Here is a 112897-nt window from a genome sequence, read left to right as displayed (position 1 = left end):
TGACTTTTGCGAGAAATCGCCCATCAGCGGCCCGGCGGTCTCCATCCAGTCCGTCACGCGTTGCGTCGGCCCCCCGGCAATCGGCAGGAAAACCAACTGCAATTCGTCCGACGCCAGATAGGATTTCATCACGGGCGGTCGACCCGGCTCGAAGCTCGGAAGCCTGTGCAGGTCGAAAATGTCGATACGCGCCACGGTCGAGGCCAACAGCTCGAACTGCTTCACCTTGTCCGACAGGGGCTCGGGGTTTTGCTTCTTGAACGTGCTTGCGAAGCGTTCGATCCGGCTGTCTTCGCCCAGAAATCTGGCAAGACCATTGATCACATCAAGGTTCTGCGCGTCGCCATAGTCGACATAGAACGCCGTCTGCCCGGTGCGTTGCAGCCGATCTTTGATTTTCGCCTGAAAGCTCTTGGCCCGATAGAAATGCTTTTCAAATTCGTCCGGAATGAACCGCGCCTTTTCCTTGCGCGCGTCGCCCGTATCGCTGAGCTGCCACTGGTCGGTCGCCATCGCGATCCGGCGTGACACATATGCCTCGACCGGGTTGCGTGTCAGAACCACCTTGGCACAGCGCGGATCGTCGATCAAAGCGTTGAACACGCGCGGGTCGTGGTCATGAAAGAACCGAAATCCGGGCAGGCCATCGGTTTCGGCCTTCATCCGTTCCAGCAACAGCATGGGGTCCGCGTCCCGCATGGCAAGGGTCACACCAAACAGGACATCGGTCTGCGGTGTCACCATGAAATAGGGGTTGAACGCCTCGCCATAGCAATGAAGGCCGGGAAACTGATCCAGATTGCTTTCCAGGAAGTTCGACCCGGTGCGCATCTCGGCGAAGATTATGAAGCAGTCGAACGGACCAGGCATGGGCTTACTTCACCAGATAGGGTTTGCGCAGAATGCGGGTGGTGGGGACGAGGTCATGACCGGCGGGGAAATCACCCATCAGATAGGGATGCATCCCCTGATTTTTCAGATCCTGCAAGAACTGGCCAAACCCGTTCAGGGATTTCATTTTTGGCAAGCTTGGCAAGGGGCCGACACCGCGTGGGCCGATATCGTCAACCACAGTTTGCAGCGGCTCGGTCGGGTTCAGCACAAAATCGGCCAGCGACCAGATTTGCGAGCGTGCCCGGGCATAGCCAGAGCGAAGGGCGGTCAGGTGTTCGCTTTCGATCTTCTGCAACCGTGCGGCCTCGGCCCTGATGTCCGAGAAATTGCGGTTTGAATGAAACAGCGGCAACGCCCAGGCACCTGACACCACATAAACCCGCGCGTTCGGATCCTTCGCCATGTCCCACGACACGTCCTGATTGTCGCGCGGGCCATAGTGGAAGCATTGACGCTCGCCCCGCGTGTTCCAGATCAGGTTGGTCAGAAACGCCTTGGGGTTATAGTCCCGCAGGCTGACATCATCACTGAGCGCGCCAAAGAAATCCGGCGCGCCGCCTGCAAAATGAACCTTGTCCCGGGCAAACAGATTGCCGTGCACGCGGGCCGAGACGGTATCGGCCAGCCATTCATCGAACCCTTCGAACAGATCGGAGAACCCTTCCAGAACGGTGTATCGCGCGGCTGTCACGTTGCCCTCGAACCCCTCTCGTGGAAAGCGGCTGGCCATGTAGAGGCCGGGGCGACCCCGGGTGCGTCGTTCAATCGCCTTGGTAAAAATCCGGTCAATCTTGCCCGGGTTTGGTTCGGCGCCGGTCAGAACGACCGGTTGATCGGACAGGAAGCTGTCATACAGTTTGTTGGCATGAGGCCACGCCTTGCGCGCCACAAAGCAGTCGGACCGACGCAGCAGTTGCAGGTGATCGTCATAGAACACATGCGGCTTACCCTGAAAATCGAACTTCGACAGGGTCAGCGACCGGCATTCGATCCGGGTCGCGTGACGACGGGCCAGCGTCTGGTAATAGCTTTCGTCGGGGATCCAGACCCGTTTGAAATACCGGTCATATGTGGGACGGTTCGGATCCTTCAGAATGGCGGTCAGGGTCTCACGTGTCAGGCACCACCACTGGCTGCCCAGATGCGGCACAATCCCGTCCGGTATGGTGCGCTTGATGCCAAGGCTGCGCTGAATTTTGACATAACGGTCAAACAGGCGCCTTTGCCGTTTCCACGAAAACGGAAAGCGCAGTGTAAACCGTTCGATGTCCAGCCCGCCAATGGTCCAGGGCACGTCCTCGGTCGTGACGCTTTCGATAAAGTCTGTCTGCGGTCGCTTTCCCAGATAGGATCGCATCTCGGAAATCGGGCGTAACGGCAGACAACTGCCCGAGGCCAACATGATGTGTTTCACGTCGGCAAACGTCTCTAACATGGCTTCAGAGGCTGCCTGACTGGCTGCAACCAGTGACCATGTGCCCCATTCGCAGTGCCGTCGCTTGCAGAACCGCACATTGTCCAGATCGCTTAGCGCGGAGGTGAAATCCACATAGTCATCGCGCGTCACGTTGGCATCGACGTGAACGACGACCGGGCAGTCATGGGTCGCCCAATGGCGCACCAGTTGCCCGGCACGATCCAGCGCGTCGTGCACCAACATGACGATGCCAAGGCTCATGCCCAGTTTCCTTTCGACATCAGCCCCAGCATCTCTAACTGACGCCAGTTCAGGTATTTTTCGCTCCAGTCACACCACAGGTCCGTGGCTTCGTTGGTGCCGTCGTGATAGGCGCGGTATTCGTGACTGTCGGCATAGTGCTGTCCGCGCGTAAGCTCCTCGACCGATTTTTCCTTGAACGTGTCCAGAAACTTGGCGTGCAACAGACAGCCCGACGCCTTTTCACCGCCCCATTGGTCATAGACTAGGTTCAACCCGCGCGGCAAAAGCGCGTGGGTCGAACTGACATAGCTGTATTTCCGGTGCCATTTCACCAGCGGGATCTTGTTCAGAGCAGGGGCGTTCTCGGGGTTGTCCGCGAAAAAGGCGCGTGCGCGCGGACCGCCCTGTATCCACAGGTTCCCGTATTTCGGGTTCTTGGTGATCGAGTAGTTGCCGCTGTCAAACCAATCGGCCAGCTCGAACGGGTTTTGCCCGGCCGCATAGCTCAGGTTATGCATCGGCCCTTTCGGATACATATCCAGAAGCAGCACCCCGAACGACCTGACACCCGACGTATCCAACCAGTCGGTCAGCGCCCTGAGCGGCCGCGTATCGCAGAACGGATAGACCAGAAATTCGTCAGGGTCGACGACCAGCGACCAATGCCCATGAGCGTATTTCCGTTGCAGCCACCCAGTCCAGTTCACGCCGAAATTCGCGCGTTTGTAGCTGGCATCGGTGGACCACAGCGACACATCCGGCTGATCGGCCAGGTACTCGGCTCCGCCATCATCCGACCCGTTGTCGACGAAAAAGAAATGGTTCACGCCAAGATCGCGATAATAGGACAGGAAATAGGGCAGACGGACAGCTTCGTTGCGGATGGTCGAAAAGCACAGGATATCGTCCGGCGCGATGGCAGATGTCCGGTTGATCACCGTGGTCAACTCGCGCCGCTTGCGGAACGCCCGAATGTGGCATTGCTTGCGTTTCAGCCGCAGTCGGTATGATGTCCAGACGCTCACGCCGTTCCTCGTTCCTGATCGGTGCTAGGCTAACACCTGTTTAGAATGTTTCGTGATAAACCTGAATCACAGATTTACGCAGAACGCTTATTCCCAACCGCCCGCCGAGATAAGCCCAAGGTCCACCAACTGACGCCAGCCTTGATAGGCCACCGCGCCCTCGTGCCACAGGTCAGGCGCGGATGAGAGCCAGTCATAGTAGTCATCAAAATCTTCGGGCCGCCCGAAATGCTCGCGCCGCGCCTTTTCTTCCCGCGATCGGGCCACGATGTCAGGCAGGAACTTGGTATGGAGCAGTGCGCCGGACAGGCGGGTGTCGTCTGACACGCAGGCAGGCCCGTCCCAGGCCAGGTTCAGGTGGGGAGGAAGCGCCGAATGGGTCGAATTCAGATAGGCATATCGCCGGCTCCAACGCACCAGCGGAAGCTTGTTCAGGGTGGGTGCCCGCGCAGGCCGGTCGGCAAAATGGACGCGATCGCGTGGGCCCCCCTGCACCCACAGGTTCTGCGCGGGCAATTGCCGCTCTGCCCGATAGGGACCGGCATCGAAATGCGTCAGCACCTCGGTCGGGTCTTGTCCGGGCGCATAGGTCGGTTGATCCAGCGGGCCTTGGGGGAAAAGATCCAGCATCAGCGCGCCCATCGCGGCGGCATCGGATTGCTCCAGAAACGCGGTCAGGTCGGGAAGGCTTCGCGTGTCGCAATGGGGATAGATCAGCACCTCGTCAACATCGACCGTCAGGCACCAGTGGCGATGGCCATAGCGAAACAGAAGCCAGGTGATCCAGTCGACCCCGAAACGTGACGCCTTGTAGCCCGCCTTGGTCTGCCACAGCGACACGTCGGGCTGCTCGGCCAGAAAGGCCTCGGTCGCATCATCGCTGTTGTTCAGGACGAACAGAAAATGCCCCACGCCCAGCGCGCGATAATGCGACAGGAAATGCGGCAGGCGCAGCTGTTCGTTGCGTGCCGTGGTGAAGACCAGCACATCGCCGGGGCGAATCCGATCCGTGCGGTCCACAACCGGCACAAGGTCGCGGCGCGAACGGAACGAACGCCACAAAAGGCGGCGGCGTTTCCACCGCATCCGATAGGCTGACCACCACTGCCCGCGTTCGTCAGGCACGAGGGGTTACTCGGCCGCCTTCTGCTGTGCCACGATGTCGTGCAAATAGGACGAAAACTCATCCCGAAGCTCTTCCCGGGCCATGCCAAAGGCGACCGTGGCCTGCAAAAATCCCGCCTTGGACCCGCAATCAAAGCGTTGCCCGCGGAACCGATAGCCGAACACATCGCGCCCTTTTTCGATTTCCAGAGCAATGGCATCGGTCAGTTGAATTTCGCCACCCGCACCGCTTTTCATCTTGTTCAGGCTGCGCAGCACATTGGGCGTCAGGATGTATCGACCGATCACCGCCAGATTGGACGGCGCGTCTTCGATAGCAGGTTTTTCAACCATGCCCTTGACCGAAACCATCGCGCCCATGTCCTGCTTGACGTCAAGAACACCATAGGCGCTGGCCTTTTCGGCAGGGACTTCCATCGCGGCGACCATGCACCCGCCGGTTTCGTCATAGGCTTCGACCATCTGTTGCAGACAGGGTTTTTCGGCAGCGATCACGTCATCGGGCAGGATGACGGCAAAGGGTTCATTGGCGATCAGGCGGCGCGCGCACCAGACCGCATGGCCCAGCCCCAGCGCCTTGTGCTGGCGCATATAGGCGATCGCGCCGCTTTCCATGTTTGTGTCCTTGAGGATCTCAAGCAGGGCATCCTTGCCCTTCCGGCGCAGCTCCTGCTCAAGTATGGGAGAATTGTCGAAATAATCCTCAAGCGCGCCTTTGCCGCGCGAGGTGACAAAGATGAATTCCTTGATCCCGGCCGCCCGCGCTTCGTCGATCGCGTATTGAATCAATGGGCGATCCACCAGCGTCATAATCTCTTTCGGAATCGATTTGGTCGCGGGCAAAAAGCGCGTTCCCAGCCCGGCGACCGGAAAAATGGCTTTGGTGACCTTTTTGTGCGTCATAAAAACACCTCTGTTGTGACTCGTCCGCCCGAAAACGCATTCGACAAGCCAGCCATGAAACTACTTGAGCAGGCTTAAATCATATACGGAATACCAATGGGCGGAAAATCTGACAACTTCATGGCAATTGTTTACGATACTGGGTCAATCGCTGGCATTTCTCAAGGCAATTCCATTTTTCCGCGAGAAGGTGCGACAGATTGCCCGCTGGGTGTGTGAGCGTCGCGGTGATTTCGCGGGGTCAATCCATTCCACATTCGCGAAGGATGCGCTCGATTCTCGGCACGTCTTCGGGGTTGTTCAGTTCCCAGAACTGTCGGCCACGCGCGTCGACCTCGACGCATTGCACCGGATGATCCCGCTCAAGAAAGCGAAGCTGCTCCAGCCCCTCCAACTGCTCCAATGGCCCCGGCGTCCAGCGTGCATAAGCCGCCAGGGCAGAAGGGCGATAGGCATAGACCCCGACATGATGAAACACCGGGGTCGCCTGCGTGTCGTCCCACAGGCTGTTTGAAATATGGGGGATCACCTCTTTCGAGAAATAAAGCGCCTTGCCCTCGGCCCCGAATACGGCGGTGGTGCCACCCACCCGCTCCGCGCGTCGGTCGTCCAGAAAACCGCCGAGCGCCCGACCGTCACATCGCAGCACCGGCGTTGCCATTTCGGCAACCGGGTGGGCGTTCAAGGCGTCGATCAGGGCTTCGACAAACCAGGGCGGCGTCAGCGGGGCGTCGCCTTGCAGGTTCAGCACGATGTCATAGCCGCCACCCAACGCCTCCAGCGCCTCGGCGCAACGTTCGGTGCCGTTGCGGCAGGTCGATGAGGTCATGACGACGTCGGCGCCAAACCCTTCGGCTGCGCTGCGGATACGGTCGTCATCCGTCGCCACGACAACGCGGTCGATGCCGGATACGGCCTGCGCGGCCTCCCAACTGCGGTGGATCAGTGACTTTTTCTGCCCTGTTGCCCCCGTCAGCGGCACAAGCGCCTTACCTGGATAGCGAACCGAGGCAAAGCGCGCGGGAATGACGATCAGCACGCCCATTCGTCACGCTTTCTGCAACGCCACCCCGGGCGCATAGGCGATGAAGAACGGGTTGGCATAGTCGTCTTTGCCATAGGCCAGTGGCGTATGGTCATCAAACCGCACAACGTCGCCACCTGCCCCTTTCAGCACCGCGTGACCGGCGGCGGTGTCCCATTCCATGGTGCGCCCCACGCGGGGGTAAAGATCGGCCTCGCCGGTGGCGACCAGACAAAATTTCAGCGAACTGCCCGCCGACCGCATGTCTTTCACCGCGTATTTGCCGATATAATCATCCGTGGCCTGATCGCGGTGCGATTTCGACGCGACGACCATCAATGCGCTGTTGTCCGGGGTGGAGACCGAGATGGGTGTCAGCGATCCGACTCTGTCTTTGTCGAACGGGCCTTGTTCCTCGACGCTGCTGCCGTTGGCGCGGGTGAAGAACATGCGCCCCTTGGCCGGCGCATAGACCACGCCGCGAACGGGCGTGCCGTCGACCACATAGGCTATGTTGACGGTGAAATCACCGCGCCGGTGAATGAATTCCTTGGTGCCGTCCAACGGGTCGACAATCAGGAAGGCATCGGCCTGCTGCCCATGGCTGTCGGCCTGTTCTTCCGTCACCAGAAGCACATCCGGAAACGCCGCGCGCAACCCGGCCGAAATCACCGCATCCGCGGCCTCGTCCGCCGCCGTTACAGGGCTGTCATCGGATTTCGAGCGCACCTCGAAATCCTCGGAATCGTATATCTCCATGATCACATCACCGGCCTCAAGTGCCAGTTTACGCATGACGCTTTCCAAACGGTCGAAATCCAAAAGATCGCTCCTTGCCCGCACTGCTGTGCGGTCCAGTTGATTACATAATTTCGCCCACTTATGATGTTTGGGTAAGCGAACGGCAAGATTTCCCTGCAAGAATCCCCCTGATGCGGGCAAAAAAGGCAGCGCCATGTTTGAAGTGAAGGTGAACAGAACCCGGGCTGAGGCTGCGGCCTCGATGCTGGCTGTGATCTATCACGCGACCGTCTTCGACCTGCGCAAATCGCACCCGAACGCAGTGATCGGCCTGTTGATCAACATCATCCAGTCGCTTCTGATGGTCGCCATCTTCTTCGTGATGATGAGCGTGCTTGGCCTGCGCACCGCCGCCATCCGCGGGGATTTCCTTTTATACATCATGTCCGGTGTGTTCATTTTCATGACGAACGTGAAGACGATGAAATCCGTCGCCATGGCAACGGGTCCGACCGCGACGATGATGCTGCACGGCCCGATGAACACGCTAGTGTCGATCGTCGCGGCTTCCTTAAGCGCCCTGTATCTTCAGATCGTGTCGATCATCGTTGTGCTGACGGCCTATAGCCTGGCCTTCAACCCGGTGGATATCTATGACCCGGTGGGCACCTTCATGATGCTGCTTCTGGGGTGGTTCAACGGGGTCTCGGTCGGGATTGTCCTGATGGCGCTGAAGCCCTGGTTTCCACGGTTCACGCAGATGACGATGACGGTCTATATGCGGGTCAATATGTTTGCATCGGGCAAGATGTTCGTGGCCAACACGCTGCCCTTCTTCATGCTGGCGATGTTCTCGTGGAACCCGCTATTTCATATCATCGACCAGGCGCGGGGCTATGCGTTCATTAACTATTTTCCACATTATTCTAACTGGCCTTACCCGCTGATCGTCTCGATCGTGCTGGCCTTCCTTGGGCTGATGGGCGACAGCTATAGCCGCAGAAATGCCTCGGCCAGTTGGGACGCGCGCCGTTAATCCGGCTTGTCTGCGACGACCCGAAGCGTCAGGTTGATCCGACCATGATCGCGCAACAGGTCGGATGATCCAAACCGCAGACGGTCGATGCCGTGGAAGGCCAGACGGGCAGGGCCATCCAGCACCAGCACATCGCCTGAGCTCAGCCACGCGGATTGCGTAGGGCCCTGACGTTCGGTGCCGCCGATCCGAAACAGCGCATCATCGCCCAGGCTGATCGACACGACGGGATAGGAGAAGTCACCTTCGTCGCGATCCTGATGCAGCCCCATCCGTGCGCCTTCGCCGTAATAGTTGATCAGGCAGCAATCCGGCAGGCGTTCCGTGCCGGCCACCGAACGCCACACATTCAACACCTCGTCGGGTATCTCTGGCCATTCTGCGCCGCCCGGATGACGCGGTTCGTACCGGTATCCGCGCCGGTCCGATACCCAGCCCACACGCCCCGCCGAGGTCATGCGTACGGACATCTTCTTGCCCCAGCGGGTTTCGGGGTGAAAAAACGGCGCCGCCAACACCAGTGGACGCAGCGCCGCAACCAGCGCCTCCTGCGCGGTCCGGTCCAGCATCCCCTTGAAAAGTCTTGCCCCCGCCAGATCAATCGAAGGGCCGTCATACCGCAACATCGTCAAAACCCTGAAAATGACTCGTTTTTTAGCCGCTCACGGCCCCCTGGACGCTTGCAGGCCCCATTTCCCCTACTTATATACGCCGAGACGCCGGATTGGGACACGCCCAACCGGTCAGAAATCTGGGATCAGGGGCCGATGCTTTGCAAGGTCGGCTCCCACAACATCGCCTAAGAGAGGATTTTGAGCATGGCTAAAGTCATCGGTATCGACCTCGGCACCACCAACTCTTGTGTTGCCATCATGGACGGCTCGCAACCGCGGGTCATCGAAAACGCGGAAGGCGCACGCACGACGCCTTCGATCGTCGCCTTCAAGGACGGCGAACGCCTTGTCGGCCAACCCGCCAAACGGCAGGCCGTCACCAACCCCGACAACACCGTCTTTGCGGTGAAGCGCCTGATCGGCCGCAACATGCAGGACCCGGCCGTTGAAAAAGACAAGAAACTTGTTCCCTATGCCATCGTCGACGGTGGCAACGGCGACGCATGGGTTGAAGCGGCCGGCGAGAAGTATTCGCCCTCGCAAATCTCGGCTTTCATCCTTGGTAAGATGAAAGAAACCGCTGAATCGTATCTCGGCGAAGAGGTGACCCAGGCCGTCATCACCGTTCCTGCCTATTTCAACGACGCCCAGCGTCAGGCCACCAAAGACGCCGGCAAGATCGCTGGCCTTGAGGTGCTGCGGATCATCAACGAACCGACCGCCGCCGCGCTGGCCTATGGTCTGGACAAGGCCGAAACCCAAACCATCGCAGTCTATGACCTTGGCGGTGGTACGTTCGACGTGACCATCCTGGAAATCGACGACGGTCTGTTTGAAGTGAAATCGACCAACGGTGACACCTTCCTTGGTGGTGAAGACTTCGACATGCGCATCGTTCAGTATCTGGTCGATGAGTTCAAAAAGGAAAACCAGGTCGACCTGTCGAAAGACAAGATGGCCCTGCAACGCCTGAAAGAAGCCGCCGAGAAAGCCAAGATCGAGCTGTCCAGCTCGTCGCAAACCGAAATCAACCAACCCTTCATCTCGATGGGGTCGGATGGTTCGCCCTTGCACATGGTGATGAAGCTGACCCGCGCCAAGCTGGAAAGCCTTGTGTCGGATCTGATCAAGCGCTCGATGAAGCCTTGCCAAGCGGCGTTGAAAGACGCTGGCCTGTCCAAGGACGACATTGACGAGGTGGTTCTGGTTGGCGGTATGACCCGCATGCCCAAGGTCATCGAAGAGGTGTCCAAGTTCTTCGGGAAAGAGCCGCATAAAGGCGTGAACCCTGACGAAGTGGTTGCCATGGGTGCCGCCATTCAAGCCGGCGTTCTGCAAGGCGACGTGAAGGACGTTGTTCTGCTGGACGTGACCCCGCTGTCGCTGGGCATCGAAACGCTGGGTGGCGTGTTTACCCGCCTGATCGACCGCAACACGACGATCCCGACCAAGAAGTCGCAGATCTTCTCGACCGCAGAAGACAACCAGAACGCCGTGACCCTGCGTGTGTTCCAGGGTGAGCGTGAGATGGCCGCAGACAACAAGCTGCTGGGCCAGTTCAATCTGGAAGACATCCCGCCGGCTCCGCGCGGCATGCCGCAGATCGAAGTGACCTTCGACATCGACGCCAACGGCATCGTTGAAGTGGGCGCCAAGGACAAGGGCACCGGCAAAGAGCAGAAAATCACCATCCAGGCTTCGGGTGGCCTCTCGGACGAGGATATCGAAGCGATGGTGAAAGACGCTGAAGCCAATGCCGAGGCCGACAAAGAGCGCAAGGAGCTTGTCGAAGCCAAGAACCAGGCCGAAAGCCTGATCCATTCGACCGAAAAGGCGATGGAAGAGCATAACGACAAGGTCGACCCGACCACGATCGAAGCGATCGAGCTGGCCATTGCCGCGCTGAAAGACGTGATGGAAGAAGACAATGCCGACAAGATCAAGTCGGGCATCCAGAACGTCACCGAAGCCGCGATGAAGCTGGGTGAAGCGATCTACAAGGCGCAGCAGGAAGAAGCGGCTGGGGAAGAGCCTGAAGAGGCTGATGGCCCCTCGGCGGTGGATGACGACATCGTCGACGCCGACTTCGAAGACCTTGACGACGACAACAAGCGTTAAGTCTGAATAGGTAACGGGCGGGGCTGCCTGTGCAGCCCTGCCTCACTCCCAAAGGGAGATTTCCATGGCAAAGCGTGACTATTACGAGGTTCTCGGGGCGTCCAAGGGCGCATCGGCGGAAGAGCTGAAAAAGGCCTATCGCAAGAAGGCGAAAGAGCTTCACCCGGACCGCAACAAGGACAACCCCAAGGCCGAAGCCCAGTTCAAGGAAGTGAACGAGGCTTACGAGGTGCTGAAGGATGCCGACAAGAAAGCGGCCTATGACCGGTTCGGCCATGCGGCCTTCGAAGGTGGCATGGGCGGTCGTCCCGGCGGCGGGCACCCCGGCGGCAATGGCGATTTCGCCAGCGCCTTCTCGGACGTGTTCGACGACCTGTTCGGCGACTTCATGGGCGGTGGCCGTGGGGGTGGTGCGCGGGCGCAGCGCGGGTCCGACCTGCGCTATAACCTGCGCGTGACGCTGGAAGAGGCGTTCGCCGGCCTGCAAAAGACCATCAACGTGCCCACGTCCGTGACGTGCGAGGAATGCAGCGGCACAGGCGCCGAAGCGGGTGCTGAACCTACGGTCTGCCCGACCTGTTCGGGCATGGGCAAGGTGCGTGCACAGCAAGGCTTCTTTACGGTCGAGCGCACCTGCCCGAACTGTCAGGGCACCGGCCAGAAGATACAGAACCCCTGCAAAAGCTGCGGAGGCGCGGGTCGCAAGCACAAGGAACGGTCGCTGTCGGTCAACATTCCGGCGGGTGTCGAAACCGGCACGCGCATTCGTCTGTCCGGCGAAGGAGAAGCCGGTCTGCGTGGCGGGCCGACGGGCGATCTTTACATCTTCATCGACGTGGCCGAGCATCCGATTTTCGACCGCGAAGGCCCGCATCTGCATTGCCGCGTGCCTGTTTCCATGACCTCTGCGGCGCTGGGCGGGGATATTGAGGTGCCAACCATCGACGGTGGCCGGTCCCGCGTGAAGATTCCGGCGGGCAGCCAATCCGGGCGGCAAATGCGCCTGCGTTCCAAGGGGATGCCGGGTCTGCGTGGCGGACCGCGGGGCGACATGTATATCGAACTTGCGGTGGAAACACCGGTAAACCTGACAGCAAAGCAGAAAGAGCTTTTGCAAGAGTTCGAGAAACTGTCGGAAGAGAACAACCCTGAAAGCTCGTCCTTCTTCACCAAGGTAAAGAGTTTCTGGGATGGAATGAAAGGCTGACAACCTTGAGTTGTTAACCTTTCATTCACCATTTTTGGTGCAGTCTGCTCTTATGACCGAGAGCAGACAATTCCAATTCGATGAAATGCCACAGGCGCTGTTTGACAGCGACGAAGCGCCGGTTCTTCCCGTTCAGGTGAAGGACGGCAAGCTGCCGTCTTACATCAAGGATCACCGCAAACGTCTGCGTGATCGGTTCATGACCGGTGGGGCACAGGCCATGCCGGATTACGAGATGTTGGAGCTCGTGCTGTTTCGGGCCATTCCGCGCCGCGACGTGAAACCGTTGGCGCGAACGCTTTTGGATATGTTCGGCGATTTCAACCGCGTGGTGACAGCGCCCGTGCAGCGTCTGCGCGATGTGCCGGGGATCGGGAACGCGGTGATCACCGAGTTGAAAATCGTCGAGGCCGCCGCGCAACGCATGGCGCGCAGCCGGGTCATTCAGCGGCACGTGATCTCGTCTTGGGACGCGGTGCTGGATTACTGCCACACCACGATGGCCCATCGTGACACCGAACAATTCCGAGTGCTGTTTCTGGACCGCAAGAACGTGCTGATCGCGGACGAGGCGCAGGGGCAGGGCACCGTCGATCACGTCCCGGTTTACCCGCGCGAGGTGGTCAAGCGCGCGCTGGAGCTGAACGCCTCTGCGCTGATCCTGGTGCACAACCATCCCTCGGGCGACCCCACACCCTCGGACAGCGATATTCAGATGACACAGCAGGTGAGCGACGCGGCAACAGCACTGGGCCTGACCTTGCACGATCATCTGATCATCGGCAAATCCACGGAACTCAGCTTTCGCGGGACGGGGTACCTTTAGGGTCAGTCAACCCAGATTTCGACCCGACGGTTGACGCTGCGCCCCCAGGCACTGTCATCGCAAGCCATGGGCATCGCTTCGCCGAACGCATCGACCCGAAGGTCGACGCGGGTGTCATCGAAGGCCTCGAGCTGCGCCAGAACCTGCGCCCGCACCGATGTGGCGCGTTTTCGGGCCAGGTCCAGGTTCTGTTCTGCCGCGCCCTGACCGTCGGAAAACCCGACAAACACCATCTGGTGCCCGTCAAATCGTCCGCTTTCCAGTGCCTTTGCCAGCAGGGCGACATTGGACCGCGACGGTGCATCCAGCCGCGTCGAGCCGCCTTCGAACCGAAAACTGATCGACAGCCGGTCCTTGCCGTCAAAGGTATCGATCATCCGTTTCAACTCGCCCAGCGCAATTTCTTCCCCTGCCGCGGCGATGGCATTGGCCATGCGGTCGCCCTGATCCTGAATCGGGATGCGGGTCAGTGCCTGATCGACGAACCCGGCCCGGCGGGTCACGAACTGCGCACTGTCGGTGCGAAGATAGGACAGAAACTCGCGCCCCAAGAGCGGCAAGCGCCGTTCCGGCAGATACAGGTACATCGGCATGGTCAGGGGGTAATCCTCTGACTTGATCGACCGCGATGTGGCCCGTACGCGAAAGCCGCAACTGCCCGACAGCTGCACCACCTCGCCATTTCCGGGCCGCATGAAGGACGTGATTGCGATGCCGAACGGATCGCTGGCAATGGCATCATTCAACGCCGTGACCGAGGGGTGAAACCGCACCCGATCAGACAGGGTGACACCGCTGGCGGCAATGACCTGCTGCATGAAGGCCGGGCCGAAGCCTTCTTCGATATCCATCAGATAGGGCGTGATGGGGGCGTCTTCGCCACCCAGCTCGCGCCAGTTCGTGATCTTCCCCGCATAGATCGCCGCCAGTTGCGCGATGGACAGTTTTGTCACCGGGTTGCCCGGCGCCACGATCGGCACCAGCGCGTCCAGCGCGATGACCCGGCTTTGCCGCGCGATGCGCAGATCGCCGAGCCCTGCCTCGCGGGCCATGCTGCGTTCGCGGGTGGACGCCTGCCGCATCGACAAAACCATATCGGCTTGCTGGCCCAGAAGATCGGCAAACCCTTCGGCGCTTGTGGTCAATTTGATCGTGATGCGAGCCTGTTCCTGCCCAGAAGCGCCATCATACAGCGTGTAAAGCGTGCCGATGCCCAGCACCTCTTCGCGCTTCAACGCATAACCTTCGCGCAGGGCGAAGCCTTCGACCAGTGCCGGGAACAGAACTTCGCCCATCGTATGGGCGCCCGAAATGACCAGCTCGGCCACGAACGGACCAAGGCTGGGGCAGCCCGGCCCTTCGCAAGTGACACCCGAACTGTCAACGGTCAGAATGCCGAACTCGGTATCGACACGATAAAATTCGCCGTCGAAGGTCAGAAGCGTGCCGGTCAGCTGGATCGAGCCATCGCGCGAGGTCAGCGACACATCATCGGCACGGGCAGCGACACCAGAGGCCAGCACCAGAAAAAACACCGCGGCCAATGCGCGCAAACTGTTCATGGCTTTCCCCAACCCGTGCAATCCCTGTGCGCAATCATCCGGATTGACGCGCCGGATTTCAACCACAGATGTTCCGGGCACACCGGATCAGGCCAGCCGCCCGTGGCAATGCTTGAACTTCTTGCCCGATCCGCAGGGGCAGGGATCGTTGCGCGACGGGTTGCCCCAGCTGGCCGGGTTGGTTTCATCAAACCCGTCCTTGGCGTCCTGTGCATTATCTGCCGCCTGCGCCAACGCCTGCTGCTGCTGGATCATCTGCTGCATCATTGCCTGCTGTTCCTCGTCCGACATCGGGCGGATCTGGGCCAGTTTCTTGGTCACGTCCGAACGCAGACTGTCCAACATGCTTTCAAACAGCTGGAAGGCCTCGTTCTTGTATTCATTCAGCGGGTCACGCTGGGCATAGCCCCGGAACCCGACAACCGACCGCAGGTGGTCCAGCGTCAGAAGGTGTTCGCGCCACTTACTGTCGATGGTTTGCAGCACAAGTTGCTTTTCGATCGAGCGCATGGTCTCGGGCCCGAACTCTGCTGCCTTCTTCGCCATGAAAGCGTCCGAGGCATCGTAAAGCCGCTCACGAATGCTGTCGTCATCCACGCCTTCTTCGGCGGCCCAGTCGATCACCGGCGCCTCAAAGCCCAGTGTTTCGATAATGGCAGCCTGCAAGCCGCGCGTATCCCATTGATCTGCATAGGATTTCGGAGGCATATGTTCGTCAACCAGATCGTCGATCACCTGATGGCGCATATCACCGACAATTTCCGACAGATCGTCGGCTTCCATGATTTCCAGACGCTGACCAAAGATCGCTTTCCGCTGGTCATTCATCACGTCGTCGAATTTCAGAAGCTGCTTGCGGATGTCGAAGTTGCGACCTTCGACCTTGGCCTGCGCGCGCTCCAGCGATTTGTTTACCCATGGGTGGATGATCGCCTCGCCTTCCTTCATGCCAAGCGTGGACAGCACTTTTTCCAACCGTTCAGAGCCGAAAATCCGCATCAGGTCATCTTCCAGCGACAGGAAGAAGGCCGACCGGCCGGGGTCACCCTGACGACCCGAACGGCCGCGCAACTGGTTGTCGATCCGGCGGCTTTCATGTCGCTCGGTGGCCAGAACGAACAGCCCGCCCGCATCCTTGACCGCCTGTTCGTCCGCCTCGTGGGCGGCTTCGATCTTGGCGCGGATTTCGTCGGGGTTGCCGTCAGGGTCGGCGGCAATCGCCTCCATCACCTGAAATTCGACATTGCCGCCCAGCTTGATGTCCGTGCCGCGCCCGGCCATGTTGGTGGCGATGGTCACGGCGCCCAGCTTGCCCGCATCGGCGACGATCTGTGCTTCGCGTTCGTGCTGGCGCGCGTTCAGAACATCATGCTTGATGCCGGCCTGCGTCAGCATCTTCGACAGCTCTTCCGATTTCTCGATCGAGGTGGTGCCGACAAGGATCGGCTGACCTTTCTTGTTGGCCTCGCGAATTTCCTCGACCACGGCATTATATTTCTCGGCGGTGGTGCGATAGACGGCGTCGTGCTCATCAATCCGCGCGATGGGCCGGTTGGTGGGAATTTCGACCACGCCCAGCTTGTAGATCTCGTCAAATTCGTCGGCTTCTGTCAGGGCCGTGCCAGTCATGCCAGAGAGCTTGTTGTACAGACGGAAGTAGTTCTGGAAAGTGACCGACGCCAGCGTGACGTTTTCAGGCTGTGTCTTGCAGCCCTCTTTGGCCTCGATCGCCTGGTGCAGACCTTCGGACAGACGTCGCCCGGCCATCATGCGCCCGGTAAACTCGTCAATCAGCACAACTTCGCCGTCACGGACGATATAATCTTTATCGCGGGTGAACAGTTTGTGCGCCCGCAGGCCCTGGTTCACGTGGTGCACGATCGTGGTGCTTTCGGGGTCATAAAGCGACTGCCCTTCCGGCAGCAGGCCATGGGCGTGCAGCAGCTCTTCAAGAAACTCGTTGCCCTCTTCGGTGAAGGTGGCGCCACGGTTTTTCTCGTCGATCTCGTAATGCTCTTCCGTCAGCTCGGGGATTAGCTTGTCGATGGTCACATAAAGCTCGGACCGGTCCTCGGACGGGCCGGAAATGATCAGGGGTGTCCGCGCTTCGTCGATCAGGATCGAATCGACCTCGTCCACAATCGCGAAATTGTGCCCGCGCTGATACATATCCTTCAGCTCGGATTTCATGTTGTCGCGCAGATAATCGAAGCCAAGTTCATTGTTCGTCGCATAGGTCACGTCACAGGCATAAGCTGCGCGTTTCTCGTCATCCGGCTGATGGGGATAAACGACGCCCGTGGTCAGCCCCAGCGCGCCATAGACCTTGCCCATCCATTCCGCATCACGTTTGGCGAGATAGTCGTTCACGGTCACGATATGCACACCGTCGCCCGACAGCGCATTCAGATAGGCGGGAAAGGTCGCAACCAGTGTCTTGCCTTCACCGGTCTTCATCTCGGCAATGTTGCCACGGTGCAGGAAGATGCCACCGATCAACTGCGTGTCGAAGGCACGCAGCCCCAGCGCGCGCTTGGCGGCTTCGCGGCAGTTGGCGAAGGCTTCGGGCAGGATCGCATCCAGCTTTTCCCCGCCCGCGATGCGTTTTTTGAATTCTTCCGTCTTGGCGATGATGCCGTCATCCGTCAGGGCGGCATACTCATCCTCAAGCGCGTTGATTTGTTCGACGATCGGGCGGGTCGCTTTGATCATTCGGTCGTTGGGGGTGCCAAAGACCTTACGCGCGATTTTTCCAAGCATGTTTTCTTGCCTCAATGCGGTTCTGACGCTGGTGTGACCAGAGGGAACTTGCCCGTCCCTGTCCGGCCCCCTATCTAGGGGCCCAAGAACCAGCGCTCTCAAGCCTTCAAGCGATGTAAGCGTCGGGTGGAAAACTGTCAATGTTGCCGGGGAATCCGGCCTGTTTTGAGGACAAAATCATGTTGAAACGCAACGTTCTTCTTCTGACCACGGCGCTGTCGCTGGGCCTGACCGCACCGCTGGCCGCGCAGGACACCGAAACGGCCGATGCGCAAACGGAAGACCAGAAGGTCGAAATGATTGACGTAACCGGCGACACGGTCGTGGCGACGGTCAACGGCGAAGACATCACAATGGCGCATTTGGTGGCTGCACGGGTCAGCCTGCCTGAACAATTCCAGCAACTGCCAGACGACGTTCTGCTGCCTGGTATCGTCGAGCAGCTGATCCAGCAGGCCGTTCTGGGTCAGGCCATGGGCGAACTGAGCCACCGCGCGGAAATCCGCCTGGAAAACCAGCGGCGCGAACTGGCCGCCAATGACAAGGTGGAAGAGGTGATCGCAGGCGCCGTCACCGATGAGGCACTGCAGGCAGCCTATGATGCCGAATATGCCGATGCCGAACCGACGCAGGAGTTCAGCGCCGCGCATATTCTGGTGGAAACCGAAGACAAGGCGAAAGAGCTGATCGAAGAACTGGATGGTGGCGCAGATTTCGCTGAACTGGCAAAAGAGCATTCAACCGGCCCCTCGGGCCCCGGTGGCGGCGAATTGGGCTGGTTTAGTGCCGGTATGATGGTGAAACCGTTCGAAGATGCGGTGATGGGGATGGAGCCGGGTTCTGTCTCGGCTCCGGTACAGACGCAATTCGGCTGGCACGTGATCAAGCTGAACGAAACGCGGATGAAAGGTGCCCCGACGCTGGACGAGGTGCGCAGCGAGCTGACAATCAAGGTCGAAAACGACGCGGTCGAAGCCGCCCTGAAGGCGCTGCTGGATGCCGCAAAAATCGACCGTATCGAACTGGAAAGCATCGACCCGGCTGCATTGCGTGATATGACGTTGCTGGATCAATAAGCCAGAAAGGTGACGGCATGGGAAAAACGGCCAAGATCAAGAAGCTGAAGAAAAAGATCAAGAAGCTGCAAGCCCGCCTGACGGCGGCGCAGACACACACCCATGCCGTAGCGCCTCTGGCGCCGAAGTCCTTTCCCGACCTGCCGGTGATCGCCGGGGCGCGGTTTTCAGCGGTCAAGGCCGGGGTGAAATACGCAGATCGGCTGGATGTCATGCTGGCCGAGCTGCAACCGGGCACGACGATCGCAGGTGTGTTTACCCGCTCTGCAACGCGGTCGGCCCCGGTGCTGGATTGTCAGGCCAAGCTCGGGTCAGACCCAGCCGAAGGGGCGGCGATTCTGGTGAATGCCGGAAACTCGAACGCGTTTACGGGGGCCGCCGGTGACAGATCGGTCGAGGCCATTACCACCGAGGTTGCCAAGGCACTGTCTGTGCCCAAGAACAGGGTCTACACCGCCTCAACAGGAGTGATCGGCGTGCCATTGCCGCATGACCGCATCTTGTCCAGGATCGATGCGTTGAAGGGCACACTGACTCCCGAAGGGTTGGAGCAGGCCGCCCAGGCCATTCGCACCACGGACACCTTCGCCAAGGGCGCCAAAGCCGAAGTCAAAATCGGGGATCGCACCGTGCAGATCGCTGGGATCGCCAAAGGGTCGGGCATGATCGCGCCCGACATGGCGACGATGCTGGTCTTCATCTTCACCGACGCCAAGATCGCCCAGGATGATCTGCAATCCATGTTGTCGGACCTGACCGAAAGCAGTTTCAACAGCATCACCGTGGACAGCGACACCTCGACCTCAGACACGTTGCTGCTGGCGGCAACCGGCGCATCGGGCGTCGAGGTCAAACCAGACCACCAAGCCTTCCGCGACGCCCTGCATGGCGTGATGCTGGACCTGGCGCATCAAGTGGTGCGCGACGGCGAAGGCGCCACCAAGTTTGTCGAGGTTCGTGTGACCGGTGCAAAATCCGATGCTGACGCCCGCACTCATGCACTGGCCATCGCCAATTCACCACTGGTGAAAACCGCGATTGCGGGCGAAGACCCGAACTGGGGCCGTGTTGTCATGGCCATCGGAAAATCCGGCGCCTATGCCGAACGGGACAAGCTGTCGATCCGCTTTGGCGAGGTTCTGGTGGCCGAAAAGGGCTGGGTGTCGCCGGAGTATCGCGAACAAGACGGCGCACGCTACATGAAGCAGGACGAGTTAATCATTTCCGTCGATCTGGATGTGGGCAGTGGCGCTTCGACGGTCTGGACCTGCGATCTGACGCATGGCTACGTCCAGATCAACGCCGATTATCGATCATAATCGCGGCAGAGGGCATCACATGAAAGTTGTTCTTGTCTCGGCGGTGGCGCTGATCGACCGCGACGGCCGCGTGTTGCTGGCTCAGCGACCCGAGGGCAAGTCGATGGCCGGCTTGTGGGAATTTCCCGGCGGCAAGGTCGAACCCGGCGAAACCCCGGAACACGCCCTGATCCGCGAGTTGAAGGAAGAGCTGGGCATAGACACCTGGGCGTCCTGTCTGGCGCCGTTAACCTTTGCCAGCCACAGTTACGAGGACTTTCACCTTCTGATGCCGGTCTTTGCCTGTCGCAAATGGGAAGGCCAGCCAAAACCGCAAGAAGGTCAAACGCTTAGCTGGGCGCGGGTGGACAAGTTGCGTGACTATCCAATGCCACCGGCCGATCTGCCACTGATCCCAATTCTGCGGGATTGGCTGTAATCCGCGCAGTTTGCGGCAAAAATATGTCGAAACTCGAAATACCTGTTATGGTTGCGCCGATTCGATGCTGTGAATTGGGAGAATTCAGATGCTGCGGACGATTGTTCTTGGAAGTTGTGTGATGGTTCAAGGCCAGTTTGTGCGGGATCTTCCGGATGGACGCATCGTGGTTCGTGTGGATGATCGCCTGTTTGCAGGCCGTCCGGTCGACAATTGCAAGGCGGCCTAAGCCGAAACACATTGCGTATTCAGTAAGAAAAAGGGGACGGTCGCACCGTCCCCTTTTCATTTGCAACGCTCGTTCCCGGATCAGTCTAGGGTGCGTTCGACCTCTTCACGTTCGAAGATCTCGATCACATCGCCGGGGCGGATGTCTTCGTAATTCTCGAACGCCATGCCGCATTCCTGACCGGACTGCACCTCTTTCACTTCGTCCTTGAAGCGTTTCAGTGTCTTCAGCGTGCCTTCATGAATCACCACGTTGTCACGCAGCAGGCGCACACCAGCCGACCGGCGGGCGACACCTTCGGTGACCAGACAGCCGGCGACCTTGCCAACACCCGACACCTTGAAGACTTCGCGGATCTCGGCGTAGCCGATGAAATTCTCGCGCACTTCAGCAGACAGAAGACCCGAGGCCGCGGCTTTCACATCGTCCACAAGGTCGTAGATGATCGAGTAGTACCGGATCTCGACCCCTTTTTGGCTGGCGCTGCTGCGCGCCTGCGCATTGGCGCGGACGTTGAAACCGATCACCGGCGCATTCGATGCTTCGGCCAGACCGATATCGGATTCGGTGATCGCACCCACACCATAGTGCAGCACGCGCACGCGGACCTCTTCGTTGCCGATCTTCTCCATCGCCTGCACGATCGCTTCGGCAGAGCCTTGCACATCGGCTTTGACCAGGATGGGCAGCTCGGCGACATCTTCGTCGGCCTTGGCCTTTGCCATCATCTGTTCAAGCGTCGTGGCGGCCCCTGCGGCAGCGCGCTTGTCTTTCGCGGCCTGCTCGCGATACGCGGCGATTTCGCGCGCCTGGGCTTCGGTCTCGACCACGTTCAGGACGTCGCCAGCCTCGGGTGTGCCGTTCAGGCCCAGCACCTCGACCGGAACGGAGGGACCGGCTTCCTTCACGCGGTCGCCCTTGTCGTTTACCAAAGCGCGGACCTTGCCGTATTGTTCGCCCACCACGAAGATGTCGCCTTGTTTCAGGGTGCCGTTCTGAACCAGAACGGTTGCAACGGGGCCACGGCCCACGTCAAGCTGCGCTTCGATCACCGCACCGGATGCGGCGCGGTTCGGGTTGGCCTTGAGTTCCAGAATCTCGGCCTGAAGCGCGATGGCTTCCAGCAGTTCATCAAGACCCTGACCGGTGACGGCCGAAACCTCGACATCCTGCACGTCGCCCGACATCTTCTCGACGATCACTTCGTGTTGAAGAAGTTCGGTCCGCACCTGATCGGGGTTCGCAGCAGGCTTGTCGCACTTGTTGATCGCGACGATCATCGGCACTTCGGCAGCCTTGGCGTGATTGATGGCTTCGATCGTCTGCGGCATGACAGCATCATCCGCCGCCACAACCAGCACCACGATATCCGTCACCTGCGCGCCACGGGCCCGCATCGACGTGAATGCCGCGTGGCCGGGTGTATCCAGGAAGGACAACACCGCACCACTATCGGTTTTCACCTGATAGGCGCCGATATGCTGGGTGATGCCGCCAGCTTCGCCAGCGGTCACTTTCGCGTTGCGGATCGCATCCAGAAGCGAGGTTTTGCCGTGGTCAACGTGGCCCATGATGGTGATCACGGGCGGGCGGGCGACAAGATCTTCTTCCTTGTCCTCGACCTGGTCGATCACGTCTTCAACGTCTGCATCGGATACGCGCACGACCTTGTGGCCAAACTCTTCGATGATCAGCTCGGCGGTGTCGGCGTCGATGGTCTGGTTCTGGGTCACCATCATGCCCATGTTCATCAGCGCCTTGACCACGTCTGCAACACGCTCAGCCATGCGGACGGCCAGTTCGGACACCACGATGGCTTCGGGCAACTGAACGTCGCGAATGATCTTTTCACGCTCGACATTCTCGCCCATCGCCTTTTGACGCGCGCGTTCCTGCTTGCGTCGCATCGAGGCGACCGAGCGTTGGCGGTCTCCGCCACCACGCAGCGCCTGGTTCAGCGTCAGCTTGCCCGAGCGGCGGCCATCGTCACGGCCCGCACCTTTGGTGTTGCGGTTCTGACGGTCAGCCGCCCCGCCACGGTCGTCTTTCTTGCGGGGGCCCGAGGCGGTTTTGCCGGCACCACGCTGTTCGGCAGCCTGAGCGGCAGCCGGATCGGCGGCCGGGGCGGGTTCCTTGGCGCGCTTGCGGGAATCCTCGGCTTCGCGCTTCTTACGCTCTTCTTCCTCGGCCTTGGCTTTCAGGGCCTCCTCGCGTTCACGCTCTTCGCGCTCTTTCGCTTCGGCTTCCTCGCGGCGGCGCTGGCGTTCTTCCTCGCGCGCCTTTTCTTCGGCGGCGCGGGCTTCGGCTTCTTCGGTCTCGCGGGCTTTGGCGGCCTGCAAGGCTTTCATGCGGCGCTCCAGCTCGGCATCAGAAATACCGGCAGGGCGTTTCTTGGGGTCACCCGCCGCAGGCGAGGCCGCACCAGCACCCGCTGCCGCACCCGGCTTGGGCACGACAACGCGCTTGCGTTTCGTTTCGACCACGACGTTTTTCGTCCGCCCGTGGCTAAAGCTTTGCTTTACCTGACCGGGGCGGGCACCGCCGCGCAGGCCAAGGGTCTTTTTGCCGTCATTATCGCTCATCTGGTCTTCGTACCTTTCCGGTGACCGTTGCCACCGTCTTTCTCTTGCTCGCGCAGCGCCTCTAGCTTCTTGGCTTCCTCTACAACACGGGACGCCAAACCACCAGACGCAAGCGCGCCATGTATCACATTTTCACGCCCGAAGGCCATTCCCAGCTCATCTGCCGTCAGGCAGGTGAAGAACCGGTCGCGACCGGGCGGGGGGCGCAGCTTCGATTTGCCCCGCTCGGACCCGTCCGACGCCTGGATCAAGACGGCGGCCTGTTCCTTAACAAGCCAGTCTTTCACCTTTTCAAACCCGGCGACCGCACCGCCCGCCTTGCGCGCAAGGCTGATCAGGTGAACCACCCTGTCGGCCAGCGCTGCTTCAAGCATGGGCAGCAGGTCAGCCGGGACAGTCACCTGCTGTTTCGCCGCCCGCGAGAACAGCCCCTTCTTGGCGGCTTTCTCTAATGCAGCCCGGTCGGCGGACACCCAGATCCCGCGGCCGGGCAATTTGCCCAGCAGATCCGGCACCACCGATCCGTCCGGTCCCACGACAAAACGGATCAGCCCGGCCTTGGGCTGGGTTTCTCCGGTCGCGATACAGCGCCGTTCCGGCTCCTCCGGCCGCTTTTTCTGCCCACCGCGCGTCATGCGCCGACCCGAGGCCTGAGATCAGGCCTCGGCCTCCTCGACAGTACCGTCTTCTTCGGCGTCCTCTGCCACCAGATCAGCCGGATCGACCCACCCCAGAAGGATGCGGGCGGTCATCACAAGGTCTTGCGCCTGCTCCAGCGTCACGCCGAATTTCTCAAGCGAGCCATCATCCTTGATCCGCTCACCATCCACCGTGGTCCAGCCGCCTGCCAGCTCCCAGTCGGCGCAGGTTGCGAAATCTTCCAGCGATTTCACACCATCCTCGGCCAGGGCTTCGACCATCTGCGGGGTCAGACCTTCGAAGGCGATCAGGCTGTCTTCGACGCCCAGCGCGCGGGCATTTTCCAGCGCCTTGGCGTTCTGCGCCTCGATATAGTCGCGGGCGCGGGCCTGAAGCTCTTCTGCGGTTGCGGCATCGACACCGTCGATCACCAACAGCTCATCAAGCTCCACATAAGCAACCTCTTCCAGGTTTGCAAATCCCTCGGACACGAGCAGCTGGGCAAAGAACTCGTCCAGATCCAGCGTTTCCATGAACAGCTTGGTGCGTTCGGCAAACTCGGCCTGACGACGTTCGCTTTCTTCGGCTTCGGTCATGATGTCGATATCCAGACCTGTCAGTTGCGAGGCCAGACGCACGTTCTGACCGCGACGACCAATGGCGAGCGACAGTTGCTCGTCCGGCACGACCACTTCGATCTTGCCCGCTTCTTCGTCCAGCACCACCTTGGACACTTCGGCAGGTTGAAGCGCGTTCACAAGGAAGGTCGGCTGATCTTCGTTCCACGGAATGATGTCGATCTTTTCACCTTGAAGTTCGTTCACCACGGCCTGCACGCGGCTGCCGCGCATACCCACACAGGCGCCCACCGGGTCAATCGAGCCGTCATAGGAGATCACGGCGATCTTCGCGCGCGAACCGGGGTCACGGGCCACCGCCTTGATTTCGATGATGCCGTCATAGATTTCCGGCACTTCCATCTTGAACAGCTCGGCCATGAACTCGGGTGCCGTACGGCTCAGGAAAATCTGCGGGCCGCGGGCTTCGCGGCGCACGTCCTTGATATAGCAGCGGATACGGTCATTCGGGCGATAGGCTTCGCGGCCGATCTTTTCGTTGCGACGCAGAATGGCCTCGCCGGTGCCCACGTCAACGATGACGTTGCCATATTCTTCGCGCTTGACCTGACCATTGATGATCGTGCCCGCGCGGTCCTTGAACTCTTCGTACTGGCGATCCCGTTCGGCTTCGCGGACCTTTTGCAGGATCACCTGCTTGGCGGATTGCGCGGCGATACGGCCCATTTCGACCGGCGGCACTTCTTCAACGAACGTGTCACCGACCTTGGGGTCATCCATGTATTGCTTGGCCTGATCGACGGTGAACTCGGCCTGATAATTCTCAAGCTCGTCATCTTCGACCACGGTGCGCACGCGGGTGAATGTGGCGCGACCGGTTTTACGGTCAATCGACACGCGAATGTCCATCTCGGCGCCGTAACGCGACTTGGCGGCGCGCGCCAGGCTTTCTTCCATCGCTTCAATCACCAGCGCGGGGTCGATCATCTTCTCGCGCGCGACGGCTTCGGCGGTCTGGAGCAGCTCCAACTGGTTTGCAGAAGTAATTGCCATTGTCTCAGTCCTCCTCAGAACCGGTGATTTTTTGAACTTCATCAAATTGGGCTTCGTCAATCTGCCCGTCATCCTTCCGCTGACGCAGCACGTCGCGAATAAGGTCGTCTGTCAGAACCAGCTTCGCTTCCGACAGCCAGTCGAAATCGAGGCCAATGGTGACTGTTTCACCCTGATTCTCGATCTCGATCAGAATTTCATTGCCTTCGACACCCGCCAATTCGCCCTTGAAGCGTTTGCGCCCGTCGATCAGTTCAGAGGTTTCGATCTTGGCGACATACCCGTTCCAGTCCTGAAAATCCTTCAGGCGGGTCAGGGGGCGGTCGATGCCGGGTGAACCGACTTCCAGCGTATAATTGTCCTCGATCGGGTCTTCGACATCCAGCACCGCGCTGACAGCGGTGGAAATGTCGGCGCATTCGTCAACTTCGATCCCGCCATCGGGGCGTTCGGCCATGATCTGCAAGGTGGGTGTCTTGCCGCCCATCAGGCGCAGACGCACAAGTTCAAACCCCATCCCTTCGATCACGGGCTGGACGATCTCGGCAAGACGCCGGTCAATGGCCGCTTTGGCAACAAGGTTGCTCACACGTATCTCCAAAACAAAAAAACGGGCCAGCGGGCCCGTCGGAATTTCCGGTGGAGCTTCGGGGGTGGAGGCCGAAGCGCCGCTGTTGAAAGGGGATATAGGTCAGTTCATGCCGGGATGCAAGCTGAGTCTACTTCGCCCCCAATGTATCCCTTTGCCGTGCCAGCTTCTCCATCGTGCGGACCAGTTCATCCGCGATGCCGCGTTCGGACAGCGCGTGGCCTGCCATATGGATCATCCGCAGGTCGGATGACGGCCAGCGTTGGTGTAGATGATAAGCAGTTGTCGGCGGGCAGATCATATCGTGCCGACCCTGCACGATGGTGCCGGGAATATGGGCGATCTTTGGCATATCGCGCAGAATCTGGCCATCCACCTCAAGAAACGCGCCGTGGGTGAAATAGTGGTTTTCCAGCCGGGCAAAAGCGCGGGCGTAATCCGCCGGGCTGTCGATCACCGTGCCGGTGTTGTTGATCGATGCCAGCGCATTTTCCCACCCGGTCCATGCCTTTGCATAGCGTGCCTCTTCACCCGGTTCTCCCGAAAACAAACGCCGGTTATAGGCGGCGATCATGTCGTCGTGCTCGTCTTCGGGAATCAGGCTTTCGAACCGCTCCCACAATTCAGGCCAGAACCGCCCGGCGCCGCCGCCATAGAACCAGTTCAGCTCGGCCTGCGTCGCAAGGAAAACGCCACGCAGCACCAGCCAGGCCACGCGGGACGGATGCGATTGCGCATAGATCAACGCCAGCGTTGCGCCCCAGGAGCCGCCGAATACAACCCAGCGATCAATGCCAAGCGTCAGCCGGATATGCTCGATATCCTGAACCAGATGCCAAGTGGTGTTCGCGTCGATGCTGGCATGGGGGCGCGACCGGCCACAGCCACGCTGATCAAACAGGATGATACGATAATCTTCCGGGTCAAAAAACCGACGCATCGCGGGCGACGATCCGCCCCCCGGCCCGCCATGAAACACAACAACGGGGATGCCGTGCGGATTGCCGCTTTGTTCGACATAGATCCGATGCCCGTCGCCCACATCCAGCATCCGCCGGTCAAACGGGTCGATCGGCGGGTGAAGCCGTGAAGTGGCGTTGTTTTTTCCTGCGGCCTTGTCCATATGTCATCTATATATTGACCCGGCCACGCCCGCCATCAGAAAGAAAGTCGCCTTTGATGAGTGCTGACACCCAAACCACCGTTGACCCCGCCGAGGTCGCCAAGTTCGAAGCCATGGCCGCCGAATGGTGGGATCCGACCGGCAAGTTCAAGCCGCTTCACATGATGAACCCTGTGCGGCTTGATTACATCACAAGCCAGATTGCCGCTGAATTCGGGCGCGATCTGGTCGAAAACACCCCGTTCAAGGGCTTGCGTCTGCTGGATATCGGCTGCGGTGGCGGGTTGCTGTCTGAGCCCATGGCCCGCTTGGGGGCCGAAGTTGTCGGCGCAGATGCGGCCGCGCGCAACATCCCTGTTGCGCAGCTTCACGCCGAACAGATGGGCCTGGACATCGACTATCGCCACACCACCGCCGAGGCGCTGGCCGATGCGGGAGAGCAGTTTGACGTGGTTCTGAACATGGAAGTGGTCGAGCATGTGGCCGACCCGCTTGCCTATCTGACCGCTTGTCAGCGACTGTTGAAGCCGGGTGGTTTGATGGTCGCCTCAACCATCAACCGCAATCCGAAAAGTTTCATGGTTGCCATCGTCGGGGCCGAGCATGTCATGCGCTGGCTGCCCAAAGGCACGCATGAATGGTCGAAATTCATCACGCCGGACGAGCTGGCAGACCTGATCACTAAAGCCGGTCTGAACGAGGTTGACCGCAAGGGCATGGTGTTCAATCCGCTGGGGTGGAGCTGGTCCATCTCGGACCGCGACCTGTCGGTGAATTATGCCATGGCATGTGTGAAGCCGAACGCCTAACGCGACGGGCGATAGGCGCTGATCGTGGTTTCTGCCAGTTCGAACCCAGCCCGCCGATACAACCGCCCGGCGTCGCTGTCCGCCTGTGCAACAATGACAGGCAGCGCCTTCGGTGCACGTGATCTGGCCCAATCCAGACAAGCACATAGAAGTGCCGCACAGATGCCGCGGCGCCGGAACGCTTCGTGCGTCTGGACAGATTGGTAACGGATCAGCCTGTCATCGTGGAAGATGCCCATATCCCCCGCCAATCGGTTGCCATAGAACAGACCATACCACTGCCCCAATCCGTTAGCGATCTGCGCTTGCCGGGAAATCGACTTGTTGTGCAGATAAGTCTCTAACTCGGCTTCGGGCAGCCCGTCCTTCATATGGTGAACCTTGGCGATCGCCGCGCTTTGCCGCCAGTCGGACGGGCTTGAAAACGACCGAATCCAAGCGCCTTCCGGAACAGGTGCGCGTCGCAGGGCACCACGCAAGGCCAGCGTATCTCCTTGTTCGACGCGCAGACCCGTGCCTTCGAAAACTCTGGTTACCTCTTCCAGCGGCAGGTCAGGAATATCCCAGCCGATGCAGACATGCCGGGCCGCTGGCAGATCGCGGTGAAATTGCGCGATCAGCAGGGCTGCATCCGTTGGTGGATCGGAAAAAATCACTCGATTTCCGAACCAGAAATTCGGCTCATCCGGGGTGGTCTGCACGATGCGATCATCATAATGCGTGATGTCGGTTTGACCCGCCTGCACCAGAAGGTCGGTCGCAAACTCCAGCGATTTCATTCGATATCACTGAGCAATTGTCGCATCTCGCGCAGGACCGGCAGCGCATTGCGCACCCGGTCTGTGCCAATCTTCGTGACCATGTTGCCGATGATTGGTGTGATCGCCTGAAGCGCCGCATCCCGCGCCGCCCGGCCCGAAGGTGAGATCGTGACGAACTTGCGCCGTGCATCGTCCCAGTCGGGGCGGATATGCACATGCCCCGCCCATTCCAGCTTGTTCAGCGTATTGGTCATGGCACCACGGGTCACGTGAAAGGCCTTGGCCAGTTGCGCAGGGCTTTTTTCTTCGTTCAACCGCGCCAGATGGTTCAGCACGGAAAAGTGGCTCAGCTCCATCCCCTTGGGCAGCGCCTTTGACAGGCGGGTGCGCGCCAGCTGGTCGGCCATGAACATTTCACTGAACAGGGCAACAGACAGGGTATCAACCGAGCTTTCCGACATCAGGGACCTTCAAATTCGCGATCATGGTCAAGCGACGGCACGCGTCGGCGCGACCTTCCCACGTCCGCAAGGTCAAGATCAACCATTGTGATGCCGGGCGCATCACCGCCATCGGCCAGAACCTCGCCCCAGGGCGAGACGACCAGCGAATGCCCGTGGGTCGCACGCGTCGGCCCGTTTTGTCCGCATTGCGCGGGGGCCAGAATGAATACTCCGTTTTCGATCGCGCGGGCCCGCAGCAGGCTTTGCCAATGCGCCTTGCCCGTTACAGGGGAAAAGGCGGCAGGCGCTGTGATGATCGTGGCGCCCGCCTTGGCCAGCTTGCGAAACAGGTGTGGAAAGCGCATGTCATAACAGATGGTCAGGCCGATTTTCCCAAACTGTGTGTCGGCGACCACTGCCTGCGTTCCGGGGCGATAGGCTGCGCTTTCACGATAGGTTTCGGTCTCGTCGATCTCGACGTCGAACATATGGATCTTGTCATAGTGCGCCATGATCTCACCCTCGGGCGAGATCAGGAAGGATCGGTTGGCGAACCGCCCGTCCGAGTCACCGGTCTTGAGCGCCAAGGATCCGATCAGAAGCCAGAGGCCCAGCGCGGCGGCGTCTTCGCGCATCGCGGCAAGAAACGGGTCGTCCGCTTCGTGGTACAAAACCGCTTGCTGATGTCGGCGGCTGCTGGACAGGATATTGCTGACCTCGGGGGTCAGAACAAACGCCGCGCCGGACCTGGCAGCGTCGCGCACCATTTGCCGCACGGTTTCCAGGTTGGCGGCAGGATCCTCGCCCGCCGTGAACTGGATCAGCGCCGTTTTCATACTCTAACCCGCCAACAAAGGGTCAAGTTTGCCATTTCGATCCAGCGCGGCAATATCATCAAACCCACCAACATGAACGTCCCCGATGAAAATCTGAGGCACCGTGTGCCGCCCGTTTGCGCGGCGCATCATTTCCTGCCGCATTTCTGGGTTCATCATCACGTCGATTTCGTCAAACACCACATCCTTGCTGTTCAGCAAACGCTTTGCGGCATGGCAATAGCCACAAAGTGGCGAGGTGTAGATGGTGACAGGTTGCATGGGCGGCTCCGTTTCGTGGCTGGCCGGGTTGGCCGGAACTTCCGAAACCTAGGCATCCCGCGTCACGCGGGCAAGGGCCAGCACATTGACGTGATCTGCCCCCGCCGCAAGGCAAGCCCGCGTGGCCGCATCGAAACTGGCGCCCGAGGTCATCACGTCATCCAGAAGCAGCACGCTGCGCCCCGCAAGCGCCGCCCCCCTTTTCGGATGCGGCCGTATCGCGCCCTGCATGTTGGCAAACCGCGTTTCGACATCCATCCCGTCATGCGCCCGCGTGCGTTTCGGGCGCACCAGCGCATCGGGCGTGTGGTCCAGATGCAAAAACCTCGCCAAGGCCCGCCCAAGTTCGACAGACTGGTTATAACGACGACGAAACAGCCGCGACCAATGGATCGGCATCGGCACGATCACCGTATCAGCCGCGATCAGAGGGGTCGCAGCACGCGCCAGCCAGGGCGCCGCGGCACGCGCGAGTTCCGGCCGGTCGCCATGTTTCAGCGCCAAAATTAACCGCCGCGCATTTGCCGAATACCGCAGCGCCGCGCGACCGTGACGCCATGGTCGCGGTGTGGCAAGGCAGGCGTCACAATGGGCCGGGGTGCCATCGTCTTCACCGGGCAGGGGATCACCGCACAGATCGCAAACCAACCCTTCGATAAACGGGGTGTCACGCCAACAGGCACCGCAAAGGGCGAAGTCGGACTCGGTGGGCGCCGCACAGCTGACGCATTGCGGGGGATAAAGAACGCCAAGCGCCGATTGCATTTTCCGACCTTCCATCTATGGTCCGCGCCCATGACGCAGACCGACGCCAAATCTCCGCCCCGCCTGACCGATCGTGAGCAGCTTGCCCGCAATCGCCGGCGCGCCGCGCCCGAGGGGCTGTTCCTGCAACGTCTTGCAGCGGATGAGGTGAAGGATCGCCTGACAGAGGTTAACAGAACGTTTACCAAACCCGCTGTCGTCACAGGTTTTCCCGAAATCTGGCGTGAGTCGTTCCCGGATGCGAAGATTGTGGCGGATGATGACACGCTGGACCTTGAGGTCGGGATGCATGATCTGGTCGTCCATGGGCTGTCCTTGCACTGGGCCAACGACCCGGTCGGACAATTGATACAGGCTAAACGCGCGCTGAAACCGGATGGTTTGTTCATGGGCGTGATGTTTGGCGGCCAGACCTTGGCCGAGCTTCGCGCGGTGCTGGCCGAGGTCGAGATCGAGACCACCGGCGGCCTGTCGCCCCGCATCCTGCCGATGGGCGAAATTCGCGACCTTGGCGCTCTGCTTCAACGGGCAGGCTTTGCCTTGCCAGTCGCTGACAGTGATCTGCGCAAGGTGACATATCCCGACGCCACCGCCCTGATCCGAGATCTGCGGCTGATGGGAGAGCGAAATGCGCTGGAACAGAGACTGAATCAGCCACTTTCACGCCGCTTCCTGAATGCCGTCAACACCCGCTATGCCCGGCATTTCCCCGCGGGGGATGGTCGTATCACGGCCAGCTTTGATCTTGTCTTTCTGACCGGTTGGGCACCCGATGACAGCCAGCCCAAGCCATTGCGCCCCGGAAGCGCCGCCGCCCGTCTGGCCGATGCGCTGGGCACGGATGAAACCAAATTGCCCGATTGACACCAGACCCCTGGCCCGCAATTGATCCAACACGCGAAACGGAACGTAGAGATGATCATGGAAAAACCCGCTGACCACCCCATCCTGCCCGCCCGCAAGGTCGGCGTTCTGTTCGCCAATCTGGGCACGCCCGATGGCTATGATTACTGGTCGATGCGCCGGTATCTGAACGAATTTCTGTCCGACAAGCGCGTCATCGACTATCCCGCCTGGAAATGGCAGCCAATCCTGCAAGGGATCATCCTGACCAAACGCCCGTTTTCGTCGGGCGAAGCATACAAGTCGATCTGGAACGAAGACTTGGGCGAAAGCCCCCTGATGACCATCACCAAGCAGCAAATCACCAAACTGCAAGCCGCGTTGGAAAAGCGATATGGCACCGAGGTGATGACCGATTTCTGTATGCGCTATGGCAACCCGTCGACCAAATCGAAGGTGCGCGAAATGGTCGCGGCTGGCTGTGATCGCATCCTGTTCTTCCCGCTTTACCCGCAATATGCGGGGGCCACGATGGGCACCGCGAATGACCAGTTTTTCCGCGCCCTGATGGACGAGGCGTGGCAACCGGCCAGCCGCACCATCCCGCCCTATTTCGATGATCCCGCCTATGTCGATGCGCTGGCCCAGTCGGTCGAACGTGGATACGCGGCGATGGAGCAGAAGCCTGACCTTCTGGTCGTGTCCTATCACGGGATGCCGGAACGGTATTTGCAGCAGGGCGACCCGTATCACTGCCAATGTCAGAAAAGCACCCGCCTGTTGAAAGAGCGGCTGGGCTGGGGCGATGACGACATCACCACCACCTTCCAATCGGTCTTTGGGCCGGAAGAATGGCTGAAGCCCTATACGGTGAAAGAGGTTGCGCGGCTGGCCAAGGCCGGCAAGAAAAACATCGCGGTGATTGCCCCCGCATTTTCCGCTGATTGCATCGAAACGCTTGAGGAAATTCAGGAAGAGATTCAGGAAGCCTTTGTCGAAGCGGGGGGCGAAAGCTTCACCTATATTCCGTGCCTGAACGACGATGACGCCCATATCGCCGCACTGATGGGCGTGGCCGAGCGCAACTTGGCGGGGTGGCTGGAATAGGCTCTAATCCACCTGCCAACCACGTTTTCGCAAGGTGCGCAGGATCTGATCCTCGCAATCCTCGGCATCCGCCTGTATGGCGTTCAGCATCGTGAACCAATACAGATACCGGTCGAACTCCGGGGACATGTTCTGCACCGCATCAAACGCCTCTTGCACGCCCAATTCATGCACGTTGGCGGCGATGTGGTGGAAGTCGATCCGGCCATACAGTACGGCGGGCTTGCCGAAGAAAAAACCAAACAGCGCGGCAGAAGAGTTCTGCGTCACGACGAACCGGCAGGCGGCGAGGGCCGCGTTCATCTGCCCTGTGGCAAGCGTGACATTGGGATGACGGGACACAAGAGTATTCAACGCCGCGTGTTCGGCTTGGGTATACACCTCGCCCGGATGCAACGTGGCAAGGATCGGCGTGTTGGGGAAATGGGTCGCAACCTGTTCAAGCATTTCAACCGGGCTGGCGGCCTGGAAGCTGCGGTGATGCAACAGCCGCCCTTGCAGCGGCACATAGATCGGCCCGTCGCGTGTGATCTGTGACGCGGCCCCTTTGAACAACCATTTGCGCCAGTTGTCGGCCCAATCGCGGGCAACGCGCGGATCAACCTCACCGGGGTCAAACGCTTTCTGCGCGACTTCGAACTCCCACCGCTTGGCCGATGCCTCGATCCGCCAGAACGGATAGAAATAACTGCGCCGCATGGTCAGCGCCCGGTCATGCAGGGGTTCATCCATCAGAAACAGCGCATAGCCCTTGCGCGCGACCGACCGCAGCCGCTGAACGTCACTATTCTTGCGGTATTCGATGCGGAAGCCGCGCGCCTCCAACGTCTGCGCAATCTTGTTCACGAAGTTGAACTTGCCCTGCCGCGCGCGCTGCAACGGCTCGGGGTCAAGATAGACGCGCAGGATTTTGGTGACCGGCATGACGCCACGCTAGCCCCCGATCTGGCGAAGAACAAGCCGGGGTGCTTGTCTGACCCGCCCCCCGCGTCCATATAGGGTGGAACGAAACGGAGGCGACATGGCAGAGACGGATTTTCCCGGCTGGCACGGCACAACGATTATTGGCGTGCGCAAGGGTGGCAAGGTGGTGATCGCAGGCGACGGACAGGTCAGCCTTGGTCAAACCGTAATCAAGGGCACGGCACGCAAGGTGCGCAGGCTCTCGCCGGGCGGGTTCGACGTGGTGGCGGGGTTCGCCGGGTCCACGGCGGATGCGTTCACCTTGCTGGAGCGGCTGGAAAAGAAGCTGGAGGCGACACCAGGCCAACTCGCCCGCGCCTCGGTCGAGCTGGCGAAGGACTGGCGGACAGACAAATACCTGCAAAAGCTGGAAGCGATGCTGATTGTGACAGACGGGAAGGAGCTTCTGGTCATCACCGGCGCGGGTGACGTGCTGGAACCCGAACACAACATTGCCGCGATCGGATCAGGCGGCAATTTCGCCCTGGCCGCCGCACGTGGGCTGATCGACAGCGATCTGGACGCCGAAGGCGTGGCCCGCAAGGCGATGGCGATTGCCGCCGATATCTGCGTTTACACCAACGGCAACCTGACAGTTGAGGAGATCGGCGCATGACCGACCTGACCCCCCGCGAAATCGTCAGCGAGCTGGATCGCTATATCATCGGGCAGAAAGACGCCAAACGCGCCGTCGCTGTGGCGCTGCGCAACCGTTGGCGGCGCAAGCAATTGTCCGACGATCTGCGCGACGAGGTGTATCCCAAGAACATTCTGATGATCGGCCCCACCGGCGTCGGCAAGACTGAAATCAGCCGCCGGTTGGCGAAGCTGGCTCGTGCGCCATTTATCAAAGTCGAGGCCACGAAGTTCACCGAAGTCGGCTATGTCGGCCGCGACGTGGAGCAGATCGTGCGTGATCTGGTGGATGCGTCGATCATGCAGACCCGCGAATACATGCGGGAAGACGTGAAGGCGCGCGCCGAAGCCGCCGCCGAAGACCGGGTGATCGAGGCCATCGCCGGCACGGATGCCCGAGACAACACCCGTGAAATGTTCCGCAAGAAACTGCGCTCGGGCGAACTGGACGACCACGAGGTTGAATTGGAAATCGCCGACACTTCGAACCCGATGCAGATGTTCGATGTGCCCGGCCAGCCGGGGCAGGGCATGGGAATGCTGAACCTTGGCGACATGTTCGGCAAGGCATTCGGTGGGCGCACCGTGAAAAAGAAAATGACCGTGCGCGACAGCTATGATGTCCTGATCTCGGACGAGGCGGACAAGCTTCTGGACGACGAAACCGTAACCCGCGCCGCATTGGAAGCGGTTGAACAGAACGGCATCGTGTTTCTGGACGAGATCGACAAGGTCTGCGCCCGGGCTGACGCGCGCGGCGCCGATGTCAGTCGGGAAGGGGTGCAGCGTGATCTGCTGCCGCTGATCGAAGGCACGACTGTTTCCACCAAGCATGGGCCGGTGAAAACGGATCACATCCTGTTCATCGCCTCGGGCGCGTTTCACGTGGCGAAGCCCTCGGACCTGTTGCCCGAATTGCAGGGCCGTTTGCCGATCCGGGTCGAGCTGCGCGCCCTGACGGAAGAAGATTTCGTGCGCATCCTGACCGAAACCGACAACGCCTTGACGCTGCAATATTCGGCGCTGATGAACACCGAAGAGGTGACGGTTGAGTTTACCGAAAACGGCATCGCCGCGCTGGCCGCCATTGCCGCCGAGGTCAATCAAAGCGTCGAGAATATCGGCGCGCGGCGGCTCTACACAGTGCTGGAGCGGGTCTTTGAAGAGCTGAGCTTTACCGCCCCCGACCGGGCAGGCGACAAGGTCGTGGTCGACAAGGCCTTCGTGGATCAAAACCTCGGAGAGCTGATGGCCACAACGGATGTCAGCCGCTACATGCTTTGATATCTATGCAGAGGCGATTTCCTCGGGTATCCAGTAGTGAAATCCGGGGGGTCGCGCTTGCGTATTGTTCATCAGATAATCCTTGTTCTGCTTCTTGCCGCCTGCGCACCGCGCGGGACGCTGAACCTGTATGAAGGAGCGTCCGAAACGGGCGAGGTTCAGCGCATCTATGTTGGCACCACGCGCGAGGTCGATACGCAGGGGTTCCCCATCGGCAATCGCAGCCGAAACCTGATTTATGGCCGGTTCGATGTGTCGGTGCCCCCGGACCGTGAACCCGGCAGCATCGAATGGCCGCACAGCCAAACGCCGGACCCAAGCCGGCATTTCCTGCTGGACAAGCACTTTCCGATCAAATCGCACGGCGAATTTCAGTCTCTTCTGCGGAACGAGCTGCGGACACGCAGGCAGGAAGAGCGCACAGCGATCATTTTCGTCCACGGGTTCAACAACAATTTTGCGGAAGGTCTGTATCGCTTCGCCCAACTGACCGAAGATCTGGATCTGCCCTTCCTGCCGATCCATTATTCCTGGCCCAGCGCAGGGCAGGCGTTGGGATATGGATATGACCGCGATTCGATGCTGATTGCCCGGGATGGGCTGGAGGCAGTGATCCGCAATGTCTCGGACACCGGCGTCGGCGAGGTCTTGCTGGTGGGTCATTCCATGGGCGCGCTGTTGGCGATGGAAACCCTGCGTCAGATGGCCATTTCGGATGGGCGCGCGGGGCTTGGCAAGATCGGCGGTGTGATCCTGATTTCGCCCGATATCGACATTGACGTGTTCCGGGCGCAGGCCGAGCGGATCGGAAAACTGCCGCAGCCCTTCTATATCTTCACCTCGACCCGTGACATTGCCCTGCGCCTGTCGGCGGGGCTGACCGGCCAAACCGCCCGGCTTGGCAACACCACGGATGTCGACAAGCTGGCCGAGCTTGACGTGACCATGGTGGATATCTCGGCGTTCAGCGATGGCAAGATTGACCACGCCACGGCACTTGCGTCGCCATCGTTCCTGCGATTGTTGCGAAGCGTGCCGGATGTGGGTGCTGCTTATGGTGGTGACCCGTCAACGCGGGTGGGTCTGATCCCCGGTACGGTTCTGGTGGTGCAGAACGCGACCCGTCTGATCGTGACACCGATCACGCAATAGCGTTCAGCGGCGCCTGCGCAGATAGACGTAATATGCCCCCTGACCGCCATGCTTCAGGTGTGCCTCGGAAATCTGAAGCACGTGCTGTTTCAGCGGCATGGAGTTCAGCCAGTGCGGCACCTGGTGGCGCAACACGCCATGGCGCACCGGGATCGGGCCGCCATCGTCACGATGCTTTCCCTTGCCGGTGATCACCAAAACCAGCCGCCGATCGGCGGCAGCCGCATCAAGGATGAACCGGATCAGCACCGGATGCGCCTGCGCGATGGTCATTCCATGCAGGTCAATCCGCGATTCAGGCGACAAGCGCCCCTTTTTCATCTTGCCGAAGGTCTTGCGGTCCATCGACACGGGCTGGCTGGCAACGCTGTTGGACAAGGACGGCGAAAGGTCATGGGGCAGGGCGTTGGTTTTGGCGTTCTGCCCAAGCTGAAACGCCGGGTGGCGCGCTTTCGGTTGCCGTTCTTTCGGCGGGGTCGGGTTCTTCGCAGGCAAATCGGCTAACGGGCGGGCAGGATGCAGCCGGTTGGTGCTGTCTGCCACCTTTTTCCAAAGCGCCTTGTCCTCGGCGCTCAGATGTCGGGGTCGGCGGGCCATGCCTACTCCTCGGGCAGCATGGCAAAGGCACGCTGGATCGGCAGCAGCACGACCATCCGGCCATCATCGCGGATCTGCCCGGCAAGGCGCCCGGCGCGCGCGCCTGTGCCCCAGAAGATATCGGCTCGTTGCGCGCCCTTGACCCGCGAGCCGGTATCCTGCGCGACCATCAGGCGGTTGAACGGCTCCTTGCCCTTTTTCTCAAGCCAGACCGGTGCGCCCAGCTTGGTATATTTCGGATCGACCGCCAGCGACCGATGCGCGGTGATTGACCGGTTCATCGCCCCCAATGGCCCTTTCTGCGGCGCGACCTTACCGATCACCCGAAAGAACACATAGGAGGGGTTGGACAACAGCAGCTCGCGCCCGGCTTCGGGGTTGCGTTTCACCCAGTTCTGAATGACCTGCTGCGAGACCTGATGTTCATTATAGACCCCCTGACGCACCAGTTCATTGCCCAGCGACAGGAAGCTGTGCCCGTTCGAGCCACCATAGCCCAGTCGGATCGTGCCGCCTTCGGCCAGGCGGATACGCCCGGACCCCTGAATTTGCAGGAACTGAAGCTCCACCGGGTCTTCGACCCAGGCGATTTCAAGCCCGCGACCCTCAAGCGCGCCGCCCTCTTCGATCTCGCGGCGCGACAGCCAGACGTCGCCCTGCTGCACCTCTGGCGGCTTTCGATAGACGGGATACCGATATCTGAGCGTCTGCGTGCGCGAACCACGGATTTCCGGTTCGTAATAGGCGGTGAACAGTGGCGCATTGCCGTCCTGGATCAGGACAGGGCGAAAGAACAGCTCAAAGAAGGTTTTGCCGTCCTCTTGCTGCGCGGCCAAGGCGCAGATGGGTCGCCATTGCGGATCGTCCAGATCGCGGCATGTGTCCAGAAACACCGCCAACGCCTCTTGATGGTTGTCGCGGTCCCATCCTTCAAGATCGTCGAAGGACAGAATCGTAACCTCGGCTTTGTCCAGCCCGGCCATCGCGGGCGTGCCCAAAAGGGCCAGCGCAAATGCCAGCCCCCGAAACATCATCCACCCGTGGCGACAAGCTGCCAGTTCGGGTTGTCCGACCCCATGATGCGGGCAAAGGTCCAGACGTCTTTCTGGCGCTTCACTTCATTGGGGTTGCCTTCGATGATGTCGCCCCCCTTGTCGCGCACGACCGAGGTCAGTTCACCGATGAATCGCACCGTCACCTCACCTTCACGGGTGTCGGGATTGTATTCCGCATCGACCAGTTTCAGCTCGCGCAGGCCAACAAACTTGGCATCGACGGTCAGGCCCTTCTTCTCGCGCTCTTCGATCACCGCGGCGAAGGTCTCATACACATCGTCAGCCAGAAACGGCTTGATCTGGGCCAGATCGCCGGCTTCGAACCCCATCAGAATCATTTCATAGGCACCACGCGCGCCGCCCAGAAACTCGCTGACATTGAAGGTGGGTTCGGCGCCCTTCATCGCGGCCAGCGCACGGGCGGCCGGGCTGCCTTCGGGTACGTGGTCGGTAATGTCGCTGTCCGGCCCGCCCTCGATCACCTCAAGCTGGTCGCGGTCAAGGCGGCGATCGTCTTTTCGCGTCACAACCGGCTTTTCAAACCCCTCACGCGTTCCAAGCACGTCGCGCAGGCGCAAGATCAGAAACAGGGCGATGCCGGCAAGCACCAGAAGCTGGATCAGGGAAGAGCTCATTTATACCTCTTTTCAAGCGCGATATGGAAACGCGTCAACCGGAGACATATGTAGGTGCTGTGCGGGGCCAAGTCCACCGTTCGAAACGAAAAGGAGACATGACCCATGTGGCTTTTTGCGCTGTTCATCGCGGTTCCGATGATCGAGATTGCCCTGTTCATTCAGGTCGGGGGTGCAATTGGCTTGTGGCCAACGCTCGCCATCGTCGTTTTGACCGCAATTGTGGGCACACAGTTGATGCGCGCGCAGGGGGCTTTGGCGCTGTCACAACTACGTGAAAGCTTCGGCCAACTGAACGATCCGACCGAGCCGCTAGCCCATGGTGCGATGATCCTGTTTTCCGGCGCGCTGCTGCTGACGCCCGGGTTCTTCACCGATTTCGTGGGGTTTGCACTGCTGATCCCCGCCGTGCGACGCGCGGTTTACAACTGGGCGCGATCACGCATACAGGTGCAGACCTTCACGATGGGGCCGCAAAGGCCGCAGCACCCGCATCACCCCGAAGATGATGTGATTGACGGCGATTTCACCGATGTGACTCCGGAAAAACGCCCGACCCATCCGGGTGTGGAGGGCCCGTCAGGCTGGACCAAACACTGAGTTTGCGTGGTGCGACATGTAGATCTTCAGCCATGGCGTGAACATATCGGGATTTTCGTCGATTTTCGCTTCCAGCGCCGCCCGGTCAAGCCATTGGATCGCCTGCACCTCTGACGGGTTAAGATTTATCTCTGGCGTTTCATCGGCGTGAATGACGAACATATCGACCACCTCGTGTTCGATCAGCCCACCACCCACGTCTGCGCGATATTCCAGCTGCTCGACCCATTTCGGGTCCACGTCAGTGATCCCCAATTCTTCTTCCAGACGCCGTATCGCACAATCGCGAGGGTCTTCGTTCCAGTGCGGATGGGTGCAACAGGTGTTCGCCCATTTGTTCGGCGTATGATACTTGCCCGCCGCACGCTGCTGGATCAGGACCTTGCCCGCGTGAAACAGAAACACTGACACGGCCTTGTGCTTCATGCCCTCGACATGTGCCTGAAGTTTCTCAACCGGGGTCAGGGTGCCATCCAGCCAGGCGGGGATCATATCCTTCATACGGCCCAGATACCGCCAAAACACGCCCGCGAAAACCCCTTGTTGAGGGTGCGGGGCCAAGGTGGTAAGCACATGCCAACAGTTTTCCCGAAGGAGAAGTTCATGGCCGAGGAAGCCAAAACACAAACCGCCCCCGTTCAACCCAAGATGCAGGTTCTTGGCCAATTCATCCGCGATATGTCGTTTGAAAACATCCTGGCGCAGAAGGGTGTGCAAGGCGAGGTTCAGCCCGACATCAATGTCGAAGTTGCCCTGGACGCCAAGAAACGCCCGGCGGACAATCAGTTCGAAGTGATCTCGAAATACACGATCGGGTCGAAAAACAAGAACGGTGGTGAGCAATTGTTCCTGATGGAACTGGAATATGCCGGTATCTTTCAGGTCGAGAACGTGCCGGATGACCAGATGCACCCGTTTCTGATGATCGAATGCCCGCGCATGCTGTTTCCCTTCGTGCGCCGCATCGTGGCCGATGTGACCCGTGATGGTGGCTTCCCGTCGCTCAACCTGGACACCGTCGATTTCCTTGCGCTGTATCGCCAAGAGATCGAGCGCCGTGTGGCCGCCGAACAGGGCGGTGCCAAGGTCAACTGACCGGATCGCCTAAAGCGTTTCGCCTTAAACTTGAGACATCACTTAAGGCGAAACGCGCGCAACATATGAGCGGTACACTGCGTTTCGCGACAAGCTGTGATTCAGGTTTGTCGCGAGGCGCTTTAGCGACAGGTTTTCCAGATCGCGCCGTCGCCCAGCTTTTCCACGAAAGCATCATGGGCGGCGGCTTCTTCTTTGCTGATCCGGCTGGGCAATGGTGCCGGGCGCGGCTGAGGCCGCCATGCGCCACCCGCGCCACCATCTGACGACGCCCCCTGTTCCGGCGCCAGAACAAGATCCGGCTGCCGTCCACCAATCAGCTCCAGATACACTTCGGCCAGAATCTCGCTGTCCAGAAGCGCGCCGTGCAAGGTGCGCGACGAATTGTCGATGCCGAACCGGCGACACAACGCATCCAGCGAGGCAGGCGCGCCCGGAAATTTCTTGCGCGCAATCGCCAGCGTGTCGGTCGCCTGTTCCCAGGGAATTTGCGGAAGCCCCATCCATTTCAGTTCCGCATTCAGGAATTTCATATCGAAACTGGCGTTGTGAATGACCAGTCGCGCGTCGCCGATGAAGTCCAGAAACGCCTGGCCCACCAGTTTGAACACCGGCTTGTCTTTCAACGTCACCTCGCCCGCCTGCGCCGCGCGCGGGGTCAAAAGCAGGTCGGGGCCGATGCCATGCACGCCGAACGCTTCATCCGGCATATCCCGTTCGGGGTTGATGTATTCGTGAAACGTCTTGCCGGTGGGCATGTGGTTGTAAAGCTCAAGACAGCCGATTTCGACGATCCGGTCGCCAGCCTCGGGGTCGAACCCGGTCGTCTCGGTATCCAGCACGATCTCACGCATGGGACAAACGCTCCTTTACCTCGGCGACCAGTGCTTCCACGGCCTTGCGCGCGCCGTCCATCGTTTCTGTCGGGATCACCACATCGGCGCGCTTTCGTTTTTCCGCATCCGGCATCTGTTTTGCAAGGATTGTGTTGAACTGCTCTTCGCTCATCGAACCGCGCGCCAGCACCCTGTCACGTTGCAATTCAGCCGGGGCCGAGGCGACGACGATCAAGTCCACCTGATCTTCAGCACCGGTTTCAAACAGAAGCGGGATGTCCAGCAAAATGATCGGCGCCTTGGTAGAAACGATGAAGTCACTGCGATCCCGCGCGACCAGCGGATGCACGACGGCTTCAATCTGCGCCAGAGCCGTCGGGTCGCGGTTGATCCAGTCTTTCAACGCGCCACGATCCACCGCCCCGTCCACGATTGCCGCGGGACAGATCGCACGGATCGGCTCGACCGCCGTACCGCCTTTGGCATAGAGGCGATGAACCGCCGCATCGGCATCCCATACCGGCACGCCCTGCGCCGCGAACATCGCGGCAGTTGTGGATTTTCCCATGCCAATCGACCCGGTCAGGCCAATGATGAAAGGGTGTTTACTCATATGCCGATCACGGCCTGTCGCAGCGCATCGTCGACCTCTGGCCGCATCCCAAACCAGCGTTCAAACCCGGGCACGGCTTGATGCAACAGCATTCCCAACCCGTCCACCGTCACACAACCCGCCTTTTCGGCCTCGGCCAGGAAATGCGTGCGCAAAGGCGTATAGACCAGATCGGTGACAACCGCCGCCGGGTTGAAGCCATCCAGCGGCACCCGAAAATCCGGCTTGCCCACCATACCAAGCGACGTGGTGTTCACCACCGTGGCGGCCTCGTCCAGCATGTTGCCGGCCTGGATCCAGTCAAAGACCTTGATCCGGTTGCCGAACTCTGCGCGCAGCGCGTCGGACCGGGCGCGGGTGCGGTTGGCCAGACGGATTTCGGGCGCACCGACCTCGATCAGCGACGCAATCACTGCGCGCGCGGCACCTCCTGCTCCGAACACTGCTGCGGGGCCGGATTCCGGTGCCCAGTCGGGCGCGCCTTGGCGCAGGTTTTCGGTGAAACCGTACCCATCCGTATTGTCTGCATAAATCTTGCCATCCGGGCGAAAGATCAGCGTGTTGGCCGCCCCGATCAATGCCGCGCGATCGGTCACGGTATCGGCCATGTTCAGCGCCGTTTCCTTGTGCGGAATGGTCACGTTCACGCCGACAAACCCGGCTTTGGGCAAGGTGCGGATGACATCTGCAAAATCCTCGTTCGTGACATGCATCGGGATGTAGTACCCGGCAATGGCGTTCGTGCGAAGCCAATGCCCATGCAGGCGAGGCGACAGGGAATGGTCGATCGGGTCGCCAATCACGCCGGCCAGGGGGATACGTCGTTCACTCATATATCAAGATCTCCTCGCAAGATCAGGTATGACAGCAGCTCGGTCAGCGGCAAACCCAAAACGTTGAAATAGTCGCCGTCCACCTTGGCAAACAGGCGCACACCTTCTTCTTCCAGCTTATAGGCCCCGACCGCGTGGCGAATGCTGTCCCAGTTGCGCGTGACATAGCTGTCGATATAGTCCGGCGACAGATCGCGCATCCGCATCCGCACCACACCGACATGGCGCCACACAGCTTTGCCGTCATGGTACAGAACGGCTGCTGACAACAGGCGATGGGTCTGACCGGACATCTGCGCCAGTTGCGCCTTCGCCTCATCCCTGTCGCGCGGCTTGGCCAGGGCAACGCCACCCAGCTCTGCCACCTGATCACAGCCAAGAACCGTGCACGCCGGGTTCTTTTCGGCAATCTTGCGCGCCTTGAACTCGGACAGCGCATCGGCAAGGTCACGCGGGGTTGCCCCTTCAGCCTCAAGCGAAGCGCGGATCGTATCTTCGTCGATCCGGGCGGGCTGAACGTCGATATCAACACCGGCGTTTTGCAGAAGCTGCGCCCGGATTTCAGAAGCCGATGCCAGGATCAAAGGGATGGCCATGTGATAACCCTGTGGAAAAACTCTGTTTGTTCCCGTGCCCGGAACAAGGGAAAACCCGGTTCCGACATCACAACTGGAAAACTCACCCCTTTCCTAAGACAGTTTTCGGGTTTCCTCCACTGTGGAAAGCGGTTTTTGATGGGGTGAGGTTTTTTGCCCACCCTTATTTATCGTCCCGACGGTTATCCACAGGAAACGCCAAGAAGTTCATATATTTTACAATATGTTGAATAACTTCTCCCGCCCTTCATGGTCGCTTTTTCCACCTGTTCATAACCACAGGGAAAACCCAATAATCCCCATTATTCACAGCCCCTACAGAAACATCATCTTTCTTTCTTCTTCTTTATTATTTTAAGAAGGGCGAACCGGACCCGTGTGAACAGGAGTGCAGAGAATGGGCGCGTTTCTAGCCGATATTTATCCCTGGACGAAATCGCTTCACATTGTGTCTGTGATTGCATGGATGGCCGGGCTTTTCTATTTGCCCCGCCTTTATGTCTATCATGTCGAGGTTGTCGGTTCAGGGAACGCGACGGATGATCTGTTTCAGACCATGGAACGCCGTCTGCTGAAGGCGATCATGAATCCATCCATGATCAGCACCTGGCTGTTTGGCCTTCTGCTGGTGATGACTCCGGGTCTGGTGGACTGGACGATGATCTGGCCCTGGACCAAGGGGCTGTCCGTGATCCTGATGACATGGTTTCACATGTGGCTTGCGGTCCGCCGGAAAGAGTTCATCGCCGGCACCAACACCCTGACCGGGCGGCGTTATCGGATGATGAATGAATTTCCAACGATCCTGATGCTGATCATCGTCTTCTCGGTGGTCATGAAATTCTAGCATCGTTGACTCATGGGCCGATCCGGCCTATGTGACGAACAACGCGGGCCGTCCGGTCACGCATGTTTCCCATATCCAGACCGACCGCAGAACCGCCAAACCCGCCGTTCTGCCGCAATCGCAGAGTATTCCTATGTCCGACAATCGACTGAACCTGTCCGAGCTGAAAGCCAAAAGCCCGAAAGAGCTTGTGAACATGGCAGAAGAGCTGGAAATCGAAAACGCCTCGACCATGCGCAAGGGCGAGATGATGTTCTCGATCCTGAAAGAACTGGCGGAAGATGAGTGGATCATCGGCGGGGACGGCGTGCTTGAGGTCGTGCAGGACGGGTTCGGCTTCCTGCGCTCGCCCGAGGCGAACTATCTGCCCGGTCCCGACGACATCTATGTGTCACCCGACGTGATCCGCCAATACTCGATGCGCACGGGGGATACGATCGAAGGGATCATCCAGGCGCCGGGCGAGAATGAAAACTATTTCGCTATCACCAAAGTCGAAAAGATCAATTTCGGTGATCCGGAACTTGCCAAGCACAAGGTTGCCTTTGACAACCTGACACCGCTTTATCCCGACGAACGTCTGAAGATGGAGATCGAGGATCCCACCATCAAGGATCGTTCAGCCCGTATCATTGACCTGGTGTCGCCCATCGGGAAAGGGCAGCGGGCGCTGATCGTGGCCCCGCCGCGGACGGGTAAAACGGTGTTGCTGCAAAACATCGCGCATTCCATCGAAACCAATCACCCGGAATGCTATCTGATCGTGCTTCTGATCGACGAACGCCCGGAAGAGGTGACGGACATGCAACGCTCTGTGAAAGGCGAGGTTGTGTCCTCGACCTTCGATGAGCCGGCATCGCGTCACGTGGCGGTGGCCGAGATGGTGATCGAGAAAGCCAAGCGGTTGGTGGAACACAAGCGCGACGTCGTGATCCTCCTCGATTCGATCACCCGCTTGGGCCGCGCCTTCAATACGACCGTGCCGTCGTCCGGGAAGGTTTTGACCGGCGGTGTGGATGCCAATGCCCTGCAACGCCCCAAGCGGTTCTTTGGTGCTGCGCGGAACATCGAAGAGGGTGGCTCTCTGACCATCATTTCGACCGCGCTGATCGATACCGGATCGCGGATGGACGAAGTGATCTTTGAAGAGTTCAAAGGCACGGGCAACAGCGAGATCGTGCTGGACCGCAAGGTCGCCGATAAACGCGTGTTCCCGGCCATCGACATTCTGAAATCCGGCACCCGGAAAGAGGAGTTGCTGGTGGATGCGAAGGACCTGCAGAAAACCTATGTCCTGCGGCGAATCCTGAACCCGATGGGCACCACGGATGCGATCGAGTTCTTGATCTCGAAACTGAAGCAAACCAAGACGAACGGTGAATTCTTCGATTCGATGAACACGTAACTTATTGTTATAAAACAATGGGTTAGTCTTATGGATACGATATTCTCACTTGCCAGTGCCCGTGGAAAATCGGGTGTTGCCGTGGTCCGGATTTCCGGGCCACAGGCGTTTTTGGCCGGCCGGACATTGGCGGGGGGCCTGCCACCCATTCGCAAGGCTGGGCTGCGCCAACTCGTGGCTGCGGACGGGCGTGTGTTGGATGAAGCCCTTGTGTTGTGTTTCGACGCAGGGGCCAGCTTCACCGGGGAAGAGGTTGTCGAGTTCCAGCTCCACGGCTCCACCGCCGTTGTGCGTGCCGTGTTGGATGAACTATCCACGTTGCCTGACCTGCGACTGGCAGAACCGGGCGAATTCACGCGCCGAGCGCTGGAAAACGAACGCCTGGATCTGGCGCAGGTTGAAGGGCTGGCCGATCTTCTGGACGCCGAAACCGAAGCCCAGCGTCGCCAGGCATTCAACATCCTGTCAGGCGCGTTGGGAGAGCTTGCCGAAAGGTGGCGCCGCGATCTGATCCGGGCTGCTGCCCTCTTGGAAGCCACGATTGACTTCGCGGATGAGGAAGTGCCGGTTGACGTTTCGCCCGAGGTCACGACACTGTTGGGCGACGTGCTGAACACGCTTCGTCGGGAAACCGCAGCGACACGCATCGCTGAGCGCATTCGCGACGGGTTCGAGGTTGCAATTGTTGGCGCGCCCAATGCCGGCAAATCCACGCTTCTGAATGCCCTTGCCGGGCGGGATGCGGCGATCACGTCGGAGATTGCAGGGACCACGCGCGATGTGATCGAAGTGCAGATGGAACTGTCCGGTTTGCCCGTGACCGTGCTGGACACCGCCGGCCTGCGAACGGCGCAGGACAGCGTCGAGGCGATCGGGGTTGAACGCGCCTTGACCCGCGCAAAAGCGGCAGATCTGCGCGTGTTCCTGATTTCCGATCAGGCGGAGGCGTTGCCGATCTCCCCAACCGGGGACGATATCGTTGTGTCCGGCAAGGCCGATTTGCGCAAGGTCGATGGTCTTGCGGTGTCCGGCCGGACCGGGCAGGGCGTTGATACACTGGTTTCGCAAATCGCTCGGGTGTTGGAAGACCGGGTGAAAGGGGCGGGCATTGCCACGCGGGCGCGGCACCGGAAAGCGATGCAGCTTGCATTGGAGGCTTTGGAAGACGCCCGAATCGAGGTAGAACGCGGACCCGACCGGGCTGAGTTTGCGGCGGAAGAAATTCGCACCGCCATCCGCGCCCTTGATAGTTTGGTCGGGCGTGTCGATGTAGAGCATCTGTTGGATGAAATTTTCGCAAGCTTCTGTCTTGGGAAGTAGCGGGAAGAACTTGGGTATGGAGTGTTTCACGTGAAACATCTGGATTTTGATGTGATCGTTGTTGGCGGCGGCCACGCCGGTGCCGACGCTGCGCATGCGTCAGCACGGCTTGGTGCACGTACCGCTTTGATCACATTGCGGAAAAGCGATCTGGGCGTCATGTCCTGCAACCCCGCCATCGGGGGTTTGGGCAAGGGGCACCTGGTGCGCGAGATCGACGCGCTGGATGGCCTGATGGGCCGGGTTGCCGACCGGGCGGGCATTCAGTTCCGCCTGCTCAATCGGCGCAAAGGGCCAGCCGTGCAGGGGCCGCGTGCTCAGGCAGATCGCAAACTGTACCGCGCGGCGATGCAAGCCGAGATCTTCAAGACCCCGAATCTGACGGTGATCGAAGCCGAAACCACCGACCTTCTGATGGATGGTGCACGCGTCGCTGGCGTTGTTTTGCAGGATGGCAGCACCGTGTCATCTGGCGCGGTGATCCTGACCACCGGAACCTTTCTGCGTGGCGTCATCCACGTCGGCGATCAGCAAAGCGAAGGTGGACGTATGGGGGATCGTCCCTCGGTGAAACTGGCAGAGCGGATCGACAGTTTCGGACTGCCCCTTGGGCGGCTCAAGACAGGGACCCCGCCGCGCCTGGATGGTCGCACCATCAATTGGGATATTCTTGACCGCCAACCCGGCGACGATGATCCGGTGGTGTTCTCGTTCCTGAACACCAAACCCGAGGCGCGCCAGATCTCGTGCGGCATCACGCATACCAACGCACAAACCCATGAAATTATTCGGGAAAATCTTGATCGTTCGGCGATGTATGGTGGCCATATCGACGGCGTCGGGCCGCGGTACTGCCCGTCGATCGAGGACAAGATTGTCCGGTTTGCCGACAAGGACTCGCACCAGATTTTCCTTGAGCCAGAGGGGCTGGACGATCACACGGTTTATCCGAACGGGATCAGCACATCGCTGCCGATTGATGTCCAAACAGCCTATGTCCGATCAATCGAGGGGCTTGAGAAGGCTGAGATTCTTCAGCCCGGCTATGCCATTGAATATGATTACGTGGACCCCCGATCCCTGACCGAAACGCTTCAGCTGAGGGACGTGCCGGGCCTTTACCTTGCCGGGCAGATCAACGGCACCACAGGGTATGAAGAAGCTGCAGCGCAAGGTTTGATTGCCGGATTGAACGCGGCGCTTGCTGTTCAAAATCGCGATCCTGTCATCTTTTCGCGCGCGAACTCCTATATGGGTGTGATGGTGGATGACCTGATCACGCGCGGCGTGACGGAACCTTATCGGATGTTCACGTCGCGGGCGGAATATCGTCTGTCTCTGCGCGCCGACAATGCGGACCAGCGCCTGACACCACTGGGAATCGACCTGGGTTGCGTCGGCGATGTGCGTCGACATGCCTTTGAAACCAAGGCCAATGCGCTTCAAACTGCAAAGACGGCGTTGACCGGACGGACCTTCTCCCCTCAGGACCTTGAGAAACTGGGCTTGACGGCGCGAAAAGACGGCACCAAGCGCACGGCATTTGAGCTTCTGGCGTTTCCAACTGTCGATTTTTCAATGATTGCGCAGCTTGACCCCTCGCTGACTGACATGGCGGAGGAGATTCAAACCCAGATCGCACGCGATGCCATGTATGCCAATTATATCGAGCGTCAGGCGCGTGACGTCGCAGCCCTGCAACGCGACGAGGCCCACCGCATTCCTGAAGATTTCCAATATGACGATCTGGAGGGGCTGTCGAACGAACTGGCAAGCAAGCTTACAATTGCGCGGCCCAGAACGCTGGCGCAGGCAGGGCGGGTCGAGGGGATGACACCAGCCGCCCTGACTCTGATCCTGGCGCGACTGCGCCGCACTGATCGGAAACGTTCGGCATGAAGGATGAAGAGGTTCTGGCGGATCTTGATGTTTCACGTGAAACAACGGCGCGCCTCAAGACCTATGCGGCCCTTTTGAAGAAATGGAATCCCGCGATCAATCTGGTCGCCCCGTCAACACTGTCGCACCTGTGGGCGCGGCATTTTCAGGATTCGGCGCAGATCTTTCATCTTGCGCCCCTCAATCTGCTTCGGTGGTGCGATATGGGGACGGGTGGCGGGTTTCCGGGCCTCGTCATCGCAATCTTGGCACAAGAATCCGACCCGCTGCGCGAAATCATCTGTATCGAAAGCGATCTGCGCAAAGCGACTTTCCTGCGCACCGTGGTGCGCGAAACGGGTGTGAATGCAACGATAATCTCCGAACGAATTGAAGAGGTTAAACCAATCGGGGCCGAGGTCGTGTCTGCCCGTGCGCTGGCCCCTTTAAGTAACTTGTTGGGTTACGCAGATCGGCATTTGAAGCCCGGCGGAACCTGCCTTTTTCTGAAAGGCGAGAATTACCGCGCCGAGGTCGAAGAAGCCCTTGAAAAATGGCGGTTTGAACTGGATACATATCCCAGTAAGACCAACCCCAACGCCGTTGTTCTGAAGATCGGAGATCTAAGACGTGCCTGATATCATCAATGGCCATGGCCCCAAGATCATCGCGATTACCAATCAAAAAGGTGGCGTGGGCAAGACGACCACCACAATCAACCTGGGGGCCGCGCTGGCCGAGACAGGCAGCAGGGTGCTTCTGATCGACCTTGATCCGCAGGGAAACGCCTCGACAGGACTAGGTATAGAGGTCGCGGATCGGAAACTCACTACATATGACCTGTTGCTGGAAGAGGCGCCTTTGACCGACGTCTTGCAGGAAACAGATATCGAGAACCTGCTTATCGCGCCGGCGACCACTGATTTGTCCTCGGCAGATATTGAGCTGGTGTCGAATGAAAAGCGCAGCCATTTGCTGCATGATGCCCTGCGGGCAACGGGTCTGGCGCAGCTTGGACTGGATTATATCCTGATCGACTGCCCGCCGTCGCTGAACCTGCTGACGGTGAACGCGCTGGTCGCAGCCGACAGTGTTCTTATTCCGCTGCAAAGCGAGTTTTTCGCGCTTGAAGGCCTGTCGCAGTTGATGCTGACCATCCGAGAAGTGCGCCAGACGGCGAATGCGGATTTGCGGATTGAAGGGATCGTGCTGACCATGTTCGATACCCGCAACAACCTGTCGCGCCAGGTCGAAGCTGACGCCCGCGACAATCTGGGTGAATTGGTGTTCAACACGATGATCCCCCGCAATGTCAGGGTCAGCGAGGCGCCGTCTTACGCGCTGCCGGTCTTGATGTATGATCCCACATCAAAGGGCAGCCAGGCGTATCGCGCGCTGGCGTCCGAATTGTCGATCCGCAACGGAAGGGGCTGAGATGAGCAAGAATCAAAAACAACGCGGTCTCGGCCGGGGCCTGTCGGCCTTGATGGCGGATGTCGGCCCCGAGGAGACGTCCAGCCCTCAAAGCCCGCGCCGCGCCGATCTTGTTGTTCCGGTTGAGAAAATTTCGCCCAACCCGGAACAGCCCCGCCGCCGCTTTACAGAAGAGCAGCTGGATGATCTGGCTGCGTCGATCCGCGAAAAGGGTGTCATTCAGCCGCTGATCGTGCGTCCGAAATCGGGTGCCGACGGGGAGTACGAGATCGTGGCGGGCGAACGCCGCTGGCGAGCATCGCAGATGGCGCAGCTGCATGAATTGCCGGTGATTGTGCGTGACTACAGTGATACCGAGGCGCTGGAAGTTGCGATCATCGAAAACATCCAGCGCGCCGACCTGAACGCGATTGAAGAAGCCGCGGGTTATCGCGACCTGATGAACCGATTTGGCCACACGCAGGAAAAAGTGTCGGAAGCCCTGGGTAAAAGTCGCAGTCATATCGCGAACCTTTTGCGGCTGTTGAACTTGCCGGACGAGGTTCAGGATTTTGTGCGCGACGGAAAGCTAAGCGCCGGTCACGCCCGGACGCTGGTGACGGTAGAAAACCCGGTCGAGCTGGCGCGGCAGATCATCGCCAAAGGCCTGTCTGTCCGCGCGGCCGAGGCGTTGGCGAAGGGGCCTAAACCAACCGCCAAGAAACCTGCGCGGCAGAAGGCCGAGAAAGACGCCGACACCCGCGCGCTTGAGGGCGATCTGTCCGCCGCGTTGGGGATGAAGGTACAGATCGACCACGGCGCGGATGGGGAAAGCGGCATGGTCACGGTGCGGTACAAATCTCTGGATGAGCTTGATACGCTGTGTGGTAAACTGTCGTCCTAATCGGGCGCCAGTTCACGCAAGATGCCGTTCAATACGGGGCGCCCTTTGTCTGTTGCGGCAAGACGATTGTCGGAGATTTGAATCAACCCGTATCCCAATAAACCATTGATTTTATTATGATTTAACCGTGTGTGATATTGGGTGTGAAGGCGCTCCAGGTCAATACCTTCGGTGGTGCGAAGCCCCATCAGCAAAAGCTCGGTCACTTGTTCTTCCTGCGGAATGAGCGCCCGCGCGCTTTCGCCGTTCGACTGGTTTGCGGCGCGCAGCCACGCGGCGGGGGCCAGCGGCGTTTCGGTTGCCACCCGCACATTGTCCAGCGTCAGCCGCCCATGCGCGCCGGGGCCGATGCCGACCCAATCGCCGGACCGCCAATAGACCAGATTGTGCTGGCTTTCCTGACCGGGCCGCGCGTGGTTCGATACCTCGTAAGCGGGCAGGCCAGCGGCGTCGCAGATCGACTGGGTCAGGAAATACATGTCAGTCGCCAGATCCTCGTCCGGCAATCCGCGCAACTTACCCGCATCAAAACGCGCGCCGAACGCGGTGCCGGGTTCGATGGTGAGTTGATAAAGCGACAGATGATCGGGGCCGTAGCTTAACGCCTCGGTCAATTCGGCGCGCCACGCATCCAGCGATTGATCTTGTCGCGCATAGATCAGATCGAAGCTGACCCGATCAAACAGCGACCGCGCGACGGCCAAGGCACGCTGCGCTTCGTCCACGGAATGAAGCCGCCCGAGCCGCCCCAAATCGGTATCGTTCAACGCCTGAACGCCGATGGAAATACGATTGACGCCCGCTGCCTTATAACCCGCGAAGTTTTGCGCTTCGATCGAGCCGGGATTAGCCTCCAGCGTAATCTCGATATCGTTGGCGACGGTCCAATGTTGCGCGGCGCGGTCTATGATCGCGGCGATGGTGGCGGGCTCCATCAGGCTGGGCGTGCCGCCACCGAAATAGATCGAACTGAGCACACGATCCGGTGTTTCAGCCGCGTGTCTGTCGATTTCCGCAACATAGGCATCCCGCCATGCGTCGTGATCAATCGACGCAACGACATGGCTGTTGAAGTCGCAATAGGGGCACTTGGATTGGCAGAAGGGCCAGTGGACATACAGCCCAAAGCCGCCGATTTGCCAGTTCTCAAGCAAAGACGCCCCGCACGAGCTTGGCGAACGCATCCGCGCGATGGCTCATTTCGTGTTTTTTCGCCGGGTCCATTTCGCCGAAGGTGACGTCATACCCGTCGGGCACGAAAATCGGGTCATACCCGAACCCCTGATCGCCACGCATGGGCCAGGTCAGACTGCCGTTGACCCGACCTTCGAAAATCTCGTCATGCCCGTCGGGCCAAGCCAGACACAACGTGCAACAGAACCTTGCGGTGCGGGGGTGAGGCGCGTTCTTTTCCTCAAGCAGGTTCCACGTTTTCTCCATCGCCATCGGAAAATTGCGCCCATTGGGGGTTTCGGCCCAATCGGCGGTGTAAACGCCCGGTGCGCCGTCCAGTGCGTCAACCATGATGCCGCTGTCATCGGACAGGGCGGGCAGGCCGGATGCTTTGGCGGCGAAATGCGCCTTGATCCGGGCATTGCCGACGAAGGTATCCTCGGTCTCGTCCGGCTCGTCCAGCCCAAGGGCGCCAGCAGAGGTCACAGTGACGCCAAAAGGCTCTAACAATGCCGAAATCTCGCGCAGTTTGCCTTCGTTGTGGGTGGCAATGACCAGTTGATCGCCTTCGAACCGGCGCATCAGGCGGTTGCCTTTAGCTGGGCGGCGACGAGTTCGGACACACCTTTATCGGCCAGATCCATCAGCTCGTTCATTTGATCACGCGTGAAGGTCGAGCCTTCGGCGGACATCTGCACCTCGATCAGTTTCGGACCGCAAAGAACGAAATTGCCGTCCACGCCAGCCTCGGAATCCTCGGGGTAATCCAGATCAAGCACCGGTTGGCCTGCATAAATTCCACAGGACACGGCGGCAACCGGGTCCAGCAGCGGGTCGGTCGTCACATCGCCTGCCTTCAACAGCTTGTTTACCGCAAGACGCAGCGCGACCCAACCGCCGGTGATCGCGGCGCACCGCGTACCGCCATCCGCCTGAATCACATCGCAATCAACGGTGATCTGGCGCTCGCCCAGACCCACCAGATCAATGCCTGCACGCAGGGATCGCCCAATCAGGCGCTGAATCTCGACGGTGCGTCCACCCTGTTTGCCCGCCGACGCCTCGCGCCGCATGCGCGACCCGGTAGACCGCGGCAGCATCCCGTATTCTGCCGTCACCCAGCCCTTTCCGGAGTTGCGCAAAAAGGGCGGCACACGCTCTTCCAGCGATGCAGTGCACAGCACATGGGTGTCGCCCACTTTGATCATGCACGATCCCTCGGCGTGTTTTGTGACCCCGGTCTCAATTGAAATCGGGCGCATTTGATCTAGATTCCGACCTGACGGGCGCATGGGCTTCCCCCTTTGTTTCATGTTCAAAGGCGTGATACCCATGGCGCCGGCGAAAAGGCAAGGCGATTGCGTATGGAAGACCGTCACGATCTGATGAATGACATGAACGCCCGCTCGCGCGAGGTGTTTCGCAGTGTGGTTGAAAGCTATCTTACGACGGGCGCACCCGTGGGGTCGCGCACGCTGACACGTTCGCTGACCGAAAAGGTCAGCGCGGCGACCATTCGAAACGTGATGCAGGATCTCGAGTTCATGGGTCTGCTGGACAGCCCGCATGTGTCGGCTGGACGTATTCCGACCGAGCTTGGCTTGCGGATGTTCGTGGATGGGCTGTTGGAGGTGTCAGACCTGGACCAGGGCGACCGTCAGAAGATTGATGAAACCGTTGGCAAATCAGACAACAATATCAACACGATGATGGACCGCGTCGGGTCGGCATTGTCAGGCATCACTGCGGGTGCCAGCCTTGTCCTGACCCCGAAGCACGAAGCCCCGATCAAGCATATCGAATTCGTGTCGCTGGGTGCAGATCGTGCCCTGGTCGTCTTGGTCTTTGCCGATGGGCATGTCGAAAATCGCGTGTTCACGCCGCCGATTGGGCAAACGCCATCTTCGATGCGCGAAGCGGCGAATTTCCTGAATGCGCTGGCCGAAGGGCGCACCTTGTCTGAACTTCAGACGCTGGTTGCGCGTGAAATCAAGGCACGGCGGCAGGAGTTGGATGTTCTGGCGCAGGATCTGGTCGAAAGCGGTGCAGCGCTTTGGGAAAACGAAGGGCAACCTTACGAGCGTCTGATCGTGCGTGGCCGGTCGAATCTGTTGGCCGAGGACGCCGAAGCGGCGGACCTTGAGAAGATCAAAACCCTGTTTGACGACCTTGAGCGCAAGCGCGATATTGCCGAATTCCTTGAATTGGCCGATCAGGGCGAAGGCGTGCGCATTTTTATTGGGTCCGAGAACAAACTTTTCTCACTTTCGGGTAGCTCTTTGGTGGTTTCCCCATATATGAACGCTGAGCGAAAGATCATTGGCGCGGTCGGGGTCATCGGGCCCACGCGATTGAACTATGGGCGGATCGTGCCCATCGTCGATTACACCGCACAATTGATCGGCAAGATGATCTCGGATCGAAGGTAAAGGCGAAGAGATGGCTGACGCAAAGAACGAAGCAGTAGAGAACCTGGAATCGGCAATCGAAGAGCTGATGACCGAGGAAGTTGAAATTGATCTGACCGAGGAAGAACCGGTTGACGAGCTGGCCGCCCTGCGCGCCGAGCGGGACGAGTTCAAGGATCGCTTCATGCGGGCGCTGGCGGATGCCGAAAACACCCGCAAGCGGGGCGAGCGCGATCGCCGTGAAGCGGAACAATATGGCGGGTCCAAACTGGCGCGTGACATGCTGCCTGTTTACGACAACATGAAGCGCGCGCTGGAGGCAGCAGGCGAAGCCGGCGACGGCGCAAAGGCGCTGGTCGAGGGGGTCGAGCTGACGATGCGGTCGCTTCTGAACATTTTTGAGAAGCACGGCATTCGGCTTCTGTCGCCCGAGATTGGTGACAAGTTCGACCCGGAAGTGCACGAGGCCATGTTCGAAGCACCTGTGCCCGGCACCAAAGCGGGCGACATCATTCAGGTGATGGGCGAAGGTTTCATGTTGCATGACCGTTTGCTGCGGCCCGCGCAGGTTGGTGTTTCGTCAACGCCGAAGTAAGCGATCTGACTAAAGCTAGCGCCCCCGGAAACGGGGGCGTTTCTATTTGTCGCCCAGCCGTTCCTTGAGATCATAGAGCAGGTTCAACGCCTCGATCGGGCTAAGGCTGTCCGGTTGAATATCGGCCAAGGCTTGTTCGACGTCTGACGGGCCGGCGGTCGGCGGCTGCATCGGGGCGGGCGTGGCGGCAAACAAAGGCAAATCGTCAATCACAGCATTCTGACCCGTACCTTCGCGCTCGCCTTTTTCCAAGGCTTCCAGAACCGTATTGGCGCGGGCAATCACGCTGTCGGGCAGACCGGCCAGCTTCGCGACCTGCACGCCATAGGACCGATCGGCAGCCCCTTTGCGCACCTCGTGCAGAAAGACGACTTCGCCCTCCCACTCCTTCACGGCGATGGTGGCGTTTTCCACCCCGTCCAGCTTGGCGGCGAGCTGCGTCATTTCGTGGTAGTGCGTGGCGAACAGGGCGCGGCAGCGGTTTACGTCGTGCAGGTGTTCCAGCGTGGCCCAGGCAATCGACAACCCGTCATAAGTCGCGGTGCCGCGCCCGATCTCGTCCAGAATGACCAGCGCGCGGTCGTTGGCCTGATTCAGGATCGCGGCGGTTTCCACCATTTCAACCATGAAGGTCGACCGCCCCCGCGCCAGATCGTCGGATGCGCCAACACGGCTGAACAGTTGTGACACGATGCCGATATGGGCCGACCAGGCTGGCACATAACTGCCGCTTTGCGCCAACAACGCAATCAATGCATTCTGCCGCAGGAAGGTCGATTTACCCGCCATGTTCGGACCGGTCAGCAGCCAGATGTCGGCGTCACGTGCGCCGTCAGACAGGCGACAGTCATTGGCTACAAACGGATCGCCTGCGCGCTTCAGGGCAGCCTCCACGACTGGGTGACGCCCGGCCTGCACATCGAAAACGCGGCTGTCGTCCACCCTTGGTGCCGTCCAGTTTTCTGATCGGGCAAGCGTGGCAAATCCGGCTGCCACGTCCAGTTCAGCCAAGCTGCGGGCGGTGCTGGCAATCTCGCCTGCGCGATCCAATGCTTTCGCAACCAAGGCGGAATAGAGACGTTTTTCGATCTCCAACGCCCGATTGCCAGCGTTCAGGATCTTGGTTTCCATATCGCTCAGCGCGACGGTGGTGAAGCGCACCGCGTTCGCAGTCGTTTGCCGGTGGATATAGTGCTCTGACAGCGGAGCACTCAGCATTTTTTGCGCATGGGTCGCGGTGGTTTCGATGAAATAGCCCAGCACGTTGTTGTGCTTGATCTTCAGGCTGCCAATCCCTGTGTGTTCGGCATATTGCGCCTGCATCCCGGCGATCACACCACGCCCTTCGTCACGCAATTGGCGCGCTTCGTCCAGGTCGTCGTCATAGCCGGGCGCAATGAACCCACCGTCGCGCGCCAGAAGGGGCGGCTCTGCGACCAGGGCGTCTTCGAGAAGGGCGGACAGGTCATCATGCCCGGTCAGTGCTGATGACGCCTCGGCGATCCTTGGTGGCAGGTCGTGACCGTCCAGAAGTTGCGCAATATCCGCCGCCGCTGCAATTCCGCCACGAATGGCGGCCAGATCGCGTGGCCCGCCCCGATCCAGCCCAAGCCGGGACAGGGCCCTGTCAATGTCAGGCACCTTGCGCAGCAGGGCGCGCAGATCCTCGGTCAACCGCGCGCTCTCATGGAAAAAACGAACGCTGTCCAGCCGTGCGTGTATTTCGCTCAGATCGCAGGACGGGCTGGACAGGCGGCGTTCCAACAATCGACCCCCGCCCGCGGTGGCCGTCCGGTCGATCACCGACAAAAGCGACCCATCCCGCCCACCGGTCAGACTGTGTGTCAGTTCCAGATTGCGGCGGGTGGCGGCGTCGATCTGCATCGTGCCATGTGCCATCTCCCGAACCGGAGGGCGCAACAGCGGCAGTTTGCCTTTCTGCGTGATGTCCAGATACTCGACAATTGCGCCCATCGCACCCAACTCGGCCCGCGAAAAGGAGCCAAAGGCGTCCAGCGATCCGACCTTGAACAGCTCAAGCAGGCGCTTTTCTGCGCCGGTGCTGTCAAACGCAGCGCGGCCAAGATCCGTGGCGGACGCCCCGGATTCAGTGACGATTTCGCCCAGATCTTTGGAAAGTTCGTCACATATGACAAGTTCGCGCGGCGCCAGGCGGGCCAGTTCAGGGGACAGGCGCGTGCGATTGCAGGGCATCACCCGAAACGCACCGGTCGAGATATCGACCCACGCAAGCGCCGCATCGTCGCGCACCTCGTTATAGGCCGCCAGAAAGTTATGGCGGCGCGCGTCCAGCAGGCTTTCTTCGGTCAATGTGCCGGGTGTGACCAGCCGGACCACATCGCGCTTGACCACCGCTTTCGACCCGCGTTTCTTCGCCTCGGCGGGGTCTTCCATCTGTTCGCAGACGGCAACCCGAAATCCCTTGCGGATCAGGGTCAGCAGATACCCTTCGGCAGAATGGACCGGGACGCCGCACATCGGAATGTCCTTATCCAGATGCTTTCCGCGCTTGGTCAGGGCGATGTCCAGCGCGGCGGCGGCGGCGACTGCGTCGTCAAAGAACAGCTCGTAAAAGTCGCCCATGCGATAGAACAAGAGCGCGTCGGGATAGCCTTCCTTGATCTCAAGAAACTGCGCCATCATCGGCGTGACTTTGGCCGTCTTATCGCTCACCTTCGGTCCCCCATGATCCGGTTTGCGCCAGACTATGGTCTTCGCAGGCAGGGTAAAAGGGGGATCAGGTGTTTTTGCGGCGAGACACCCAGTTCCAGCTTGACGCGCACATCTCATCCAGACCCAATTCCGCCTTGAAACCCAGAATCTCATGCGCCAACTGCGTGTCGCCATAGACGCAAGCCACATCGCCTGCACGGCGTGGCGCGATGCGATACGGCAGCGTTTTCCCGCAGGCGCGCTCATAGGCGGTCAGCATTTCCAGCACCGAATACCCGGTGCCCGTGCCCAGGTTCACCACATGCCCCGTACCTTCGGACAACAGCGCATCGAGGGACTGCACATGCCCGCGGGCCAGATCCATCACGTGGATATAATCCCGCACACCAGTCCCGTCGGGCGTGTCGTAATCTTCGCCAAAGACCGACAGGCTTTCCAGTTCGCCGGTCGCAACCTTGGCAATATAGGGCATCAGGTTGTTGGGAATGTCGTTCGGGTCTTCGCCAATCAACCCAGTGTCATGGGCGCCGACCGGGTTGAAATAGCGCAGCACGCCAAAGGTCCAACGCGCGTCTGAGGCGGCGATTTGTTCCAGCGACTGTTCGCACATCAACTTGGTGAACCCATAGGGGTTGGTGAAACCGCGCGGTGCATCTTCGGTCACGGGCAAGTTTTCAGGCTGGCCATAGACAGTGGCCGACGATGAGAAAACCAGAGTATATACGTCGGCGCGCTGCATGGCGCCCAGCAGCGTATACAGCCCCGCGATGTTCGTGGTCAGGTAGTCCAGCGGCTTTTCGACGCTTTCCCCCACCGCTTTCAGCGCGGCAAAATGGATCACGGCGTCGATCCTGTGGTCGGAAAATATGCGGTCCAGCAGCGCGCCGTCCAGCACATCCCCGGTGATGCACGTCACGGGCGCGCCGGTGATGACCTCTAGCCGGTCGATGACATCGCGGCGCGCGTTCGAGAAATTGTCGAGGATGATGACCTCGTACCCTGCCTCTGCCAGCGCAACATAGGTGTGCGACCCGATGAACCCGGCGCCGCCTGTCAGTAAGATTTTTTGAGCCACGTGATACCCCTTGTCTGGTGGGGCAGGTATAGGGCGATCGTTCTGAAAACGCACGCAGGAACCGAAGGGATGGCGCGTGTTGGGGCAAGATGGCGCTAACATACCGGTTATTGCAGAAAGCCAGCCGTTGCTTTCTGATTATTGCGAAATGCATCGCCCAAGCGATAGAAAATTTCCAGAATAGCGGTTGAGGCCATCGCGAACCCCTTGTATGGGTTGGTCGATACAAGACCAATAACAAAGGCCGTTTTCATGCCCAAAGCCAAGATCACGTCGGAAGAGGCGCTTGCCTTCCATCTGGACCCGATGCCGGGAAAATTCGAGGTCACCCCGTCTGTCCCGATGACGACCCAACGCGATCTGTCCCTGGCTTACAGCCCCGGTGTGGCGGTGCCGTGTGAAGCCATCGCGGCGGACCCTCAGACGGCCTATGATTACACCAACAAGGGCAATCTTGTGGCGGTGATTTCAAACGGGACGGCGGTTCTGGGGTTGGGAAATCTGGGGGCGCTGGCGTCGAAACCCGTGATGGAGGGCAAGGCGGTTCTGTTCAAGCGGTTTGCCGACGTGAACTCGATCGACATCGAGCTGGATACCGAAGACCCCGAGGCGTTCATAAACGCGGTGAAGCTGATGGGTCCGACCTTTGGCGGGATCAACCTTGAGGACATCAAGGCGCCGGAATGTTTCATCATCGAACAGCGCCTGAAGGAAGAGATGGACATCCCCGTCTTTCACGACGACCAGCACGGCACAGCGGTGATCTGTGCGGCGGGGCTGATGAACGCGCTGCATCTGTCGGGCAAAAAGATCGAGGATTGCCGGATCGTTCTGAACGGCGCGGGCGCAGCGGGCATTGCCTGTATCGAGCTGATCAAGGCGATGGGCGCCAAGCATGACAATTGCATTGTGTGTGACACCAAGGGCGTCATCTATCAGGGCCGCAAGGACGGGATGAACCAATGGAAATCCGCCCACGCCGCCAATACAGACCTGCGCACACTGGAGGAAGCGATGGAAGGCGCCGATGTGTTCCTTGGCGTGTCGGTCAAGGGGGCGGTGACGCAGGACATGGTCGCCTCGATGGCGGACAACCCGGTGATTTTCGCGATGGCCAACCCCGATCCCGAGATCACACCGGAAGAGGCGCACGAGGTGCGCAATGACGCAATCGTCGCGACGGGTCGGTCAGATTATCCCAACCAGGTGAACAACGTTCTGGGCTTTCCCTACCTGTTTCGCGGTGCGTTAGACATCAATGCACGGGCCATCAATGACGAAATGAAGATCGCCTGCGCCCGTGCCCTGGCCGAACTGGCGCGCGAGGATGTGCCGGATGAGGTCGCGATGGCCTATGGCAAGAAGCTGACATTTGGCCGCGATTACATCATTCCCACTCCGTTTGATCCGCGGCTGATCTATGTTGTTCCGCCTGCTGTCGCGCGTGCCGGGATGGATACTGGCGTCGCCCGTCGCCCGATCATCGACATGGATGGGTACGAGCTGAGCCTGAAGGCGCGGATGGACCCGACCGCTTCGATCCTGCGTGGGATCACCGCGCGGGCGCGCAAGAACCAGGCGACCATGATCTTTGCCGAAGGCGATACGCCACAGGTGCTGCGCGCAGCCGTTCAGTATCAGCGCAACGGCTACGGCCGCGCGCTTGTGGTCGGGCGCGAGGATGATGTGAAGGCCAAGCTGCAGGCCGAAGGGCTTGGGGACGCGGTGCGCGAGTTGAGGGTGGTCAACGCCGCCAATACGGAACAGATGCCCCTTTACAAGGATTTCCTGTATGAACGCCTGCAGCGCAACGGGTTTGATCGTCACGATATTCACCGTCTGGCGGCGCGGGATCGTCACGTGTTCGCGTCGCTAATGCTGGCGCACGGACACGGGGATGGGCTGATCACCGGGGCGACGCGCAAGTCGGCTTATATTCTTGACCGGATCAACCACGTGTTTGACGCGCGCGCGACGGACGGGGCGGTGGGCGTGACCGCCGTTCTGCACAAGGGGCGGATCGTGCTGATCGCTGACACGCTGGTCCATGAATGGCCCGAGACCGAAGATCTGGCCAACATCGCCGAACGGGCTGCCGGGGTGGCGCGTGGTCTGGGGCTTGAGCCGCGGGTCGCTTTTGTCAGCTTCTCGACCTTCGGGTATCCGGTGTCGGAACGGGCCGAAAAGATGCACGAAGCCCCCGCGATCCTCGAAAAGCGCGGTGTGGATTTCGAGTTTGACGGCGAGATGACCGTCGACGTGGCGCTGAACGCCGAGGTGATGGCGCATTACCCGTTCTGCCGGCTGTCAGGCCCGGCGAATGTGCTGGTTGTGCCGGCGCGGCATTCGGCGTCGATCTCGGTCAAGATGATGCAGGAACTGGCTGGGGCGACGGTGATCGGGCCGATTCTGTCGGGCATTGATCAACCGATCCAGATCTGTTCGACCAGCTCGACATCAAACGACATTCTGAACATGGCTGTTCTCGCCGCCGCGCGTCTGGGTGAACGATAAGCTGCCCGGTTTGACCGGCGAGACCCCAAGCCCCTATCGTTGGGCATGGGATATCTGGCGACACATTGGCGCGGGCAGCAGCCCCTGACCCGAGCGTTCTGGGTGAACGGCTTGGCGGTGCGATTGGTGGTCTATGCTGCGCTGGCGCTGCTGACCAGCGCGCAGCCTTTGCCGAAGGCGTTTATGTTTGTTGCCATCGCGGTGGATCTGATCGTGATGGTCTGGCAGTCCGTCGGTTATTTTCGCACCGCGGAACACGGGTTGTCCGGCTCAAGCTCAATGCTGCCGCTTTGGGGCGGGATCGTTGCCCTTATCGTCGCAGTGGCGGTGATGCTGTCGCAATGGTGGGGCTTGGTGTTGGCCGCAAATGCTCCGCCGCCGGACGAGCTGTATTCCGCGAAGATGGATCGTATCCGGGCAGCACAATACGAGCTTTCGGTGGATGACGCCCAACAGGCGGTGAGGTTCAAAGGAGAGCTGACCCATGGTGTCACCAAACGCATGAGCGCGCTGCTCACCAAATATCCTGATCTGTCAGCGGTCCATCTGGACAGCCCTGGTGGCAACATATTCGAAGCGCGTGGGGTGGCGAAACTGATCGTTTCCGCAGGATTAGACACGCATGTGGTCCAGACATGCAGTTCGGCCTGCACGATCATCTTCATGGCTGGGTCCAAACGCACCGCACATCCCGATGCGCGTCTGGGATTTCATGGCTATGCCCTGATGGATGCCGCCAGATTGCCGCAATTTGATGTGAAGGCCGAACAGGACCGCGATCGTCGCTTCTTTGTGGCGCAAGGGGTCAGTGACGTGTTCGCGGCGCGCATCTATGATCGCCCGAACCGGGACATCTGGTTTCCCAGTCGTGCCGAACTCTTAGATGGCAATGTGCTTACCCAGGGACCCTAGGGCGCATATGGAAACACCCCGCCACAAGGTGACGGGGTGTTCAGGGGCAGCCTGTGATTGGCAGCTTAGCCGATGATGGCGTTCAGCGTCGCGCTGGGCCGCATCACTTTCGCCTTTTTCTCAACGCTCGGGTGATAGTAGCCGCCAATGTCGGCGGGCGGACCTTGCACGGCCGCCAGTTCTGCCAGAATTGCGTCTTCGCCATCGGCCAGCGCCTTGGCAATCGGGGCGAATTCCGCTGCGATTTCGGCGTCATCGGTCTGGTCGGCCAGCGCCTCGGCCCAGTAGCGGGCGAACCAATAGTGGCTATCGCGGTTGTCCGGCTCACCCACCTTGCGCGAGGGCGAGCGGTTGTTGTCGAGGATACCTTGCGTGGCCTCCTCAGCTGCAGCGCCCAGAACACCGGCTTTGGCATTGCCTTTTGCGTCGGCCAGGAAGTTCAGGCTTTCACCCAGCGCGCAGAACTCGCCCATCGAATCCCAGCGCAGGTGGTTTTCTTCAACGAGTTGCTGAACGTGCTTGGGGGCGGACCCACCGGCGCCGGTTTCAAACAATCCACCACCGTTCATCAGCTTCACGATCGATAGCATCTTGGCCGAGGTGCCAAGCTCCAAAATCGGGAACAGGTCGGTCAGATAATCGCGCAGCACGTTGCCGGTGATCGCAATTGAATCCTTGCCCGTCGTGATTGTTTCCAGCGTTTGCCGGGTGGCTTCGCGCGGCGCCATGATCTGGAACTTGTCCGCCACACCGGCTTTTTCCAGCGCGGGTTTCACATATTTGATCAGCTCGGCGTCATGGGCGCGGTTTGCGTCCAGCCAGAAGATGGCTTCCGACCCCGTCAGGCGCTGACGGTCCATCGCCAGCTCGATCCAGTTTTCAATCGGGGCCTTCTTCACGGTGCAAGCGCGCCAGATGTCACCGGCCTCGACCTGATGCTCATGCAGTGTATCGCCATTGGCCAGCACGATGCGAATGGTGCCGTCGGCAGGCGCTTCGAAGGTGGTGGGGTGCGAGCCATATTCCTCGGCTTTCTGCGCCATCAGACCCACATTTGCCACAGCGCCGGCGGTGGTCACGTCCAGCTTGCCGTTTTCTTTGAAGAAGTTGATCGTCTCGTCATAGACGGTGGCATAGCAACGGTCAGGGATCACACAGTTGGTGTCGCCCTTCTTGCCGTCTGCATCCCAACCCTTGCCGCCCGCGCGGATCACAGCAGGCATCGAGGCGTCGATGATCACATCCGACGGCACATGCAGGTTGGTGATACCCTTGTCCGAGTCGACCATATACATGGCAGGACGCTCGGCGGTCAGGGCTTCGATGGCGGCCATGATCTCGGCGTCGCCTTCGACCCGCTCCAGCAGATCGCCCATGCCGGAGTTCGGGTTGACGCCCAGCGCCTCAAGCTTGTCGCCGTATTTTTCGAACACCGGGGCCAGCCAGGCTTTGACCGCGTGACCAAAGATGATCGGGTCCGAGACCTTCATCATTGTCGCTTTCATGTGAAGCGAGAACATGGTGCCGTCTTTCTTGGTGTCCTCGATGGCGTCTGCCAGGAACGCACCCAACTCGCGGGCCGACATGAAGGTGGCGTCTGCGATGGTGCCTTCCTCCAGCGTCCAGCCGTCTTTCAGAACGGTGACGTTGCCGTCCTTGCCGACGAACTCGATCCTTGCGTCGCCAGCCTGATCGGCGGAGATGGTGGCCGATTTCTCGTTGGCATAGAAATCATTGTCAGGCATGGACGACACTTTGGTCTTGCTGTCTGCCGACCAGTCGCCCATCGAATGCGGGTTTTTCTGTGCGAAGTTTTTTACGGCCTTTGCGGCGCGACGGTCCGAGTTGCCTTCGCGCAGGACCGGGTTCACGGCCGAGCCCTTGATCGCGTCATAACGCGCGCGGATCGCCTTTTCGTCGTCGGTCTTGGGCTCTTCGGGGTAATCGGGCAAGGCATAGCCTTGGGCCTGAAGCTCCTCGACAGCAGCGACAAGCTGCGGGACCGAGGCCGAGATGTTGGGCAGCTTGATGACATTCGCATCAGGTGTTTTCACCAGCTTGCCAAGTTCGGCCAGATCGTCGGGCTGGCGTTGATCTTCGCTCAGGTATTCCGGGAAGGCCGAGATGATGCGCGCGGCAAGCGAGATGTCCTTGGTGCCGACGCTCACACCGGCCGCCGACGCAAACCGCTTGATGATCGGCAGGAACGACGCGCTGGCCAGTTCGGGCGCTTCGTCTACGATGGTATACAGAATATCTGGTTGCGATGTATCGGTCATGTCAGGACACCTCTTTTTTCGCGGAAGGCTGCACCGAAGGGGCGGCGCCCCGATGCGGTGATTGGTGAAATTTCCCCACCCACATACACAAACATCGTGCGAAAAAAAAGGGGCAGGGCGCTAACGGGCAGAAAGAAAAGGGCCGCGATCAGTCCGCGACCCCTGTGGCAGGGCGTGTACGTCTACAGCCGATCCATGATCGCTTCGGCAATCGACATGGTGTTGCCGGTGCCGCCCAGATCCGGGGTCACGCGATCTTTGGCCTGAACAGTGCCTATCACTGCCTTTCTCAGGCGTTCGGCATCATCGGTCTTGCCCACATGCTCCAGCATCAGGCCGGCGGCCATCAGGAAGGCGCAGGGGTTGGCCTTTTGCTGGCCCGCAATGTCGGGTGCCGAGCCGTGAACGGCCTCGAAAATCGCGGCATCCTTGCCAATATTGGCGCCGGGGGCCAGACCCAGACCGCCGACCAGACCGGCGGCAAGGTCGGACAGGATGTCGCCAAACAGGTTGGTGGTGACGATCACGTCGAAATCGTCGGGATACATGACCATCTGCATGGCGCAGGCATCGACGATACGCTCGTCCCACGCTACCTTGCCTTCGTATTCCTTCGCGATCTCGCGGGCCTCTTCCAGAAACATGCCGGACAGCAGTTTCAGGATGTTGGCCTTGTGCACGATCGAGACCTTCTTGCGCCCGTTGGCCACCGCATAGTCAAAGGCCGCGCGGGTGATGCGCCGCGCTTCTTCCTTGGTGTTGTATCCAGTGGAATAGACCTTACCTTCGGGGTCGCCATTATGTTCGATGTAACCCTCATCGGCGATGTAATACCCTTCCAGATTCTCGCGGAAAATCACCATATCGACATTGTCATACCGCCCATCGGTCTTGATCGTCTTGGTCGGGCGCACATTGGCAAAGAGCTCGAATTCCTGCCGCAGTTGTAGGTTGATCGACGTAAAGCCACCGCCCACGGGCGTGGTCAGCGGACCTTTCAGCGCCAGGTTCGTGCGCCGGATGCTGTCGATGGTGTTTTGCGGAAGCGGTACGCCTTCTGCGTCAATGCCTGCCATACCGGCCTGTTGCACGTCCCATTCGAACGGTTGGCCCATATGGTCAAGAACGGCGGTTACGGCTTTCGTGATTTCGGGGCCGATTCCATCGCCGGGAATCAGGGTTGCTTGGATCTTGCTGGTCACGGGTACCTCCATGCTTCGGATGCGTGTCAGTGTTCATCTAAACGGTATACAATGGAATACAAGCAGAAAGTCAAATGCAGTAATCGGAATGAAAACAGGCACCGGTGGTCCAACCTAGCTTTCCCTTGTGATAATAGTCCAGCGCAATAGGCTGTAGCAAAACAACTGGCTCGAATGGGGGATGGCGTGGCGATCTATAATCTTGGCTCCATCAACATTGATCATTTATATCAGGTTGACCACCTGCCCAAACCGGGTGAAACGCTTGCATCGCAAGGCTATCATGTCGGACTGGGTGGAAAGGGCGCAAACCAGTCCATCGCCGCTGCGCTGGCGGGCGCGCAAGTGCATCACATCGGCGCAGTGGGGGCGGACGGGGGCTGGTGCAAATCCCGGCTGTCGGACGCCGGGGTCAACACCGACCATATCGCGACCGTCGCAACCGCGACGGGTCATGCGAATATATGCGTGGACCCTGAGGGTGAAAACCTGATCATTCTCTATTCCGGCGCAAATGCCGATATTTCCGATGCACAGGTCAAAGACGCGCTGCGCGGATCTGGGTCCGGGGACCACCTTCTTTTGCAGAACGAAACCACCCTAACCTATGAGGCCGCGCAGATGGCGCGCGCCGCGGGTGTGTTCGTGATCTATTCTGCCGCGCCTTTCGACGCGTCCCGAGCGATCGCGATGCTGCCGGTCATTGATCTGCTTGCGGTGAACGAGGTCGAGGCCGAACAACTGTCAGCGGCCCTGGGCACCGCAGTGGAAACCATCGAGGTGCCGCATCTGGTGATCACGCGCGGGGCAAAAGGGGCCATCTGGCGGGACCGTCAGACGGGGGCTGAACATCAGGCGCCAGCGTTCCGGGTGGACCCCGTGGATACGACCGGCGCCGGGGATTGCTTCATAGGCAACGTGGTCGCCGCGCTGGATCAGGGGCAGGATATTGACACGGCACTCCGCCGGGCGTCGGCGGCGGCGGCCATTCAGGTCACGCGCGAAGGAACATCTTCGGCAATGCCCCGATCCGATGACGTGGACGATTTTCTGGCGACGCGGCCTTAGCCCAGCAACCGTGCAAGTTTCAGCGCGGTTGGCATGTCGCCTGTGATCCTGATCTTGCCCAACATCACGGCTGTCATCGGATTGAGCTTGCCTGCCAGCAGTTTCTGCAGGTTCTCGGTCGACAGGTGCAGCGCACAGTCGGTGTCGCGATCCACCGTGCTGACATCACCCGAGGCCAGGATGATGACCCCATCCGCGCCGCAATCAAATTTCAACGATCCGTCAAAGCTGCGCCCCGCAATGCCCGTGCGAATCCCGTCGGCAATTTTTGTCAGTGGCATGAACACCCCCCCTTTTCGACTGCGATAGGGCAAAGGTGGGATTGTAGGCAAGATTGACCTTGCGGCCGGTGACGTCAGGTTCGGGTCAGCGCGGCGGTTGTGCGGCGGCAGGGCGCGCCGTCATAGAAGGCATCAAGCACCCGCTGAAACACGGGTGGGGCCTGCGGGACAGCAGCAAACAGTGTCATGCAGGATTGCAGCTTCTTCGCATCGACCTTGCCAAGGATTTGCCTTGCATCCGTTCCCGCATGTTCCAGCAGCAGCGAGGACACGTCGATCAGGCGCCGCTTCAATTCGTCATGGCGCAAATAGGCTTCGGCCTCGGTCAGGTCTTCCAGCCCGTAAAGCTGTGACATATCCGACTGTCCAAGCTCGGCCAGTTGCGGAAAGACGAACCACATCCAGTGGCTGGTCTTTTGGCCCACCTGAAGTTCGCTCAGGACATCGTTCCAGACAGTGTCCTGAGCTTCGATGAACATCTCAAGCTCATCGTTGTCTTCGTCTTCGAAGCTCACTTGCCGACACGCTTGTTGCGCATGGCGATCAGCTTCAGACGCAGCGCGTTCAGCTGGATGAACCCTGCCGCGTCTTTCTGGTCATAGGCGCCCTGATCTTCCTCGAACGTCACATGCTCTTCGGAATAAAGCGAGTGATCGGACCAGCGGCCCACCACGCGGGCCAGACCCTTGTAGAGCTTCATACGCACGGTGCCGGTGACGTGTTCCTGGCTCAGGTCAATCGCGGCCTGCAGCATTTCACGCTCGGGCGAATACCAGTAGCCGTTATAGATCAGCTCGGCATATTTCGGCATCAATTCGTCTTTCAGATGCATCGCGCCGCGGTCCATGGTGATCGATTCAATGCCACGATGGGCGTCCAGCAGGATGGTGCCGCCCGGGGTCTCGTAAATCCCGCGCGATTTCATGCCCACATAACGGCCTTCGACCAGATCCAAGCGGCCAATGCCGTGTTTGCGGCCATATTCGTTCAACTCGGTCAGGATCGTAGCGGGCGACATCGCCACCCCGTTGATCGACACCGGGTCGCCCTTTTCAAACCCGATTTCGATAAACTCGGGCGTGTCGGGCGCATCTTCTGGATGCACGGTGCGTTGATAGACGTAGTCCGGCGCATCCTCAGCGGGATCTTCCAGCACTTTGCCCTCGGACGAGGTGTGCAGAAGGTTGGCATCGACCGAGAACGGCGCTTCGCCACGTTTGTCCTTGGCAATCGGAATCTGGTTCTGTTCGGCAAAATCCAACAGCTTGGTGCGCGAGCTCAGATCCCATTCGCGCCAGGGGGCGATCACCTTGATTTCCGGGTTCAGCGCATAGGCCGCCAGTTCGAACCGTACCTGGTCATTGCCCTTTCCGGTGGCACCATGGCTGACCGCATCTGCGCCATGTTCCGCAGCAATCTCGACCAGTCGCTTGGAAATCAACGGCCGCGCGATCGAGGTGCCCAGCAGATACAACCCCTCATACTGTGCGTTTGCACGGAACATCGGAAACACGAAATCGCGCACGAATTCTTCACGCAGGTCTTCGATGTGGATGTTTTCCGGCTTGATGCCCAGCAATTCGGCCTTTTTGCGGGCGGGCTCAAGCTCTTCCCCCTGACCCAGATCAGCGGTGAAGGTGATGACCTCGCACCCATACTCGGTTTGCAGCCATTTCAGGATGATCGAGGTATCAAGTCCGCCGGAATAGGCCAGGACAACTTTCTTGGGCGCAGACATCGTTTTCTCCTACGTGTGGTCAGCGCGCAGTTACCTGTTTTTGTTGGCAAGAGCAAGGCACGTGCCCTGTGCGGTTTGCGGACCTAAGGCACCCGGTAAGGCTTGAATGGAACCGCTTTTCGGGCGAAGGCTGGTTCATGACCAGATTTACCGACAAAGCACACAGCGCCGAGCATCTGATGCGCACGCTGTTCCCTGCAACACCCCTGCAGCGCAACGACCACCTGTCCGATCTGTATGAAGCCGATATCTGGCTGAAGCGCGAAGATCTGAGCCCGGTGCGCAGCTACAAGATTCGCGGCGCGTTGAATGCGATGGCCAAGGCCCGATCGCGCGACCGGGCACAGCGAGTTTTTGTTTGCGCCTCGGCAGGGAATCATGCGCAAGGGGTGGCTTACGTGTGCCGCCACTTTGATGTGACCGGCGTGATCTTCATGCCGGTGACAACACCCCAGCAAAAGATCGACAAAACGCGAATGTTTGGCGGGCAGAACGTCGAAATCCGCCTTGTTGGAGACTATTTTGACGACACGCTGGCCGAAGCGATGCGGTTCTGTTCCGACGCGGGCGGGCATTTCCTGTCACCTTTCGACGACCTCGATGTGATCGAGGGTCAGGCCAGTGTGGCTGCCGAAATTGTCGAGCAATTGCACAGTTTGCCCGATATGGTCGTCCTGCCGGTCGGTGGCGGGGGGTTGTCCGCCGGCGTCACCAGATATCTGCGTGATGTGGCACCAAAGACCGAAGTGCGGTTTGTTGAGCCTGCGGGCGCGGCCAGCCTTGCCGCCGCCCTGGCGGCCGGGGCACCGGTGAAGCTCGGCCAGGTCAACAATTTCGTGGATGGCGCGGCGGTGGCCCAGATCGGGCAGCTGACATTTGATGTTCTGAAAGCCACGCCAGCCGATCGGGTTCTGGCCGCGCCGGAAGATCGCATATGTTCCACCATTCTTGAGATGCTGAATGTCGAAGGCGTGGTGCTTGAACCTGCGGGCGCCTTGTCGATTGATGCGCTGAAAGACCTGCGCGATGTGGTGAAGGGAAAAACCGTGGTTTGTGTGACCTCGGGCGGCAATTTTGATTTCGAACGTCTGCCGGAGGTGAAAGAGCGCAGTCAGCGATATGTGGGTCTGAAAAAATACTTCCTGCTGCGGCTTCCGCAGCGGCCCGGCGCGCTCAGGGATTTCCTGCAAACCCTTGGGCCGGACGATGACATCGCCCGGTTTGAATATCTGAAGAAAAGCGCCCGCAATTTCGGGTCGGTTCTGATCGGGATCGAAACCAAGAAACCTGAGAACTTCGACACGCTTTTTGCACGACTGGATGCTGGCGGTTTCGTGTATTCAGACATTACCAACGATGAAACCATCGCAGAGTTCGTGCTTTAGCCACCGTTCAGAAACGCCTGTTTCGAGGCATCATAGGCTTGAAACACCGGGGTCAGCGGAACGGCGTCGAAGTTGCCGGCGGCGGCTTCCCGTTCGCCTTCGCCACACAGTTTGGACAGCCGGTCAAACCCCAGATTCAATGACGAGCTTTTCAGAAAATGCATGTCTTGTTCGAATAAATCGGGCTTCGGCGCGGATTTCAGACGGCCAAGAACCTCTTCTACCTCTTCCAGAAACAGCTCGGCCACCTCGGCGAAATCCTCCTCGCCGATCTCGGCCTTCAACTCGTTCACGCGCGTCCAGTTGATCATCACGACCTCCTCATACTTCGGGTCAGTTTATGCGCAGACAGTTAACAAGCGGTAAGCTGCGAAGATCACTTAAAATTTTCGCGTTAAAGCGCTGTTAAATGACGGGGCTTAACGATGTCTGTCGAAGCGATTCCTAGGTCGGGACACAGGTGTGAGCGCCGCTAATGCATATATAAACAGTGACGAACCGTCGTTGAACGACCCACCTGAGGCAGTGGTGATCAATCCGGTGCGACGCATCTTGGTGGTTGACGACAGTCGGGCACAACGGCGTATTCTGACGTCTTCGCTGACGCGCCAGGGGTATGACGTGACCGAGGCGGGCACCGGTGACGAGGCGTTGGAGATTCTGACGCGGAATCACTTCGATCTGATCCTCAGTGATTGGATGATGCCGGGGATGGACGGGTTGGAGCTGTGCGCCGCGTTTCGCGACCTGCCACGTACGGGCTATGTGTATTTCATTCTGTTGACGTCCAAGACCGACAAGGGCGCGGTCGCGCAGGGTCTGGATGTCGGCGCCGATGACTTCCTTGCCAAGCCGGTCAACCCGGACGAACTGCGCGCACGTATCAATGCCGGTGGCCGCATACTGTCGATGGAGCGGGAGTTGCAGGACAAGAACCGGCTTGTCACCACCACCCTTGCCGAAATCCAGGCGCTGTATAATTCGCTGGACCGCGATCTGGTCGAAGCGCGCAAGATGCAGCAGTCCCTAGTGCGTGAGAAATATCGTGATTTCGGGACGGCCGAGGTGTCATTGATGCTGAAGCCATGCGGCCATGTCGGGGGTGATCTTGTCGGTTTTTTTGAGGCTGGACCTGACGTGCTGGCCTTCTATTCCATTGACGTATCGGGTCACGGGATCGCGTCGGCCCTGCTGACTGCGCGTCTGGCGTCGTATTTCTCGGACGGCTCGCCGACCCATAACATCGCGTTGGAGCAAGGCCCGAACGGCGATTATCGCCCCCGTCCACCCGAAATGGTTGCCGACGAATTGAACAAGCTGCTGCTGAACGATCTGCGGTCCGAGCACTATTTTACCATGTTGTTCGGGTATCTGGATCTGACCAGCGGCGGGGTCGACCTGACGCAATGTGGGCACCCGAACGCGGTACGGCTGACACCGCAAAACGATGCCGACTTCTTCGGTGCAGGCGGCATGCCCATCGGCCTGATCGAGGACGCCCGGTTCGAAAGGCAGCAAATGACCTTGTCACCGGGCGAGCGGCTGATCTTCTATTCCGACGGCTTTACGGAATGCGTTGGCCCCGGTGGCGCCATGCTGGATGAAGCCGGGTTCGCCGACTTTCTGCGTAAGAACAGCGCGCTGACGAACGAGGCCCTGTTTGATGCGCTGGTCTGGGATCTGGATGCGTATTCGGGCGGTCAGGATCTGGGTGACGATCTGTCCTGTGTCATGGTGACCTTTCAGCAAGACCGCAGATAGCGGCGAAGGAAGTGACGATCGCCTGCATTGCACAGAAGGCGCTGGGCGGTTGCGGCGTCTGTCCAGATGGCGTCGTGATCCGGCTCCAGCGGGGTGCTGATCCTGCGGGCGGGTCGGGCAGTGAAAATGTGGCAGATCTTCTCGGCCCACAGATCGTATTCCGGCATATAGCTGAACCGCCGATACGCGCCAAGGCGCCGTGGTTGGGCGATCTTCCAGCCTGTTTCCTCAAGCACCTCACGGTGCAGCGCGACAATCGCCGATTCCCCGGGGTCGATCCCCCCGCCAGGCAGTTGAAATTCGTTGAACGGCGCGGCCTGATGGGTGATCAGAAAATCCCGCCCCCGCATCAGAATGGCATAGGCGCCCGGTCGCAGCACATATCTGCGCCCGGCCTCTCGCTGATTGCCAAATCTGCGCATCTGACCTTTTCCCTTCGGTTGCCGACACCATATAGACGCGGTATGCCAAGCTGAACGCCGATAGGAAACCCCATGACCCTTGGAACCCAAATCGCCTGGGATGACACCATCCTGCCCTTTCAACTGGACCGCAGCGACATTCGCGGGCGGGTGTTGCGGCTGGATGGAACGTTGGACACGATCCTGTCTCAACACAACTATCCCCCGGCGATCGAGGCGTTGGTGGCCGAAGCGGCCATGCTGACTGCGCTGATCGGGCAGACGATCAAGATGCAGTGGAAGCTGTCGTTACAGGTCCGTGGCGATGGACCGGCGCGGCTGATTGCCACCGACTATTATGCGCCCAAGACGGAAGGCGAGCCCGCCACGATCCGCGCCTATGCCAGCTTTGATGAAGACCGGCTGCAGCCGGATGCGCCGGGGTTTGAACAGATCGGCAAAGGGTATTTCGCCATCCTGATCCATCAGGGCAGCGAACAGAAGCCCTATACCGGGATGACGCCGATTGCCGGGCAATCGCTGTCGGATTGCGCGCAAGCGTATTTCGCTCAGTCCGAGCAGCTGCCGACCCGGTTTCACCTGACGTTCGGAAAATCGACCTGGACGGGTGGCAGCGAAAGCTGGCGGGCAGGCGGGATCATGTTGCAACATATGCCGAAAGCCGCGCCGCAGGTGACTGGCGAAGGCGGGTCCGGCGAGGGCGGGCTTTTGTCGGCGCAGGATCTGATGTCGGATGATGATGCCGAAAACTGGAACCGCGCGAATATCCTGCTCAGTTCAGTGGAAGAGCTGGAACTGGTCGGCCCCTCGGTTCAACCCACCGACCTGCTGGTGCGCCTGTTTCACGAAGAGGCTCCGCGCGTGTTCGATCCGCAAGCCATCAGCTTCGGCTGCCCATGCTCGGAACAGCGCGTGCGCGATAGCCTGTCGATCTATTCTGCCCGCGACATCGGACACATGACGACTGACGACGGGCGTGTGACCGCCGATTGCCAGTTCTGCGGCGCGCATTACGATCTGGACCCGGCCACGCTGGGCAAAGATGCGGTCGATCCGGGTGACTGACAGGCTCGACATGATCCGAAAGGCCGTGACCCAGCCAGGGCGCGGCAGTTCGGATTTCGATCTGAACCCCGATGTGAAGCCTCCAATGGGCCGCAAGCTGCGCCCGGCTGGCGTACTGATTCCGTTGATCGAAGAAGCCGGCCAGCTTCAACTGATCCTGACCAAGCGGTCATCGGCGCTGAAGCATCACCCGGGCCAGATCGCGTTTCCGGGCGGCAAGGTCGACCCGGGCGACGCAGATGCGATCGCCGCTGCCCTGCGTGAAGCACAAGAGGAGGTCGGATTGCCACCGACCCATGTGGATTTGATCGGTCAATTGCCCCCGCACGAGACCGTGACAGGGTTTTCCGTGACCCCGGTGATCGGGTTCATTGCGAAACCCTTCGACATCATTGCCGAGGTCGGTGAGGTGGAAGAGGTGTTCAAAGTGCCGTTCAAACATGTCTCTAACCTTGCCAAATACGCCCGTCAGGGCCGGATGTGGCAGGGGCGGATGCGGCTGTATGAAACCGTGCCCTATGGGCCATATTATATTTGGGGCGCCACCGCACGGATGCTACGCGCGCTGGCCGAAAGGCTGCCGCAATGACACGTGTTACCGGCGAATGGATCAGGACCGCTGCGGCGCAGGCCGTCTGCACCGCGATTGCACAGGCGGGACATCAGGTGTTCTTTGTCGGCGGGTGTGTGCGCAACGATCTGCTGGGCGCGCCGATTTCGGATCTGGACCTGTCGACAGACGCACGGCCTGACCGCATCATGCAGGTTGCCACGGACGCAGGGTTGCGGGCCGTGCCCACGGGCATCGACCATGGCACTGTCACCGTCATCGCCGACGGAGTTGGGTTGGAGGTCACGACCTTTCGCAAGGATGTCGAGACCGACGGTCGGCGCGCGGTTGTCGCGTTTTCGGATCGGCTGGAAGATGACGCGCATCGGCGCGATTTCACCATGAACGCGCTTTACGCCATGCCGGATGGCGTGGTCGTCGACCCGCTGGGCGGGCTGGCTGATCTGGCGGCGCGCCGGGTGCGGTTCATTGATGATCCCGTCGATCGTATCCGCGAGGATTATCTGCGCATTCTGCGCTTCTTCCGCTTTCATGCCTGGTATGGGGATCCATCACGGGGGATGGATCAGGATGCGCTTGCGGGAATTGCCGCAAATTTGGGCGGGTTAGAGACGCTTTCGCGTGAACGTGTCGGGGTCGAGATGTTGAAGCTGCTGGCTGCGCCCGACCCCGCGCCAGCCATTGCCACCATGGCGCAGATCGGGGTTCTGGGGTCCGTTTTGCCGGGTGCCGAGGCGCGGGTGTTGCCTGCGCTCATCCATCTTGAGAGCCATGCTGAGGGCCATCGCGCTGCCGATCCCGTGCGCCGTCTCGCGGCACTGGGGGGCGAGGGCGTTGCCGCCCGGTTGCGCCTGTCCAGGCGGGATCGCAAGCGATATGAACGCCTGCGCGATGCGATGGGAAACACAGTTGGTGCGGGTGAACTGGCGTATCACGATGGTGCTGAATTCGCACGGGATGTCGTGCTGCTGCGTGCTGCGCAAATGGGGCAACCGATCGACACGACCACAGCGGACGAGATCAAGGCGGGCGCACAGGCCACGTTTCCCGTGCAACCCGCCGATCTGATGCCGACGTTGACCGGCCCTGCCCTTGGCGCCGAGTTGCGGCGGCTGGAACAGCTTTGGATCGCATCCGGTTTTACCCTGACACGGAAGGATCTGTTGCCGTGAGCGAAACCCATGTCATCGACAGATTGGGGCATCTGGGCGACGGGATCGCGCCCGGTCCGGTCTTTGCACCACGCTGCCTGCCCGGAGAGGTGGTCACGGGCGAGGTCGAGGAGGGTCGCATAACCGCACCCCGGATCGTGACCCCTTCGGCTGATCGGGTCAAAGCGCCATGCCCGCATTACAACGCCTGCGGGGGCTGTGCGCTTTTACATGCCTCGGATCCATTCGTGGCGGATTGGAAGGTGGACGTGGTCCGCACGGCGCTTGCCGCGCATAGCCTGTCGCCGGAGTTCAGATCCATTGCGACATCGCCTCCCCGATCGCGCCGCCGCGCGGTTCTGTCTGCGCGACGGGGCAAGAAAGGGGCGATCGTCGGGTTTCACGGTCGCCGCTCCGACACAATCACCGAGATCAGCCAGTGCCACCTGCTGCACCCGGATATACTGGCGGCGCTTCCAAACTTGGGCGCGTTGGCCACGTTGGGGGCATCGCGCAAGGGCGAGCTGTCGATCAACGTCGTCCATTCGGTCGCGGGGCTCGACGTATCGGTGACGGAGGGAAAGCCGCTTGACCGTAGATTAGAGACTGATTTGGCCCAAGCTCTGAATAAGTTTGGTTTTGCACGACTGACTTGGAACGGTGAAATAATCGCCACGGAAACGCCACCTGAACAGATGTTCGGGGTCGCTGCGGTCGTGCCGCCACCGGGTGCATTTCTGCAAGCCACGCGAGAGGGCGAAGCGGCCTTGCTGGACGCTGTGCGCGAGATCGTTGGCAAAGCCGGTTCGGTGATCGACCTGTTCGCAGGCTGTGGCACCTTTGCGCTGCCACTGGCGCAATCGGCCGAGGTTCACGCGGTCGAAGGCCTTGCCGCGATGACAGATGCGCTGTCTCTGGGTTGGCGAAAGGCGCAGGGGCTGCATCGGGTCACGACCGAAACGCGCGATCTGTTTCGCAACCCATTGATGGCCGATGACCTCGCGCGATTTGACGCCGCGGTCATCGACCCGCCCCGCGCGGGGGCCGAGGCGCAGGTTGCCGCACTTGCGGCATCTGGAATCAAGCGCATTGCCATGGTTTCGTGCAATGCGCAGACCTTTGCACGCGACGCAAAAACTCTGGTGGATGCGGGATATGAACTGAATTGGGTCCAGGTGGTCGACCAGTTCCGCTGGTCCACCCATACCGAACAGGTGGCCAGCTTTTCCCGCGGCTGAGCGTTTCGTGGAATCGCCGATCCGACCGCGCGTATGCAAATTTTCTTGTGTTGCGACCAATCTGATTTACGATTGTCGCAAAAAACAACGAGCAGTTTGGGACATGAAATGAGAGCCGTTCTAACAATCCTTGCCGTCTTGTCCGTGGTCTTTGTGGCATCCTGCGGCCCGAAAAGATACAAGTATGACGGGCCGGAGGTGACGCAGATCATCGTCAACAAGGGCGACCGCAAGATGTATCTGATGCACGGGACAGAGATCCTGAAAGCCTATCGGATCAAACTTGGATTCGCCCCTGAGGGCCGCAAGAAATACGAAGGTGACGGAAAGACGCCGGAAGGGCGATATGTCATCGACCGCCGCAATCCGAAAAGCGCCTTTTATCTGTCAATCGGGGTGTCTTACCCGAACCGGCAGGACGCCGAGCACGCGCGGTCGGTTGGGCGCAAACCGGGGGGCGAGATTTTCATCCACGGCGACAGGCGTCCGCAAGATCCCAAGCGGGATGACTGGACCGCGGGTTGTATCTCGGTCAAGAATCACGAAATTCGTGAAATCTTCACGATGGTTCGCTTGGGAACTGTGATTGATATCAACCCGTAAGCGGATTGGAGGGGTGGATTAACCACCCATCTCCATCACCCACCAGATCTTGCCATTGCGCTCTTGCAGCCAGGCAAAGCCCAGATCGCGCGCGCGCGGGTCAAGGATGATCCGCCGCGTATCAGGCTTGTTCATCCAGGCTGACAGGGTCTGCAATTCGGTCTCGAAGGTTTCCGAGATGTTTTCGCCCAGATAGTTCCCGGTATAGCCCGCGCGCCGGGCGCGGTCGATCGGGGACGACCCGTCAGACCCGAAATGCCACGGCCGGTTCTGCACCGACATATCGCGGGCATGGGTCAGCGCCGCCGCGTTCAGTTGCGAGTTGAGCTTCACCGGCTGAGCACCGGCCGCCTGGCGCAACTGGTTGATGCTGTCCAGCATCCGGTATTGAACCTTCGACGTCTGGCCAGACGAGATTCGATAGATGTTGACGCCACCGCCGATGCCTCCGGTCGTCGGAGCACACGCAGAAAGGGCCGCAGCAGCGGCAACTGCCATCAAAAACACGCGCATTGTCTGTCTCTCATTCAAAAAACATTGTATCTGTGCCGTTCTATCGTGAGTATAGGCAAGTAGCAAATGACGGCTTTGCGAGATTAAGCCGATAACACGCGATTGAATTGCGACTGATGCGCAGACGCAATATATGACGACGATACAAGTGAATACTGGAGACTTAGTAATGCGGAAGAAACCGGAAGCTCTGCTGGGCAGACGCGCGTTCCTTGGGGGAACGATCGCAGCCGCAAGTGGCCTGGCGACACCTGCACTTGCACAGTTTGAAAACACGACGCAGGGCGAACGTGACCTGACCGAAGTTGTGAAACGCAACGTTTCAAGCTTTCGGGCCCTGAACTGGCAGCCATATTTCAGCAACACGCGCAATGGGGCCATCCTGGTCGATATCAGCTCGCGTTGTTTACACTACTGGTCCGAGGATCAGTCGATCTATCGCTTGTTCCCGACCTCGGTGCCGCTGACCGAAGATCTGACGCGCCGGGGCCGCACCAGCGTCATTCGCAAGGTTGAAGGCCCGTCCTGGGCGCCAACCCCGGCGATGCGGAAACGAAATCCGGAATGGCCACCCTTTGTGGGACCGGGGCCGGACAACCCATTGGGCACGCATGCGCTGTATCTAAGCTGGAAGTATTACCGTATTCACGGCACCCATGATACGCGCAAGATCGGGCGGCAATCGTCGAACGGCTGTATCGGGCTTTACAATCGCCACATTGCCGAATTGTTCGGATATGCAAAGAACGGCACGCAGGTTCTGCTGATCTGAGCAAGATGCCACAAAGAAGAAAGCCCCGCCAAACTGGCGGGGCTTTTTTTCGGCGTTCCGTCATGCAATGCCGGGATCAGACGCTTTCGTCGATCCAGGATTGCAAAGCCGCTTTCGGCGCCGCGCCGACCTTGTTCGACACGACCTGACCGTCCTTGAACATGAACAGGGCCGGAATGCCCCGCACGCCCATCTGCGCGGGCGAGTTTGGGTTCTCGTCAACATTGACTTTGACGATCTTGACCTTGCCTTCGTATTCGGTCGAAAGCTCTTCCAAAGCCGGGCCGATCTGCTTGCAGGGGCCGCACCACTCTGCCCAGAAATCCACGATGACGGGGATGTCCGACTGGCGCACTTCCTGTTCGAAAGTGGCGTCGGTGACAGCTACAGTTGCCATATTGTCTTCTCCTGAAACCTATATGTTGTGGTGAACCTAGGTAGGCAGACGGGTTGCGTCAAGGTGCGTGAAAGCCGCATCCACCAAAGCATTTTCGAAACGCATCAGCTCACGGGTTTGTGTCCACAGGATCGCGCAGCGCACATCCCGGTCGGGGTAAATCTGGCAAAGCACCGCGCGATAGGCCCCCAATTGCCTGAGCAGCCCGTCGGGCGTGTCCTCGGGCGTTGCGGGTACGACGCGATTGGTTTTGAAATCCACCGCCAGCACCTCGTTTTCGGTCAGGATCAGCCTGTCGATCACCCCATGCAGCACACGACCCGGCAGGTTGGGCAGGGTGGCGGTGACGGGCACCTCGGCCAGGTCGGCGTGGGCAAAGATCGGGGCCAGATCAGGGTCGGTGAGAACCGCGCGTGTTTCGTCCAGAAGGGACGTGAGCGCGGTGTCCGATGCACGATCTTCGCCCGATCCAAGCAGGAACTGTGCCGTCTCATCCCATTTGAATTGCGGGATGTTGGGAAGGTGTTCCAGCAGCAGATGGATTTGCCGCCCCCGCATTTTGGCGTCATCGGTATCGCCAAAGACCTCTTCCCCCGCAAGCGCCTTGGCCCCGCCCAGATCCGAGGGAGAGATGGGTTTGACAGTGGGCGCGGGCGCATCCACGCGCATCGCCAGCCAATCAGGCAACTCCGGTTTTGTGACCTGCACCTCTGTTGTATCGTTCAGGGCCGGTGCAGGCCAATCACCTGCGGAAAACCGTTTGCCCGCCCCAGTGGGAAAGCCACATTCAACGCCACCCGCCATGCTCATCGCGCCTTCGCAAATGCGATACCAGACATCGGAGCCGGGCTTGCCAATGGTTCCGGCCGCCGCCAGAATCAGCCAGTGTTCGGCACGTGTCATGGCGACATATAGCAGCCGGGTCCGCTCCTCGATCTCGGCGTCTTTCAAGGACTGGGCAACCTGATCGATAGACGCAGTCCGATCTTCCTGCTTGGGAGAGAAAAATGCATGGCCGCCCGGAAGCTTCGCAACAGCCGGCATCGGGGATGCTTTTTTCTGCGCCAGATCCGGCAGGATGACAATCGGGGCTTCAAGGCCTTTTGCGCCATGGATAGTCATCACGCGAACCTGACGACCCACCGAATCCATCCGGCGTTTGACCGTCACATCATCGGTTTGCAGCCAGGTCAGAAACCCGGTCAGACTGGGCGTGCCGGATCGCTCATAGCCGATGGCCTGTGCCAGCAGCGCGTCGATGCCATCCTCGGCCTCTTGGCCAAGGCGTCCCAGGAATTTGCGGCGACCGCCATGTCGCGTCAGCGCCCGCTCCAACAATTCATAGGGGCGCAGGAAATCCGCGGAATCGCGCAGATCCTGCAAGATGCGCACCGTTTCGGGGTGTTGCTCGGCGCGGTCGGACAGGGCGCGCCACAAATATTTGCCTTTGCTCCGCGGATGCGCCAACCGGAACAGATCATCTTCGGACCACCCGAACAACGGCGACCGCAATAGAGCGGCCAAGGACAGATCATCCTCGGGCGTTGCCAGAAAAGACAAAAGCGCGGTCAGATCCTTCACCGCAAGCTCGGCCCCGATCTTCAACTGATCCGCCCCGGCAATGGGAATGTCACGGGACTTGCAGGCACGGATGATCTCGTGAAACAGCTCTTTGCGGGATCGGACGAGCACCAGAATGTCACCGGCATGAACCGGGCGATGTTTACCGTTTTCCGCCGGAATAGTCTCGGTCTTGATCATGCGGTCGATGTCGTCGGCGATATGCTCAGCCAGTTGAACACGATGGTCCTGCGGTGACGGGGCATCGACCGGATCATGCCAATCCCGGTCTTCGTCATGGCTGACGGGTTCGATTGCAGGCCACAGATCGACTCGCCCGGGCTGGGTGTCGAAAAACGCGCGGTGCAGGAAATCACCGCCCAAACCGCTTCGGGTTTTCAGGGCAAGGTCAACAAACTCCAGGATCGCGCGGGACGACCGGAACGAGTATTCAAGCGGCATCTGAACCAGATTGCGCCCCACTTGCGACAGACGATCGGTGAAGGTCGCGCGCATCCGGTCGAAGGCGGCGGGCTCGGCCCCCTGAAAGGAATAGATCGACTGCTTCGGGTCGCCCACCACGAAGATCGTGCGATCCACGTCGTCGCGAGCGCCGAAACCGCTGGTGAACTCGCGCGCCAGATTGTCGATGATGCGCCATTGCGCGGGGCTTGTATCCTGCGCTTCATCGACAAGAATATGGTCGATCCCGCCATCCAGCCGAAACAGCACCCAGGCAGCGACCGATGGGTCCGTCAGAATGGCGCCCGCTTTCAGGATCAGGTCGTCGAAATCCAGCAACCCCCGCGCCAGTTTTGCCTCTTCATAAAGGCGCACATAGTGATAGGCGAACCTGTGCAGTGCTGCCGTGCGTTTGACGTTCAAAAGGGCGATCCGCGCCAATACCGCATCCTCGACCCTCTGCATGAAATCATCCAGTTGCGGCACAATCGCCGCACACGCCCCAGCACGCATTGATTTGGTGGGAAAAGACCCTGATTTGGCGGAATAGGGTGGTTTTTGAAGGATCATGAACCGCGCGCAACGGTCCAGAATATCGAAAGATGGTGCGGTCAGGTCCGCCCCCGCCAGATGCCCGGCCGCCCTTTGTTCGGTGGTGCTTCCGGTGGCAAGGATGTCGCGCAGCGTGGCCAGCATCTGCAAATCGCCGGGTTGGAACAGCGCGTCAAGAATGGCGCCTTCGTCCAGCGCGGGCGACACGTCGAACCAGGCGGCAATCTCGGCTTCTGTCACCTGCTCGACGAACAGGGTGCGATTGCCGGTGATTTCGGCGGTCAGTAGTTCCATGTCCTCGCCGGTGAAATGCTGCGACAGCGCGGCGACATGACCTGCCAGCGACCCCTCGCTCATCCGGTCCAACAGTTCGGCGCGCAGGTCGCGGGCGGCGCGGTCATCCATCTCGGTGAATTGCGGCGAGACCCCGGCCTCCATCGGGAAGCGACGCAGAAGCGATGCCGCATAGGCGTGGATGGTCTGGATCTTCAGCCCGCCCGGCGTTTCGATGGCGCGCGCGAACAGCTGCCGCGCGAGGGACAAGTCGCCGATGGTCTCCAACCCCAATTCCCGCAGCGCGGCGGACAAATCCTGATCGTCCTTCATCGCCCATTCACCCAGCCGCTTGAACAGGCGGTTCTGCATCTCGCTTGCGGCGGCCTTGGTATAGGTCAGACACAGAATGTTCTGGGGCGACACGCCTTCGAGCAACAGGCGCGCTACTCGGTCGGTCAGAACACGTGTCTTGCCGGACCCGGCATTGGCCGACAGCCAGGTCGAGTTTTGCGGATCGGCGGCCCGGATCTGGCTTAGCGTGGCGTCGTCAAACATCATTGTCCCACCCTGATTTTCACCGGGTCTGCGCTGTCATCCCATTCCCCGAACCGGGCCAGGTGATCATAGTCCCCGTCAAACCGTTGCTTGTGAACCGCGCGGCGGGCGGTGAACCCCTGATCCGGGCTGTGATAGGCACGGATCAAGGTCAGAAGTTCGGCCTGAACCAGATCAACCTCTGCATCCGAAAGCGGCATGGTCTTTGTTTCCTGTGGTGTCAGCCCGATATAGGCAACACTGGCAACCGGCGCGGCAGATATGTCCCTAAATCCGCCCAACCTGGCGATCACGGCTTCCAGCAGCAACTGCTTGTCATAGTGTTTTTGCATCTTTTCGGTGGGGGGCTGACCCGATTTGTAGTCATAGATTTCAAGCTGCCCGTCCGGTCGCTGGTCTATCCGGTCAGCTTTCGCGCGCAATGTGAACCCGATAACGTCGAATATCGCTTCGCCCCAGACTTCGTTTGCCAGATTGATGGCCTTTGTGCGCCGCATGCGCTCTTCGTTCACGAACCAGTCTGCGACTCGCCCGATCCGGGCCAGCCACAGGATGCGTGTGGCGGGCCATGGCACGTGTTCATCCAGTACCTCTTGCGCGATGGTCATAAGCCGCGCGGTGTCGTCATCGGGATGGCTGACCGGATCGAGCTGGGCAACATATCGTTCAAATACTTCGTGCAAAACCGTGCCCCGGATGCGGGCATCCGCAGTTTGACGAATCGGCTCCAGCGGTCTGAGATGCAGCACCTTGTCGGCATAGATGGCATAAGGATCGCGGATCAGTTTCGTCACCCCTGTCACCGAAAGCTCGGTCGGGCGCGCAGACACCGGGGGGGCTGGTGACGGGCGTGGGGCGGGGGTGACTGGCTGCACAGGTTCGTCCAACTGCGTTGCAAGTTTCACCCAGTGATCGCCACGTTCGCGCATTTCGGTAAGGGCCTGCTGCCCTGCCTCAGACATCCCGCCCATCAGATTGCACAACCGGTTCAGCCAACGCGAGGGGATGGTCTCGCTGTCTTCATCGCGGGTTGCGCGGGTCAGAAACACCTCGCGGGTTGCGATGGCTTGTTGGAAATCATGGGCAGACAGGCCGATGCGGCGTTCGGGCAGCAACAGACCTGCATCCATGCGCATCTTGCGGTTCAGCCACGGGTCCGGCCCCGGCAGTTCGGGCCATGTGCCATCGTTCAATCCCGCCAGAATGACACGATCTGCACCCTGAACACGGGCTTCGAGCGTGCCCCAGAACATCACGCCGGGATGTGCCGTCACCGGGTCACGCACCACACCCGCATTCAGAACCGAAGTGAAAAGATCACGATAGGCAGCGGCCGTCATGTTTCCGCCAAACTCAGCATTTTCGGCAAGATCAGAGACTGTTTCCAACGCGTTCTGCCCTGCCGCCTGTTCCCACAGCGCGCCTGCGCCGTCCGGGGCGCACCCCCGCGCGATACGCTCGGTCAGTTCGATATGAAGGCGCACCAGTGTGGTCAGGGACACTTCGCCGGGTTGCCCTTGGTTCAGGAACGTGTCGCCGACCCAGCTGGCCCACTTGGCGCGCGCGGGCTCTTCGGAAAACTTTTTCGCCCAGTCGGTCAGTGCCTGCGCAGTTGGTGGGGCGTAACGGCCACGCAACACGCCAAGTTCAAGGTCGCGGGTCCAGCGCAGATGATCGCCGCGCGTCCCGGCGGTGCTGTGGGTCAGAGGGTGCTTTAGCAGGGCCAACAACGCCTCGCCGCTTGTGTCCTCACACAGAAGCTGCGCGGTCTGGCGCAGCAACCGACCCGGGGCTGACAAGGCAAGTGGGCGCCCGGCACTGTCATCAGGCGCAATCCGCCATCGGTCCAACGCCGCCGCCACTTGTCGGGTCAGGTTCCGGTCGGGGGTGATCAGCGCAATCGACGCCCGATCCTCGACGGCCCGGCGCACGACCACGGCAATCGCCAGCGCCTCGTCCCTGGGTGTGCGGGTTTCGATCAGGGTCAGGTTCTGTGTTGCCGCCTCGACCCCCTTGAAGACCTTGCCCTCAACCTGCCATTGATCCGTGACCGGCGCGGGACGCAGCGCGAGTGAGACAAGCCGATTGCGCTCGGGTTCGGGGGGTGGATCATCGGTCCAGTGCGGCAGGTCTGATGGGGAAAGCTCGCAGCGTTTCAGGAAGGCCGCAAACCGATACTGCGGGTGATCCTGTGCCGAAAAAACATTGTCTAATTCAGCCCAACTTTGCCGAGGCAGGTCATAATCGAACCCCGGCAGAATGACCGCACCCTGTGGCAAACGGGCGACCGCCTCCATCAACATGGCTGTGGCCCCGCGCGACCCGGTGGACCCGGCAATCAGTATCGGGTGCTGTGGTGGTTCGTTTCGCCATTTCGCAATCGTGGCCTCGACCACCATGCGCTGGCGGGTTTCAACATCGGGCAGGTCCAGCGTGTCGTGATCGAAATAATGTTCGACCAACGAGATGAATTTCAGGCTTCTGGCCCAATGCTCGGACATCTCGCCTACATCCAGTGTGTGCAGGTCGTGCGGGTGAATGCCTTCGCTGTGCATCTCGTCCATCAGGTCGGCAAGACTGTCCGCCAGGTCGAAGGCCGCGGCCTTCGGGGCAAGGTCCGGCTCCTTCTCCAACAAGGCGGCGATCAGCTGCCGCAACTCCAACCGTCTGCGCAAGGGGGCGACCGGCAGCGGCACATCGTGCAGGGCCGGGTCGCGCGCCAGGTCGGTGATCAGCCGGATCCGGGGCAGAAATCGGGTCTGCCCATCGAACAGCGCACGTGTGCGGGCCTGCATGCGGCTGGTGTTGACGAACATTTCGACCCGTGCAAGCGCATCCGGGTCATGCGAGGTCAGGCGTTGCACAACGCCGTTGACCAGCGCGCGCGGAAAATCGACCCCGAGCGGTGTACCGAATATGCGGGGTGCGTCAGTTGGGTCGAACATTGGTATCCCTTAGCATGGTTTCGGCAAGGGTGATCCCCTCGGGGTGGCCAACATCGCACCAGCGCCCCTGGTGTTCCAGACCGAAAACGCGACCTCTGGACAACAGTTGGTCCCACACGGTGTTGAGCGAAAACACGTCTTCGGCAATCGACGCGACGGGCTGGGTCTTGATGATCTGACAGCCGGTATAGGTCAGGCCTGCACCCCGGCGCAGGGCGCCATTTGCTTCCATCATGAAATCGCCTTCGCCCTTGTGGCCGATGGCATTTTTCGGTGTGACCAGCATCAAGAGCGCGTCCATTCGGTCAGGATCCCATGCTTGCATCAATGCCTTTATCGGGTTCGGCCCCGCCCAGACCGCGTCAGAATTCAACGTCACCACCGCATCGCTATTCAGAAGGTTTAGTGCCTTTTTCAACCCACCACCGGTTTCAAGAAGCTGATCCGTTTCACGTGAATATCGTACATCGCGCTGGCCGAGGTGATTGACGATCTGATCGCCCAGGTGGTGCAGATTGACAACGACAGTCTCGATCGCACTGTCGTCGACCAGCGCCAGCGCGTGGTCAATTAACGGCTTCCCGTTAACCGGGATCAGTGGCTTTGGAAGCGTCCGGGTCAACGTGCCCATACGCGTGCCAAGCCCGGCGGCAAAAATCATGACGGCGTCTGGCATGGTGTCCTCAGGTGGTGCAGGAAATCTTCAGTTGGCGGGGGAAGCAGCGGTCCTAGCGCCGCCGACAAGCGCGACAGCGACGGGTGGGACAGATCGGTCTGCAAATTGGCCCAGACCCGTGGAATCAGATCGACATATTGCGGTTTGCCCATCACGCGCGACAGGCGGGCAAAGATGCCCAGAATCCGCAGGTTGCGCTGGGCCGAGATCAGGGCTGCCTCGGCACGGAAGCGGGTTTCGTCATGGCCATTGATCTGACAGAACATCGTGATCAGGTGGTCGGCAATGGCAGGCGAGACATCGCGCCGCGCATCCCGGATCAGCGACATAAGGTCATAGGCCGGATGGGTCAGAACCGCGTCCTGAAAGTCCAGCAGTCCGACGCGGGCGATGCCACTGCGCTGGGGCAGCCAGATCAGGTTTTCCGCATGATAATCACGCAGCGAGACCTTGTTGAAATCATCCAGCCGCGCCAGCATATCCCGCAGCACATCCATCGCTTCGGCTGCGTCGGCGCTTAGCTGCGCGCGCGGCGTTTTCCGATAGTGCAAGAAGGCCAGATCCGTGGCTTGCGCCATTTGCGCCGGGCCAAGGGGTGGAAGCTCGGGATTGGGGTGGTCGTGCAGATGGCAGATCACATGTACGGCTGCTTCGTAAAGCGGGCGTTCCTGAGATGGATCGTTTGTGATCACATTTGCGAAGAGATCGTCGCCCAGATCCTCCAGCAGCAGAAAGCCGGTCGCGATGTCATGTGCAAACACGACCGGCGCCGACAGACCCGCCTGTTTCAGATATTCGGCGACTGCCAGGAAAGGCGCCGATGAACCGGCGCGATCTGGCGAGGCGTCCATCAGGATCGCGGTTTGTTGTGTTTTTGGGTGAAACAGTCTCTGATATACCCGGGCCGAGGCATCGCCGGTGATCGGCGACATGGTGGCAGATTGCCAACCGGCACTGGCCAGAAACCGCGATATCTGATCCGCGCGTTTAGTCATGCGGGCACAGACTTCAGGACACGGTTTCGCCAGGTATCGGCATCACCTTCGAATGTGATCACACGATGGTCCTCGCACCCGTCCTCGGCGACCGGCGTGAAAGAGACAAGCAGTGCCTTGTCGGGCCAGAGGTCGCCCAACCGGTCCGGCCATTCGACAAGGCAGATGGCCTCCTGAAAGGCCTGTGTCAAACCAAGCTCTTCAACCTCGTCCGGGTGGGTCAGCCGGTAAAGATCGGCATGCCAGACCTCGGTCGGGGAAAGGTCATAGGTTTGGACCAATGTGAATGTGGGGGATGGGACATCTTCGATCTGGCCGGTCCTAACCTGCAATGCCTGAATCAGCGACCGGGCGAAATGGGTTTTGCCAGCGCCGATCCCGCCTTGCAGCAAGATCACGTCGCCTTTGCGAAGACGGGTCGAAAGATTCTCTGCAAATCGCCGGGTGTGATCCGGTGAGGGGAAATGAAATTGGTGAGAAAACGCCTGCGACATGGCAGGAGTTTTATCCCTCTGTCAGGGTGACGCAAGCCCGTTCACGCGTTTGCGGTCACGAACCTGTCGCGGTTCACGATGGGCAGGGTTTCGGTCGCAGAGGCGGCGAAACGCACCATGGTTGCCCCGCGCATCATCGGCGTGACAAAGCAGGTCAGCTGGCGCCCGTCCGACAGTGCCACAGGTTGGTGCCACTCGGATCGCTCGCCGCTTGTGGCGATGAATTCTTTCAGCGACTGCCACAAAGGCGTGTCCCCACAGGCCGCGCGCCATGTTTTGACAGCGTCGCCCAGGTTGATGTCACCCAATGTGACAGACGGATCGTTCTGCCAAAGGGTGCTGTAGGCCTTGTTTGACATCGCCAGGACGCCCCCGGCGTTGAAGATCGCGATGGCATGATCCATCCCGTCCAGGGCGGCCTGGCCCATTTCAAGCTCGGCCCGGAAGCGGCGGGTCAGGGAAATTTCCGAGCTGATGTCTTCGAACAGGAAGGCGACGGCCCCATCGGGATGGGGGCGTCCGGTCACGCGGTAGGTCTGCCCGGTGGGCAGCGCCCATGTTTCCTCGTAAGTTCCGTTGACCGCCGCTGCCTCAAGGTCGGACATCTGCTGGCGCCACGAAATATAGTCTTTCGGTTCGGGCATCATGCGTTTTTCGCGCAGTCGGTCCAGAAACCCTGACAGGGTGGGGCGCCCGACCAGAAAGTCGACCGGCAATGCCACCAGATCGGTCAGGGCCGGGTTGAAAAGCGTCAATTGCCGTTTGCGGTCGAATATCGCAAGCCCGATGGGCAGATGCGCGAAGGTCTTGGTCAGGGTGGTGATGAACTCGTTTCGCGAGGTCTCGGCCTGGACGATCCGGTCTGCGGGAACGGCCGTATAGAGCCTATCATTGCCCAACTCGGCCTCGTGCAGGTCAAACCAATGCCGGGTATCATCGCCGGGAAACTGGATTGCGACGCGGCCCGGTTGCTTCAGATCCTGCGCGTCCTTAAATTGGCCTTGCTGAAACATCTTCAGCGGCGGCCAGGTGGCCAGGTCATCGGGTTCGGTCATCCGTTCGGCAAGGTCCAGATAGGATTTGTTGGCCCAGGTGATGGCGCCGCCTGCATCCTCGCGCCAGACCATCAGGGGCAGATGCTCGGATGTGGCGCGCAGGCTTTCCAACTCGTGCTGCATTGCGTCAAAGCTCAGCCGGTCCATGGCTTTTGTTGGGGCATGACTTTCGCGGTCGATCAGTTCGATGCGTGCCAGCCCGTCCCGCCATTCTGCGATGATCCGGTTGCTGCCGTCGGTCGATGTCAGCGACAGCGTTCCAAGATCGGCCAGATCGCCCATATGCCGGGTCAGGTCGGGAAACCGGTTGTGCAGAAGCTGTGCGAACCGTTGCCAATCGGATTCAGGCCCGGCAGGGCGACCGGCCAGCATCATTTGCCGTGCGGTCGGTGTAGCGTCGCACAGGGTTTCATCGTCGAACAGGAACACCAGTTGCCCATCGCTGGCCGCTGCATCGTCACGCAGGCTTTTGCGCCGCCTTGTTTCCACCCACGACAGAGCTAGAAGCGCGACAAGCGCGGTCAGGAATGCGACCAGGACGATCCCGATAATAAGCAGAGTGTTGACCATCTTTGCCCCTTTCCGCCCTGGCGCACCCATTGCGCCGCCATCGGCAGTGAGGAACACCCTAGTCGCGGGTTGGTTAATGAAGTTTTAACCTGAGCGCATTCAGCCGAAGGGGATGTTTTCGCCCAACCCGCCCTGGGTTGGTCGGTATTCGATTCCGTCCGTGTCGCGGGGCCAGACCACCTGGGCGATGGCGCCGGATTTTTCGCGCGGATGCGGCCGGCCTGTATAGGGTTCGGTGCCGTTGGCAAAGCTCAGCTTTGCGCCGGTGCGCTCCAGCAGAGTCTTGGCGATGAACAGGCCCAGCCCCATACCTTTGTATTCCCGGCGCTGACCCTTGTCCTGGGCGGGCTTCTTGCCGCGAATGAAAGGATCGCCGATCCAGCCGATCACCTGCGGAGAATACCCGCGCCCGTCGTCAATGATCCGTAACTTGATCTCGTCGTGGGTCCAGTCGATTTCGATCCAGACCGTGGTGGTGGCGAAATCCACCGCGTTCTGAATCAGGTTGCGCAGGCCGTGAATGATTTCGGGACGGCGCGCAACGACGGGTTCATCCGCCGGGTCGTTCAACTGAGACATGACCGCGACTTCCAGTGTTTTGCCCCGGTTGACATGCGGCTCGGCGGCTTCTTCGACCAAGGTCACAAGTGGCACGCTTTTCATCAGCATGTCGTCCTTGCCCGCCCGACCCATCGACTGAAGAATATCGCGACAACGGTCGGCCTGTTGTCCGATCAGGGCCGCGTCTTCGCGCAGCTCGGTCTGATCGCCCAGTTCGTCCACCATCTCGGATGCAACCAGCTTGATGGTGGCCAGCGGCGTGCCAAGTTCATGGGCGGCGGCGGCCACGACACCGCCAAGATCCGTCAGTTTCTGTTCGCGCGACAGGGCCATTTGCGTGGCCAGAAGGGCCTCGGACATCGACCGCATTTCAGATGAAATTCTGCGGGTATAGAGACCAACAAAGCCGATCGAGGTCACCACGGCGACCCAGATGCCAAACACGAAAAGATCGGGCATCAGCACCACCGTGCCGCCGCGTGTGTGCAGCGGAATGTTGAAATCCGCGACCGCCGTGGTGGCGGCGATGGCGACGCTGCCGACAATCACGGTCGCGCGGGTCGACAGCGCGGTTGCGGCCACGGTGACAGGAGCCACGATCAGCACCATAAACGGGTTGTGAAGCCCGCCCGCCAGATACACCATGAAGGCCAGTTGCAGCGTGTCGAACAGAAGCATACCTGTGGCGTCCCGTTCGTTCAGGCGGGCGTTCTTGGGAAACACGGTCAGCGAGACCAGATTGGCAATCACGGCCAGGCCGATCGCCACCGCCGCCAGACCCAGTGGGATTTGCAGCGAGAACACGTAAATCGACACGATGATGGCCGCGATCTGACCGAAGATCGCCGCCCAGCGCAGCACGACCAACGTTCGCAGGCGCACCCAGCGGCCCGGCAGGATCTCTCCGTCCCCTTGAAACATGCGGTGGGTCAGGGGGCCTGTGCTGTTCTCGCTCATGTGATCCATCGCCTGCTTGTTTCGGGTTGCGTCATTGTGATCCCTTGTTAGTCCTGCGGAAAAATCGGATCAATGCCGACACGTTCTGAAGGAGAGAGCCGATGATGCGAATTTATGCCGTAACCGGGGCCGTGGCCATCGCCGCGCTTGTGGGTGTGACCTGGTATGTCACCACCGGCGAGGTCGACAAGTTTGCCCAGTGTCGGGCCGGCGCGGTGGGCACCGGGGTCGCCTCTATCGGTGGCCCGTTCGAGCTGACCGATGAAACTGGCAAGCTTGTGACCGACAAGGATGTGATCACAAAGCCGACCCTGGTCTATTTCGGTTATACGTTCTGCCCGGATGTCTGCCCGCTGGACAATGCGCGCAACGCCGAGGCGATGCGCCTGTTGCAGGATCGCGGCTATGATATTCAGTCGGCGTTCATCTCGATCGACCCCGAGCGCGACACGCCCGAGCATCTGGCCGATTTCACCAGCTATATGCACGAGGATATGATCGGGCTGACCGGCACGCCTGAGCAGGTGAAAGCCGCCAGCCAGGCCTATAAAACCTATTACCGCAAGCAGGAACCCGAAGAAGGGCAGGAAGATTATTACCTGATGGATCATTCCACCTTCACCTATCTGATGTTCCCTGACACCGGGTTTGCCGATTTCTTCAAACGCGACGAGACGCCGGAACAGATGGCCGACCGGGTGGGGTGCTTCATCGACGCCTCGGAGAAATAGCCGGTTTCGGTGCGTTGAAATTGACCTTACGGTGCGAAACGCATAGGTAAAGTTGAATAAGACGCGAACCGGAGGTTGGTCTGATGACGGCACAGGAACTTGAAGCGATCGGTGAGGACGCATCCCTGCTGCTTGTCGATGACGACGAACCGTTCCTGCGCCGACTGGCGCGGGCGATGGAGAAACGCGGGTTTGCACCCGAAACGGCCGGATCCGTCGCGGCTGGCAAGGCCATCGCCACTGCTCGCCCGCCAGCCTATGCCGTGGTTGACTTGCGGCTTGAGGATGGCAACGGGCTGGACGTGGTTGAAACCATTCGCGAAAAGCGCCCCGATGCCCGGATCGTGGTTCTGACCGGTTACGGCGCGATTGCCACGGCGGTTTCGGCGGTGAAAATCGGGGCGAATGACTATCTGTCGAAGCCCGCTGATGCAAATGACGTGATGAATGCGCTGTTGGCGAAATCGGACGCCATGCCACCACCGCCGGAAAACCCTATGTCGGCAGACCGGGTCCGGTGGGAACATATTCAGCGGGTCTATGAACTGTGTGACCGCAATGTCTCGGAAACCGCGCGGCGTCTGAACATGCACCGCCGCACCCTGCAACGCATCCTAGCCAAGCGCAGCCCGAAGTGATGCGGTGTCTTGGTGCTGTCGTGATGATGGTTGGACTGACCGCCTGCGTGGCGCCAGCGCCGACGCGCAGCGCGGTGGTCATTCGCCCGGATGCCGCCGGGCTACAGGTTGATCCGGTGAACAAGCGCATAGACTTCGGACGTTCGCCCAAAGGCGTCGTGCCGGCGCTGGACCGCGAACTTGGCCGGCATGAGGTGCTGCCGCTTTCAGGTTGCCCCGCAAGCATTGCGCAGCAGTTGCAATGGAATGATCTGATTCTGACCTTTTCGCGGGAACGGTTCTTGGGCTGGCGCGATGCAACCGGGCGGCAGGGCCAAACCTGCGCTTAGGCGATATCGAACCGTTTGCGGGTCTTGTCGACCACCGTTCCATCCGACAATACCATGCCGTTTATGCTGGAATAGTCTCTGAATCCGAGCTTTGCGTAGTAGGCCAAGCCCGGCTCGTTATCAGTTCGGATGCTGGCGTCTATGGCCCGTACATTTGCCCGTTTCGCGGCCAAAAGTGTGTCCCGCCACAGCACCTGCCCCACACCACGGCCCTGCAACCCGCTGCGAACGAAGCTCGCGATCACGGCCCAGTCATCGGGTAAGGCCTCTGGTCCATCATAGTCCGGGTCGGCCCATTCCAGCAGTTGAAACCCCAGCAGGTCATCGCCGTCAAATGCCAGCGTCGTGCGGATCAGCCGCGGCGCGTCGATATGCGTGGCGCACATCCGCTCTGCGTCAAACTCTGACCGGTGCGCCGTCGTGGACCCTTCCCGAATGATCGGATTGATCACATCACACATGGCCAGCGCATCCCCGGCACGGGCTTGCCGGGTGGTGATCATGTCATCTGTCCCAGCAGATCTTCGTGTCGTCTGGTGAAGTCGCGCCGCACCTCGGCCGGGGGGCGGAGCGCAATGGACAACCCCTTGATCTGCTCGGCGTTAGGTGTGCCGAAAAATCTGTTGGATTCCGCGACCGAGAAGCCTGCGATCTGGGTCGCCTCAAGCCAGGCCGAGATTCGATCCGCCTTCTTGATCGCCTTTTTGACGGTCTCGGGCAGCTTGGCAGGCAGGCCGAATTTGATGTGAATGGCCGCCATCAGGCGATCATCAAGCTCTCCATATGCCGGGCCAACCGCCGATTTGACGGGCGATATCATGTCGCCGATCACGTATTCCGGCGCATCATGCAAGAGGGCAGCCATCCGCCACTTCACCGGCGCATTGGGATTCATGCGGGAATAGAGCGTTTCGACCAGCAGCGAATGTTCGGCCACCGAGTAGGGGAAATCCCCAAAGGTCTGCCCGTTCCAGCGCGCGACGAACGCCAGACCGTGGGCGATATCCTCGATCTCGATATCCATCGGTGTCGGATCCAGCAGGTCCAGACGACGACCGGACAGCATCCGTTGCCATGCGCGGGGTTGTTTGGGCATTTTGCGGTCTCCTCGCGGGTTCAGAGCCGCACTCTGGTGTTTTTGGCCCGCGTGTCAATCAGCCTTGATTGCCAGCCCGCCGATAGGATGCTACGGCACCTGCAAACGTATTGGGTTCCGTATCGGAGAGACACCGTGACCACTGACTATATCGTAAAAGACATCAATCTGGCCGAGTTTGGCCGCAAGGAACTGGACATCGCCGAAACCGAAATGCCGGGGCTGATGGCGCTGCGCGCGGAGTATGGCGAAACGAAACCCCTGAAAGGCGCGCGGATCGTCGGGTCTTTGCACATGACCATCCAGACGGCGGTGCTGATCGAAACCCTTGTCGCGTTGGGGGCGGATGTGCGCTGGGCGTCGTGCAACATCTTTTCCACCCAAGACCATGCGGCGGCGGCGATTGCGGCGGCGGGTATTCCGGTGTTCGCGATCAAGGGCCAGTCGCTGGAGGAGCATTGGGATTATCTGGACAAGTCCTTTCAGTTTCCCGACGGCCCGAACCTGATCCTGGATGACGGCGGCGACGCGACGCTTTACATCCTGCTGGGCGCACGTGCAGAAGCGGGCGAAGATCTGGGCGTTCCCGGTTCGGAAGAAGAAGAAGTCATCCACGCACAGATCAAAAAACGTATGGAAGCCAGCCCCGGTTGGTTCACCAAGATGCGCGACCAGATCAAGGGTGTGTCCGAAGAGACCACCACCGGCGTGCACCGCCTGTATGATCTGGTGAAACAGGGTCAACTGCCCTTCCCGGCGATCAACGTGAACGACTCTGTCACCAAGTCGAAATTCGACAACAAATATGGCTGCAAGGAATCGCTGGTTGACGGTATCCGCCGCGCCACCGACACGATGATGGCGGGTAAGGTTGCTGTTGTCTGTGGTTATGGGGATGTTGGCAAAGGCTCGGCCGCCAGCTTGCGCGGCGCTGGCGCCCGCGTGAAAGTGACCGAGATTGACCCGATCTGCGCCCTTCAAGCCGCGATGGACGGGTTCGAGGTGGTGACGCTGGAAGACGCCGTGGCGGACGCTGACATCTTCATCACCACCACCGGCAACAAGGACGTGATCCGCATCGAGCATATGCGTGCGATGAAGGATATGGCGATCGTCGGCAATATCGGCCACTTCGACAATGAGATTCAGGTGGCCAGCCTGAAGAACCACAAATGGACCAACATCAAAGACCAGGTAGATATGATCGAGATGCCGTCAGGCAACCGCATCATTCTGTTGTCCGAGGGCCGTTTGCTGAATCTTGGCAACGCTACGGGTCACCCGTCTTTCGTGATGTCCGCCAGCTTCACCAACCAGGTGCTGGCGCAGATCGAGCTGTGGACCAAGGGCGATGAATACGAAAACAAGGTTTATATCCTGCCCAAGCATCTGGATGAGAAGGTCGCGCGCCTGCATCTGGACCGGATCGGTGTGAAATTGTCGAAGCTGAGCAGCGAACAAGCGTCCTATATTGGTGTCACGCCAGAAGGCCCGTTCAAGCCCGAACACTATCGGTACTAGATCGGGTTTTGCCGGGAAAGACGGCGGAAATCTGCGCTTCCTGAATGTGGAATCCGGCAACAATTTGCCGGTTCTGCATCGACTGTCTCTGCTTTGGAACCAACGCCCTTTGGATTGGTTGTGGACACGTAGAGTGACCAAAGGAGGCACACATGAAACGCAAGCATTTCTTGATGAGCACCGCAGTTGCAATGATGATCGCCGGTGGCGCCGTGGCCCAAGACACCGCCACGCCGGAAACCGGCACCGCAACCACGGGTGCAGACACCGCAGTCGTTGAGCCCATGTTCACCAGTCTCGGGGACATGACGGTTGCCGACATGATCGGCATGTTCGCCTATGACCCGGAGGGTGAGCGGATCAGCGAAGTCGACTACGTGATCATGGGGGCGAACGGGCCCGAAGTCGTGTTGGGCATCGGTGGTTTCCTGGGCCTTGGCGAATACACCGTGGCCCTGCCGCTGACCGAGTTTGAACTTGGCGATGACGGCGCGACCCTGCGTCTGGGCACCGACAAGGAGACATTGAAAACCTATCCGGAATTCGATGAATCCACCGCCGAGAACCTGCCGGGCGAAACCTCGATCGGATCGCTTCTGGCACAGGCGGAAGGTGGCGCCAGCGGTGACGCGACGATGACCGAGGAAAGCGCAACGACGACTGAAGAAGGTGCTGCCGACACCGTGACGGATGAGGCAGCCACCGAAGAATCTTCGGAAACCGAGGAAGGCGCTGCGACTGAAGAAGGCGCAATGTCTGAAGAAGGCGAAGCCACCGGTGAAGCGACCACCGAAGAAGGCACCACGACGCAATAACGTGTCGATGACGTCTTTCATGGTTTGAAGTTGAAAGCGCCGCCCTTCGGGGCGGCGCCGTCTTTTGTCAGCTCTTGTCGCCAAACCCGAAGGTTTCGGTGACATAGTCAATATCTTTGTCGCCACGACCCGACAGGTTGATCAGGATCGACTTACCAGGGTTCTTGGGTGCCTCGCGCATGGCAAAGGCCACAGCGTGGGCGCTTTCCAGTGCAGGAATGATGCCCTCGTGACGGCTGAGCGCATAGAACGCCGCCAGGGCTTCCTTGTCGTCGGCAGCGGTGTAGTTCGCCTTGCCGGTGCGATACAGATGCGCGTGTTCCGGCCCCACACCGGGATAATCCAGACCCGAGGCGACCGTGTGCACCGGCGCGGGTTCGCCCTTTTCATCCTTCAGAACCATGGTGCGGAAGCCGTGGATGTCACCGTCTTCACCATAGGTGATGGTGGCCGCGTGATCGCCCAGCTTGGACGAGGTGCCCATCGGTTCGACCCCGTAAAGCGCGACGTCCTCGTCGTCGATAAAGCCCGAGAACAGACCCATGGCGTTCGACCCCCCGCCCACACAGGCGGCAACCATGTCGGGCAGATCGCCGGTCATTTCAAGAAACTGTTCGCGCGCTTCGATGCCGACGACGTGCTGGAAATCACGCACGATCAGCGGGAAGGGATGCGGGCCAACGACCGACCCGATGGCAAAGAGCGCGGTATCTGCCTGGTCCAGATAGCTTTGAAAGGCACTGTCAACGGCTTCCTTCAGCGATCGACCGCCGAAACCCACCGGCACGACCTCGGCACCCAGCAACTTCATGCGGGTGACGTTCGGCGCTTCCTTGGCGATGTCGATCTCGCCCATATGAATCTCGCATTCCAGTCCGAAATAGGCGGCGGCTGTGGCAAGCGCGACCCCGTGCTGACCTGCACCCGTTTCGGCCATCAGCTTTTTCTTGCCCATGAACTTGGCCAGCAGTCCTTCGCCCATGCAGTGGTTCAGCTTGTGCGCGCCGGTATGGTTCAGGTCTTCGCGCTTGGCATAGATCTGCGCCCCGCCGGACATGTTCGACAGGTTCTTGAGATAGGAAATCGGCGTCGGCCGTCCCTGGAAATGTTTGCGGATGTGACGCAGTTCGGCAATGAAATCAGCGGATTTCGAGATCCGGTCATAGGCTTCGCGGATTTCCTTGAAATGTGGCTCCAGCGGGGGTGGCAGCATCGCGCCGCCATAGTCGCCGAACATGCCGTCACGGGTCGGGGTGGATTTCAAATATGATGCCATCTTGTGTCTGATCCTCGCTTGCAGATTTCAACGGATCAGACAGCGACTCAGCTTGTGTCACAAGGCAAAAATTGCCGCAGGGGCGTGTTTGGCACGAAAAAAGCGGCCCGTCCGGAAACGTGCCGCCTTGGTTGGTATCAGGCTTGTCAGCCGGGTATGCGCAGCTTTTGTCCGGGATAGATCAGGTCGGGATCTTTCAGCATCGGCTTGTTCGCCTCGAAGATCTCTTTGTAACGTGCACCGTTGCCCAGCGTCTTTTCCGCAATGGCCCACAGCGTGTCTCCCTTTTCGACGGTGTGGAATGTGGGTTCACCGTCAAGGTCGGCTTCAACCTCGGCAACGCCTTCGACGTTCCCCACCGCCAGGATCACCTTCTCGCGATCCTCCGCGCTCAGATTCTCGCCACCTTTCACGGTGACCTTTTCACCTTCCACCTTGATGTCCAGCCCGGACGTGTCGATGCCAAGGTCGGCAACCTCCTTGTTCAGCGTATCGGCCGAGGCGGATTCATCACCGCCGCCGAACAGCGATTTTCCTGCACCTTTCACAAAGCTCCAAAGACCCATGTTATCCTCCTAAATCAAACTGAGCACCGTGGCATGGTGCGCGAAATCGCCCGGAAAACCTAGGGGGAATACGCGCGCAAACTTTTCCTTTGACCCGTTCGTGAATAACCCTAGTCTCATTGGCGAGTTGGGCAGAGCCCCAAAGTTGTAACCAAGGAGACCAACATGGGTAAACGTGACGAGCTGATTGCAAAATATGCAGAGGACCTGAAAACCAAATGTGGCATGACCCCGGACATGGACCTTTTGACCAAGGTGACCATCGGGTGCGGCCCGGCAATCTATAATGATGATGCGTCAACCGTCGCTGCCACTCAGGACAGCGAGCTTGAGACCGTGAAGGACAATTTTCTGGTCAAGAAGCTGGGGCTGGCCGATGGGCCGCAACTGATGGATGCAATCAATGCCGTTATCGACACCTATGGCCGCAGTGAGCGGAACAAGTATCGCGCCGTTGTGTATTACATGCTGGTCAAGCACTTCGGCAAGGAATCCGTTTACGGTTAAGCCGATACGGACCGGACACAGGGGCGTCGCCACGGGTGCGGCGCCTTTGTTAATTTAACCTTAACATTCTGATTTCGAATAATATTGTAAGCATAGTGAGCTTGCAGGGCGGTGCGCCAACCGCTAATGTCAAGTCGAAGGCTAGGACGGCCGGACCTGAATTTCAAAGTCGCTTGAGGTGCTGGGGAGCACGTGGGGTGGAAAGGAGGGGCCGAGACTTCAGCCCCTCCTTTCTCGTATTCAGACAATGTCAAAACAGGGCCAGTACCAGCCCGATCACCGCGCAGCCACCCGCGGCATAGCCACCGTCGATCCAGATCAGGCTTTTGTCGCGTTCGCCAAACATCACATTGTTCACGATCCACGGTGCCGCTACGAACAGGCCCAGACCCAAACCTGTGGTCAGACCTTTGCCGACCGTATCAATACCAGCCATGACGAAGATGTGCCGCATCATTCCGGCCACCACCAGCGCAGATATGAACGCGACGATGAAAGGCAGCGGGGAAGTGTCGACCGGCTTTCCATTCTCATCCACTTCGATCTCAGTCGCTGCCACCCATTTTTTGGCCAGGACCATATACCAGACCGCGCCGAACGCATATCCGGCGATGGCCGAGATCAAGACCTGCAACATTTGTTCTCTCCTGTTCGCATCCAAGATGTGACCAGTATGATCCCAAGATCAGGTTTTGTCGCCAGAAAGCTCCAGCACCACGTTCCATTCCTGTTCGGTTACGGGTTGCACTGACAGGCGGGTGTTGTTGACCAGCACCATATCGGCAAGGCGGGGGTCGTCCTTGCACATGGCCAGAGTCACCGGGTTCTTCAGCGGCCGCACCGCCTTTATATCCACGCAGTCCCAGCGATCGTCATCGGTCGTGCTGTCGGGATGGCTTTCGGCGATTACCTCGACGATGCCGACGATCTCTTTTTCCTTCTGCGAGTGATAGAAGAACCCAAGATCGCCCACCTTCATCTCGCGCATATGATTGCGCGCCTGATAATTGCGCACGCCGTCCCATTCCTCGCCGGCGTCCCCCTTGGCGACCTGTTGGTCCCAGCTCCAGGTCGAGACTTCGGATTTGAAAAGCCAATACGACATTATCCCACCACCTTTTTCCATTCCTCGATCCGTACATCCGCGAACAATCCTGCCTTGGCATAGGGGTCGTCATCGGCCCAAGCCTGTGCCGCCTCACGATCGACGACGTCAAGGATCACCAGCGAGCCGCACATTCCGCCGTCTGCGTCCAGAAAGGGACCGGCCTGCGCGACAACGCCGGTGTCCTTGATATAGGCTAGATGCGCCTCACGATTGGCTTTGCGGGTGTCTATCGCACCGGGTTTGTCGGTGCAGATCAGGGCGAAAGGCATGTTATTCCTCCTTCAAGGGGCGTGTCAGCAGCATCTCGGCGGCTTCCTTCACCGTCAGATGTTTTTCCAGAACGGCCACGACCATCTCGGCGATGGGCATGTCCAACCCCAGCTTTTGCGCAAGGTTAGAGACTGCTTTGGCGGTGGCCTTGCCCTCGACCGTGGTGCCTTCAGGCAGGGGGTCGCCGCGGCCCAGGGCCAATCCAAAAGCAAAGTTGCGCGATTTTTCCGACGAACAGGTCAATGCCAGATCGCCAAAGCCGGACAGGCCGGACAAGGTGTCGGGGCGCGCACCGCGCGACAGGGCGAACCGCTGCATCTCGGCAAATCCGCGGGTCATCAGGGCTGCATGGGCGCTTTCACCAAGTCCTGCCCCCACCGTGATGCCACAGGCAATGGCCACAACGTTTTTCAGGGCACCGCCGATTTCGACGCCGACCAGATCGGCGCTGCGATATAGGCGGATATTCGGCGTCGACAGCGCCGCTTGCAGCGCGTGACCGTCTTTGACCGCCAGGGTCAGGGCGGTTGGCAGGCCCGCGGCAATATCCACCGCGAAACTGGGGCCGGACAGGATGGCGGGGGTCGCATCGGGGCAAGCGCGCCGAATGATCTCGGCCGGGCCAAGACCCGATTTCAGGTCAATGCCCTTGCAGCAGGCCACAAGAGTTTTGCCATTCAGTTGACCGGCATTTTCGGTCAGGAACCCGGCAAGGGACTGCATCGGAACCGCCACAAGGATAATCCCAGCCTGCGTGGCAAGCGACAGATCATCCGTCACGATGAGGGAGTCGGGAAATGTGAACCCCGCAAGGCGTCGGGTGTTTTCCCGTGTTTTCGCCATGTCGCCCAGATCGCGCGCCCACAGCGTCACCGGCTGACCCGTGCGCGCCAGCGAAATCGCCAGCGCCGTGCCGAACGCGCCGGCGCCCAGAACCGAAACACTCATGCCTTAGCCCCTTTCTTTCCCGATCCAAGCATGGCCGGGGCCTTTTGGTCCAGTGGCCAGCGCGGTCGTGCCTGCAAGGTCATATCGTCACGCGCCCCCGCTCGCATCCGTTCGATCCCGGCCCAGGCGATCATCGCGGCATTGTCGGTGCACAGGGCAAGTGGTGGCGCCAGAAACGCGGCCCCCGCCTGTGTGCAAACAGTCTCTAACGCACTGCGAATGGTCATGTTCGCGGCGACGCCCCCTGCCACTGCCAATATCGGGGCAGAGGGTTTCAGGGTCAGGTATTCCGCCAGCGCACGGCGCGATTTTTCCGCCAGCACGTCAGCCACGGCGGCCTGAAATCCGGCACACAGATCGGCGCGGTCGCGGCGTCGCAGCCCCACATGCTCTGCAATCAGGCGGTCCCTTTGCCGCAACAGGGCGGTTTTCAGGCCTGAAAAGCTCATGTCGCAGCCGGGGCGATCCAGCAGGGGGCGGGGGAACCTGAACCGCTGCGGGTCGCCCTGTCGCGCCTCGGCCTCGACCGAGGGGCCGCCGGGTTGCGGCAGACCCAACAGCTTGGCGGTTTTGTCGAACGCTTCACCGGGGGCGTCGTCGATGGTGCCACCCAGACGCTGAAACGCCTCTGGTCCCTTGGCAATCAAAAACTGGCAATGTCCGCCCGAGACCAGAAGCATCAGATAAGGGAACGACGCCTGATCGGTCAGGCGCGGGGTCAAAGCATGACCGGCCAGGTGATTCACGCCGATCAACGGCAACCCTGACCCCGCCGCCAACCCCTTGGCACACATGACACCCGCAACCACGCCCCCGATCAGCCCCGGCCCGGCCGTGACGGCGATGCCGTCCAGGTCTTTCAGGAGCAAATTGGCCTGCAACAGAGCCTGTTCCACGCAGATATCCAGTTTCTCGGCGTGGGCGCGAGCCGCGATTTCGGGCACGACTCCGCCAAAATCGGCGTGCAGCTCCGCCTGACCCGCGACGACCGAGGACAGGATCTGCGGCAACTCTCCGGGCGTATGGCGCACAACCGCCGCCGCCGTGTCGTCACAGGAGCTTTCCAGCCCCAAAAGGGTTAACGTGTCAGTCATTGCGTTTAGGTCCAGGCGGGATTGGTTGCAGATTGGCCTTGGGTCGGGGTAACACCACAGGGCAACTCAGACAATCCCGGCAGGCCCGTCATGTCGACCCAAAAGACCCTGGTACTGACCCGGCCGGCACTTAGTGCCAGCCAGATGTTGACCCAAATCGAAACGGATCTGGGGCATAAGATCCCGGTGGTGCTGTCACCGATCCTGAATATCGTTCCGACCGGGGATTGGCCCGATCTGTCCGGTATTGACGTGGTGATTGCCACCTCTGTCCACGCGATCCAGGGTTCATTGCAGGGAAAGCGGGTCTTTTGCGTGGGCACACGCACCGCCGAAGCGGTAACGCAGGCGGGGGGCGAGGTGTGCCATTGTGCGCTGGATGCAGCGGCTTTGCTGGCGTGGATGGACACTCAGCCCGATCCGGGGGCGGTGCTTTACTTGCGCGGATCGCATGTGGCGACCGATTTTCCTGCCGCGCTGTCGCACCGGTCGGTGAACGCGCGGTCGGCGCAGACATACCGGCAGGAAGATCTGCCCCTGACTAATGCGGCCCGTCATGTGCTGGAAGGGGAGCGTCCTGCGATCCTTCCCCTTTTTTCGCCCCGCTCGGCAAGGTTGGTTGGGCAGGCGATCACGACGATCGGACCCGACGTGCACGTCATTGCCATCAGCGATGCGGTGGCCGAGGTCTGGCGGAGCGAGACTGGCGGGTCCAGCGAGGTGGCCACCGAACCCACCGGATCAGAAATGGTCGACCGGACAATCGCCGCCCTGCGACACTGACCTTGCTTGAGCCATCCGGGGTCGCAAGCTAAGCTGAAACCGCAGACGCACCGTGATTTTCTTTAAGAGATTCGAGAGGTTCCGAAATTGGCCAAGCCCCGCAAACCAGCCAAGGATAAGCCAGAGACGGTCGAAGACGCCGTTGTCGTTGACGAACCCAAAACCGCAAAACCGAAGCCGGACGACCGGCCAACAGTCACTGATACACCGGAACAAGCGCCCGAGGCGCCTGAGACGTCCGATCCGCCGGAAGCCGAGGCGCCGGATGGCAAGACGCCCGACGCCGAGGCGGACGTGGTGCCCGCGAAAGATGATTTGGCTGACCCGCAGCCTGATGAAACGACGTCCGAGCCATCTGATACTTCGGCTGACACACCCGCTGCGCGCGGTGGGTCTGTCTTTGTGCCGCTTTTGCTGGGCGGGGCTGTCGCGGCGGCTCTGGGCTTTGGCGCGGCGCGGTATCCCGACCAGTGGCCCTTTGCCCGTCAGCCCGATGTGGATCCGGTCGAGGTCAAGCTGACCGAACTTGGCGACCGTGTGTCCGAGATCGAGGGGGCGACCTCGTCGCAAGGAGCGGCATTGACTGCGTTGCAGCAGGATACTGGTCTTGATGAACTGCGCGGCGAACTGACCGGGCAACTGGACCAGATTCGCGTGCAGTACGAGGCCATGTCCCAAAAGCTGACCGATCTGGAAAACCGCGTTCACACGGTCGAGAAACTGCCGCAAGGTTCGGGAATGGAAGCGGCCGCCGCTGCGGCAGCGGCTTATGAGCGTGAACTACAGCAGATGCGCCAGATGCTGGATGCCGAGCTTGAACGGATCAGCGCGGCGCAGGATCAGGCCGAAACGCTTGAGGTCAGCGCCGCCGAAGCCGCCAAAGCTGCTGCGGCACGGGCCGCGATGTCACGCGTTCTGGCAGCGCTGGAAAGCGGGCAGCCTTATGGTGATGCGCTGTTTGACCTGACCGAAAACGCTGGTGTTGAAGCGCCCGACGCGCTGTCGGCCCATGCCGCAGACGGGATCATCACGTTGGCCACCTTGCAGGCACGCTTCCCCGAGGCGGCGCGCGCAGCCCTGGACGCGTCGATCCGGGCAGCGGTCAGGGATGGCGAAATGGACCGTGTCACGGCCTTTTTCCGCACCCAGCTTGGGGCCCGGTCTCTGGAACCGAAAGAGGGCGACGACCCCGACGCCATCCTGTCCCGCGCCGAGGCGGCATTGAAGGATGGTCGGATCGCGGCCGCTTTGAGCGAGCTTGAGGCGATGCCCGAGGCTGGCAAACCTGCCCTGTCCGCCTGGATCGCAGATGCCACCGCCCGCAAAGATACGCTTGAGGCCGCGCAAGCCCTGGCCCAGCACGTGAACAGCAAGTAAGGACGCACCGATGCTTTGGTCTCTTTTCAAGATTATTCTTTTCGTGACTGCCATCGCCTTGCTGACGCTTGGGGCCGGGTTCCTGATGGAAACCGAAGGGGGCATTCGCATTGCCATTGGCGCGACCGAATACAATCTGGAACCGCTTCAAGCCGTGATTGCCGGCGTCTTGCTGGTGGTTGCGATTTGGCTGGCGATTATCGTCTTGGGCTTGCTGGTGGCGTTCATTCGCTTTGTGAACGGGGACGAAACGGCGATTTCGCGCTATTTCGACCGTTCGCGCGAACGCAAGGGGTATGAGGCGCTGGCCGAAGGCATGATCGCGCTGGCGTCCGGCGAAGGCAGCACGGCCATGTCCAAGGCCAGCCGGGCCGAGAAATATCTGCATCGTCCCGAATTGACCAACCTTCTGACCGCGCAGGCCGCCGAGATGACGGGCGACAAGCGCAAGGCGGACGAAGTCTATCGGCGCCTTTTGAAAGATGAACGCACGCAGTTTGTCGGGGTGCGCGGGATCATGAAACAAAAGCTGGCCGAAGGGGATACCGAAACCGCGATGAAGCTGGCGCAGAAGGCCTTTGCGCTGAAGCCGCGACACACGGAAACGCAGGATGTTCTGCTGGGTCTGCAAGCACGGCATAATGATTGGTCGGGCGCGCGCAAGACACTTGGGGCGAAGCTGAAATATGGTGACCTGCCGCGTGATGTGCACAAGCGGCGCGATGCGGTTCTGGCACTGTCGGAAGCCAAGGGCGTTCTGAACGAAGGCAATGACATCAAGGCCCGCGAAGCCGCGATCGAGGCCAACCGCCTGTCGCCCGATCTGGTCCCCGCCGCGGTGATGGCGGCGCGCACCTATATCGAACAGGGCAAGCCGCGCTATGCGTCGCGCGTTCTGATCAAGGCGTGGAGCGCCCAGCCCCACCCCGACATCGCCGCCGCGTTTGCCGAAATCGTGCCCGATGAAACGCCCGCCGATCGTCTGGTGCGGTTCCGGGCACTGACCAAGCACCGCGATGGTGACCCGGAAACGCGGATGTTGCTGACCGAACTCAACATTGCTGCTGAAAACTACACCGAAGCGCGCAAGGCGCTGGGCGATCTGCCCGAAGTATTGCCCAGCCAGCGGGCCCTGACACTGCTTGCTGCAATTGAAAGGGGCGAGGGCGCGGATGACCAGACCGTCCGCGCGTTGCTGGCCCGCGCCGTGACCGCCCCGCGGGGTCCGCAATGGGTGTGCGACAACTGCAACCATGTGCACGCGGCCTGGACCCCGATTTGTGACGGCTGTCAGGGCTTTGACACGCTGGCCTGGAAACCTGCTCCGGAAACCGATCACGCGATGCAGGGGGGCGCCGAAATGCTGCCTCTGATTGTCGGTGAAACCGAAGCTGTCGACGACACCACCGAATTGCTTGACCCGGAAGATGGGCCGCAAGACGATGTGTTGGAGGCCGAACTGGTGGATGCTGACATTGACAGCCCCGAGGAAGCGGATGCGCCAAAACCCTGACCTGCCGGGGCAAAGGTGTGTGGAGGGCACGGGCGCTGATGACCGGGCCTGTTTCTGACATGAAAACATCGCGCCGGGCTTGCAAGGGGCGCGAAATTCGCTTGCACAGCCAACGCCCCGCGTCTACAACCCCGATCGCTGCTGCGCTTTATGGGTGGCAGCCATTTGTGGGCCGCTGTAGCTCAGCTGGTAGAGCACGTCATTCGTAATGATGGGGTCGGGGGTTCGAGTCCCTTCAGCGGCACCACTTCCAACCCACTTCTTGCCTTCCTGAACCCTTTGGACACTGTCCCTCAAACGGGATACCCGTGCTGAATCGACAGCTGTTGAGTGAAAGCGATTAGCGGCGCACTGTCTCCGGCAGGGACACATAATTCTCTTTAGATTTGAACCGTTTCCGGGATGCGCCGGAATGTGGCCACTTTAAGGCGAATCAATGTGATTTATGTGGACGACACATCCAGAAGGGTGCGAAATAGGGACAGATTTGAGTTTGGTGGAGTTGGGTTTAATGATTAAGAGAGCGAGTGTTTTAGTTTCCGTTGTCGCCCTCACCCTGGGCCTTGTGCCCGCAATCGGGTCCGCGGCGACCTTGGTAAATTTTGAATCGGGTTATTCTGACAACCAGGTCTTGGGGGATGGTGAGAGGCTGTTGGATTCCAGCGGCAACCTGTCGAGAGTCAAAATTTCGACAGTGAATGACAATACGATGTCGGTCGAGGCGAGTGGCGGTGCCGATGGCGGGCTGCAGGGTTTCCTGAATGACCGCAATGGAGTCTATGATTCCGAGGCTGGCCGGGCGACGAGTTCGCTGGACGGTTTTTTCCTCAGATCGACCAAGTCGCTTCGGGGTGATCTTAGCAAGTTCAATCCGGTGTTTTCGCTTAGCTTCATGGGTGGGGCGTCGAGTGTAAATGCCGAAATCTGGGACATTGACGGAAACACCTCTCAGGGCTCTGAAGGCTGGGAAGTAATCGCAACTTTCAAGGATGGGAGCACATCCAGCATCCTGAGCCCGACATTCATGAATACCTACAATCATTCGTCCCTGAATGGACAGGCTTGGGGGTTCAGCTTTGACGCGGGTGGAAGCCGGATCATGTCTCTGGATTTCCTGTTCAATGGAACCAAGACCCGCGGGATCGGGGTTGCCTTCGATAACCTGACGGTATCACCCGTACCGCTTCCTGCGGCGGGGCTGATGCTGCTTGCGGGTTTGGGTGCGCTTGGTGCGCTTGGACGACGTCGTAAAAGCTAGGGCCGGGTTCCCGCAGAATTGAAACAGGGGCTGACATTGTGTCAGCCCCTTTCTCGTTGGTGATCGCCTGTTTGGAAGCTCGGTAAGTGCTCTGGTTTCCGCGCGCTGCGCCGCAATCAGAAATCCAGGTTCTCAACCGACAGCGCGTTTTGCTGAATGAACTCGCGTCTTGGCTCGACCACATCGCCCATCAGCTTCGTGAACAGATCATCGGCGTCGGCAAGGTCATCGACCTTCACCTGAAGCAATGTGCGTGCCTCGGGGTCCAGCGTTGTTTCCCACAGCTGGTCGGGGTTCATTTCGCCCAGACCCTTGTAGCGTTGCAAGGTCAAGCCCTTCTCGCCCTCGGCCAGAATGGCGTTCAGCAGGTCGATCGGTCCCTGGACCAGGATCTCGCGATCCTTGCGCACCAGTTTCGAGCTGTCGCGATAGATATCGCGCGTGTCCATCGACACTTCCGACAAACGACGGGCTTCGCCCGAGCGCAGAACGGCACCGTCCAGCGTCCGGATCTCTTCGACCCCGCGCAGGATGCGCGCCAGGCGAATGCCGTGATCTTGGGTGATCCGACCCTGCCAGCCGCGTTCGTATTCCACGGCCACCTTGTCCAGACGGGCCGCCACGCTTTCGGCCACAGCTTGCAGATCGGCATCGGCGCGACCCGGATCGAACCCGCCGGCAAGGGCGGCCTGCTCCAGAATGTTGCGTGGGTAATGAGTGGGGAAGGCGTCAAGTATGCGGCGGAAACTGCGGGCGGCTTCTACAATTCGGGCCAGATCGGCGCCAGCGATTTCTTCCCCATTCGCAAGACGCAGAACGGTGCCGTCGATCCCTTGCGCGATCAGGTAGTCCTCCAGCTCGACCTGGTCCTTCACATAGACCTCGGATTTGCCGCGGCTGACCTTATAAAGCGGCGGCTGCGCGATATAGAGGTATCCCCCTTCGATCAGTTCCGGCATCTGGCGGAAAAAGAAGGTCAGCAGCAGGGTGCGGATGTGGGCGCCATCAACGTCTGCGTCGGTCATGATGATGATCTTGTGATAACGCAGCTTCGAAATGTCGAATTCATCACGACCAATCCCGGTGCCGAGCGCGGTGATGATGGTGCCGATTTCCTGGCTGGACAACATCCGGTCAAACCGCGCACGCTCCACGTTCAGGATCTTGCCGCGCAGGGGCAAAACGGCCTGATTGTGGCGGGATCGTCCCTGTTTTGCCGATCCGCCGGCCGAGTCGCCCTCGACCATGAACAGTTCGCGCTTGGCGGGGTCACGTTCCTGACAATCGGCCAGTTTGCCGGGCAGCGACGCCACGTCGAGCGATGATTTCTTGCGCGTCATCTCGCGCGCCTTGCGGGCGGCTTCGCGGGCCAGGGCGGCCTCGATGATCTTGCCGACGATCAGCTTGGCGACGTTCGGGTTTTCATCGAACCATTCCTGCAGCTTCTCGTTCATCAGCCCTTCGACCGCTGGCCGCACTTCCGAGCTGACCAGCTTGTCCTTGGTCTGGGACGAAAACTTGGGATCGGGCACCTTGACCGACAGCACGCAAGTCAGACCCTCGCGCGCGTCGTCGCCGGTGAAGTTGACCTTTTCCTTTTTCGCCAGTCCCGTCGAGTTGGCATAAAGGTTCAGGGTCCGCGTCAGCGCACCACGAAAGCCTGCAAGGTGGGTGCCGCCATCGCGCTGCGGGATGTTGTTGGTAAAGGGCAGCACGTTTTCGTGATAGCCGTCATTCCACCACATCGCGACCTCAACCCCGATGCCGTCTTTTTCACCGGTAACGAAGATCGGTTCGTCCATCAGCGGCGTTTTCGACCGGTCCAGGTATTTGACGAATTCTTTGACGCCGCCGTCATAATGCAGCTCGGTGTGCAGTTTCTCGGCAGGGCGTTCATCTTCGATCACGATCCGCACGCCCGAGTTCAGGAAGCTCAGCTCGCGCAGACGGTTCTCCAACGTCTTGAACTGATAGTCGAGGTTCGAGAACGTGTCGGTCGAGGCCAGAAAACGCACCTCGGTCCCCGTGCGGTCGCCGCAGTCGCCAACGACCTTCAGATGTTTGACGGTCTCGCCGCGTTCAAAACGGGCGACATGTTCCTTACCATCGCGCCAGATGCGCAGCTCCAGCCAATCGGACAGAGCGTTCACCACCGATACGCCCACACCGTGCAGACCGCCCGACACCTTGTAGGAATTCGAGTCAAACTTACCGCCCGCGTGCAGTTGGGTCATGATGACCTCGGCGGCCGAGACGCCTTCTTCGGGGTGGATATCGGTCGGAATACCGCGGCCATTGTCGGACACGGAAACCGAGTTGTCGGCATGAATAGTGACGGTCACGGCATCGGCATGACCGGCCAAAGCTTCGTCAATACCGTTGTCCACGACCTCATACACCATGTGGTGCAGGCCCGAGCCATCATCGGTGTCCCCGATATACATGCCGGGGCGTTTCCGAACTGCTTCCAACCCTTTGAGAACTTTAATGGAATCGGCGCCGTATCCGGCACCGTTTTGCGCGTCATCAGCCATGAGGGCCTTCCTGTTATTTGGTCCGGAAAATATAGTTATTTTCGGGGGTAATGTCACCTAGCTGACACAAGATTTAGTGTCAAACAGGGGGTCTTTTCCGCCTAGGTGAATGGGATGATCAGACCGACCAGAATCAACAGGCTCCCAGCGGCCAGATTCATGCGCCGCAAGCTGTTCGGTGAAGACAGTAATTGACGCGCGCGATCAATGAAGAACGCCATGCCAAGGTTGCCCGTCAGCGGCACAAGGAAGGACGCGGCGCCGATTGCTACCACATCCGGTGCGGTCAGGCGTGACAGGTCGAAGAAGCCCGGCAGGACGCCCATGTAGAACAGGATCGCCTTGGGGTTGGCCAGGATGACGATCAGGCCTGCGACGAAGCCCGCCCAGATGCCGGGGCGGGTCAGTTTGCGATCTTTGGTGATCTTGTGGTCGGCAGAGCGGATGATGGTCACGCCCAGCCAGACGAAGAACAGGGCTGCCACGATTTTCAGAACCAGCATCGCGCTGCCGAAGCTGGACGCGACCCAGCCCATGCCAAGGGCGGCGAGCACGGACCAGAAGATGTCTCCGATGGCGACGCCCATCGCAAGGGGCCAGGCCTGTGCAAACCCACCTGACATGACCCGCGCCACCAGTGCGACCCAGACCGGGCCGGGCGTCAGAAACAGGATGTAAAGACCGATGATATAGAAGCCAAGCTCTGCCAGCGTGATCGTCATTTCAGGTGGCCGTCTTCGTCCAAATCCCAAAACGGGTTCATGGCGTATTCCCAAAGATGCCCGTCGGGGTCGGCAATGTAGCCGGAATATCCGCCCCAAAAGACCTTTTCCGGGCGGGCGACCGCGGTGGCCCCAGCGGCCAAGGCGGCTTCGTAGGCTGCATCCACTTCGGCCTCGGTCGGGAAGCATTGCGCAAGGGTCATGGCGCCGGTTTTCAGGTCTTCGACCTTGCGCCCTGTGTCGTTCGCCAATCCCTCCAGCGTATAGAACCCGAATTTCATGCCGTTCATGTCGTAGAACACCACCTTGTCCTCCACGCCCGAGGGCTCCCACCCGATGGCTTCATAGAAGGCGCGGGCGCGGGCAAGGTCTTTGACGCCAAGGGTGATCAGGCTCACGCGGTTGGTTTTCATTGTGTCACCTCTTCTATGCGCGAGGTGCCATCGACCTCGCTGACTTCGAAATGGCTGGCACGGTCGCCCAGTTCTGCAAACAGTTCCGGGCCGGTGCCGGTCATGAATGCCTGCGACCCCAAGGCGCAGACCTCGTCATACAGCGCGGCGCGGCGGGTGGCGTCAAGATGGGCCGCGACTTCGTCCAACAACAGGATGGGCGGGGCGCCGAAATCCCGCGCAATCGCGCGACCATTGGCAAGGATCAGCGACACCAGCAGCGCCTTTTGTTCACCCGTCGAACAATCGCGCGCGGCGATGCCCTTGGCGGCATAGATGGCGGCAAGGTCTGTGCGATGCGGGCCGATCAGCGTGCGTCCGGCCAGAAGGTCACGCGGGCGGCTGTCTGCGAACGCCTGCGCCAGATCAGTCTCGGTTTCAGGCAATTCAGTGCTTTCCGGCTGGATCAGAGACAAATTTGCGGTGGGAAAGGCGGTTTCGGCCTCGGCCTGCGCAGCGGCGAGTTGCGACAGCGTGGCGGCGCGATTTGCGATGATGTCGGTGGCGGCGCGGGCCATCTGGCTTTCCAGCGCGCCATACCAATGATCGTCGCGCTGACCATCCTTCAACAGCCGGTTGCGTTCGCGCATCGCTTTTTCATAGGTCAGCACAGCGTCGGCGTGGTCAGGTTCAAAGCTCATGGTCATGCGGTCCAGAAACCGCCTGCGCCCCTCGGCCCCCTCGACCCACAGACGGTCCATCACCGGAATCAGCCAGACGATGCGCGCGATCCGGCCAAGGGCGACCTGTGGCGCGGTCTTGCCATCAATCCGCACCTGTCGGGGGCTGCCCGCTTCGACCCAGGTTTCAACCTCGTGCATCTGGTGAAGGCTTTGCAGGGTGGCGGTGACTTTCCAGCCGACGCCTTCGGGGCGGCGGATCATCTCGTCCACCGTGGCGCGGCGCAGGCCGCGACCGGGCGACAGCATCGACACCGCTTCCAGAATGTTGGTCTTGCCCGCGCCGTTGCGGCCATGAATGGCCACGGGCCGCCCATCCAGCGACAGCCGCGCGATGCGGTGGCTTCGGAAATGGCTGAGTGTCAGCTCACGCAGGGCCAGCATCACGCCCCCTGTCCGTATCGGTTCGCAAAAATGCCCGCCGGGGCATCAGGTGGCGGTGCGGTCCCGGTCAAACACGCATCGGCATGACGACATAGACGGCGCTGGTGTCGTTGCCTTCGCGCATCAGGGTCGGGTCGCCGGACGAATTGAACATGAACACCGCGTTTTCACGGTCCACCTGGCTGGCGATTTCAAGCAGATACTTGGCGTTGAAGCCGATTTCCAACCGTTCATCGCCATAGGCCACGGCCAGTTCTTCCTCGGCCGCGCCCGCATCCGGTGCATTCACCGACAGGATCAGCCGGTCTTCGTCCAGTTGCAGCTTGACCGCGCGCGACCGTTCGCTGGACACGGTGGCCACACGATCAACGGCCTGCGCGAACTCGGTCGCGTCGACCTCCAGCTTACGGGTGTTTCCGGTGGGAATGACGCGGGTGTAGTCAGGGAAGGTGCCGTCGATCACCTTCGAAGTCAGGGTGATCGCGGGCGTGGCAAAGCGGATCTTTGTTTCCGATACGGACACGGCAATGGTCGCATCGTCATCATCCAAAAGCTTGCGCAGCTCGCCCACGGTCTTGCGGGGAACGATCACGCCGGGCATCTCCGCAGCACCTGCGGGCAGGTCGGCGTCGATGCGGGCCAGACGGTGCCCGTCGGTGGCGACACAGCGCAGCACCTTGCCGCCTTCGGCATCGGCCACGTGCATATAGACACCGTTCAGGTAATAGCGCGTCTCTTCCGTTGAGATCGCGAATTTCGACTTGTCGAACAGGCGGCGCAAGACCGGCGCGGGGGCCGAGAAGTTGGCCGAATACTCGGACGAGGCCATCACCGGGAAATCTTCTTTCGGCAGCGTGGCAAGCGAGAAGTTCGAACGCCCGGCCTCGACCGTCAGGCGACCCGTTGCGCCATCATCGGTCAGTTGCACCAGCGCGCCGTCAGGCAGCTTGCGCACAATCTCGTGCAGGGTCACGGCCGAGACCGTGGTGGCACCTGCACGTTCGACCATGGCATCGGTCTTGTCGACAACCTCGATATCCAGATCGGTGGCGCGAAACGAGACGCTGTTGCCTTCGGCTTCGATCAGGACGTTTGCCAGAATGGGAATGGTGTTGCGGCGTTCAACAACGGATTGCGCCTGTGACACGGCCTTTAGCAGCGCGCCGCGTTCGATACTGATCTTCATGTCCCACTCCTGACAGATACCGGGGCGAGGAACATATCATGCTCGC

General features: G+C 60.0%; 110 protein-coding genes and 1 tRNA gene (1 of these 111 only partly in view). 47 read left to right on the top strand and 64 right to left on the bottom strand.

From position 1 onward, the window contains the following. The 7 genes from IE188_RS12695 to cysQ all read right to left on the bottom strand — a co-directional run. Window positions 1–870, bottom strand: partial view of a sulfotransferase family 2 domain-containing protein gene (locus IE188_RS12695; RefSeq protein ID WP_191286878.1) — the 5' portion only. It extends 555 nt beyond the left edge of the window; the window shows 870 of its 1425 coding nt (coding positions 1–870); it begins with the start codon at window positions 868–870; the stop codon falls past the left edge of the window. Window positions 871–874: 4 nt separating this feature from the next. Further along, window positions 875–2572 carry a DUF5927 domain-containing protein gene (locus IE188_RS12690; RefSeq protein WP_191286877.1) on the bottom strand — a complete coding sequence of 566 codons (1698 nt, stop codon included), beginning with the start codon at window positions 2570–2572 and terminating at the stop codon, window positions 875–877. After that, window positions 2569–3579: a glycosyltransferase family 2 protein gene (locus tag IE188_RS12685; RefSeq protein WP_191286876.1), complete on the bottom strand. Its 1011-nt coding sequence runs from the start codon at window positions 3577–3579 to the stop codon at window positions 2569–2571. Before IE188_RS12685 ends, IE188_RS12690 begins: the two co-directional genes overlap by 4 nt. 87 nt (window positions 3580–3666) lie before the next feature. Further along, window positions 3667–4704, bottom strand: a complete 1038-nt coding sequence (locus tag IE188_RS12680) for a glycosyltransferase family 2 protein (protein ID WP_308442453.1) — start codon at window positions 4702–4704, stop codon at window positions 3667–3669. Window positions 4705–4710: 6 nt separating this feature from the next. Further along, on the bottom strand, window positions 4711–5607 hold the full coding sequence (gene galU / locus IE188_RS12675; RefSeq protein WP_191286875.1) for a UTP--glucose-1-phosphate uridylyltransferase GalU: 897 nt from the start codon (window positions 5605–5607) through the stop codon (window positions 4711–4713). 241 nt (window positions 5608–5848) lie between these two features. Further along, on the bottom strand, window positions 5849–6652 hold the full coding sequence (locus IE188_RS12670) for a 3-deoxy-manno-octulosonate cytidylyltransferase (RefSeq protein WP_191286874.1): 804 nt from the start codon (window positions 6650–6652) through the stop codon (window positions 5849–5851). Window positions 6653–6655: 3 nt separating this feature from the next. Continuing rightward, window positions 6656–7453, bottom strand: coding sequence for a 3'(2'),5'-bisphosphate nucleotidase CysQ (cysQ, locus tag IE188_RS12665; RefSeq protein ID WP_191286873.1), 798 nt, complete (start codon window positions 7451–7453; stop codon window positions 6656–6658). A gap of 133 nt (window positions 7454–7586) precedes the next feature. On the opposite strand from cysQ, the gene IE188_RS12660 reads away from it, so the two are divergent. Further along, window positions 7587–8408, top strand: coding sequence for an ABC transporter permease (locus tag IE188_RS12660; RefSeq protein WP_191286872.1), 822 nt, complete (start codon window positions 7587–7589; stop codon window positions 8406–8408). Here the strand turns inward: IE188_RS12660 and IE188_RS12655 are convergent. Next, window positions 8405–9034 (bottom strand): alpha-ketoglutarate-dependent dioxygenase AlkB family protein, encoded by a 630-nt coding sequence (locus IE188_RS12655; RefSeq protein WP_191286871.1) that lies wholly within the window; start codon window positions 9032–9034, stop codon window positions 8405–8407. The two genes, IE188_RS12660 and IE188_RS12655, sit on opposite strands and share 4 nt — an antisense overlap. A 192-nt stretch (window positions 9035–9226) precedes the next feature. On the opposite strand from IE188_RS12655, the gene dnaK reads away from it, so the two are divergent. From dnaK to radC, 3 genes are all read left to right on the top strand, one after another. Beyond that, the gene (gene dnaK, locus IE188_RS12650) at window positions 9227–11140 is read left to right on the top strand and encodes a molecular chaperone DnaK (protein ID WP_191286870.1); all 1914 of its coding nucleotides are present in this window, start codon (window positions 9227–9229) and stop codon (window positions 11138–11140) included. Window positions 11141–11204: 64 nt separating this feature from the next. Then, window positions 11205–12347, top strand: coding sequence for a molecular chaperone DnaJ (gene dnaJ / locus IE188_RS12645; RefSeq protein WP_191286869.1), 1143 nt, complete (start codon window positions 11205–11207; stop codon window positions 12345–12347). Window positions 12348–12399: 52 nt separating this feature from the next. Beyond that, on the top strand, window positions 12400–13173 hold the full coding sequence (radC, locus tag IE188_RS12640) for a RadC family protein (protein WP_191286868.1): 774 nt from the start codon (window positions 12400–12402) through the stop codon (window positions 13171–13173). A 2-nt stretch (window positions 13174–13175) separates the two neighbouring features. On the opposite strand, the gene IE188_RS12635 is transcribed toward radC, so the two are convergent. After that, window positions 13176–14735: a phosphate ABC transporter substrate-binding/OmpA family protein gene (locus IE188_RS12635; RefSeq protein WP_191286867.1), complete on the bottom strand. Its 1560-nt coding sequence runs from the start codon at window positions 14733–14735 to the stop codon at window positions 13176–13178. An 87-nt stretch (window positions 14736–14822) separates the two neighbouring features. Continuing rightward, entirely contained in the window at window positions 14823–17495 is a 2673-nt protein-coding gene (gene secA / locus IE188_RS12630) for a preprotein translocase subunit SecA (RefSeq protein WP_191286866.1), read from the bottom strand. A gap of 179 nt (window positions 17496–17674) precedes the next feature. Here secA and IE188_RS12625 point away from each other — a divergent pair, with 179 nt between their 5' ends. The 4 genes from IE188_RS12625 to IE188_RS12610 all read left to right on the top strand — a co-directional run bounded on the left by IE188_RS12625 (window position 17675) and on the right by IE188_RS12610 (window position 20537). After that, complete coding sequence (locus IE188_RS12625) at window positions 17675–18571, top strand: peptidylprolyl isomerase (RefSeq protein WP_191286865.1); 897 nt, start codon at window positions 17675–17677, stop codon at window positions 18569–18571. A 17-nt stretch (window positions 18572–18588) separates the two neighbouring features. Further along, a complete protein-coding gene (gene argJ, locus IE188_RS12620; protein WP_191286864.1) occupies window positions 18589–19890 on the top strand; it encodes a bifunctional glutamate N-acetyltransferase/amino-acid acetyltransferase ArgJ in 1302 nt (433 codons plus the stop codon). A 19-nt stretch (window positions 19891–19909) separates the two neighbouring features. Beyond that, window positions 19910–20308: an 8-oxo-dGTP diphosphatase MutT gene (mutT, locus tag IE188_RS12615; RefSeq protein ID WP_191286863.1), complete on the top strand. Its 399-nt coding sequence runs from the start codon at window positions 19910–19912 to the stop codon at window positions 20306–20308. An 88-nt stretch (window positions 20309–20396) separates the two neighbouring features. Continuing rightward, entirely contained in the window at window positions 20397–20537 is a 141-nt protein-coding gene (locus IE188_RS12610) for a hypothetical protein (RefSeq protein WP_191286862.1), read from the top strand. 80 nt (window positions 20538–20617) lie between these two features. On the opposite strand, the gene infB is transcribed toward IE188_RS12610, so the two are convergent. From infB to pip, 5 genes are all read right to left on the bottom strand, one after another. Beyond that, window positions 20618–23119: a translation initiation factor IF-2 gene (gene infB / locus IE188_RS12605; protein ID WP_191286861.1), complete on the bottom strand. Its 2502-nt coding sequence runs from the start codon at window positions 23117–23119 to the stop codon at window positions 20618–20620. Beyond that, a complete protein-coding gene (locus IE188_RS12600) occupies window positions 23116–23754 on the bottom strand; it encodes an RNA-binding protein (protein WP_191286860.1) in 639 nt (212 codons plus the stop codon). Before IE188_RS12600 ends, infB begins: the two co-directional genes overlap by 4 nt. Window positions 23755–23775: 21 nt before the next feature. Continuing rightward, window positions 23776–25389, bottom strand: a complete 1614-nt coding sequence (nusA, locus tag IE188_RS12595) for a transcription termination factor NusA (protein ID WP_191286859.1) — start codon at window positions 25387–25389, stop codon at window positions 23776–23778. Window positions 25390–25393: 4 nt separating this feature from the next. Then, window positions 25394–25978, bottom strand: coding sequence for a ribosome maturation factor RimP (gene rimP / locus IE188_RS12590; protein WP_191286858.1), 585 nt, complete (start codon window positions 25976–25978; stop codon window positions 25394–25396). Window positions 25979–26108: 130 nt separating this feature from the next. Next, window positions 26109–27101 (bottom strand): prolyl aminopeptidase, encoded by a 993-nt coding sequence (gene pip, locus IE188_RS12585; RefSeq protein ID WP_191286857.1) that lies wholly within the window; start codon window positions 27099–27101, stop codon window positions 26109–26111. Between the two features lie 56 nt (window positions 27102–27157). On the opposite strand from pip, the gene ubiG reads away from it, so the two are divergent. Next, a complete protein-coding gene (gene ubiG, locus IE188_RS12580) occupies window positions 27158–27910 on the top strand; it encodes a bifunctional 2-polyprenyl-6-hydroxyphenol methylase/3-demethylubiquinol 3-O-methyltransferase UbiG (RefSeq protein WP_191286856.1) in 753 nt (250 codons plus the stop codon). On the opposite strand, the gene IE188_RS12575 is transcribed toward ubiG, so the two are convergent. Genes IE188_RS12575 through IE188_RS12555 form a run of 5 tightly spaced genes read right to left on the bottom strand, consistent with a single transcriptional unit; the run spans window position 27907 to window position 30991 of the window. After that, window positions 27907–28689, bottom strand: coding sequence for a GNAT family N-acetyltransferase (locus IE188_RS12575; RefSeq protein WP_191286855.1), 783 nt, complete (start codon window positions 28687–28689; stop codon window positions 27907–27909). The two genes, ubiG and IE188_RS12575, sit on opposite strands and share 4 nt — an antisense overlap. After that, a complete protein-coding gene (locus IE188_RS12570; RefSeq protein WP_191286854.1) occupies window positions 28686–29132 on the bottom strand; it encodes a MarR family winged helix-turn-helix transcriptional regulator in 447 nt (148 codons plus the stop codon). The genes IE188_RS12575 and IE188_RS12570 overlap by 4 nt, the downstream gene beginning before the upstream one ends. Next, window positions 29132–29950 (bottom strand): carbon-nitrogen hydrolase family protein, encoded by an 819-nt coding sequence (locus IE188_RS12565; RefSeq protein WP_191286853.1) that lies wholly within the window; start codon window positions 29948–29950, stop codon window positions 29132–29134. Before IE188_RS12565 ends, IE188_RS12570 begins: the two co-directional genes overlap by 1 nt. A 3-nt stretch (window positions 29951–29953) precedes the next feature. Continuing rightward, window positions 29954–30211, bottom strand: coding sequence for a glutaredoxin 3 (gene grxC / locus IE188_RS12560; protein WP_191286852.1), 258 nt, complete (start codon window positions 30209–30211; stop codon window positions 29954–29956). A gap of 48 nt (window positions 30212–30259) precedes the next feature. Further along, window positions 30260–30991, bottom strand: coding sequence for a ComF family protein (locus IE188_RS12555; RefSeq protein WP_229836791.1), 732 nt, complete (start codon window positions 30989–30991; stop codon window positions 30260–30262). Between the two features lie 15 nt (window positions 30992–31006). Between IE188_RS12555 and IE188_RS12550 the strand changes: the two genes are divergently transcribed. Both IE188_RS12550 and hemH read left to right on the top strand, forming a co-directional pair. Continuing rightward, window positions 31007–31840 carry a methyltransferase domain-containing protein gene (locus tag IE188_RS12550; RefSeq protein ID WP_191286851.1) on the top strand — a complete coding sequence of 278 codons (834 nt, stop codon included), beginning with the start codon at window positions 31007–31009 and terminating at the stop codon, window positions 31838–31840. A gap of 57 nt (window positions 31841–31897) precedes the next feature. Next, entirely contained in the window at window positions 31898–32926 is a 1029-nt protein-coding gene (hemH, locus tag IE188_RS12545) for a ferrochelatase (protein ID WP_229836789.1), read from the top strand. Between the two features lie 3 nt (window positions 32927–32929). Here hemH and IE188_RS12540 read toward each other — a convergent pair whose 3' ends face one another. Next, window positions 32930–33850 (bottom strand): glycosyltransferase family protein, encoded by a 921-nt coding sequence (locus tag IE188_RS12540; RefSeq protein WP_191286849.1) that lies wholly within the window; start codon window positions 33848–33850, stop codon window positions 32930–32932. 97 nt (window positions 33851–33947) lie between these two features. Between IE188_RS12540 and hslV the strand changes: the two genes are divergently transcribed. Genes hslV through IE188_RS12525 form a run of 3 tightly spaced genes read left to right on the top strand, consistent with a single transcriptional unit; the run spans window position 33948 to window position 36961 of the window. After that, window positions 33948–34505, top strand: coding sequence for an ATP-dependent protease subunit HslV (gene hslV, locus IE188_RS12535; protein ID WP_191286848.1), 558 nt, complete (start codon window positions 33948–33950; stop codon window positions 34503–34505). Continuing rightward, window positions 34502–35809 (top strand): ATP-dependent protease ATPase subunit HslU, encoded by a 1308-nt coding sequence (hslU, locus tag IE188_RS12530; protein ID WP_191286847.1) that lies wholly within the window; start codon window positions 34502–34504, stop codon window positions 35807–35809. The genes hslV and hslU overlap by 4 nt, the downstream gene beginning before the upstream one ends. 57 nt (window positions 35810–35866) lie before the next feature. Then, entirely contained in the window at window positions 35867–36961 is a 1095-nt protein-coding gene (locus IE188_RS12525; RefSeq protein ID WP_191286846.1) for an alpha/beta hydrolase, read from the top strand. 3 nt (window positions 36962–36964) lie between these two features. Here IE188_RS12525 and IE188_RS12520 read toward each other — a convergent pair whose 3' ends face one another. Genes IE188_RS12520 through IE188_RS12510 form a run of 3 tightly spaced genes read right to left on the bottom strand, consistent with a single transcriptional unit; the run spans window position 36965 to window position 39248 of the window. After that, entirely contained in the window at window positions 36965–37558 is a 594-nt protein-coding gene (locus IE188_RS12520) for a Smr/MutS family protein (RefSeq protein ID WP_191286845.1), read from the bottom strand. Window positions 37559–37560: 2 nt separating this feature from the next. After that, window positions 37561–38589 (bottom strand): murein transglycosylase A, encoded by a 1029-nt coding sequence (gene mltA / locus IE188_RS12515; RefSeq protein WP_191286844.1) that lies wholly within the window; start codon window positions 38587–38589, stop codon window positions 37561–37563. After that, a complete protein-coding gene (locus IE188_RS12510) occupies window positions 38589–39248 on the bottom strand; it encodes a Tim44/TimA family putative adaptor protein (RefSeq protein ID WP_191286843.1) in 660 nt (219 codons plus the stop codon). Before IE188_RS12510 ends, mltA begins: the two co-directional genes overlap by 1 nt. A 105-nt stretch (window positions 39249–39353) precedes the next feature. Here IE188_RS12510 and IE188_RS12505 point away from each other — a divergent pair, with 105 nt between their 5' ends. Next, entirely contained in the window at window positions 39354–39848 is a 495-nt protein-coding gene (locus IE188_RS12505; RefSeq protein ID WP_191286842.1) for an FxsA family protein, read from the top strand. Here IE188_RS12505 and idi read toward each other — a convergent pair. Next, on the bottom strand, window positions 39828–40349 hold the full coding sequence (gene idi, locus IE188_RS12500; protein ID WP_191286841.1) for an isopentenyl-diphosphate delta-isomerase: 522 nt from the start codon (window positions 40347–40349) through the stop codon (window positions 39828–39830). The two genes, IE188_RS12505 and idi, sit on opposite strands and share 21 nt — an antisense overlap. Before the next feature lie 102 nt (window positions 40350–40451). Between idi and secB the strand changes: the two genes are divergently transcribed. Next, a complete protein-coding gene (secB, locus tag IE188_RS12495; RefSeq protein WP_191286840.1) occupies window positions 40452–40943 on the top strand; it encodes a protein-export chaperone SecB in 492 nt (163 codons plus the stop codon). A gap of 122 nt (window positions 40944–41065) precedes the next feature. Here the strand turns inward: secB and dnaQ are convergent, their stop codons facing one another. From dnaQ to IE188_RS12475, 4 genes are read right to left on the bottom strand one after another with little or no spacing between them, the layout of a single operon-like run. Beyond that, entirely contained in the window at window positions 41066–41797 is a 732-nt protein-coding gene (gene dnaQ / locus IE188_RS12490; RefSeq protein WP_191286839.1) for a DNA polymerase III subunit epsilon, read from the bottom strand. Beyond that, window positions 41790–42392 carry a dephospho-CoA kinase gene (gene coaE, locus IE188_RS12485; RefSeq protein ID WP_191286838.1) on the bottom strand — a complete coding sequence of 201 codons (603 nt, stop codon included), beginning with the start codon at window positions 42390–42392 and terminating at the stop codon, window positions 41790–41792. Before coaE ends, dnaQ begins: the two co-directional genes overlap by 8 nt. Further along, complete coding sequence (locus IE188_RS12480) at window positions 42389–43225, bottom strand: shikimate dehydrogenase (RefSeq protein ID WP_191286837.1); 837 nt, start codon at window positions 43223–43225, stop codon at window positions 42389–42391. Before IE188_RS12480 ends, coaE begins: the two co-directional genes overlap by 4 nt. Then, window positions 43222–43821, bottom strand: coding sequence for a Maf family protein (locus IE188_RS12475; protein ID WP_191286836.1), 600 nt, complete (start codon window positions 43819–43821; stop codon window positions 43222–43224). Before IE188_RS12475 ends, IE188_RS12480 begins: the two co-directional genes overlap by 4 nt. A gap of 397 nt (window positions 43822–44218) precedes the next feature. Between IE188_RS12475 and IE188_RS12470 the strand changes: the two genes are divergently transcribed. The 7 genes from IE188_RS12470 (at window position 44219) to IE188_RS12440 (ending at window position 51588) form a co-directional block, all read left to right on the top strand. Further along, complete coding sequence (locus IE188_RS12470) at window positions 44219–44668, top strand: CopD family protein (protein WP_191286835.1); 450 nt, start codon at window positions 44219–44221, stop codon at window positions 44666–44668. Between the two features lie 133 nt (window positions 44669–44801). Next, complete coding sequence (gene rho, locus IE188_RS12465) at window positions 44802–46073, top strand: transcription termination factor Rho (protein WP_191286834.1); 1272 nt, start codon at window positions 44802–44804, stop codon at window positions 46071–46073. Between the two features lie 30 nt (window positions 46074–46103). Further along, window positions 46104–47393, top strand: a complete 1290-nt coding sequence (mnmE, locus tag IE188_RS12460) for a tRNA uridine-5-carboxymethylaminomethyl(34) synthesis GTPase MnmE (RefSeq protein WP_191286833.1) — start codon at window positions 46104–46106, stop codon at window positions 47391–47393. 21 nt (window positions 47394–47414) lie between these two features. Next, window positions 47415–49292: a tRNA uridine-5-carboxymethylaminomethyl(34) synthesis enzyme MnmG gene (gene mnmG, locus IE188_RS12455; RefSeq protein WP_191286832.1), complete on the top strand. Its 1878-nt coding sequence runs from the start codon at window positions 47415–47417 to the stop codon at window positions 49290–49292. After that, window positions 49289–49909, top strand: a complete 621-nt coding sequence (rsmG, locus tag IE188_RS12450; protein WP_191286831.1) for a 16S rRNA (guanine(527)-N(7))-methyltransferase RsmG — start codon at window positions 49289–49291, stop codon at window positions 49907–49909. Before mnmG ends, rsmG begins: the two co-directional genes overlap by 4 nt. Next, entirely contained in the window at window positions 49902–50705 is an 804-nt protein-coding gene (locus IE188_RS12445; RefSeq protein ID WP_191286830.1) for a ParA family protein, read from the top strand. Before rsmG ends, IE188_RS12445 begins: the two co-directional genes overlap by 8 nt. A gap of 1 nt (window position 50706) precedes the next feature. Beyond that, window positions 50707–51588 carry a ParB/RepB/Spo0J family partition protein gene (locus tag IE188_RS12440; protein ID WP_191286829.1) on the top strand — a complete coding sequence of 294 codons (882 nt, stop codon included), beginning with the start codon at window positions 50707–50709 and terminating at the stop codon, window positions 51586–51588. Here IE188_RS12440 and hemW read toward each other — a convergent pair. The 3 genes from hemW to rph are packed head-to-tail and all read right to left on the bottom strand — an operon-like array spanning window position 51585 to window position 54053. After that, window positions 51585–52772, bottom strand: a complete 1188-nt coding sequence (gene hemW, locus IE188_RS12435; RefSeq protein WP_191286828.1) for a radical SAM family heme chaperone HemW — start codon at window positions 52770–52772, stop codon at window positions 51585–51587. The genes IE188_RS12440 and hemW overlap by 4 nt on opposite strands. Continuing rightward, window positions 52735–53343 carry an RdgB/HAM1 family non-canonical purine NTP pyrophosphatase gene (rdgB, locus tag IE188_RS12430; RefSeq protein WP_191286827.1) on the bottom strand — a complete coding sequence of 203 codons (609 nt, stop codon included), beginning with the start codon at window positions 53341–53343 and terminating at the stop codon, window positions 52735–52737. Before rdgB ends, hemW begins: the two co-directional genes overlap by 38 nt. Further along, complete coding sequence (gene rph / locus IE188_RS12425; RefSeq protein ID WP_191286826.1) at window positions 53343–54053, bottom strand: ribonuclease PH; 711 nt, start codon at window positions 54051–54053, stop codon at window positions 53343–53345. The genes rdgB and rph overlap by 1 nt, the downstream gene beginning before the upstream one ends. A 72-nt stretch (window positions 54054–54125) precedes the next feature. Between rph and hrcA the strand changes: the two genes are divergently transcribed. Then, window positions 54126–55190, top strand: a complete 1065-nt coding sequence (hrcA, locus tag IE188_RS12420; protein WP_191286825.1) for a heat-inducible transcriptional repressor HrcA — start codon at window positions 54126–54128, stop codon at window positions 55188–55190. Window positions 55191–55200: 10 nt separating this feature from the next. Then, window positions 55201–55764, top strand: a complete 564-nt coding sequence (locus IE188_RS12415) for a nucleotide exchange factor GrpE (RefSeq protein ID WP_191286824.1) — start codon at window positions 55201–55203, stop codon at window positions 55762–55764. A gap of 42 nt (window positions 55765–55806) precedes the next feature. Here the strand turns inward: IE188_RS12415 and mutS are convergent, their stop codons facing one another. Beyond that, entirely contained in the window at window positions 55807–58428 is a 2622-nt protein-coding gene (gene mutS, locus IE188_RS12410; protein WP_191286918.1) for a DNA mismatch repair protein MutS, read from the bottom strand. Window positions 58429–58522: 94 nt separating this feature from the next. After that, on the bottom strand, window positions 58523–59533 hold the full coding sequence (gene galE, locus IE188_RS12405) for a UDP-glucose 4-epimerase GalE (RefSeq protein WP_229836787.1): 1011 nt from the start codon (window positions 59531–59533) through the stop codon (window positions 58523–58525). Window positions 59534–59785: 252 nt separating this feature from the next. Here galE and IE188_RS12400 point away from each other — a divergent pair, with 252 nt between their 5' ends. Continuing rightward, entirely contained in the window at window positions 59786–62047 is a 2262-nt protein-coding gene (locus IE188_RS12400; RefSeq protein ID WP_191286822.1) for an NADP-dependent malic enzyme, read from the top strand. A 45-nt stretch (window positions 62048–62092) separates the two neighbouring features. Further along, window positions 62093–62959 (top strand): COG3904 family protein, encoded by an 867-nt coding sequence (locus IE188_RS12395; protein WP_191286821.1) that lies wholly within the window; start codon window positions 62093–62095, stop codon window positions 62957–62959. A 65-nt stretch (window positions 62960–63024) separates the two neighbouring features. On the opposite strand, the gene IE188_RS12390 is transcribed toward IE188_RS12395, so the two are convergent. Both IE188_RS12390 and IE188_RS12385 read right to left on the bottom strand, forming a co-directional pair. Continuing rightward, window positions 63025–65238: an NADP-dependent isocitrate dehydrogenase gene (locus IE188_RS12390; RefSeq protein ID WP_191286820.1), complete on the bottom strand. Its 2214-nt coding sequence runs from the start codon at window positions 65236–65238 to the stop codon at window positions 63025–63027. Window positions 65239–65420: 182 nt separating this feature from the next. Further along, on the bottom strand, window positions 65421–66440 hold the full coding sequence (locus IE188_RS12385) for an isocitrate/isopropylmalate dehydrogenase family protein (RefSeq protein ID WP_229836785.1): 1020 nt from the start codon (window positions 66438–66440) through the stop codon (window positions 65421–65423). Window positions 66441–66626: 186 nt separating this feature from the next. On the opposite strand from IE188_RS12385, the gene IE188_RS12380 reads away from it, so the two are divergent. Then, a complete protein-coding gene (locus IE188_RS12380; RefSeq protein WP_191286818.1) occupies window positions 66627–67508 on the top strand; it encodes a ribokinase in 882 nt (293 codons plus the stop codon). Here the strand turns inward: IE188_RS12380 and IE188_RS12375 are convergent. The 3 genes from IE188_RS12375 to IE188_RS12365 form a co-directional block, all read right to left on the bottom strand. Then, window positions 67505–67789: an SCP2 sterol-binding domain-containing protein gene (locus IE188_RS12375; RefSeq protein ID WP_191286817.1), complete on the bottom strand. Its 285-nt coding sequence runs from the start codon at window positions 67787–67789 to the stop codon at window positions 67505–67507. The two genes, IE188_RS12380 and IE188_RS12375, sit on opposite strands and share 4 nt — an antisense overlap. 74 nt (window positions 67790–67863) lie before the next feature. Then, window positions 67864–68268, bottom strand: coding sequence for a DUF1810 domain-containing protein (locus IE188_RS12370; protein ID WP_191286917.1), 405 nt, complete (start codon window positions 68266–68268; stop codon window positions 67864–67866). 32 nt (window positions 68269–68300) lie between these two features. Beyond that, on the bottom strand, window positions 68301–69527 hold the full coding sequence (locus tag IE188_RS12365; RefSeq protein ID WP_191286816.1) for an argininosuccinate synthase: 1227 nt from the start codon (window positions 69525–69527) through the stop codon (window positions 68301–68303). Between the two features lie 137 nt (window positions 69528–69664). Between IE188_RS12365 and ilvA the strand changes: the two genes are divergently transcribed. Further along, window positions 69665–70912, top strand: coding sequence for a threonine ammonia-lyase IlvA (ilvA, locus tag IE188_RS12360; RefSeq protein ID WP_191286815.1), 1248 nt, complete (start codon window positions 69665–69667; stop codon window positions 70910–70912). On the opposite strand, the gene IE188_RS12355 is transcribed toward ilvA, so the two are convergent. Beyond that, window positions 70909–71223 (bottom strand): Hpt domain-containing protein, encoded by a 315-nt coding sequence (locus IE188_RS12355; RefSeq protein ID WP_191286814.1) that lies wholly within the window; start codon window positions 71221–71223, stop codon window positions 70909–70911. The two genes, ilvA and IE188_RS12355, sit on opposite strands and share 4 nt — an antisense overlap. 193 nt (window positions 71224–71416) lie before the next feature. Between IE188_RS12355 and IE188_RS12350 the strand changes: the two genes are divergently transcribed. Further along, window positions 71417–72673, top strand: a complete 1257-nt coding sequence (locus tag IE188_RS12350) for a PP2C family protein-serine/threonine phosphatase (protein ID WP_229836783.1) — start codon at window positions 71417–71419, stop codon at window positions 72671–72673. Here IE188_RS12350 and IE188_RS12345 read toward each other — a convergent pair. After that, window positions 72655–73095, bottom strand: a complete 441-nt coding sequence (locus IE188_RS12345; protein WP_191286813.1) for an NUDIX hydrolase — start codon at window positions 73093–73095, stop codon at window positions 72655–72657. The two genes, IE188_RS12350 and IE188_RS12345, sit on opposite strands and share 19 nt — an antisense overlap. Window positions 73096–73167: 72 nt before the next feature. On the opposite strand from IE188_RS12345, the gene hslO reads away from it, so the two are divergent. From hslO to IE188_RS12320, 5 genes are all read left to right on the top strand, one after another. After that, window positions 73168–74160 carry an Hsp33 family molecular chaperone HslO gene (gene hslO / locus IE188_RS12340; RefSeq protein WP_191286812.1) on the top strand — a complete coding sequence of 331 codons (993 nt, stop codon included), beginning with the start codon at window positions 73168–73170 and terminating at the stop codon, window positions 74158–74160. Continuing rightward, on the top strand, window positions 74138–74749 hold the full coding sequence (locus tag IE188_RS12335; RefSeq protein WP_191286811.1) for a CoA pyrophosphatase: 612 nt from the start codon (window positions 74138–74140) through the stop codon (window positions 74747–74749). Before hslO ends, IE188_RS12335 begins: the two co-directional genes overlap by 23 nt. After that, a complete protein-coding gene (locus IE188_RS12330; protein WP_191286810.1) occupies window positions 74746–75903 on the top strand; it encodes a CCA tRNA nucleotidyltransferase in 1158 nt (385 codons plus the stop codon). Before IE188_RS12335 ends, IE188_RS12330 begins: the two co-directional genes overlap by 4 nt. Next, window positions 75900–77120 (top strand): class I SAM-dependent RNA methyltransferase, encoded by a 1221-nt coding sequence (locus IE188_RS12325; RefSeq protein ID WP_191286809.1) that lies wholly within the window; start codon window positions 75900–75902, stop codon window positions 77118–77120. Before IE188_RS12330 ends, IE188_RS12325 begins: the two co-directional genes overlap by 4 nt. Before the next feature lie 108 nt (window positions 77121–77228). Continuing rightward, a complete protein-coding gene (locus IE188_RS12320; protein ID WP_191286808.1) occupies window positions 77229–77723 on the top strand; it encodes a L,D-transpeptidase family protein in 495 nt (164 codons plus the stop codon). An 18-nt stretch (window positions 77724–77741) separates the two neighbouring features. Here IE188_RS12320 and dalA read toward each other — a convergent pair whose 3' ends face one another. Next, entirely contained in the window at window positions 77742–78236 is a 495-nt protein-coding gene (dalA, locus tag IE188_RS12315; RefSeq protein ID WP_191286807.1) for a divisome-associated lipoprotein DalA, read from the bottom strand. A 169-nt stretch (window positions 78237–78405) separates the two neighbouring features. Between dalA and IE188_RS12310 the strand changes: the two genes are divergently transcribed. Next, window positions 78406–79008, top strand: coding sequence for a L,D-transpeptidase (locus IE188_RS12310; RefSeq protein WP_191286806.1), 603 nt, complete (start codon window positions 78406–78408; stop codon window positions 79006–79008). 76 nt (window positions 79009–79084) lie between these two features. Here the strand turns inward: IE188_RS12310 and trxA are convergent, their stop codons facing one another. From trxA to regB, 8 genes are all read right to left on the bottom strand, one after another. Beyond that, window positions 79085–79405 (bottom strand): thioredoxin, encoded by a 321-nt coding sequence (gene trxA, locus IE188_RS12305; RefSeq protein ID WP_191286805.1) that lies wholly within the window; start codon window positions 79403–79405, stop codon window positions 79085–79087. Between the two features lie 36 nt (window positions 79406–79441). After that, the gene (gene addA / locus IE188_RS12300) at window positions 79442–82813 is read right to left on the bottom strand and encodes a double-strand break repair helicase AddA (protein ID WP_191286804.1); all 3372 of its coding nucleotides are present in this window, start codon (window positions 82811–82813) and stop codon (window positions 79442–79444) included. Next, the gene (addB, locus tag IE188_RS12295; RefSeq protein ID WP_191286803.1) at window positions 82810–85755 is read right to left on the bottom strand and encodes a double-strand break repair protein AddB; all 2946 of its coding nucleotides are present in this window, start codon (window positions 85753–85755) and stop codon (window positions 82810–82812) included. The genes addA and addB overlap by 4 nt, the downstream gene beginning before the upstream one ends. Continuing rightward, window positions 85739–86431: a nucleotidyltransferase family protein gene (locus IE188_RS12290; protein WP_191286802.1), complete on the bottom strand. Its 693-nt coding sequence runs from the start codon at window positions 86429–86431 to the stop codon at window positions 85739–85741. The genes addB and IE188_RS12290 overlap by 17 nt, the downstream gene beginning before the upstream one ends. Then, window positions 86413–87426, bottom strand: a complete 1014-nt coding sequence (locus IE188_RS12285; RefSeq protein WP_191286801.1) for an aminoglycoside phosphotransferase family protein — start codon at window positions 87424–87426, stop codon at window positions 86413–86415. Before IE188_RS12285 ends, IE188_RS12290 begins: the two co-directional genes overlap by 19 nt. Further along, window positions 87423–87920, bottom strand: a complete 498-nt coding sequence (tsaE, locus tag IE188_RS12280) for a tRNA (adenosine(37)-N6)-threonylcarbamoyltransferase complex ATPase subunit type 1 TsaE (protein WP_191286800.1) — start codon at window positions 87918–87920, stop codon at window positions 87423–87425. Before tsaE ends, IE188_RS12285 begins: the two co-directional genes overlap by 4 nt. A 41-nt stretch (window positions 87921–87961) precedes the next feature. Then, window positions 87962–89545, bottom strand: coding sequence for a PAS-domain containing protein (locus IE188_RS12275; RefSeq protein ID WP_191286799.1), 1584 nt, complete (start codon window positions 89543–89545; stop codon window positions 87962–87964). Window positions 89546–89644: 99 nt separating this feature from the next. After that, window positions 89645–91027 carry a sensor histidine kinase RegB gene (gene regB / locus IE188_RS12270; protein ID WP_191286915.1) on the bottom strand — a complete coding sequence of 461 codons (1383 nt, stop codon included), beginning with the start codon at window positions 91025–91027 and terminating at the stop codon, window positions 89645–89647. A 137-nt stretch (window positions 91028–91164) separates the two neighbouring features. On the opposite strand from regB, the gene IE188_RS12265 reads away from it, so the two are divergent. The 3 genes from IE188_RS12265 to IE188_RS12255 all read left to right on the top strand — a co-directional run bounded on the left by IE188_RS12265 (window position 91165) and on the right by IE188_RS12255 (window position 92761). Next, on the top strand, window positions 91165–91794 hold the full coding sequence (locus tag IE188_RS12265) for an SCO family protein (RefSeq protein WP_191286798.1): 630 nt from the start codon (window positions 91165–91167) through the stop codon (window positions 91792–91794). An 83-nt stretch (window positions 91795–91877) separates the two neighbouring features. Further along, window positions 91878–92432: an ActR/PrrA/RegA family redox response regulator transcription factor gene (locus tag IE188_RS12260; RefSeq protein ID WP_191286797.1), complete on the top strand. Its 555-nt coding sequence runs from the start codon at window positions 91878–91880 to the stop codon at window positions 92430–92432. A gap of 23 nt (window positions 92433–92455) precedes the next feature. Further along, window positions 92456–92761 carry a hypothetical protein gene (locus tag IE188_RS12255; RefSeq protein WP_191286796.1) on the top strand — a complete coding sequence of 102 codons (306 nt, stop codon included), beginning with the start codon at window positions 92456–92458 and terminating at the stop codon, window positions 92759–92761. Here IE188_RS12255 and IE188_RS12250 read toward each other — a convergent pair. Continuing rightward, complete coding sequence (locus IE188_RS12250; protein WP_191286795.1) at window positions 92758–93264, bottom strand: GNAT family N-acetyltransferase; 507 nt, start codon at window positions 93262–93264, stop codon at window positions 92758–92760. The two genes, IE188_RS12255 and IE188_RS12250, sit on opposite strands and share 4 nt — an antisense overlap. Continuing rightward, window positions 93261–93857: an HD domain-containing protein gene (locus IE188_RS12245; protein ID WP_191286794.1), complete on the bottom strand. Its 597-nt coding sequence runs from the start codon at window positions 93855–93857 to the stop codon at window positions 93261–93263. Before IE188_RS12245 ends, IE188_RS12250 begins: the two co-directional genes overlap by 4 nt. A 135-nt stretch (window positions 93858–93992) precedes the next feature. On the opposite strand from IE188_RS12245, the gene ahcY reads away from it, so the two are divergent. Together ahcY and IE188_RS12235 are read left to right on the top strand one after the other, a co-directional pair. Next, window positions 93993–95378 (top strand): adenosylhomocysteinase, encoded by a 1386-nt coding sequence (gene ahcY, locus IE188_RS12240; RefSeq protein WP_191286793.1) that lies wholly within the window; start codon window positions 93993–93995, stop codon window positions 95376–95378. Between the two features lie 152 nt (window positions 95379–95530). After that, complete coding sequence (locus tag IE188_RS12235) at window positions 95531–96193, top strand: hypothetical protein (protein WP_191286792.1); 663 nt, start codon at window positions 95531–95533, stop codon at window positions 96191–96193. 67 nt (window positions 96194–96260) lie between these two features. Here IE188_RS12235 and trpB read toward each other — a convergent pair whose 3' ends face one another. Both trpB and lysM read right to left on the bottom strand, forming a co-directional pair. Further along, window positions 96261–97469, bottom strand: a complete 1209-nt coding sequence (gene trpB, locus IE188_RS12230; RefSeq protein ID WP_191286791.1) for a tryptophan synthase subunit beta — start codon at window positions 97467–97469, stop codon at window positions 96261–96263. A 146-nt stretch (window positions 97470–97615) separates the two neighbouring features. Further along, on the bottom strand, window positions 97616–98035 hold the full coding sequence (lysM, locus tag IE188_RS12225) for a peptidoglycan-binding protein LysM (RefSeq protein WP_191286790.1): 420 nt from the start codon (window positions 98033–98035) through the stop codon (window positions 97616–97618). Window positions 98036–98200: 165 nt separating this feature from the next. On the opposite strand from lysM, the gene IE188_RS12220 reads away from it, so the two are divergent. Continuing rightward, window positions 98201–98542, top strand: coding sequence for a DUF2853 family protein (locus IE188_RS12220; protein WP_191286789.1), 342 nt, complete (start codon window positions 98201–98203; stop codon window positions 98540–98542). 250 nt (window positions 98543–98792) lie between these two features. On the opposite strand, the gene IE188_RS12215 is transcribed toward IE188_RS12220, so the two are convergent. The 5 genes from IE188_RS12215 to tsaD are packed head-to-tail and all read right to left on the bottom strand — an operon-like array spanning window position 98793 to window position 101962. After that, entirely contained in the window at window positions 98793–99179 is a 387-nt protein-coding gene (locus tag IE188_RS12215; RefSeq protein ID WP_191286788.1) for a DUF1761 domain-containing protein, read from the bottom strand. 48 nt (window positions 99180–99227) lie between these two features. Further along, window positions 99228–99647 (bottom strand): EVE domain-containing protein, encoded by a 420-nt coding sequence (locus tag IE188_RS12210; protein ID WP_191286787.1) that lies wholly within the window; start codon window positions 99645–99647, stop codon window positions 99228–99230. After that, window positions 99647–99919, bottom strand: coding sequence for a YciI family protein (locus tag IE188_RS12205; RefSeq protein ID WP_191286786.1), 273 nt, complete (start codon window positions 99917–99919; stop codon window positions 99647–99649). Before IE188_RS12205 ends, IE188_RS12210 begins: the two co-directional genes overlap by 1 nt. A gap of 1 nt (window position 99920) precedes the next feature. Beyond that, window positions 99921–100868: an NAD(P)H-dependent glycerol-3-phosphate dehydrogenase gene (locus IE188_RS12200; RefSeq protein WP_191286785.1), complete on the bottom strand. Its 948-nt coding sequence runs from the start codon at window positions 100866–100868 to the stop codon at window positions 99921–99923. Further along, window positions 100865–101962: a tRNA (adenosine(37)-N6)-threonylcarbamoyltransferase complex transferase subunit TsaD gene (gene tsaD, locus IE188_RS12195; RefSeq protein ID WP_191286784.1), complete on the bottom strand. Its 1098-nt coding sequence runs from the start codon at window positions 101960–101962 to the stop codon at window positions 100865–100867. The genes IE188_RS12200 and tsaD overlap by 4 nt, the downstream gene beginning before the upstream one ends. A 90-nt stretch (window positions 101963–102052) precedes the next feature. Between tsaD and IE188_RS12190 the strand changes: the two genes are divergently transcribed. The 5 genes from IE188_RS12190 to IE188_RS12170 all read left to right on the top strand — a co-directional run bounded on the left by IE188_RS12190 (window position 102053) and on the right by IE188_RS12170 (window position 106893). After that, complete coding sequence (locus IE188_RS12190) at window positions 102053–102745, top strand: uroporphyrinogen-III synthase (protein WP_191286783.1); 693 nt, start codon at window positions 102053–102055, stop codon at window positions 102743–102745. A gap of 87 nt (window positions 102746–102832) precedes the next feature. Further along, entirely contained in the window at window positions 102833–104122 is a 1290-nt protein-coding gene (locus IE188_RS12185; RefSeq protein ID WP_191286782.1) for a COG4223 family protein, read from the top strand. 10 nt (window positions 104123–104132) lie between these two features. Next, a complete protein-coding gene (locus IE188_RS12180) occupies window positions 104133–105635 on the top strand; it encodes a heme biosynthesis protein HemY (RefSeq protein ID WP_191286781.1) in 1503 nt (500 codons plus the stop codon). A 171-nt stretch (window positions 105636–105806) separates the two neighbouring features. Beyond that, window positions 105807–105882, top strand: a tRNA-Thr gene (locus tag IE188_RS12175). Between the two features lie 249 nt (window positions 105883–106131). Continuing rightward, window positions 106132–106893 (top strand): VPLPA-CTERM sorting domain-containing protein, encoded by a 762-nt coding sequence (locus IE188_RS12170; protein WP_229836802.1) that lies wholly within the window; start codon window positions 106132–106134, stop codon window positions 106891–106893. Between the two features lie 116 nt (window positions 106894–107009). Here the strand turns inward: IE188_RS12170 and gyrB are convergent, their stop codons facing one another. The 5 genes from gyrB to dnaN all read right to left on the bottom strand — a co-directional run bounded on the left by gyrB (window position 107010) and on the right by dnaN (window position 112851). Beyond that, entirely contained in the window at window positions 107010–109427 is a 2418-nt protein-coding gene (gene gyrB / locus IE188_RS12165; RefSeq protein ID WP_191286780.1) for a DNA topoisomerase (ATP-hydrolyzing) subunit B, read from the bottom strand. A gap of 101 nt (window positions 109428–109528) precedes the next feature. Further along, window positions 109529–110149 carry a LysE family translocator gene (locus IE188_RS12160; protein ID WP_191286779.1) on the bottom strand — a complete coding sequence of 207 codons (621 nt, stop codon included), beginning with the start codon at window positions 110147–110149 and terminating at the stop codon, window positions 109529–109531. Then, window positions 110146–110562, bottom strand: a complete 417-nt coding sequence (locus IE188_RS12155) for a VOC family protein (RefSeq protein ID WP_191286778.1) — start codon at window positions 110560–110562, stop codon at window positions 110146–110148. Before IE188_RS12155 ends, IE188_RS12160 begins: the two co-directional genes overlap by 4 nt. Next, window positions 110559–111665 carry a DNA replication/repair protein RecF gene (gene recF, locus IE188_RS12150; RefSeq protein WP_191286777.1) on the bottom strand — a complete coding sequence of 369 codons (1107 nt, stop codon included), beginning with the start codon at window positions 111663–111665 and terminating at the stop codon, window positions 110559–110561. Before recF ends, IE188_RS12155 begins: the two co-directional genes overlap by 4 nt. A gap of 67 nt (window positions 111666–111732) precedes the next feature. Next, the gene (gene dnaN, locus IE188_RS12145) at window positions 111733–112851 is read right to left on the bottom strand and encodes a DNA polymerase III subunit beta (RefSeq protein ID WP_191286776.1); all 1119 of its coding nucleotides are present in this window, start codon (window positions 112849–112851) and stop codon (window positions 111733–111735) included. Window positions 112852–112897: the final 46 nt, after the last annotated feature.

This window comes from Aliiroseovarius zhejiangensis (assembly GCF_014656375.1).
Taxonomy (GTDB): Bacteria; Pseudomonadota; Alphaproteobacteria; order Rhodobacterales; family Rhodobacteraceae; genus Aliiroseovarius; species Aliiroseovarius zhejiangensis.
This window is presented reverse-complemented; position numbering and strand designations above follow the sequence as displayed.

What these genes read in the sequence shown, in the direction of transcription:
- dnaN (WP_191286776.1), bottom strand. Translation starts at nt 112,851, where the DNA reads ATGAAGATCAGTATCGAACGCGGCGCGCTGCTAAAGGCCGTGTCACAG.
- IE188_RS12575 (WP_191286855.1), bottom strand. Translation starts at nt 28,689, where the DNA reads ATGAAATCGCTGGAGTTTGCGACCGACCTTCTGGTGCAGGCGGGTCAA.
- IE188_RS12390 (WP_191286820.1), bottom strand. Translation starts at nt 65,238, where the DNA reads ATGACCGATACATCGCAACCAGATATTCTGTATACCATCGTAGACGAA.
- IE188_RS12540 (WP_191286849.1), bottom strand. Translation starts at nt 33,850, where the DNA reads ATGCCGGTCACCAAAATCCTGCGCGTCTATCTTGACCCCGAGCCGTTG.
- galU (WP_191286875.1), bottom strand. Translation starts at nt 5,607, where the DNA reads ATGACGCACAAAAAGGTCACCAAAGCCATTTTTCCGGTCGCCGGGCTG.
- IE188_RS12335 (WP_191286811.1), top strand. Translation starts at nt 74,138, where the DNA reads ATGCGGTCGATCCGGGTGACTGACAGGCTCGACATGATCCGAAAGGCC.
- rho (WP_191286834.1), top strand. Translation starts at nt 44,802, where the DNA reads ATGTCCGACAATCGACTGAACCTGTCCGAGCTGAAAGCCAAAAGCCCG.
- ubiG (WP_191286856.1), top strand. Translation starts at nt 27,158, where the DNA reads ATGAGTGCTGACACCCAAACCACCGTTGACCCCGCCGAGGTCGCCAAG.
- IE188_RS12155 (WP_191286778.1), bottom strand. Translation starts at nt 110,562, where the DNA reads ATGAAAACCAACCGCGTGAGCCTGATCACCCTTGGCGTCAAAGACCTT.
- secB (WP_191286840.1), top strand. Translation starts at nt 40,452, where the DNA reads ATGGCCGAGGAAGCCAAAACACAAACCGCCCCCGTTCAACCCAAGATG.
- addA (WP_191286804.1), bottom strand. Translation starts at nt 82,813, where the DNA reads ATGATGTTTGACGACGCCACGCTAAGCCAGATCCGGGCCGCCGATCCG.
- IE188_RS12220 (WP_191286789.1), top strand. Translation starts at nt 98,201, where the DNA reads ATGGGTAAACGTGACGAGCTGATTGCAAAATATGCAGAGGACCTGAAA.
- rph (WP_191286826.1), bottom strand. Translation starts at nt 54,053, where the DNA reads ATGCGCCCGTCAGGTCGGAATCTAGATCAAATGCGCCCGATTTCAATT.
- mltA (WP_191286844.1), bottom strand. Translation starts at nt 38,589, where the DNA reads ATGTTTCGGGGGCTGGCATTTGCGCTGGCCCTTTTGGGCACGCCCGCG.
- nusA (WP_191286859.1), bottom strand. Translation starts at nt 25,389, where the DNA reads ATGGCAATTACTTCTGCAAACCAGTTGGAGCTGCTCCAGACCGCCGAA.
- IE188_RS12550 (WP_191286851.1), top strand. Translation starts at nt 31,007, where the DNA reads ATGACGCAGACCGACGCCAAATCTCCGCCCCGCCTGACCGATCGTGAG.
- IE188_RS12520 (WP_191286845.1), bottom strand. Translation starts at nt 37,558, where the DNA reads ATGGCCCGCCGACCCCGACATCTGAGCGCCGAGGACAAGGCGCTTTGG.
- IE188_RS12365 (WP_191286816.1), bottom strand. Translation starts at nt 69,527, where the DNA reads ATGTCTGCGCCCAAGAAAGTTGTCCTGGCCTATTCCGGCGGACTTGAT.
- hrcA (WP_191286825.1), top strand. Translation starts at nt 54,126, where the DNA reads ATGGAAGACCGTCACGATCTGATGAATGACATGAACGCCCGCTCGCGC.
- IE188_RS12470 (WP_191286835.1), top strand. Translation starts at nt 44,219, where the DNA reads ATGGGCGCGTTTCTAGCCGATATTTATCCCTGGACGAAATCGCTTCAC.
- IE188_RS12190 (WP_191286783.1), top strand. Translation starts at nt 102,053, where the DNA reads ATGTCGACCCAAAAGACCCTGGTACTGACCCGGCCGGCACTTAGTGCC.
- IE188_RS12255 (WP_191286796.1), top strand. Translation starts at nt 92,456, where the DNA reads ATGATGGTTGGACTGACCGCCTGCGTGGCGCCAGCGCCGACGCGCAGC.
- IE188_RS12245 (WP_191286794.1), bottom strand. Translation starts at nt 93,857, where the DNA reads ATGCCCAAACAACCCCGCGCATGGCAACGGATGCTGTCCGGTCGTCGT.
- IE188_RS12200 (WP_191286785.1), bottom strand. Translation starts at nt 100,868, where the DNA reads ATGAGTGTTTCGGTTCTGGGCGCCGGCGCGTTCGGCACGGCGCTGGCG.
- IE188_RS12670 (WP_191286874.1), bottom strand. Translation starts at nt 6,652, where the DNA reads ATGGGCGTGCTGATCGTCATTCCCGCGCGCTTTGCCTCGGTTCGCTAT.
- radC (WP_191286868.1), top strand. Translation starts at nt 12,400, where the DNA reads ATGACCGAGAGCAGACAATTCCAATTCGATGAAATGCCACAGGCGCTG.
- IE188_RS12250 (WP_191286795.1), bottom strand. Translation starts at nt 93,264, where the DNA reads ATGATCACCACCCGGCAAGCCCGTGCCGGGGATGCGCTGGCCATGTGT.
- IE188_RS12375 (WP_191286817.1), bottom strand. Translation starts at nt 67,789, where the DNA reads ATGCCACTGACAAAAATTGCCGACGGGATTCGCACGGGCATTGCGGGG.
- IE188_RS12625 (WP_191286865.1), top strand. Translation starts at nt 17,675, where the DNA reads ATGTTGAAACGCAACGTTCTTCTTCTGACCACGGCGCTGTCGCTGGGC.
- secA (WP_191286866.1), bottom strand. Translation starts at nt 17,495, where the DNA reads ATGCTTGGAAAAATCGCGCGTAAGGTCTTTGGCACCCCCAACGACCGA.
- IE188_RS12260 (WP_191286797.1), top strand. Translation starts at nt 91,878, where the DNA reads ATGACGGCACAGGAACTTGAAGCGATCGGTGAGGACGCATCCCTGCTG.
- dnaQ (WP_191286839.1), bottom strand. Translation starts at nt 41,797, where the DNA reads ATGCGTGAGATCGTGCTGGATACCGAGACGACCGGGTTCGACCCCGAG.
- IE188_RS12570 (WP_191286854.1), bottom strand. Translation starts at nt 29,132, where the DNA reads ATGTCGGAAAGCTCGGTTGATACCCTGTCTGTTGCCCTGTTCAGTGAA.
- rdgB (WP_191286827.1), bottom strand. Translation starts at nt 53,343, where the DNA reads ATGCGCCGGTTCGAAGGCGATCAACTGGTCATTGCCACCCACAACGAA.
- IE188_RS12600 (WP_191286860.1), bottom strand. Translation starts at nt 23,754, where the DNA reads ATGACGCGCGGTGGGCAGAAAAAGCGGCCGGAGGAGCCGGAACGGCGC.
- IE188_RS12215 (WP_191286788.1), bottom strand. Translation starts at nt 99,179, where the DNA reads ATGTTGCAGGTCTTGATCTCGGCCATCGCCGGATATGCGTTCGGCGCG.
- gyrB (WP_191286780.1), bottom strand. Translation starts at nt 109,427, where the DNA reads ATGGCTGATGACGCGCAAAACGGTGCCGGATACGGCGCCGATTCCATT.
- IE188_RS12565 (WP_191286853.1), bottom strand. Translation starts at nt 29,950, where the DNA reads ATGAAAACGGCGCTGATCCAGTTCACGGCGGGCGAGGATCCTGCCGCC.
- IE188_RS12320 (WP_191286808.1), top strand. Translation starts at nt 77,229, where the DNA reads ATGAGAGCCGTTCTAACAATCCTTGCCGTCTTGTCCGTGGTCTTTGTG.
- IE188_RS12345 (WP_191286813.1), bottom strand. Translation starts at nt 73,095, where the DNA reads ATGCGCAGATTTGGCAATCAGCGAGAGGCCGGGCGCAGATATGTGCTG.
- ilvA (WP_191286815.1), top strand. Translation starts at nt 69,665, where the DNA reads ATGACCAGATTTACCGACAAAGCACACAGCGCCGAGCATCTGATGCGC.
- IE188_RS12440 (WP_191286829.1), top strand. Translation starts at nt 50,707, where the DNA reads ATGAGCAAGAATCAAAAACAACGCGGTCTCGGCCGGGGCCTGTCGGCC.
- IE188_RS12660 (WP_191286872.1), top strand. Translation starts at nt 7,587, where the DNA reads ATGTTTGAAGTGAAGGTGAACAGAACCCGGGCTGAGGCTGCGGCCTCG.
- dnaJ (WP_191286869.1), top strand. Translation starts at nt 11,205, where the DNA reads ATGGCAAAGCGTGACTATTACGAGGTTCTCGGGGCGTCCAAGGGCGCA.
- tsaE (WP_191286800.1), bottom strand. Translation starts at nt 87,920, where the DNA reads ATGTCGCAGGCGTTTTCTCACCAATTTCATTTCCCCTCACCGGATCAC.
- idi (WP_191286841.1), bottom strand. Translation starts at nt 40,349, where the DNA reads ATGAAGGATATGATCCCCGCCTGGCTGGATGGCACCCTGACCCCGGTT.
- trpB (WP_191286791.1), bottom strand. Translation starts at nt 97,469, where the DNA reads ATGGCATCATATTTGAAATCCACCCCGACCCGTGACGGCATGTTCGGC.
- IE188_RS12610 (WP_191286862.1), top strand. Translation starts at nt 20,397, where the DNA reads ATGCTGCGGACGATTGTTCTTGGAAGTTGTGTGATGGTTCAAGGCCAG.
- regB (WP_191286915.1), bottom strand. Translation starts at nt 91,027, where the DNA reads ATGTTTCAAGGGGACGGAGAGATCCTGCCGGGCCGCTGGGTGCGCCTG.
- IE188_RS12635 (WP_191286867.1), bottom strand. Translation starts at nt 14,735, where the DNA reads ATGAACAGTTTGCGCGCATTGGCCGCGGTGTTTTTTCTGGTGCTGGCC.
- IE188_RS12480 (WP_191286837.1), bottom strand. Translation starts at nt 43,225, where the DNA reads ATGAGTGAACGACGTATCCCCCTGGCCGGCGTGATTGGCGACCCGATC.
- IE188_RS12690 (WP_191286877.1), bottom strand. Translation starts at nt 2,572, where the DNA reads ATGAGCCTTGGCATCGTCATGTTGGTGCACGACGCGCTGGATCGTGCC.
- IE188_RS12275 (WP_191286799.1), bottom strand. Translation starts at nt 89,545, where the DNA reads ATGGTCAACACTCTGCTTATTATCGGGATCGTCCTGGTCGCATTCCTG.
- IE188_RS12265 (WP_191286798.1), top strand. Translation starts at nt 91,165, where the DNA reads ATGATGCGAATTTATGCCGTAACCGGGGCCGTGGCCATCGCCGCGCTT.
- IE188_RS12235 (WP_191286792.1), top strand. Translation starts at nt 95,531, where the DNA reads ATGAAACGCAAGCATTTCTTGATGAGCACCGCAGTTGCAATGATGATC.
- hslO (WP_191286812.1), top strand. Translation starts at nt 73,168, where the DNA reads ATGACCCTTGGAACCCAAATCGCCTGGGATGACACCATCCTGCCCTTT.
- IE188_RS12555 (WP_229836791.1), bottom strand. Translation starts at nt 30,991, where the DNA reads ATGGAAGGTCGGAAAATGCAATCGGCGCTTGGCGTTCTTTATCCCCCG.
- hemW (WP_191286828.1), bottom strand. Translation starts at nt 52,772, where the DNA reads ATGCGTTCGCCAAGCTCGTGCGGGGCGTCTTTGCTTGAGAACTGGCAA.
- IE188_RS12415 (WP_191286824.1), top strand. Translation starts at nt 55,201, where the DNA reads ATGGCTGACGCAAAGAACGAAGCAGTAGAGAACCTGGAATCGGCAATC.
- recF (WP_191286777.1), bottom strand. Translation starts at nt 111,665, where the DNA reads ATGCTGGCCCTGCGTGAGCTGACACTCAGCCATTTCCGAAGCCACCGC.
- IE188_RS12330 (WP_191286810.1), top strand. Translation starts at nt 74,746, where the DNA reads ATGACACGTGTTACCGGCGAATGGATCAGGACCGCTGCGGCGCAGGCC.
- tsaD (WP_191286784.1), bottom strand. Translation starts at nt 101,962, where the DNA reads ATGACTGACACGTTAACCCTTTTGGGGCTGGAAAGCTCCTGTGACGAC.
- trxA (WP_191286805.1), bottom strand. Translation starts at nt 79,405, where the DNA reads ATGGCAACTGTAGCTGTCACCGACGCCACTTTCGAACAGGAAGTGCGC.
- argJ (WP_191286864.1), top strand. Translation starts at nt 18,589, where the DNA reads ATGGGAAAAACGGCCAAGATCAAGAAGCTGAAGAAAAAGATCAAGAAG.
- IE188_RS12505 (WP_191286842.1), top strand. Translation starts at nt 39,354, where the DNA reads ATGTGGCTTTTTGCGCTGTTCATCGCGGTTCCGATGATCGAGATTGCC.
- IE188_RS12180 (WP_191286781.1), top strand. Translation starts at nt 104,133, where the DNA reads ATGCTTTGGTCTCTTTTCAAGATTATTCTTTTCGTGACTGCCATCGCC.
- addB (WP_191286803.1), bottom strand. Translation starts at nt 85,755, where the DNA reads ATGTTCGACCCAACTGACGCACCCCGCATATTCGGTACACCGCTCGGG.
- IE188_RS12655 (WP_191286871.1), bottom strand. Translation starts at nt 9,034, where the DNA reads ATGTTGCGGTATGACGGCCCTTCGATTGATCTGGCGGGGGCAAGACTT.
- IE188_RS12475 (WP_191286836.1), bottom strand. Translation starts at nt 43,821, where the DNA reads ATGGCCATCCCTTTGATCCTGGCATCGGCTTCTGAAATCCGGGCGCAG.
- IE188_RS12395 (WP_191286821.1), top strand. Translation starts at nt 62,093, where the DNA reads ATGGGATATCTGGCGACACATTGGCGCGGGCAGCAGCCCCTGACCCGA.
- mnmE (WP_191286833.1), top strand. Translation starts at nt 46,104, where the DNA reads ATGGATACGATATTCTCACTTGCCAGTGCCCGTGGAAAATCGGGTGTT.
- pip (WP_191286857.1), bottom strand. Translation starts at nt 27,101, where the DNA reads ATGGACAAGGCCGCAGGAAAAAACAACGCCACTTCACGGCTTCACCCG.
- IE188_RS12290 (WP_191286802.1), bottom strand. Translation starts at nt 86,431, where the DNA reads ATGCCAGACGCCGTCATGATTTTTGCCGCCGGGCTTGGCACGCGTATG.
- IE188_RS12210 (WP_191286787.1), bottom strand. Translation starts at nt 99,647, where the DNA reads ATGTCGTATTGGCTTTTCAAATCCGAAGTCTCGACCTGGAGCTGGGAC.
- hslU (WP_191286847.1), top strand. Translation starts at nt 34,502, where the DNA reads ATGACCGACCTGACCCCCCGCGAAATCGTCAGCGAGCTGGATCGCTAT.
- rsmG (WP_191286831.1), top strand. Translation starts at nt 49,289, where the DNA reads ATGAAGGATGAAGAGGTTCTGGCGGATCTTGATGTTTCACGTGAAACA.
- IE188_RS12160 (WP_191286779.1), bottom strand. Translation starts at nt 110,149, where the DNA reads ATGACGATCACGCTGGCAGAGCTTGGCTTCTATATCATCGGTCTTTAC.
- IE188_RS12285 (WP_191286801.1), bottom strand. Translation starts at nt 87,426, where the DNA reads ATGACTAAACGCGCGGATCAGATATCGCGGTTTCTGGCCAGTGCCGGT.
- IE188_RS12205 (WP_191286786.1), bottom strand. Translation starts at nt 99,919, where the DNA reads ATGCCTTTCGCCCTGATCTGCACCGACAAACCCGGTGCGATAGACACC.
- dalA (WP_191286807.1), bottom strand. Translation starts at nt 78,236, where the DNA reads ATGCGCGTGTTTTTGATGGCAGTTGCCGCTGCTGCGGCCCTTTCTGCG.
- IE188_RS12370 (WP_191286917.1), bottom strand. Translation starts at nt 68,268, where the DNA reads ATGTTCATCGAAGCTCAGGACACTGTCTGGAACGATGTCCTGAGCGAA.
- lysM (WP_191286790.1), bottom strand. Translation starts at nt 98,035, where the DNA reads ATGGGTCTTTGGAGCTTTGTGAAAGGTGCAGGAAAATCGCTGTTCGGC.
- IE188_RS12400 (WP_191286822.1), top strand. Translation starts at nt 59,786, where the DNA reads ATGCCCAAAGCCAAGATCACGTCGGAAGAGGCGCTTGCCTTCCATCTG.
- IE188_RS12510 (WP_191286843.1), bottom strand. Translation starts at nt 39,248, where the DNA reads ATGAGCTCTTCCCTGATCCAGCTTCTGGTGCTTGCCGGCATCGCCCTG.
- mutS (WP_191286918.1), bottom strand. Translation starts at nt 58,428, where the DNA reads ATGATGGCGCAGTTTCTTGAGATCAAGGAAGGCTATCCCGACGCGCTC.
- infB (WP_191286861.1), bottom strand. Translation starts at nt 23,119, where the DNA reads ATGAGCGATAATGACGGCAAAAAGACCCTTGGCCTGCGCGGCGGTGCC.
- IE188_RS12310 (WP_191286806.1), top strand. Translation starts at nt 78,406, where the DNA reads ATGCGGAAGAAACCGGAAGCTCTGCTGGGCAGACGCGCGTTCCTTGGG.
- grxC (WP_191286852.1), bottom strand. Translation starts at nt 30,211, where the DNA reads ATGCAACCTGTCACCATCTACACCTCGCCACTTTGTGGCTATTGCCAT.
- mutT (WP_191286863.1), top strand. Translation starts at nt 19,910, where the DNA reads ATGAAAGTTGTTCTTGTCTCGGCGGTGGCGCTGATCGACCGCGACGGC.
- coaE (WP_191286838.1), bottom strand. Translation starts at nt 42,392, where the DNA reads ATGAGTAAACACCCTTTCATCATTGGCCTGACCGGGTCGATTGGCATG.
- hslV (WP_191286848.1), top strand. Translation starts at nt 33,948, where the DNA reads ATGGCAGAGACGGATTTTCCCGGCTGGCACGGCACAACGATTATTGGC.
- IE188_RS12355 (WP_191286814.1), bottom strand. Translation starts at nt 71,223, where the DNA reads ATGATCAACTGGACGCGCGTGAACGAGTTGAAGGCCGAGATCGGCGAG.
- hemH (WP_229836789.1), top strand. Translation starts at nt 31,898, where the DNA reads ATGGAAAAACCCGCTGACCACCCCATCCTGCCCGCCCGCAAGGTCGGC.
- dnaK (WP_191286870.1), top strand. Translation starts at nt 9,227, where the DNA reads ATGGCTAAAGTCATCGGTATCGACCTCGGCACCACCAACTCTTGTGTT.